Below are 84,590 nucleotides of genomic sequence, written 5' to 3'. Positions count from 1 at the left end.
ACTTCTTGTCCTAGCTGTAATCAGACCTGCAAGGACTTTGAAAAGGAATGCTGTAATCGTCTAATGAAGGCTCCCTACGTTTGTAATGGCTGCTCGCAAAAGCTTCATCAATGCAGCATTGCACATAAATATACCTATGATGCCAGATTTGCTGATAGAAAATATAGGGAAACCCTTAAAGACTCTCGTCGAGGTATAAATCTTTCCGAAAAGGAAGCAAGAGAAAAGGACTGCATCATTACTCCCCTGATTGCAAAGGGACAATCCCCTTACCAGATATTGGTGAATCATCCGGAATTACAGATGTCTGTTCGCACCATGTACTCTTACATTGACCAAGGAATTTTTACTTCCAAAAATATCGATTTAAAACGAAAAGTCACATTCAAACCAAGGAAATGCCATAAAACACAGATTTCAAACCGTGAAATATTTCATGGTCGAAGCTATGAGGACTTCTTGAAGCTTGGATTAAATGCTTTTGTAGAGATGGATACCGTTCATTCCTGTAGAGATTCACAAAAAACTCTACTGACCTTTTTCTTTACAGAGGAAAAACTTTTCCTGGCTTATCTGTTAAATCGATGTACAAAGGGGGCTGTCAAAGCAGTCTTTGACCGTTTAGAGAGACGCTTTGAAGATGTCTTTGACTTTCAATCTATCTTTGAATATATCCTTACAGACCGAGGATCGGAGTTTGGGGATCCTGTCGCTTTAGAAACAAATCCCAATGGGATACAACGTAGCAGCATTTATTATTGTGATCCTATGCGTAGTGGACAAAAAGGGGGCTTAGAGCAAGCCCACACCATGCTCCGCATGATTCTCCCAAAAGGCTCTTCTTTTGCTTTTCTTACACAATGGGATGTGAATCGGATTGTAAACCACATCAATTCCACGCCAAGGGAAAGCTTAAATGGAGATACTCCTTATCAAAGGGCACTAAACCGATATGGAGAAGATGTCTTAAAAGCACTTCAGCTCGGACCCATTCATCCTGACGAGGTTTGTCTGAGGCCCAAGCTGATTCGCTTTAAGTAACCTAACAACCCAAAACAGATCTGCTGTCAGACAGGGCAAAAACTTTTACATTTTTCGATATAGCCAATGGAATTTAGTCCTACACACGACTTGTCCTGTGGCTTATTTCCCATGTCCGGAAAGAGATTTTTTTGAGGTTGTTATGCACTATTATAGCAAAATCAGGCAGAAATGAAATTTCAAACTGCCTGATTTTAGGGATTTTTTAAAGCTAGGTAGAATTTACCTCTGCACTGGAATTTACTTTTTCAATTTAGCAAAATAGACTCTTGCCGTTACTGTCAAGTAATTGTTGGCAACTCTATCATACAGACTTATGAATGTCTTGCTTCGGTTTAGGCTCTGCCTCAAAGACACACTACGTTTCCTACTCGCTGCACTCGCTTTTTCACTCAGGCTCCTGCGCAAACTCGCCCTTCGGGCTCAAACATGCGCCCGCCTTCGTTGCTAGAGTGCAGCTCCCTACGGAAGCCTCGCGACCGTCTTTTTCGTGCATAGCCTAAGCCCTCACAAAGATTCCTTAATACCCGCCATAGAAAAATTCTGTAATGAATAGGCATTCTCTAATCTTTTTCTAAATCTTATACTTCGTTCCTCTTCCACTGCCTACAATCGTAACGTAATGATTTTCAACCATTCTCTTTAACAGCGCTGCTGTCTTAGATTTTCCAAATGGTACTTCTTCCATAATCTCGCTAATGGATTTCGGATAGTTTTTCCTTAATACAGCATATACAACAGCCTCATCTGCATTTAGATTTATACTGCTGATAACCGGCAATGTAACTTTAATGGAATTCTCAAAGACCTCAAATACCGGCTTCTTTTGACTTTCTTTATAAGCTTCTTTAATTCTAATAATTCCGGTGCCGAGAATTTCCACAATATGCAGGCGATAAAATACATTGCCTAAAATAGGATTTCTGAGCATAGAAATATTTCCCTTTAAATACTCTTCCTCTGAAAGTCCTGCCGGTAATCCTCCCGGGGAGCTGACTTCAATTCTATCTTCAAACATCAGCACGCGGATCTGTGCATTAACATCCCAGGTTCTGTGAATCAAGGCATTGGCAATTGTTTCTCTGAATGCTTCCTCAGGAATCTTTTCTACCTTTACTCTATCCATTCCCCGGATTTCTTCGTACTGATAATAATCGCGATAGAGCTCAACTGCTTTCTCCAGTTCATAAAGTATGGACTCCTTTTCCAATACCGCACGCTTTAAAATAATGCTGATATCTTCTCCAAATCTGGCTATATCAATTCCGGGAAAATGGTTATGATCCGCAAGGAGCTCTGCCGCATGGTTATAGCCTTCTCCATCATTATATAAATTCAAGGTCTTCAAAATGTCTTTATTTAAAGATTTTATTCCAATTTCCTGTTTAGCTCTACGTTCCAACTCCAAAAAGGAAAGCTCTTGTGTATCCGCAGGAAGCTCTTCATAGTAAATATTTCTGCCCTGCAGAATCAATCTGCTTAGCTCCAGTTCATCCACTTCAATAGTCGCGGTATCATTTCTGCGATAGGCTTTGGATTTATAGGTATAAGGTTTAGCCCTTCCTGCCTCCACTGTAAGAGTTACGGTTTTATCTTTCTCATTTACCGATAGTTCATACTGAGGCTGGGGGCGAATGGCATCATTAATTTTATTCTCTATGGCAAGGCAGGTCTCCGCCGGATCCTTTAGCCCTATTATTTCACCTGTATCTCCTACACCAAATAAAATCTGTCCACCATCATAGTTAGCAAATGCACTCACTGTTTTTAAAAATGTATTGGAAATATCTGATTTAAATTCCAGCTGTCTAGTCTCTTTCATCCCCATTACCTCCTTGTAGTTAGAACAATAATAATTGAAAACAGCCGTAAATTCAATCGTAAAATTTTACGTTTGAATTTACGGCTGAAAAAAGTCGATAAATTTGCTTTTCGATTGAATTGAATCCAAGATTGACTCTGTTTTGTAAGAAGCAGTTTTTATTTTTCGATTTATAATACATAGGAAAAAGCTAGAAGTACAAGAGGGAGACAAAAGCTAGAAATATAAGAGGGAGAGAAAATGAAAAAGAATCTTTTAAATCATACACTGGTCATCGCAGCACTATCCGCTCTAACCATTACCGCCTGCGCCGGAAAAACGGCAAAGGAAAGTAGCATAGTGAGTCCCACGGAAGCCGTAAAAGAAAACAGTTCCGCAAATCCCAGTGACGCAAAGAAAGAAAGCAATAATGCCGATTCCATCGAAACAGAAAAAGAAAGTAGTGCTCCGAAGCCTACAGAATCCGGAGCAACAAAAGAAAAGGAACAGGCTGAAAACAATTCCGATGCCCCACTCGTAGGAGCCTATAACACGAATCTCGTAAGCTTCTCTTTGAAGGATAACCCGGATGCCATGAATGCATTTGAAGCGGCATTTCCAAATGGCTATAACTATACCCATTATGAGCCCATAGCCCTGCTGGGCACCCAAGTTGTTTCCGGCACAAACTACCTTTACCTATGTAAGAGTACTTGGACGGATTATCAGGAAAATGTCTCCTTTGTACTTTTACAGATTTATCAGGACCTTTCCGGAAAGTCCCAGGTTGTGGGAAGTGCCATTCTCTTTCCCACAGAAGAATCCAGAGAGGAGGGAGAAGATTACATTGACAATACCGGCTCCTTTCTCCCGGAAAATATTCCGGCAATCCAAAATGCCTTTGAAGAAGCCGTACCGGATGACGAAAATGTATCCTATATTCCCCTAGCCTATATCGGAAAGCACAGCCAGGAAGGAAAGTCCGAAGAAGACGTGATTTTCACCGCCAAGAAGTCAAAAGGAAAAGATGCCAAAACAAGCTATGTTCTCCTTTACATTGCAAAAGATAAGAACGGAAAGGCAAAGCTGGTAAAGACAGAGGATGTAGAATTTCCGGATTTTAAATAACCATAGAAAAATAATCATTTTTTGCATAGCATAGAAGGATTCCGGAATTATGACTCGGAACGCTTTATATTAAATAGAACCGTTCAAATCATGAGTTGTGGAGGAGCTTAGAATGTATATCAAAAATAAATATTGGAATAACTACATTGGAGATAGCGATGATAGTCTTAATCTTATTGCTTTTTTAGAAGATCAAGCTGATAATACCATCTCTTTTTCAGAAATACTAAAACAAATAGGACTTCATAAACAAGGTGAGAACTTTAGAAAAACTGTTAGCCCTTTAGGATTTACTAATTCTATTGGAATTTATGTTGATATTCATTTTGCTATTGATGTACTAACCGACCTTGCGGCGATTTTATTAGAATGTAAAGTAAACGGTGATGTTGATTTACATGATTTAGAACCTTTTGATACCGCTTCACATAGAATAAAAATTATTGCAACACCGGAAGACTATGAACTTTTGGATAGAGTCCTTAGCGACTTTTCAAGTAATCCACTTGCGTATGACATTTGCGAACTCGTCCCGCAAGAAGATATACTGGAAATGGCAGAAATCTGCGAAAGTTTAAGGCAAGAGTTAATAAGCTAAAAGAGGCATATTGTCAAGTTTCAAATTAATGAAATTAAAGCACTTCAAAATATAGCTATAGATATAAACTAGCTCAATTCAGGACGCAGCGCGTCCTGGATTTGGTCCTCACACGGTTAAAGTACCGTATTTTCAATGGTTTTACAGCAGAAAAAATCGGTTTTAAAAAAATGTCTGCACTTTTCCGTGCAGGCATTTTTTCTATTTTTGTGCTCATAACTAGGCTGTTAAAATCAAAATAAAAGAACTAATTTTCTGCAATATAGGTCTTAATGAAGGGGTAGTCTGAGCCCGTCGGTACTTACTGAAAGCGAGTAAGACGAAGCTTGAAGTTAGTACCGCTACGTGGCGAAGCTAGCGAGAGCGTGCCCCAAATTCAAACCTATATTGCTTAGAAAATTATTTTGATTTTGTACAGCCTCAATTTTACAGTTCCTCCGGATGACTCTTAAAATACTGGCGGAAATGTTCTTTTACCTCTGTCATATCCGTTACCGCTTCCAGGGTTCCCACATAGTTCTGCTCCTTGTCCCGAACCGCCATATAGCGAACCAAGAAGGGCTTTCCGCCTTTCTCCATCCAGATAGGAACTTCATCTTCCTTTCCATCCCGGAAGTTTCCGATAATCATACGCACCATAGGTTCTACTTTGGGCGGATGGCAGGAAAATACTTCCCGGTCAATGGCCATTTGCGGGCGTTTAAAAACCTTTGGCCCTTCATTAAAGAAACGATTGATATTGTCCTTATCCACGAAAGTAATCTCCACCGGAAGGGTATTTAACATGGCGATCAGATCATTTTTCTTTAAATGTCCACCGGGCATGATGATTTCTCCATCGCTTGCAGAAGGGGACTCTTCTCTATTTCCGGATTTCCCTTCCAGTGATTCTACTCTACGAAGCAGGTCCTCTAGCATTTTTCCGGCACCCTGAGGAAGTTCAGCATTATGAAAATCTCCGGAATGCTCCTCAGAAGTTTCTTTCCCGGATTTCTCTCTTTCCGATTCTCCTGCAGCTTCGACTGCCCTCCACTTTTCCGGAGTATTACCGCATTCTTCCGCTTCCTTCCAAGTTGCATTTTCAACGGAAAAACAAGCTTCATAGTCTTTGGAATCGAAGTAAATCTGTATCCACTCTTCTTTTTGAAATTGCAGGGCGCACATGGGGAAGAGAATATTTTCCTCCTTATAAATCATCTCCTCCATACGGTTTCGTACAGCAAGATAATTTTTTAAGAAAAAGCTGTTTAGGATACTTTCCGCAATCTCCGCTTTGCTTCTAATGTACTCTTCTTCCTCATCATCCGGATCTTCCCCGGTATTCTTGAGCGCTCTCACGCCCTTGCTCTTCTCAGTAAGCTCTCTTTTCAGTTCTCCCAGAGTATCACGAATCTCATCATCTACTGTCCACATGACTTGAGAAGGACCGGAAATGTCGTATTTCACTTTTAAAAGCGGATAGAGAAGGTCTCCCTTCTTCGCATAGTGCACGGTAAAGGAACGGAGTTTTGCCAGTTCCTCTGAAAATGCAGCCAGCAAAGCTTCCCAATCCGGCGCCCCTTGTGCGTCTTCTACTCCTTCTGCGCCTTGTGCTCCTTGTATTCTTTCTGCTTTTTCTGCTTTATTTTTTCCGCCGGCTTTTCCGGAAAGGCTCTCTACCAAGCTTTCCCATCTTTCCTTCGTGTTTTCTAAATACTTTCCAAGAGCCTGATTTTCCTTTGTAAATGTAGAAAGAGGATGTCCGGGAATCTGAATCAAGGCATCCGCCTCTTCACTTTTATTGATGTAGTTTTTCTGCTCTTTCCCTGTCTGATTCTTTAAAGAAGCCTTAACGGCTCTTTCCGCATTGGCAATCTGCTCTTCCCGGCTATCTCCATGGAAGAGAGCCGAATGCACATCACAAAGCTTCTGTACTTTCGAAAGAGGCATGCCGGACTCCATTAGTCCCTGCTCTGCCCTCATGATTTCCGCAGGATCCACATCCTTAAAATCCCGTACAAAATCTGCACGAACAGACTCCAGATCCTCCCCCTCGGACAGACGATCCAAAAGCGAACGCAGGGCTTCTGCACGATCTGCCGGGGCTTTGGTCGCCTCAGATGCGTCAGCTATCTTAGTCTCCTCAGATGCCTTAGCTATCTTGGCTTCCTCAGCTGAATCAGCAGACTCAGTAGAAAAGGGCTTCCCTCCATCCCTTATCTCAAATCCCTTTTCCCGGAATGCACGAACAATCTCCTCCATAGGAATCTTCTTCATCTGAGATCCTTTCTTCAGATTCATAATCCGACCTACAGAAGCCAGCATGGCAGGATTTTTAATTTCCGTGAATCCTAATTCAACCATGATGTCGGCAACTTCCGGATACTCCTTTACAAGGGATGCAACACTTTTATCCAAATCCAAAATCTTATCCATTTTCTTCTCCTTCTCATTCCACTGATTTCTTATGATAATCTATAAGGCAGGTTTAGTTATTTCACTTGCCGGATAAAATCAGCTCGATTTTTACGATAATAGTCTGCTAAGTATACTATGATTCTTGTTAGCATAATCTAATTATCATTTAAAAAGAAAATGAATTTGTTGCTTATGCAACAAATGAAGTGATAATATCTTTTTTCATCAGAAAATTTCATTAGAAATCGATAATGAGTCCAGCTTAATTCAGGATTCAGTGCGTCCTGAATTATAATTGTAGAATAAACACTGTGCATATTTCGTAAATTACTCTTGTCGTAACTTTTTCCAAATTCACTTGTCATTTTTCAAAAGAGAAAGTGAAGAATCTCCATCTCTAAAAAATACTTTTATATCTTCGATATCACGAATCAAACGTCTTAAATCTCTAATCTCTGGATTCAAAATGTCCGTAATCCCCATAGAAAAGACGAAAATCATCATTACCATACTGAGACAGAAAAGCATTAATACAATAGCTCTAGTAATAAGTATTGGCCATGCAACATCTTTAAAATACTCAGCTAATAAAATAGAGATTATAGGAAGCAAGATGTATGTTGACATCCCTTTAAATAATCCCCTAAATCCTTTCCATGTATCATACAATTCTTCCTCCTTTCTAGCCATTACGATAATCTCGTCCAACTGCTTTTTATTATGTACATCAATATGAAAAGACCTTAATAAATTAACCATCTCATTCATTCTTTTCTCAGCAGCAGGCCCGATTTTTTCATTTAATATTCTCTTTTGTTCCAATTTATTACTTCCACCGATAATCAAAATCAAAAAAGCAATAATAAGTATTGCAGAGGATCCAAATATACCTATCATATATCCCAATAAAGCAAACGCAAGTATGAGCATTGAACCAATAATCCACATTGCTAAAAAAATTTTTTCATATAGCTGCATATCCTTAAAAGAGAATGTGCTATCCTTTTGTAATATATCTACTTGGTATCTCTTGTATAAATAAAAAAACATGTTCTACTCTCTTTTTTCTTCAATTCTTTTCTCTTTTTTCTGATATTGCTTGACACCAACTTTTTTTTGAATTAGATTAAAGAAGTTCAATGAATGTAATGCGCTATATTAGTAAGGTGTCTGCATGCAGATGCTGATATGATTGGTGCATCGATTCAAAAGGGTCCTCTGAACGGTGTCTGTTTACAGATGCTTTAGTCAGACGGCTCTTTTCTTTTTCCCCATTTTAAGTAATCATAAATCAATATCAAACGTCTTATATTCGTTTTTACTGGTGGTGTTGTTTCTTCATAGAGGATATTTCTATTTTGCTCAAACAAATCTTTTAGAATCGTTTCCAACTCGTCAATTGAAATCTTATCCTCAGGAAGGTGAGCCACTAGCCTGGTTTTTTTCTCAATCGTAGCAGACTTTAAATTCCAGATGTCCATGACAGAATGATACTTTTCTACTATATGTCGCTGATTCCGTATAGTTTTAGAAATAATCTTATCAAAAGTATACTTAAGTGCAAGTTCCTCAGCCTCCGGATAACTTTCTTTTGCACTTACTAACAGCTTGTTAACCGGAAGCTTGTTTGAATTTTGTTTGAGTAACTTAGGAAAAGCGTATCGCAAGAGTTCATCTGCACTAAAATTCAAGTCTCCAAGGACAATATTTCTATACCATTCACTTGCATCAAGACCACTCAATCCTTTCAACCCAAATTCTGAAGCTCTACCGATGGCTAATACCAAATCCTCATCTTTAACCCTCGTATCATCAATTGAAGCTACCCGCATTGTTGCAGTCGGGCTATTTGTAATAACAAAATTATATAGTTCCTCTTTAAAATGCCTTAGCAATCTAACCGGCATTTTTGCTTTTTTCATTTCTAACGCACGATATAATTGAGAAAAGTCGCTAAGACCAATCTTTGTCATCTGCAAAGGTTCTGATTCAATCATGACCGCATAAGAAGATATCTCTATTCCGTTATTATTAGGTTGGTATTCGACGAAAATAAAACGATCAGACAGTTTGTGTAACTGTTGTGTATCGAGACAGCTTACTATCGATCGAATAATCTGCTGAATGTTACAGTCACTTATAGAATATCCAAGAAAAATAATCGGATATTCCATAAAAATAGTCATCAGCTTTGCTGCAAGATACTTTTCCTTTTCGTCAAAAATCTGATAATCTTTTTCATTTATAACAATACTTTCCGGCAAATCAACTGAACCGTGTATTTTATATATCTCTGCAATTCCCTGCAATGGGGAAAATATCAACTCACTCTGTCCAATATAAGTTTTATATCCATCAAAATGATCCTCTAAAAACGTATCGTAATTTGTTGTAATAACTCCTGATATGCTGTTTAAAGAGATTTTTTCCAATAATTCTATTTCTTTTTGATATTGTGGAATTATAGAAAAGGATCGTTTAATGTAGGCAGCCACTTCCGCTTTGAATGGAGAAGCACCATTAGCTACACTTTCTAATTCCTTTTCATTAAGATTACGCTTTGCAGGATTGCTAAACCACTCTTCATTGAAATCATTTTCTATTAACGAAGCAACTCTTGGCAGGGTCATAGAAGAATTTCCACTGGATGCCTTATTTACATAGTATTGATACGCAAATTTATCATCTCTGATTTGTGTGGCAAAATGCTTTAATAAACTTTCCCAATTTGGCAGTTCTAAGTATCTTCTTGACATTCCAGAACCGATAAATAGAAATGGTGTGGTGTTAAATCCGTTTACAATTTCAGTCAATGTCATATCTACCATTCCTCCTTAATAATTCAACGTAATACTATTCATGTAACCTGATTATATCACCTTCAATTTTTCTTATCCAAAACTTATTTCCAATAATTCCTGTGCTGCATCTTTACTTTTTACACGCATTAGATTGTCATCCGCTTTCGCTCGTGATAGAAAATTCATACTTCCATACCATACTATCTCTTCATCTATGATAGCGAAATGTTCATGCATATGCTCCTGAAGCTTAATTCTGACACCACAATTTTTAAGTATCTCTACAAGTCTCTTTGTATCTTCAATTTTTTCTTCCGGATATCCCTCCGGGTTAAGGGTTATTACCGTAAGCTTAACTCCATCTTCCTGTCTCTGTTTTATAAGCTTTACGAAAGCATCCACCTTGGCGTGATTTATTCCGGGGCTGGAAATAATAATCTCTTTATTGGCCTCCAGTAAATCTTTTTCATATACTTTTTCATAGCTATCTATATCAAAAATAGTGTTGGCATTCTGTTTTTCGACAATAATATTATTGCAAATTTCATATCCGATTTTCTTGTAAGTCCTTAGGCGCTTATGATACATCTTCTCCAGCACACGTATATGAGAATCCACATAATCGTATATGATTACTTCTTTCTTTGTTTCGTAGTCTCGATGTAAACGCCCAGCAAACTGCTCAATATTTCCTTCTGCGGCTGCAGGCATGGTAAGCATCATTGTGTCAAGACGAGGAAAATTAAAACCTTCGCCAATATATTTATCAATAGCAACAAGGACGATAGACTCCGCATCCGGAACTGCTCTCATTTGAATTCTAATCTCATCCTTAGCTTTTCTGCTGCCCCCTCCTTGTAAAAGGTAAACATGATCTGCTTTCCCCTGCAATTGTTGATATAAAAGCTCAGCGTGTTCCTTATATTTAGTTAGGACAAGAGGTGTTCTACCATTTTGAATGCAATTTACAACATCCGAAATAATCTGTTCATTTCTGGATTCACATTCAATAACTGCCCTGTTTGCCTCCGTAACTTTTAAATTCGCTGTACTGACCAACCTTGTAAATCTTGGATATACAAAGTGGTCAATCCCTTGTTTTTCAGCTCTTTCCTTTGCCGTATAGCGGAATCTTATAGGACCAAACTGCATAAAAACTTTCTTTTCCAGACCGTCTTCCCGTTTTGGAGTTGCCGTTAAACCATAAACATATTTCGCTTTTGCTGAACCGACAATATCTTCAACCGTTTGAGCCGCTCCATGATGACATTCATCCATGATCACCATTCCGTACTGCGCAAGCTTTGGATTGATTTCATCCCCTTTTCCCAAGGAGGAAAATATTGCAACATCGATAATACCAGTCATCGAATTATGACCGGCATGTAGCTTTCCAATGATGTTCTTTCTCTTTTTCACTCTTCCTGTTTTTGTCTTATATTCCGGTAACTCAGCATATATATCCAGAAACTTGTTTAAATCCTCAATCCAATTCTTCTGGATTTCCGTATTATGAACAAGTATCAGAGTATTGGTTTTCCTTTCTGCAATCATATACGCACCAACAACGGTTTTACCAAAAGAAGTGGTTGCTGCAAGAATACCATTATCATATTCTAAAATAGCCTTGGCCGCTCTCATCTGTTCATCGTACAAAGTGCCGTTAAAAGTAACATCCAATGCATTTCCGACAGTCCTATGATCATTCAGTGTAATTGGGATGTCTGCTTCTTGGAATCTATCCACTATCGATTCCAGTATGGCTCGTGGAATACAGATATAGCCATCCTCATCATAACCGCAGAAAATGATTCTCGGAATTCCCTTTGTTGATAATCCCATAGCAGATTTCTTATAAAAATCCGGATTACTAAATGCCGCCATACGTCGTAAAGCATTTTGCATTCTCGGTTTCATGCTTTTCGTGCTAATGTAAACTTTATCAGCAATAACAATCTCCACAGTAGTGGAAACATCTTCTTTATGAAAAGCTACCTTTACTTTTTTCCAAGGCTTAGTCTCCTTTTCATCCGCTATACTGTCAGTGTCTACTGTATCCGTATTGAAATCATTATTGAGTACTCCCAGGATTCCGGACAAAGACCATTCTTGTATCTTTTTTTCGACTGTTTCATTAGAAATTTTCTTGATTTCCCTTAAGCAATCCCATTGATTGGGATAAGCATTCCAATTCTCGTCCACAAAGGCACTATTTCCGTGCTTAAGAGCCTGTCCCTGCAACGGTAAGGCAACCAGACTTCCAAGCCCCGGCTTTCCTGTTTTTGTGTTAATAGGCAAATGGTCCTGCGCCGGAAGCATTCTATCATAGTACTTAAAGCTTCTCATATTTACAGATTCAGCACCTTTGGTTAAGAGTGCCGTACCAAATCGACGTGCAGTACTTGCATGAATAGGCTTTTCAAAAAATATCCAGATATGAGCGCCTTTTCCGGAGCGGGAGCGTTCAACCAGAATGGGAACTTCGTTATTTTCACAAATTTTTCTGAAAGCGTTAACTTCCGCTATCCATTCCGAATCAATATTCGCACCATCGTCCCCACCGTTTAACTCATCATGGCAATCAAAGTCGAATACCAAAAAATTAATCGTTTCATCCGGAAACATCGGGTATAGTCCTATAACATCAGAAGCATCTTCTTTTACTCCAAATAAGTGCTCATATAAGACTTGCCCGGTCAGCTCCTTATATCTTTGGTTCCGACATTCACCACAATGGAACTGCGGATTATCCTTCTTGGGGCAAATTCCATCCTTCCAAAAGTTCCAGCATTGCGTATAATAACCATGTTTTCCGGTCTTCTTATTTGCTTTTCCGGACCTCTTACTATACACATCATTTCGTCCCTTAAACAAATGATAGAAGAATTGAACATGCTGCTTTGTAATCTTTACAGGCAGAATACGAGCTCCTTGATCCTCCTCAAAAACCGGATTCCTATCCGGAGAGAAGTCTTCTGACTCTTTGAATTCTAATTCATAGGAAATCCCGGCATCATCAAGAAGACTATGCAGATATTCGATTTCCTCTTCCAGTTGTCTGATTCTTGATAAATACTGTTCCTCATTCATAAATCTGCCTTTATTTGGATTTTTATTGCATTCAATAGGATTTACAAAACACTCTGTATTACAGTGATGTCTTAGTTTGAAAAGTGTGAAAGGTGTGAAAGTTTGAAAAGTTTAAACACTTTTTAAACTTTGCTCAATTATTGCGGATAATTAAAGAACTGCAAGTAATTTGCCGCCTCTCAATATCTTATACCAAAATATCTCCGACAATTTTCCGTTATTTCTCCGACATACTCCGAGATTTCTCAGACAGTCGGACTTCATTTTACCGACATCTCCGACATTTTCCTGCTATTTCTCCGACATCTCCGACACTCACATTTTTTTGTAAATATCTATATCAATTAATACAGACTTTCAATTAAATAAATCTCTTTTCATATTGCCCTACTCCCTTAATTCCTCAATCATATGGTCAAATTCCTCATTTAGCAAATTAAGACTGTCATTGTCCATATATGCGTCATAGAGTTTATTCAATGCACTTTCATCGTTAATACCTTTTTCTATACTGATAATCGCCTTAACATACTCCCTATGGTTATCATTTACCAAATCTTCAATCCTATCTCTCATTGCTTTGTAATCCATGTTTGTAGCGCCTTTCAATTAGTCAGTACAATTACTGTAAATTCACTCTAGGATATGAAACTGAACATCGGAATGATCTTTGATTCCGCATGGCTCCGCCACTCGGATTTGGTGGCTCTGAGTGTCGGATTCATTGTCTCTCAAACGCTAAAATAATCAGTTCCGTATACTTTCATCAATACTATGTACATCTATCAACTTGCAGATAACTCATTATACTCCTACCAACAGCTTAAAGTCTCCAAGGACTATATTCAGTAGCATTCACTTGCATCAAAATCATATAGTTCTTTCAATTCCGCATCTGAGACTCTACTAATTAGAAGTATATTTAAAAAATAGAGGGATTAATATACACTGTCCTCTCCTTTGAGCAAGAGTGTACATAATTTTATATATATATTGCATTTAAACTTCAATTCTTCTTAACACACATGATTCTCCTTCCTTCTTTACTTTCCTTATATTTAACATACTTTTCCTCTAATAATGCCTGTCCAATTGTTTCTTTAAAATCATTATCTAATAAAGGCTGTTTTTTATTCCAAACATTAGACAAATCCTCAATTTCCGGAACCAAAGTTATAAAATCTTTCAAAACATCTACTTCTAAATGATTTTTTATCTTTCTTTCAATCAATGATATCTTTGTATTAATCGCTACATCAGGTAATTGTAAAATATACTTCATCACTCTTGGATTAAGATTTTTATCATCTAACTGGGCTAACTCATTGCATTTATCTAATGCTTTCACAAAATCATTTTTAAAGCAAAAGTTCTCAAAATCTCTACAAATATATCTAACATTCTCCTTTGATAAACCGCTATCTATAATATATCTTATAATGCCCCTTTTGTTTTGATTGATTTTCTCAATTAAAACATCATTTTTAATTAATTTCACTAGAACCTTAGCATTTTCATCTGAAATATTACTATTAACCAAAAGATATATTAAATCCTCACATGGATTACCTCTAGAAATAACTTCTATAATAGAGTCTTCATCTTCTTCTAAATTCACCAACAATGTTAGTTCTTCATTAAATGAATTAGCCATTAAAACATTAACATTTTGTTCAGATGCGCTAACAATTCTCTTCTCAATCAATGCCTTTATTCTTATTCGATCTAATTGACTATTAATCTCATCTATTTCTTCATCTACAAAGGGCAACATTAGCTTAAAAGTTTGATCCTTTATCAATGGATTATTTATTAAAGAATTGCACATTGAAACATTTTCCTGTAACACTGCTTTACAATTATCTTCACGTAAATTCATATCTAAATAACTAATAAATTCACAGCTACATTGTTCTTCCTTACTCCAATACAAAGTTATATTTTCAGAGCTGAATTTCAACTTATTGGTTCGCAGTATAGAGTCAATTATTTCTCTAGCAAATTCGATATCATCTAAATCAGTTAATCGAGAAACAAACGTTTCATTATGTTTAATGTATGCAAGCTTATTCTCATAAGAAATATTAGATTGAAGAATATCTAACAGTATCGCTTCACTATTAGTATAAACTATCCCCTCTGACTTTCTAACTATATACTCAGATATAAATTCCGAAAAGTTATCTTCAATATATTCTTTGCTCGATAATAACTCTCTGGATTTATAAACTTCATCCAATAAGTTACCATAATTAATACTTCTCTCTAAAACTTTTTCAGAGATAAATAATACATTCTTAACATTCAGCTTATATGCCTGAAGCCGTCCTATACTTTCCAATCTATCTTTAATGCAATTTGTCTTTGATAAATCGTCAAATTTTATTTTCCCAATATTGATATTATTAATAAAGTCTACATACTTTTCTTCAGGTAATAATGATAATATATATTCATTCTCATTAATATATTTCCGAAAAGCTTCCAGCTCTTCCGACGTTAGATTTTTACTTACCAATATTGAAATTAAAATGCTTATCAGAACATCTTCATTACTTTTTAGACAATTATCCACAGTCCTGACAAGTAAATCTATATTTTCTTTTATAAGAATATTTGAATATGCTCCTACCGTCTCTAAATTAAAGCTATCCAATATACTAATTAAGTCACTATAATTACCATACTGATCAACTGAATCAGCTATAGACAAAATCTCTTGTTGATAATCCTCTTTTTCTAAACAAGCATTTAAAATTCTTGAATTTAATATATTAAAACGACTATAATCTGATAACTTCAATCGATTAAGTATCTCATAAGGTGTTTCCACCTCTAAAAAAACATCAAGCTCCTTACCTTCTAATAGCCCTTTTATATAAATTGTATCGTTTTTCTTTAATGTATTTGATTTTTCCATATCAAAGGTACCTTTGTAGTACCAATACGTTTCATCTAGTAGACCGTCCGTAATTAAAAATCTTATTAAATCTAATTGATGTTTTTTTTCAGTGATGTCGTCCGAAGTTGTGAATAACTCATCCCTCTGTTCACTAGTCATCCTAGAAATCAGTTCCTTGTACGTATAAGTTTCAATATTCTTTATATTTCTTTTTGCATCTCTTAGGCGTAGATATAACCTATTTTTTTCAGACGCAGCATCATCCGTGATTTTTTTCAATCTCTCTGCTATATCATTATTAGTAATGACAAACCTATTTATAAACTCTTTATATGAAAAATACCCATTATTCTGGGAATAATAAATTAATTTTTGTTCTTCCGGAAATTGTTTCCAGTTTCTTAAAAATTCAGACCACACATCTGGCTGTTGAGAGTATGTACTTACATCCGCAGGTATCATTAATGCCATTGCTTCAAATTTATTATTTTCAATTCTATTATTTAAAAATTCAATCTCTTCATTTATTTTTTTTATATCATTTACAAAATTTTGAGCCAGCTCTAATCTCTTAGACTCTAATTTTTCAAATAAATCTGCAACACATCCCTGATTTTCTTGCAAAAGATCAAATTCACTCGGACATATATTCTTCAGCGTAATAAGTGCAAATAGTTTATTAACATCTAATTTTATTTGTCCAAGTGGTATAATTTTAGAATAAACAATATACTCATTGACGATATTTTTCAAAACTCTCATATCATCAACATAAAGAGACACTTCAAACAAAACATCTCTCCCTGGAGAATTTTCTATACTATCAAATAGCTCTATTAGCTTGTTCTCCGAGGTTTTTGAATCCACTACCGGCACTATCGGCAAAATAAAATCAAAAAACTTCGTCCTGCTTTTGGAATAAAACAGGCCATCTTTCAGCATATAAACAAAACGTACAGGAATTTCTCTACCATTTATCTTTGCATAATGATTCAGGAGAAAGTTTAGCTCACGTAATTTTGTGAAAATAGATATACTATTGTACCTGTCTAAATCTTCAAACACGACTACACTCGTACCCGTACTCATCAATAGGTAGACTACTTCTCTCATATCCCTGTCCAGTACTGACTCATCACTATTGTCATCATTTACACATGCTTCAGCACCTTTAAATGAGATTTTCGATATTTTAAACTTACTTTCTCTATAGAAGAAATATAAACCATAAAAAAGTGGAACAAAAAACAAAAAAGCACAAACAAAAAATAAATGTCCTCCCTTAAACTGTCGTATATGTAACTCTTTTAAATAAGATATTAATGATTCTCTTATTATCCAAAGTATTACTGAAGTTATGAAAAAAATTGACAATAATGCTTGTAAACTTATTTTTAGAACATTTTTATTTGACTTGAACCTATATTTACCGAGAGGCACTTTATTTGATTCTATTTGGGACAATATCTGATTTATTAACTGTCTTTCTACTCTATTATCATCTAACGAATCTACTTCATTGTCACCTATCTTGTGTTCTTCTCCTTTATCACTAGGAGATTTTGGTGTTGTAGTAGCATCTACATTCGTATCTTCAGCTGAATAATTCTCCCTGTACTTATTATAAGTTCCCAAAGAAACAGTAATTATATTGCTCAATCTTTTTTGGTGAACATAAGTATTCCATACCGTACTTTTCCCCGCACCATAAATGCCAGTAATAGCGATATTTTTTATATCGCTATTACTAAAAGCATAATCAAGTGCTTCCGTATATATTTGCTTATTTTCATCCAGCACTTCCGGAGTAAGAGCATTAAACTTATTTTTCTCATTTGCCATAAATTACACCGTCTCCAACCATGTGTTTATTACTTTCTCAAATTCCACTATTTTATTGTCATTATTAAAGAAAGAGAATCCGATTACTTTATAATCATCTGCAAACACCCCTGTAACTGAATGCTCTTTTTCAATCTGTACTAAAAACTTTTTTTCCCAAGCATCATTTTCCAAGAGTTGATTCCCTTTAGGTTCAACATATCCCTGATAAATAAGACCGCCTTCAATTCATTATTTATTCCATTTTAATAATCACCATAGCATATTTATTTCTTTATTTTTATATTAGTATCTTTTTTGCATCTATTTTGAGCGGTTTTTATACCTATTCTTTATAGTCTTAAAGTTTTTTAGTATCAAAACAGTATCAATGGTGATACTAAATTTTTACCACTATATTCTTTGTTACGATTATTTTTTGGTCTTTTAAACAATCATCCTAAAAATAAGAGCAATCATATTGAAACAACTTTGAAAATCTCTTCCTGGTAATTATAAAATTTGTTTAATTCTCTATCCAAAAAAATGTCTCCTTCAAATACTTTTTTGCAAAGAGTTTCTATTTCTTCATACTTGTCATTTGGAATTTTCGGTTTAATTTCACTAAGGATATCCCTTATTCTATCCATATATTTATTTTCAGCTATACTTAAATATTTCTTATCTAACTCTTTTGTTAGTAATTGCCTAGCTTTTGAAAGTGCCCATAAAAGTTCTCCAACTCTTTCCCAATTATCATACCATATAGAAGAAACTTTTTTAACGTAATACTTACTTTCAAAAGAGTTAATCATTTGCAAAGTAACTTCTACGGGAAAAGGTGATGATAACTCAGTTGTTAGAGAGCTTCCTTCATTTTCATCAATTTGTTTGAGTGTCTCTAAAAAATTCTTTGAAAGTTTCAAACCATTGGGCATTAGTCTATTATTATCATCACAAATCAAGAGCACCAAATAGTCATAACCCAATTCATAAAATGAAGTACATAAATACAAAACTTTTAAAAGTTCGGTTTCATTTGTAATATCAAGATTCTTAATAACAATTGGATAGTAACTTAATATATCTTCAAAGTATTGTTGTTTTGGCAGGTTTACAGAATACATAGATAATAATTCGCTAAAAACCTCTGTTGCTTTTTCTAGCCTATCTTTCCTTCTTTTTTCATGCCAAACTTTTATCTGATACTTATTGAAATATTTATTAGGTTCATGTTCTTTAAAATATAAACATGCATCCATTATTTCTTGGTAAATTTTTTCCTCGTTTAAACAAAGGTCTTGGTTTTCTTTTATTAAAATTTTATGCTCCATGTGCATATTCGTAAAGTATTCTTGCATTTTATCAAAAACTGAAATTGCTTTACGCAAATTAATTAAAGCTAAACGAGTGTTTTCCTCGTCATTATTTAAAAATCCAACTAACTGATTATTAAAATTTAGTATACTTTGGAAAAAATCACGTTTAATCTTACTCAATCCCTCCGGTATGCTTACTTTTTCATCAAAAGGTCTATCTTCATAAGGATATCTATATTCCATGATAAGCTTTTTTTCTATTTCGGTTCTCAAATAATCTATCTCTCCAGCTAGTTGTCCTAATACTCTTTTCTCTAATATTTTATGAATACATAAAATAATTTTACTGAACAAACTCATAATATCAGTTCTAATAAGAAACCAGTGCTCTAGCCATTCAAAAATACTATCACATTCATAATTACTTAAAACTGTTTTACTCCAAATAGAAGTAAATTCTTGGTGAAACATAATCACTAAATTTCTAATAGGGATAGTTTTATGAGCATTATCAGGAATCTCATAACCAGATAATAAATCTATAACTGGTTGAATAGCATCCGCACAATAATTATTAAAAATCGGTAGCATTTTACATATAATTTTTAACCTCGAAACACTCTCATCATTACCTTTGTATATCTCACTGGGGAGAAGCAAATAATTCACATGAATTTCATTATTTTTTTCATCGACATATATCTCTAATGATTCAGTTTTATTTCTCAAATATATTAAAATATCATCTAAATTCATCTTAACAAATTCAGTATATATTGATTTATTCCCATAAAAACATACATACATAATATCTGCAATTGCTTCTATTGGGTAACCATCACAATTATTCCATAATAAATCCAAAGAAATCTCATTTGATAAATTAAACTGATAATCAATTTTAATAAGCCAATAGGCAATCTTTGAATATGAAATAATATCTGATGTAATTTTAAACATTTCATCACTTTTAAGTTGTTTATATATTGCACTCGATAAACGATATATATCAGTTTCTGGCAATTCTATTTTGTTTGCATTATTTCTGAGATTTATTAAGTGCATTATATTTTCATTTTCAGGAAACATTTCTTGCATTTGATTCAACGTTTTTACTGTCTCCCCAATTTCCGTGAACCTAGTAAACGGATTAAGTTCCATATCTACTAAAAATAATCCACCGTGCTCGTTTGCATCATCATATATTTGTTTATTTTCAAAATAGTATTGCATAACACTACCAGAGAAAATTCCACGTAATGCGTCTACATAACAACTCAAATTATTTTTATCCCATAAAATTTCCGTTAATTTTAAATAAAAGCTTTCTTTATTCCTTATAAGTCTTGGGAAACATGAAAACAGTTTTGCACGGTAAACAAAATCCGCAATGCTCACAACTTGCAATGCTGTATTTTCAACTTCAATAAATTCATGTAATTTATCAGTTATATGTTGCGAACGTACAGGATGTAATCCCTCAACATATTTTTGAGTTCCATCAATACGAATAAAAAACTCGTTTTCCATACTTTTTAGTATCTCACCATAATCTTGATATGTTTTCTCGGTCAAACTACTTATTAATTTATTAACCGATAGTTTAATCCCGCATATATCGGCAAAACAAATTTTTCGAAGGATCTCGCATTTTAATCTGCCGGAATCCGTACTATTGAGTTTAATTATTTGACTATTTATCCTTTCAGATAGCATTTCTCCATGTGTTAGCAAATATATATACTCAATTAGTAGTTTATTTTTTTCTATTTTTCTATATGATTTTTTCCACTCTGTGATTGATGAATGCAATTTACCTGTTTTACGAAATATTTCATAAATATCATGGGCTTCTTTTTCTTCAAGGGATAGCTTAATTACTTGTAGTGATTTAATATTACTCACATCTCCACTATAATTGTACCAATCCTCTTCTCTTGTTGTCACAATTAGCTTATAATTGTATGATACTTTTTCTTGCAAAAGCTGAGCCAATGCATTCCATTCGCTGAGTTGAGAATCCAAATTATCTATGATAATAAGTGGTTTTTCTCCCATTTTCACTCTCATCTCAAAGTACAAAGCAATATTAGGCAGTTCTTTTCGATCATTACACCATAATAGCTGGTAAATATTATATTGATCTCGCATATTATACGCAGTTTTCATTGCCAGGGTTGTTTTCCCTTGCCCACTTGACGCTTTAATTACTGTTACTCTATTCTCTGTAATAGAACTTTCAATTTTATTTTCTAGAGTCTCTCTGTTAACAGGTAACCCCATTGAAATATCATCGTATGAGGGTTTTTTACCTTCATAATAGCTATAATCTTTATTTTGATTATCATGTATTTCAAAAGCAACTTTCCTTATCCAACGATGTGCTGGGTTTTGAGGCCCCTTACTAATATCATCTTTTATTTCCGTAATGAGTCTATCAAGTTCATTTCTATTAATTTTCCCTCTTTGTTCCATTTTTTCTAGACAGAAAACTTTAAGCCCATTGGCAAATATCGAAATATTATCCGTCATAATTTCATAATCTTTAATTAATAATTTTTCAATCTCATCACATAAGATGCTTTTTTCTTTTCTCTCAAAAGAAAGGGTACCTATAAAATCATCATACGAAAAATCCACCCAATTCCAATCTGAATTTTCTTCTTTAATTTTATTAATGATATTCTGCCAATAATTATGGGTACTACTATCTAACTGATTATAAAACAGTTTGCTTAAATGTCCTTGTGCAACATCAAAATCATAGATTAGCTTAAATTTTCGTTCTTTATTAATTAAATAAGCTTCCAAATAATTTTTTAAAACTTCATTTAAAAAGCTAGCATCTTGTTTCTTTGTGGAATATTTTAATTGTATATGAGTAGTATTTTTAAATTCATTTTCTATGGTTATTTTATCTATATCCTCAATTCCTTCTAAATAGAAAAAAGTATTTGCATCATATGTAGATAATATTAAATAACAAGAATATAAAAATTGGTAAGCAAATCCTGTTAATGCTATTTGTCCTCCATTTCTAGATTCCTGTAACTCGTATAATGTAGTTTTTCGTTTCATATGTTTTTTTCTTTTTCCCATATCTAATAGTACCTCCTCGTATTATAAAGTTGTAGCTTTTCTTTACCTGTTCTTGGTAATCAGCTACTATTGTTATCTGATGCTGTGGATTGGTTTTTACCTCCTACCGCACGACGGTTTTCGAAAGGCTCCAACCACAGCCTCTTTGTTACATTGTTGATCAGTTAGATACCGCATGACGGTTTATGTAGAACGAGGATACAATCAGCAAAGAGCCCTGTGGATCGATAACAGCATCAAACACTTTTTACAGGAGGATTTACTAAATGATTTACATTGGAATTGATGTTGCTAAGGATAAGCATGACTGTTGTATCCTTGGCCCAGATACCGAAGAACTTTTCCAAGTCTTTACGATACGGAACAATCGCGATGGCTATGGAGAATAATTCCACAAGATTGAGTCTGTCTCAATGGATAAATCTCAGATAAAAATAGGACTAGAGGCTACCGGTCACTATTCCTACAACATCCTGGGATCACTTCTTGACCATGGCTACCACACCTTTGTCATCAATCCGTTACATACAAATCTTTACAGAAAAGGTCAAAGCCTTAGAAAGACGAAAACGGATAAAGTCGATTCCCGCTCCATTGCTGAAATGCTTGTGACTGATAAGACACTCGCGCCCTATACAGGTACATCCTACCACAGCGAGGAGCTGAAGTCATTAACTCGTTATCGTTCAAAATAATCATTCTTATTAAACCAATATTCAATAGTTAATTCATTAACTATATTGGCAGGACATTGCAATTTACTCTCTATATTAAATTCAGTTGTTATAGGCCATCTAATACTTTTAATTATATCTATGGTATATTTTGGGTCTATATTCCAATTGAAATTAGACTTCAATATATTTCTTGCAGTACCTTTATCATTTCTCAAAAGACTATATTTTATGCCAAACAAAATCACGCGTTCTCTTTCATATTCAACTCCATATTCTAAAGAATTCACAAGCCTGTCCACAAGCACATATCCTTTTCTTGAAAAAGCCCTCTTTAACTTGTTGTACTCTTCTTTGTGTTTCTTCGTGCTCCACAATCCCTTAACATTTTCAAAAACAAAAAATTCTGGATCATATAAAAAAATAATTCGTTTATAACTTTTAGTTAATTTCCCATTAATGCCGACTATACCTTTATTCTTTCCAGCAACTGAAAAGTCTGGACAAGGTGGTCCGCCAATAAAGCCAATTAGTTCATTTTTTTACTCGAACTTAAATATGAACTTAAATCCTTTTTTCCTTTACCTTTTAACAAGTTATTAATGTCACCACAATACTAACCATATTTAGGTTCTTTCAATTCCATATTCTTTCTTGCGAACTTATACACCTCCAAGAAAGATTTATTGTATTCATTTACAAAATCAATAGTTAATCCTTCTGTTTCAAATCCTAAATCTAAAAATCCAGCACCCGAAAAAAATGAGTATATTCCTATAGTTTTCACATTATATTCCTTTCAATGAGTCCGCATGGCTCCTTCACTCGGATTTAGTGGCTCTGAGTATCGGATTAAGCGGCTCTAAAACGCCGGAATAACCATCTGCATTCTAACAAAATAAATTTAAATGCTCTGTGTTATCTTGATATCTCGGTTTAAAAAGTGTGAAAAGTTTAGATACTTATTAAACTTTTCCATATGATCTGGAGATTTATAGGCTGACAGTAATTTATATTTCACTGACATTTTTCCGAGATATAAAGCCAATCACTTAAAATATTACTCTCCTTCAACAATAGAAGTGATATATCTTCCCATTCTGGTAATCATTGGTACAACAAGGGCATTTCCCATACAGAATCTTCTCATCCTATCTGGCATGCCAACTGTCCAATTATCATCAAATCCTTGAAGTCTCTCACACTCTATTGGCGTTAAGATACGGATTGTACCGGTCGCAGGATCTGCGACAATATGTGTGCTTCTATTTTTTGTTCCTTCGCTTGTAAGCATGGTTCTTCCGGGCTTATTGTAGTAATCCAGAAATGGTATTGCACCTTCCGAAAATGTATATGTATGTCCTTCTGCCGTTGTGCGCTCTTTCTTTTTAGCTCCTTTCATTTCAACCCAAGAAGGGAGATCTGAGCTACTTACAAAATAATCTTCGTTCTCACAAGCTTCAAGTATCTCTTTTAAGGTAATAGGACTTTCTTCCTTCTCTTTAACTTTAGCAGTAATAATACGTCCATTTCTCATGTAACCAGATGTTTCAAAACCAAACTGGAACTTATCAGAAACCTCTACAACATCCTCAAAAAGAACAGTCTCACTGACTTTTTCTACTGGAAACTCAATAGGAAAAGCTTCTGCCATAAGTCCATACTGATTAATAATATCCTCATAAGATATCTTTGCCATTTTCTTTCCATACTTCGTATCATTTTTATAGGCAAAGATAAATGTTCGTCTCCGTCTTTGAGGACCACCATAAAGCGCAGCATTTACAACACGCCACTCTACGGAATATCCAAGTTCATTGAAACACGCTAGGATAACGCCAAAGTCACGACCTCTTTGCTTTGCAGGAGATTTGATTAAGCGATCTACATTTTCCAAAAGAACAAATGGTGCATTTTTCGCAATAAGAGTATCACGAATCTGCCACCAAAGAACGCCTTTCTTTCCTTCCAATCCTTGTGAAGTAGAAAGACTATGTGCAACAGAATAATCTTGGCATGGGAATCCGCCTACCAATAATGTGTGGTCAGGTATTGCTTCCTTATTTACTTCTGAAATATCTATTCCGGTTGTATATTCTCTATTTAAATCTATTGCATCTCCAAAGTGATGAACATAGCATTCATGAGCCCATTGTGTTCTTGCTCCAGGTTCCCATTGAGAAAACCAAACAGTTTCCCACCCAGAATTTAATCTTTCCATTCCGAGGCGAAAACCGCCTACACCAGCAAATAGCTCAACTATTGATTTCTTCATTTTAAAAGCCCTCCAATTTCGCTTGTTAAGCAGACAGAACTTAAAGTTCTTTCTTTGGCAGACGCCAAACCTATTGTCCACTGTAATACTATATCATCTTAGATATAAGGTATGAGCCTTAATCTAAATGATTCTTTATAATTTTTAATATATATGAGTTATTAAGCCAAAAACATTGTTTTGGGTATTCATGTCCATCAGGTAATACATAAGTATCCTTTGAGTCTCTTGCATGAGGACGTACATGGCAAACTGCATTTTCTGTTTGCTTGGGAAATATACCCTTATAATTTCCATTTTCCTGCTTTAATTCAGAGGGAAGATGCAAAAGAGTATGTTTTGTCTTTTCCCATACTGACTTCACCTCTGAATCAAGAATGTCGTATGGCATATTCCAAAATTGTGCATGGTCCAAATTATAGCTTCCGTCTTCTTGTTCTTGGAAGACTACAAACAAAAATTTAGTTGAATAAAGAAGATTATAAAAATCAGAATCTTCCCATTCTTGATTTACAATATCCGAAAACTTGAAAGTTGGAAAAGATATATTTTCTTTAATCTTACCTTTCTTATTCATACGAAAAGTCTTCACCTTGATATTGGCCTTCACAAATTCTTCTGCATTATTGCTTTTGATATTAAGCATCCTGAATGAAAGCATAGCACCCAAATTTTTTGGTTCTTTATTCTTAAAAGTTATCTCAAACTCTTTGCATAAGAAATCCATAGATTTTCCTTTAAACTGATTAATTCGTTTGAGAATATAGTCTTCAATATCTCCAACTATCTTTCCGGAAATAATTGATTCATAAGCCGGTTTCTTATGGATTATATAATTATTTAAAACATAGGTCATATAAGAATTCTTATATGCAAATGCTCTAGGTTTAGCCGGAATATCACTATTAGGCTGTTTTCTTACTATTGACGAATCAGAGCTCTTTGTACAAGCCGAAAGATACATCGTATCTGACTCAGACAACTCATGAGCTTTCCCTGATTCGACCTTCTTTATTATCTTAAAATAATCGTTTTTTATTATTGCTAAGTCTTCTTTAGAAGGAGTAAACAAACGAACATAATCTATGCGGTAATTAAGACGATCTTTAATCTCTTTATTCCATAAATAATACACTAATAAAAGCCATTGGGATTTATACCAAAAATGGCTTTTATCAAAATCAATTTCATTGATAACTGAATTGTAATCAATCATCGTTAAAACTAATCGTTCTTTTGCAGCAATCGATTTATTCTTGTTTATCTTATATGGAGATACCTTTAATTCCACACCAGCTTCTTTGAAGTCAGGATTTGAATCACTGTTCGCTTTATAGTGAAAAAATCTCTCTTCAACCAGCTCTCCTAATCCGCCTTTTCGCTTCTTATTTTCATGGGAAATATTATAATCAGCCAGTGATTCATGAATTATCTCTGCGTCATCAATAACAGTCAAATCATAAAAGGTCTTTCCAACCATATTTTGACCGTACTCTTCTATGCTATATTTATCTGTTTTGTCGTAAGAATCATACTTTGAATATTCTCTCACTTTAAATTCTCATTTCAATATTAAAATTCATACCATTTTACTTACTTTATTTCTTCTTAACCTTCATAATACTTTTATTACAACTTTAAAAAAATATACCGTAAAATATTCGTACAACTTTTTTGCATCCATCATTATTCATTGATTTGTATTCAAGCAACTAATTACAGAGTTTACAAACATATCTACATCTCTATAAAAACCTTTATTCCCCCAAAAATAATATTTAGAATGTTCTGAATCAATTACAGGATTCATAGAATTTTTTTCTATTTTTCTATTATGGCTTACAAAACATCCCTCTTCTTCTACATAAATACAAATAATTTCTCCGCTAATTTTTTGACCGATTATTAAAAATTTTTCGCACTTATCATATACCTTGATACTGCTCGCAATATCCTCCATATTGAATTCTATATCATTTTCAATAAAATTAATTTTAAAGCTTTCAAATCCATTTTTTGATAGTTTTTCAGTAACTCTGACAAAAAAAGCTTTAGTTTCATAAAACAAAAAAACTGTTGATAGAGCCTCAAAAAACTGTTTAATATTTTGACGATCCGAACCTTTAATTTCAACTTTTTTTGTAAAATGTGCAGCGGCATTTCTATTTGCTTGAATAGTACCATCAAAAAGTGATTTAAGTCCTTTATTTGTTCTATCCTCTATATACTTTTCAGCTGAATCATCAAATTTCCATACAGCTTTAATCTGTGCAGCAGTATAAGATGAAGGAGTTTGAAACCACTTGTCAAGTACATTATCGTCGATATATGTATCCTTAAGCAAAAAACGAAGAGACCTCCATGCAACCCATGCATCTAATAGTATCCATCCATATGCTGATAGTGATGTTTGTAATGAAGTATTCTCTTCTCTAGGATTATAATTATATATGTCTTTTATCCTTAGTTCCAAATCATTTATATTTCTATCAAGTACGTGCATTAAAAATCACCTGCAAAATATTCAATCCCAGCTTTTATTCTCTCAAATGCAGAAGTCACTGAAGAAGTTCTCCTAGCTTGAAACAATCTAGAAAATTCTGGCTCACCTATAAACTCTTTCCATTTACTAATATACGCCTGTAAGGTACAAACATTAATTTCTTTATGTAATTTTAATTTTCGATATGTTAAACCTATCCACACAGCTTCTAGAAAGGTCTGTGTCGGTTTAGAAAATGGAGATATTGACTCTAAGGGCAAGTTATTCACAATATCAAAAGTAGCATCAAATACATCTTTTAATTGTTCCCACGAATAATATTTAACTCCCTGTTTTCTTTTTTTAGGTTTATCAAGCTCTCTATATGTATCAAAAAAATCATCTAACATTGATCTAGTAGAACTACCTGTAAAGTTTGGATATTGAAAATAGTAAGTCCAAAATTTAAGAATTAGTTCTTGAATTGGAGCAAAATTTTCGTTTGTCTTTTGATCTTTTGTCCTCAAAAATTTCCATTTATCAAATCTAGAGTCTTTCGATAATTCATATAATCTTTTTGCTAATTCTCCATATGAAACAGCCATACGTATTTCTTGTGCTCGTAATGTAATCCCTCCAGTATTAATCCTTTGAAAGGCAAGATACATTGCTGACTGACCATCATCCGGTGCTAACTGGCGCATTACAGTAATATTCATTAATGCATCGTCTAACCTATCTTTATCATCATCTTCAAGTTCACTGTAGGTTCTTCCTTTCCATCTTGGGTGAATATTTCCAGTTAACTTAAATTTTTTTCCAGCAAAGGTTTGCTCTACCACAAAATTATATAATGAACGTAATCTTTGCTGTCCATCAATAACTAAAAGTCTATTGTTTTCCGTATCATCATAAAAAAACATTGAAGGAACTGGTAAGCCACGCAGCATAGAATCTACAAATTCTGAAGCTTTTTTAATGTTCCATACATAAGCCCTTTGAAAATCAGGAATTACAAGCTTTTTCCCCCACCATTTCATGAGTGCAGACAAATTATATGTGTTGTAAAAAACCGCAATATCATAAGCCATTAATAAATTATTATCAATTTCTTCATCCGGATCATTCTGTAAATCTTCATCCATAAATTCCTCTTCAGTAAATAGCTTTTCTTTCATAAAATTCCCCTTTAATTTAATATTATGCACACTTAATAATATTATAAAGCAAATTAGCTAACTATACATTGACTTTAATTCTTCCTTTAATAACAAAAGGACATCCTTTTAGTCTCATTATGATGCTCATTGTGCAATATAGTATCATCACAGAAGATTTGGAAACTTAACATTTTCATCTTGCATAACTTTATTAATTTCTTGTTTATTATCATTTATAATGTTTTCAAATAATACTGAAGCAGAGTTACCATTTTGTACAGAATAATCATTACTTCTAGTTTTCATACTAATCTTAAGCTCTTTGATAGCACAATCAAGCTTTTCTAATAATTTTTTGTCAAATTTTATATGCTGAAATATACACCGTGCTTGTGCCGTATTATATAACCATTTTTGAAAACTTTTATACTGTTCATATGCGTCTACTTTAAATATCCAACTAAACAATACATCTAAAATCTTGTTAAAAACACCAATTTCTCTTAAATATTTTAGCTTGGATTCATCTAATCTATCTATCATAAAAATAGTATGCTCTGTCTCAAAAACAGAATAACATCGTTTTAAGATATCTTCTATATCAATAGATGATTCATCATAGCAAAGAATAAGCTCATACAGAATATCTAAAAAATATAGATGATTTTTTGGATATGTGTTAATTTCATTTAAAAAGTCATTTAAATTATGATAGAAAACACATCTTTGATATTGAATTATATTATTTAATATATCGCTTTTAAATGCATAAAGCTTTAGTATTAAATCCTCTCTATTAGCAATGTGCTTAATAAATCCTTCTTTAATTTTAGGATTTGGATAATTTAATATATAATTCCATATATCAATATTATAATCATCAAATAAATTAATATTATTATCTTTAAAATCTTTTTCAATATCACTAAAAAAAATATCTTCATCATTTAAATATAATACAGAAACATCATACAAAATTTTATTCAAATGTTCATAATTTTTATCTATCCTAAAGTCCCTAAAATAATTTATCATTTTTTTTCTAATGTAATCATGTCCACCTAAAACATAGAATTTTGACAAATTGTCTTTGAGATAATTCCAAAAGCACTCTACTGTAGATGCGTCAATTGTTTGAGTTTTAGCATGTACACAAGAATTTCTGATATTTTTCCAATAACTATAATCTGAAATCATACGATCGACATTAGTAAATTTGATGATACCACTCTTTTTGTTACTAACTTCTTGGTTTATCTTTTCTTCCCAATGATCTTCATTCTTTAGATCATCAATTATTTTATTCCATCTTGAATCATCAAAACTATGAAGTGAATTATTATCAAAAGTAATAATTCTATATTTTATTGTGAGTTTAAATGATAAATACGACATAATAAAAGCCGACTGATACGCTCCAACTTTATAGCAAATCACAGCCTCATTAAATAATTTTTTAGCAGCCTCATCAAATATTTTATTTTCATTTGCCCACTTTTCAATCAATAACTGCATATAACCCCCATTTCAAATTTTACATTTAATTATTAGTAAAATGATGTATAGAACCTAATTATGTCTTCACAACGTTATTAGCATTTACAATGAACATACTTTAGGCTTAGCAATTTTATTAATATTCTTAATAATATAGGATATTCCTTATCAGCCAACATGTAAAATTATAATATTTTGTAAAAAGCCAGTAGCATCATCATACTACTGGCTTTTTACTTTTATCATTAATTATTCCATCTCAATCGTTCCTGGTGGCTTGGATGTCAGATCATAGAACACCCTGTTCACTCCCTTGACCTCGTTCACGATTCGATTCATCACTCTCTGGAGTACGCTAAAGGGGATATCTGCGCATTCTGCGGTCATAAAATCATCGGTAATCACCGCACGGAGAGCCACTGCATAGTCATAGGTACGGAAGTCTCCCATAACGCCTACGGAGCGCATATTGGTGAGGGCGGCAAAGTACTGGCTGTAGGAACGGGAAAGTCCCGCCTTTTCAATTTCTTCACGGTAAATGAAGTCCGCATCCTGTACCATACGAACCTTCTCAGGCGTCACCTCTCCGATGATTCTTACCCCAAGTCCCGGTCCCGGGAAGGGCTGGCGATAAACCAGATGCTCCGGAAGGCCGAGCTCCAGTCCTACCTTACGCACCTCGTCCTTAAAGAGCAGGCGCAGCGGTTCTACGATTTCCTTAAAGGAAATGTTCTTGGGAAGGCCGCCTACATTGTGGTGGGACTTAATCACTGCACCCTTTCCCAGGCCGGATTCCACCACGTCAGCGTAAATGGTTCCCTGAGCAAGAAAGTCCACTGTTCCGATTTTATTTGCCTCACGCTCAAAGATACGGATAAACTGCTCTCCGATAATCTTTCTCTTCTTCTCCGGATCTTCAACCCCGGCTAATTTCTCAAAATACTCTTCTCCTGCATTTACACGAACAAAGTTTAACTCGAAATCTCCCTTTTCTCCGAAGATTTCCTCCACCTGATCTCCTTCATTTTTCCGAAGAAGGCCGTGATCCACGAACACGCAGTACAGCTGTTTTCCGATGGCTCTGGAAAGAAGCCCTGCTGCAACAGAGCTGTCTACACCGCCGGAAAGGGCTAAAAGCACCTTACCGGAACCGATTTTATTTTTCAAAAGGGAAACCTGCTCCTCCACGAAGGAAGCCATTTTCCAGTCTCCGGTACATTTGCATACGTCATAAAGAAAATGATGAATCATCTTCTGCCCTTCCACACTGTGCTGTACCTCCGGATGGAACTGCACCGCATAAATCTGTCTCTTGGCATCTTCCATTCCCGCAACAGGACAATGCTCGGTATGGGCGGTAATTGTAAAGCCCTCCGGCACCTTGGCAATATAGTCGGTGTGGGACATGAAAACAGTGGTCTCCTCCGAAACATCGGAGAAAAGCACCGAGGACTTCTCTACATGAGTTTCCGTCTTTCCATATTCACTGACAGGAGCAGTAGCCACCTCTCCTCCAAGCTCATAGGCAATCAGCTGTGCTCCATAGCAGAAACCGAAAATGGGGATGCCCAGTTCGAAAATTTCCTTCCCGATATGCTGGCTTTCCTCTTTGTACACGGACTGAGGTCCCCCGGTGAAGATGATTCCCTTGGGACTTAATTCTTTAATCTTCTCTATGCCAATGTCGGAACTGTAAACCTCTGCATAAACCCCTTCGTCTCTTACTCTCCGGGCAATCAACTGGTTGTACTGTCCACCAAAATCCAATACGAGAATCCGCTCATGATTCATTTTTCTTTCCCCTTTTCTTCAGTTCGTCCAACGGCAACAAGATAGATAAACCGCCTTTTTAAAAGGCTCACACAATTACTCATTATAGTGCCTAGGAAAAGACTTATGCAAGTCCTTCTTTGCCAAGCTTTATAAGTCTACTTTAACAAGCTTTTTTGCTCTGCTTCGGCAAGCTTTTTAAGTCCATCTTGGCTCTTCTTATAAGTCCACTTCCTCTCCCAAAGAGAAGGAATAAAGGACTCTTCGTTTTACTTTTTTCCCTAAAATCTGCTCCAAGGCTTCGCTATATAAATCGATTTGCTTTTGGTAGCGATTCCTTAGCTCTTCCCCGTCCTTTACCCGGTCGGTCTTATAGTCCACAAGGATAATGCCCTCTTCCTCCATAATAAAGGCATCGACGATACCCTGGAGGATTACCTTTTCAACATTATCCCCCCCATCCTCCGGAAATAGCTTCTCATACTTCACTTCCTGCATAAAATGCTGTTCCCGATAAAGGGTATTTTCCTTATAGGCCTTGGCAAAAAGCTGTCCTAAGGGAGAGTCCAGGAACTTCTTAAGCTTCTCTTGATTCAGTAAGCCATATTCCTCCGGAGAAAGAAATTCGGATAGCTGAGAAATATCTCTGGAGTAATCATAAAAGGCTAAGGCATGGTGATAGCTGTCACCTATTGCCGCTCCGATATTTTTTCCCTCTGCTTTCATTTTCTGAATTAGTGGGCTGTCTTGGTTCTCTTTAGTCTGCTGCTTTTCTTCAGCATTAGCATTAGCCTCATCCCACTCCGGTGCAACTGCCCTTCCTTCCTTTCCGCTTTCAGAAAGCGCCTCCCCATGCTCCTCCATGGCCTTCATTTTCAATAAAGAAACGGAGTATTTGGGGCTTCTATGGGTGCTTTTCTCAAAGGGATAAACATAGGAAAAATGCTCTTCCATAAGCTTTTCCGCCTCTGTCTTTTCCCGCCCTGTTCCCAAGAACTCGTAGAGCTTTTTCTCAAGGGAAATAGCTTCTCCCATGGCTTTTCCTTCATTTTCCTCTAAATCCTCTTTCGAGAGAAAACGAAGGGCGATTTCTTCGGTCTTGGTACTTTCAAAGAAGCTCCGGGAATAGGCCATTAAAATCCAGGCAAGATAAGAAGTCGCTCCTCGGATATCCTCCAGAGACAGCCGTTCTTGCACCGGGAATTTCTTCATTAAATCCTCTTCATTTTTGCAAACGCCGGTGAGAATCAGCTTTTCCTCTGCTCTGGTCATGGCAACATAAAGCACTCGAAGCTCTTCCCCAAGACTCTCCCGCTCCCCCTTTTCCTTAATGGCGATTTTGTGGAGAGAGGGATACTTTATTCTTGTTTCCAAATCCAAATAATCCGCGGCAAGCCCCAGCTCTGCATCCATCAGCATTTTCGCCTTGGAATCCATCTTGTTAAAGGTCTTATGGAGCTGGGAAAGGAAGACTACCTTAAACTGCAGTCCCTTGGAGTGGTGGATGGACATAATCCGAAGCAGGTCGTCCTTTTCCGAGAACACCGTTGCCTCTCCCTGATCCTGCTCCTGCTTTTTCACCTTTTCAATATAGCGGATAAAATGAAATAAGCCGCTGTAGCTTCCCTTTTCAAACTGCTTGGCATCCTCTAGGAGCTGGTCAAGATTCGCCTGCCGTTTCTCTCCTAAAGGTAGCGCCCGCACATAGTTATAGTAATCCGTCTCTTCATAAATCAAGGTCAGTAAGGAGTGGAGCCGCAGGGAACGGGATAGTCTACGGTAGCGTTCCAGTTTATTTTGGAAATCCTGCCATTTTTCTTCCAGTCCGGGGGACAATTCTTTTTCTGCCTGTAAGGATAGGTTTACCGCATTTTCCTTGGTTTTATCATAGGGCTTTTCGTATAGGCAACCCTTCGCCAGCACAATCTGCCCCAGCTCTTCATCCGTAAAGGAAAATAAGGGGGAGCGTAGTACTGCGGCCATGGGGATATCCTGTCTTGGATTGTCAATGATGGCAAGGAAGGATAGAACCGTCTCCACCTCTACCGCAGAATAATAGCCGGTTTTTAGCTCCGCATAGGCAGGGATGCCTTCCTTTCCGAAGATATCCACCATTTCTCTGGAAACGCTATGGGGAGAACGAAGGAGGATCACCATGTCCTTATAGGCATAGCCCTTTTGCAAAAGCTCCCGAACCTTGGCTGCAATCATCTTACATTCCAGCTCTAACTTACTGAGGGATTTTCCGGAGGCGCTGTTGGAGGTGCTGTTGCCGTCCTCTTCTGAAGAGTTGTTTTGATTAGCCTTGCTTTTCTCCTCTTTAGTGCCAGCTCCATCATCTCCGTCTCCTTCTTCATCACTAGAACCAGTTTTTTCCAACTCTAAGAGAAGCAGTTCCGTCTGATCTCGTCTCTGCTTGCCTGTAATAGAATCCTCTTCCTGCCTTGCTTCTTCTGTTCTTACCTTTCCCAGGAATAGACTGTTCTCCAGGTCATACTCGATTCCTCCGAAGTCCTTTTTCATAATCTTGAAAAATAGGGTATTTACCGCGGAAAGCACTCCTTCATCGGAACGGAAGTTCTTCCGAAGGAAAATCTTGGGATAGCTTTCATCATGGTATTTTTCCAGGAATAGCTCCGGCCTTGCCATTCGGAAGCGATATATACTTTGCTTTACATCTCCCACCTGAAAGACATTGGGCTTTCCAAAGCGCTCCTGAGAAAGGGCACGAACAATATATTCCTGCACAAGGTTTGAGTCCTGATACTCATCCACCAGGATTTCCCGATAGGATTTGGCCAGCTCATCCGCCAAGGCACTATAGTGACCATCCTGATACAAAAGCTTTAACGCAAAATGCTCCAAGTCCGAAAAGTCCAGCACCGCCCTTTCTTCCTTTTCCTTTTGATAGCGCTCTAAAAAGAGAAGGCAAAGCCGCACAAGCTCCAGGATGCGCTTCTGTCCCTTTTCCTCCACTTCCTCTTCCAGCTCTTTCGGAAGCAGTCTATAGTTTTCCTGCCAAGCTTTCAGCGTCTTCTTTCCTCTTTCCCGAAGGGACTTTACCAGCTCCTTTCCCTCTGCCTTAGTGCTTTTCAGCCTTCCAAAGGAAAGATTTTCCAGTCCCCTTACCAAGTCTTCCAGATTATCCGTATGTGCAAGGGCAAGGCACTGCTCCTTTTCTTCTAAAATTCGCTCTTCATACTCTATAGGGCCGTTGGGCTCCCGACATAGGTCTAGGGCCTCTTCATAGAGAAGAGAAAGATTTTCCAGTCTGCTCTTCATATCAATGTAAAGGTCCTTTTCCCATTTTTCCCTGCGAGAAATGGCATCTTCCTCTAAAAGTCCCTGCAAATAGGCCTTGGGAAAGGGCATGGCACTGGCCAGGTTATAAAGCTTTAGAATCAGCTCCTCTATGCCCTTGTCCTTCTTTCCCATGGAGAACTGATCCACAAAGGCCAGAAAGGACTCTTCCTTCCTTTCGTACTCCTCTTCCAAAAGCTCTTCCAAGATATCCGATTGGAGTAGGGACATTTCCCCGGTATCCCCAATCCGAAAATGGGCGTCTATGGAAAGACCTGCATAATTTTCCTCGATCAGTCGCTTACAAAAGGCGTGGATGGTACTGATATTTGCGGTAGGAAGCAGGGCAATTTCCCGAAGAATCCGCTTATCATAGCCCTTTTGCAAATGCTCTTCCAAGCGTTTTTTGATTCTTTCCTTCATTTCTTCCGCCGCAGCCTCGGTAAAGGTCATCAAAACCAAAGAGGAAAGGGAAGCATTTTCCTCTAAAATCAGGGACAGCACGTGTTCCACCAGCACTGCCGTCTTTCCGGAACCTGCCGCCGCAGAAACCAGCAGATTTCCTTCTCTATGGGCGATTACCGCCTTTTGCTCTTCCGTCCACAATGCCATTTTACTGCCCTTTCTTTTGATACTTTCACCGGCAACACCATCTTACTGCCTTTTTTCCGATACTTCCCATCTCAATGCTATCTTACGACTCTTTCTTTCGATACTTCTCTATCCACTCGTCCCAAATCGCCTCTTCCTCGCCTTTTTCCAGGCTTCTATAGGAAAATCCGGGAAGATTCGGGTCAAAGCCGCAGATGCTGTGATAAGGACAATAGGTGCAGGCCGTCTTATCCATGGCCTCCCGGATAGGAGAAATGGCCTTTTCTCCCTCCAGGATTCTCTTACAGTCCTCTTCCACCCTCTCCCGCACATAGGAAAGCATGGCCAGAATCTTTTCTTCCTTGGCAACAGAGCCCTTTTCCTCAATAGAGCCGTTTTTCTCCTTTACCGGAAGCAAAAGGCTGTCTCCCTTTAGCTCCCTGTCCATACGGAAAATGATGTTCTTATCCCCGTTGATTAAGCCCTTCGGTCTGGAAGCCTTCAGCTTCTCCTGAAAAAGCTCTTCCTCAGTCTGCCCCTTAAAGCTTAGGTTTGGGTTATCCATAGTGAAATAGAAGAGTCCTGCAGGGTGAAGCTTATAGTCCGGATGTCTTTTTTTCTCTTCTTCCAGCAAGATGGAAAGGTAGAGGGGCAGCTGAATCTGTAGTCCCGCCTTTAAAAGATCCAAGGAAAAATCCGTATTTCCACTCTTATAGTCCAAAACCTTCAGGTAATAATTCTTCTCCTCATCCAGGTAGCTGTCCACCCGGTCCACCCTTCCCCGGAAGGACAGGCTATCGCTATCATAGTTAAAATCCCGCTCCAAAGCTTCCACCTGAAAATCTCCGCCGGAAAGCTGCCGCTCCAGCGCCCAAAGGATGGTTTTTGCATTTTCCTTAAACTTATGGAGAAAATATTGGTTCCGTCCCCCCTCTAAGAAAGGAGCAAATTCCGGATCCTGCTCACTTTCCGCTATGGCATGATTCAGATATTCCTGAAAATGCTCGGAAAGCACCTCTCCCTTCAGCTTTTCTTCCTTTACCTTCTTAAAAAAGCTTTCCACCAGCTTATGGTAAAGATTTCCCAAATCAAAAGCCTGAATCTCCGCCTCTTTTCTTTCCTGCAAATGTAAGCCGTAGCGAAGGAAATGGAAAAAGGCACAACGATTTAACCCTTCCAGTCGGCTTACGGAGCCTCTGATTTTTTCTCCGTAAAGCTCCTTGGACAGTTCTTTGCTTAGGGGCAAATGTCGATTCTCCCAAAAGACTGCATCCAAAAGTTTTTCCAAATCCTTTTTGTACTCTTCCTTTTGCCAGAGGCTATGAAGAAGCTGAAAGGATTCCAACTGAAAATAAGGAAGAACTTCTTCCTCCGAACGGAACAGGGCTTCCTTTTTGCAAAGTTTCGGTAATTCCTTAGAAAGGCTGGCCTTTGCCTGGGAAAAGCTCTGCATTTCCTGTATTTCCCTGTCCAGCTTTCGTATCTTAAGCTTGGGAAAGAGCCGCAATACTTCTTGTAAAATAGGAGAAATTCCTCCTCTTCCCTTTGGTATTCTTAAAGGGTAGGAAAGATACAGCTCTTCCTTGGGGCTTAGGAAGGCGTGATAAAGGTAAAACTCCTGAATATAGCTTTCCTCCCAGGCCAAGGGAGACAGGGTGCAATGCTCCTGCCGTAAAAAGCTCTTTTCTTCCTCGGTAAAGAGGGACTTCTTCTTTGGGGGCAGGGGAATCAGCCCTGCATTTAAGCCTAGGAACAAAAAGGCCTTGGGATTATGGAAACGGGAGCGGGTTAAGTCTCCCACCAGTACTTGATCGTTTGTTGCAGGAATCTGCCGTAGCTTCTCTAAGGAAAGAGCCATATCAAAAAAGGCGGAAAATTCTTTTTTGTTTACCGGAATTCCTCCCAATCCCTCCTTCATTTTGGAAAGAAGAAGCTGAATCTGGCTTACGCTTCGCTCTAAGCTTTGGGACAGGGAGTCCATACCCTCATTTTTAAGAAATATAGCTTCCTCTTCCAGCTGAAACAGCGCCATAAGCCTTTCCGTAAAGCTTTCCAAACTTTCAATTCTTTCTTTAAGGCTATGGCTTCCTTCATTTTCCTCTAAGAGGCTGAAGAGAGCGTCCGCTTCTAGTAGGCTTTCTTCTTGAAAAAGGCTTCTAAAGGCAGATTTCCCTTTAAGGCCCTTGGCTCTTGCTTCATTTTCCAAGGCATCAATCCTGTCCTCTTCCTCCATGTCCCGGTAGGGAAAGGCCCGAAGATAACGAAAGAAGGAGTCATAAAGCAGGCCCTTCTCCATCACCTCTAAGGCGGAGCGAAGAACCTTACTGAAGGGAGAGTCGAAGAGTTTAATGTCCTCCTCCAAAAAGAGGGGAATAGCAAATTTTCTTCCCTGCTGAAAAAAGGCATCCCTATACAGTTCCACATCCGGAAGCACCACCCCGATCTCCTGATAGCGATAGCCCCTTTCCTCTACCAAATAGCGGATATGGCTACAGGCCTCCTCCACCTCTTTAGAAATATTGGTGGCTTCGATGATGGAAATGCCATGGGGGACGGAAGGGTAGACACCACCGGTATAGGGCTTACTCTTATCCATACTTTCCGTCTTCGGGCTTTGCTCTTCTTTCGTCTCCGGTTCTTGATTTTCTCCTTGTAAAAATCCCTCTACTAGGGTCTGTAAGGCAGGAATTTTTTCAAATCTGGGAAGTAGGGCACCCTCAGGCCTCGCTTCCCCTGTTCTACTGTCTATTTCATTTAGGGAAAGGGGAGAAAGAATTTCCACCCCCAGCTTCTCCCCTCTTTGATAAAGCTCTTTTATCGCTTCTTCTGTAAGATAAAAAAGGGATTCCCGCTTTTTCCCGTTTCCAAGGGCAGAGATATTTTTCCCGGAAAACTCCAGGGAAAAATACAGCTCTCCCGCCCTTTCCATTAAAACCTCTATGCAAAGAAGCTGGATGGGGGTAAAGCCGGTAAAGCCGTCAAAAATCAGGATGCTGTCCTTTAAAGTATTGTCCTTCCACAGGGCGGAAATTCCCTGATCCGCTAAGCCTTCCTCTGTGATTCTGCCGGTCTTGGAAAGGTAGAGCAGGAATTCTTCATAAATATAGGCCAGATCCAAAAACTTGGCTCTTGTTATGGACCTTTTGGATTTTTCCGCGCATTTTCGTAATTCCTCCGGGCTTACCTTGTACTGCATACATTCGGAGATCTGGGACTTACATTCCTCCACAAAAGAAAGACTTTCCGCCTCCCTTTGGTAATAGCTTAGCTGCTTTTTCTTCTTGCCCAAAATCAGGCGAAGAATCATCATTTTCCCCATCTCATCTAAGGAAAGGGGGCTCTTTTGATTGGTATTCTCAAAGGCACGGTAATAAAGCCTTTGGAAGCTAAGAACGTCCACATTCAAGATACCCTTTCCCTGATTTTCGCTGTGGGATACGATTCTTTTTTGCATGGCAAGGGTATCCTGCTCCGGAACAAGATAATAAATCTGCCTATGATAATCCTTCCCGGCCTCCTGTAAAGCCTTTCGAATCAAATATTCCGTTTTTCCGGAACCGCCGGCTCCCAGGATGATTTGCAGCTTGGACATCAAAGCCTCCTTATTGTAGTGCTTTAAAACTAATGCTTTTTATTTTGCTTTTTTGTATATTTAGCTTCCTTCAAATCTATGTTCAGGAAAGGCCTTCAAACATTCTTTCCACAAAGTCTTTGCTATCCTTTAATTTGGGCAAATGAATCTGATTCCCCTCTCCTTCATTTCCCTCTATTAAATAGCCCTCCTTAATATCCGACTCCAAAAGACGAATCCAATGCAGGGAGTCTTCGAAAAGCTCCGGATAAAAATAATACAAAAGAGTAGTCATATCCCAGTTGTAAAAGCCGGGAATGCCGTAGACTCTATCATTATAATGCATCCAGTCCTTTGCCTTCCCTAAAATATACTGCCCTAAGGAAGATTTTTCCAGCCTTCTCTCACATTCCTCATAGGAAAGGAGGAAGGCCAGGCAGGCATTTCCGGTGAGGGTATGAAGGTTCTTGCCGTTCTTTAGCACAAGCTCCGTAGCCTTATAGTCAATGGAGAAGTTTAACTCCTTCATTTCTTTCTTGGCAAAAATCAGGGGCTCTGTAATCCCTCCCATAAAGTAAATGCTATTCACATAGGAGAAAAACTCTCTGTCCAGCATATAGGCCCCTGCAATATTGGTGGTGGAGCCGGTAACCAATATATCCACCTCTCCCGGATAACGCTTTACCGTTTCTAAGATTTTTTGGGAGGCTTCATTTTCCCACTGTCCTGGCGCATCCGCCCCGTACCAAAGGGGAATCTCCTCCCTTCCTCTCTCCTTTAGCATCTTCTTCGTGTTTTCATAGACCACAGCGGTTTTATTGTTTCCAAAGGAAGAGGATAGCCCAAGAAGTTCTATATCCTTTCGTCCTAAAAGATAGAGAAGGCAAAGGCCGTCATCAATATCACAGTCCGGAATTCCCATGGTGTTGTCACAGTCAAAAAGAAGCTTTCTTTTTTCCATCCTACTTTCCCTCCTTATTGAAAAACAAAATCTTTTCTTCCCCTTCTTTAAAGCTAAGCTTGGGGAAGCCCTTTTCCGGAAGCTCCTCTCCCCTTTCGATTAGGCAGCTAAGGACTTGACCGGCAGAGTTCTTATAGAAGGCACGGAAAAACTCCCCTAAGTATTCTTTTTCAATAAGCTTAAAGGGGCTTAATGCTTCTGTTGCTACACTTACTTCCTCCACTTCATGAAGACTTTCTCCCTGCTTTTCTGTGTTCTTCCTTTCCGCTATCTGCCTTTCTGCTATCTGCCTTTCCCCTATTTCTTCTGTAAAGCTAAGCTGTCTTTCCCGAAAAAAGAAGCTGTAGTTTCCCTCTTCTTTCTCTACCGGAAAGGAAAAGTAGGGACAGGAAAATACGCCCTTTTCCACTCTTCCCAAAATACTGTTTCCCTTTCCCATAAATCTTGCCACATATTCACTCACCGGAGCATAGTAGAGTTTTTCTCCCTCATCCACTTGGAGAATCTCCCCACCCTTCATAAGGGCTATACGGTGGGCAAGTCTTAGGGCCTCCTCCTGGTCATGGGTAACCAAGACCACGGTTAAATTCTCTTTCCTCTGAAGCTCTAAGAGAAAGTCTCCCATCTCTCTCCGAAGATTAGGGTCTAGGGCGGAAAAGGGCTCATCCAAAAATAAGAGTTTTTCATTCATGGCCAGGGCTCTGGCAATGGCTACTCTTTGCATTTGCCCTCCGGAAAGACTATCAATCCGTCTTTCCGAATAGCTTTCCAGCTGCACAAGCTTTAGAAGCTCCTCCACTCTTTGCTTTCGCTCTGCTTTAGGAACTTTCTGTAATTCCAGAGAAAAACCGACATTTTCCCCTACGTTCAAATGGGGGAAAAGCCTTAAATCCTGAAAGACCACGGAAATTCCCCGCTTATGACTGGGAAGATTTTGAATCTCCTTTCCCTGAAAGAAGATTTTTCCTTTGGCTAGGGGATATAAGCCAAGCATTGCCTTTAGAAGACTGCTTTTTCCACAACCGCTTTCCCCAAGGAGCGCCAATATTTCTCCGGAACGAACCTCCAGGGAAATGTCCTTTAAAATCTTTTTCTTCTCCAGCTCCAGCTCTAAGTTTTCACAAGATAAACAAATTTCCACCCTTAACTCCTTTTACAAAATGCTCTGTACGCCCTCTTCTTACAAAGCTTAACCTTGTCTTTACACTAGTCCAAGCCCCCACTGTTCCAACTTCGCTCTATTCTAACTTCGCTCTGTTCTAACTTCGCTCTGTTAAGACATCACTTTTTTTAGCCTCTTTCCCTCTGTATGCCCTTCTCTAAAAAGTCCAAGAGGAAAAATAAAAGAAAGCTGCTAGATAGAAAAATCAGACCGTAAGCACTGGCCAGATTCCTTTCTCCGCTTTGAATATAGGGAACCATAATCAGGCTTAAACTTTTCACCTTTCCCCCGCCTAAAATCAAGGTCAAAATATACTGGCTCATGGAAAGGATATAGGACATCATAAAGGCCGGAAAAATATAGGGATAAAGTAAGGGCAGACTTACTTTCCAAAAAAGTCGTCCTCCCACGGCTCCCATAACCTTAGCCTGTTCTTCATAGAGCTTCATTTTTCTACTCATTCCCTCCTGCAAAAAACTGACCGCATAGGGCAAGGCATAAAGGACATGGGCCAGAAACACGGTAAGAAATGGATTAAAAATCTTTATTTTCAAAAATAGGATCTGAGCCCCCATGGCAAAAACCGTTGCGGGAATCATAATGGGGAAATTCACCAAAAAAGCAACGAGCCCCTTTCCCTTAAGCCCCTCTTCATTTTGGTACTTGGCTGTACAAAAAGCCACCAGTACTGTACAGAGGGAAACCAATAAGGAAAAAACCATACTGAAAAGCGTATCCTGAAAAAGAGCCTTTCTTTGAAAAAGAATGCTTTTAAAGCTTCGAAGGGAAAAGCTTGTGGGGAATAGCTCCGGCCAGGCATAGCGTTCCGTAAAGCTGAACAGCAACAAAAAGAAAAGAGGCAGAACTAAGCTTAGGAAAAAAAGATTCCGAAAGAGTAGGTAAAAAATACCGCCAGCCCTTCCTTTATATTTTATAGGATTCATGCTATGCCTTCCTTTCTTTTGACTTTATACAGTTCATGCTGTCTCCTTACTGTGAGTCTTTTTAAATTCATCCCACTCTCCATCCTTTGAGCCTTTTTAAATTCATCCCACTCTCCATCCTCTGAGCTTATTAAATTTATAGCTCGCCCCATTCTTTAGCTCTTCTTTTTCGGTAGGAATTTAAAGTAAAAGTAGCTTAAGAACAGAGAAAACAAGAGAATAATCCCGTTATAGGCCAAAGCCACCGGCCGCTGTAAAAAGCCTCTTTGTAGCTCCTGGTAGGATAAAACCGATAAAGCCTTGGGACTGGTAGCTCCTAATAGATAGGGAAGATCAAAGGCTCCGAAGGAGAAGGAGAAAATGATGAAAAAGGCCGCTAAGTACTGCCGTATGGATAGGGGCAGGGTGATTTTCCAAAAGGCTTGAAAGGGAGTTGCTCCAAGGCATCTTGCCGCCTCTCCCGCCTTTTCATCCACTTGATACGCTAGAGGCAGGGAGAAAAATAGGACAAAGGGCAGTTCCTTCCATAGATAGGAAAGGATAATGCCTATGCCTTTCTCATCATACACCAAAGCCGGAAAGTCTGTTTGGGAAGAAATCCAAGAAAAGGAATAGAAAAGCCTTGCCAAAAATCCGTTGGAAGACAGTAAAAACAAGAAGAATAAAGCCACTAGGCTATGGGGCATCATAATGGCAATTCTAAAAAAGCCTTCCAATCTTTTCCATTTTTCCCCCATTTGCAAAAGAAAGAAGGAAAAGAGAATCGCCAGTGCCAAAGAGAGAAAGGAGGAAAATAAGGATAAACGGAGAGTATAGAAAATAGAGGGGACAGTATCCCCTCTACCCATGATTTCCTGATAATGCTCTAAGCTTAATCCATTTTCCCCTAAAAAGCTTTTGATAAATCCATAGGAAATGCCCAAAAGGAAGATCGTGGACAAAAGCAACTGGGGTAGAATCCACAAATAGGAAATCTTCTTTTTCATCTTATTTTCCGGCCACTTCTTCCTGCCAGATTTCCTCAATGATAGGAACCAGACCGGCAGGCATTTCCGGTAAACGCTTCTCCAAAAGAACGCTCTGCTCTAAAACACCCTCTCCCAGGTCTACTTTGGCAAAGGCATCCTGTACTTCCTTGGAAAGCTTACTGTTATCCAATACAGGAATGGTCTTTAAAGTCTCATAACGGTTTAACTGCACATCCTCGGAAAGCATGGCATTGATGGCAACCTGGGCTGCCGCATTGTGCTTTGCATTCTTGGAAATGGCAATGTAGTTGGTATTTCCGATGGTTCCCTTATCCCATATAAAGGTCTGCATTTTGTTGGAGAAAGATCCGTCTGCAATGCTGTTGGATACAAGGTAGGCAGAGTAAGTCATACCCATAATCAGCTCTCCGTCAGCCACCATATTTCTCATGGTAGGCTCCTTCTCCGGATAGGTCTTTCCTTCTTTCCAAAGGTAGGGATTTAACTCCTTTAAGTATTCCATAGCAGGCTTTACCAGCTCTCTTACCGCTTCCTTATCTTCCTTTACGGTTTGGAACTGTTCTACCCCTACGATATCGTAAATTACGTTTCTGACAAAGGCGGAACCGGTGAAATCCGGAAGGGCAGGATACGTAATCTGTCCCGGATGCTCCTTGGCATAAGCCAAGAGCTCTTCGGTATTCTTCGGGAAATCTCCCTTGCTCTTATCTCCGTAGAAAACCATCTGGGCCTTTCCATAAGGAGCTTCATAGCCCTCGATAGGATAAGCAAAGTCCTTGTTGGTCTCCGGATCCTCCTGACTTACCAAGTTGTTAAAGTTAGGAAGATTCTGTGTAAAGGGACCATAGAGGAAATCACTTTCCTTTGCGGTTTTAAAGTTCTCTCCGTTAATCCAAATCATGTCGATGTCAGACTCTTTGGCTCCCGCTTCCTTCTCTGCGGAAAGCTGGGCTAAAATATCCTCGATTCCCATGGGAACACGATTCAAAGTAATATCATAGTTTTTCTTTAAATACTCTGCATAGTAGCCGTCTAACCACTGATTCAGGCGGTCATCTCCGCCCCAGCCGTAGAAATTCACGGTCTGTCCCTTGGCTTCCGCTACCAGTGCATCAAAGTCAGCGGAACCTTCCGCCTTTGCTTCCTCTGTAGCCTTATCTTCCGCTACAGAGCTTTCTGCATTTGTTCCTGCTGCATTTGCTCCTGCCACGCTTGTCTCAGTTGCCGCCTTCTGACCGCCGCAGGCAAGAAGCGCCATACTCATGGACAGCGCCAATGCTAAAAATCTTTTTTTCATAGCTTTCTCCTTTTTCTCCTTACTATTCCAATGGCTTTATGGCAAAATGCTTTTTCCATTTTTCTATACTGCTATTCTCATCCATCCTCTACTCCGGTCGCCTTACATAGAAGCATTCTTTATGGACTGTTCTTTATAGACTGTTCTTTATGGACTGTTCTTTATGGACTATTCTTTATGGACTGTTCTTTATGGCGTTTCCTCTGTCTTTACAGTCTCTCCTTTTGCCTGTTCTTTCTTTTTAGAACGCTCCTCATAAAGCTGTTTTCCAAGGGCAATCATAAAGCCAAGAGCAAACAAAATCAAAAGTCCTGTAACCAGCCACTTGGCTCCTCCGGTTAAAAATCCTCCTACATAGGAATAAACCAATGTTGCCGGAGTCTGCCCAAGACCTGTTGCAATAAAAAAGCCCCAGAAGGACATTCCGCTCAGTCCTGCCGCATAACTCACAATGTCAAAGGAGACAAAGGGCAGAAGTCTTGCAATCAGAATACTTTGCTTACCATGCCGTTTAAAAAAGGCATCAATATGGTTCAAGGCACCCTTGGAGCTAAGCTTCTCCACGAACTCTCTTCCGAAGGCTCTGGCAATAAAAAAGCTTAAAGCTGCTCCTGTCATAGCGCTGGACCAGGAAAGTAAGGCCCCCTTCCAAAAGCCGAAAAGAGCAGCATTGGCAAAGGTAATCAAAAAGGCAGGCAGTGGTGCAATGATGGACTGTAATACCATCAAAAGGAAGGAAATTACCGCTGCATAGGCCCCATAGGAAGCCACAAATTCCTTTAGCTTTTGAAAGTCTCCCGTGGCAAAAACACGGAAGACTTCCTGCATAAAGCTTTGAAATGGGCTATAAAGAAAATAAGCCCCTATAAGAACAAGTCCAAGGACTATGATGAAAATTCTTTCTTTCAGAAAGGATTTTTTCTCCATTACTTGTCTCCCTTAGAAAAATCATAGGTGATTTCCTTGGTTCCGTCCAAGCAGTTCCAAACATTGGTGTAACCCTTGCTTGCGATATACTCGGCAGCCTTTGCGGAACGGTTTCCGGAATAGCAATGGGTAATAATTAAGGCATTCTTATCATCCGGAAGAATAGCATCAATAGTCTTTGTATCTTCAGGATTTACATTTACAGCGGTAGCAAAATGCTCCTTTTCGAAATCCTTGGCTTCTCTTGCATCTACCACCAAAGCATCCTTGGCCTTCTCCATAAGCTCAGCCCCTCTGATATTTCCAAAGGTGGTTAAGTCGTAGGAATGCTTCTTCACGCCCTCTGCGTTATAAACCTTGGTAAAACCGTCATTCACCAGAATTTCCGCAGCTTCTCCGGACATCTTTCCGGAATTGCAGTACAGAACAACGTCCTTATCCTTCCAATCTTTAATCTTTGATACTTCATCCTTAAAGGTATCGAGAGGCATGTTGAGGGCAAATTTGATATGCCCCTTGGCATAGTCTTCCGCACTGCGAACATCAATCACAAGATACTTTTCCTTCTCCTCCTTGTCCGCTACGATTTTAGCCAGGGCATCCCCCTTCATCTCCTTAACTTCAGCCTTCTCTGTAGCAGCAGCTGTTGTTTCCCCGGCAGCCTTGCTCTCTCCTGCCGCTTCACTTCCCGCTACTGTAGTTTCCTGCTTTGCGGCAGTCTCCGTCTTGCTTCCCTGTCCGCAAGCGGAAAGAGAAAGGGCAAATAACACTACGCCTAATCCAAATAAGTTCTTCTTCATTACTTTGCCTCCTCAAAATGAGTAATTGTCTGTGATTCCCGGTGTTTTCCTATCTTTTCTTATTTTTGCACAAAAAATAAAGTACTATGCTCCGGTAAACAGAGCTTGCTCCGGTATTTTTCATAAAAAACAGTGAAAATGGAAAGCCGCTCGGGGATTTTCTTAGCCATTTTATCATAGATATACAAAATTTTATATTGTAATTTCTGATAGCATAGTCTTAGTTATTTTATAACTCTATATCGTAAAGCCCAAAATGAATTGTAAAACCGGATTGTTTTCTTCTTCCATTTTCGTAGTGTCAGGTCAGTCTATGAAATCGGAATATCCGCTATCTAAAACAGCTTCTTACAGCATTCCTCCACCTTTGTCAGGAAGGGATCCTGCAAATAGGCCTTGATTTTTTGGAAGGTATCTTCATTTTGCAAATCTCTTCCCTTCTTGTATTCCGTATAGGCCATGGCACACCAGGAAAGCCCCCGGATGCAGTTATACAAGATAAAAAGAGCTGTTTGCTCCTGTAGGGCAGGAAGCTCTATGTCTCTGCATTTTTTATAATGCTCTAAGAAATCTTTTATTTCCTTTTCCGAAAGGATGTAATCCGTCTTCCAAAACGTAGTGGTAGGGCTGAGAAAATGTCCCAAATCCTGAGCAAAGTGGCCGTAAAGCGGCTTTTCCCAGTCTACCAAGTAGTTCTTCTTTCCTTCCCCGTTCATCAGGAAATTTCCGGAGTTTAATTCCGTATTGATAATGCAAAACTCCTCCTGTCTTAAAAGCTTTTCTCCCCGCTCCTTTTCCTCCACCCCCTTCTTCCAAAGGGCATGAAGGCGGGAATAGACGGAATCCTCTATAAAGGGACTTAACTCATATACCCTTTGCAGTCTTGCAGACTCGGAAAGCATTTCCACTAAGGGATCCTTGGCAAAATACAGCCGGTCTTCCCCTCTGTCCTCTTCCCTGTTGTAAGGAAGTCCGTGAATATCCGTAAGGATTTCCGCCCCCAGCTTTAAGTCCTTGGCATAGTCAAGGGCAATGCCTTCCAAAAATTCCATCACAAGAATTCCCGGCTCCCCTGACTTTTCCGAACAGTAATAAAGCTTAGGCGTTCTTCCACTAGCTTCCAAAAGCTTTAGGGCATGGGCTTCGTAGGAAATCTGCCTTTCCAGCTGCATTTGAGAGCCATGGTTTATCCGAAGCACATATTTTTTCCCGGAATCCGGATGGATAAATACATAATTTTCGTTATACTCTCCCCTGGCCAGAAAATGATACTCTTCCCGTACTTCTGTTCCTAAAGCCAAAGCCTCCCGATAAGCCGGTTCTGCAATACGCTTTAAAATCTCCGGAGCCTTAGCGAATGTCTCTATATTCCTTTGCCAACTGTTCAATATCTTCTCCTTTACGATACCTTGCCCGAAGCCGGTTCATTTTCCACATCAAAGATAGTTTTTTTAGGAAATTCCCCTGAAAGCGTCTGTCGCTGGTAATGATGCGCTTCTTGGCCAAATAAGGAAGGATTCCCCGCTTCTTTAGATTCAGGGAAAACTGATAATCCTCCATTAAAGGAAGGACCGGGAATTTTCCCATGGCGAAAAAACAATCCCTATCCACAAAGATGCCCTGATCCCCAAACATTACCCTTCTATCCAGCACTCTATGGTTACTGATAAAGCTGCAAATACGCATTAAAGGAGAGGGATTTTTAAAACGAATCCCTAGACAACCGGCTAGGGAATGCTTGATTCCCTCCCGGATTTCTCTCACGAAGTCCTTGGGAAGGATGGAATCACAATGTAAAAAGAAAAGAATATCTCCGGAGCTCTCTTCCGCACCAAGATTCATCTGTAAAGCTCTTCCCTTCTTACTGGGAATCACCCTATACTCTCCGGAAAAATGATTTTCTCCTCCGTCTACAAAGAGGATTTCCAAGTCTTTTTTATAGGGTCGAAGCTGCCGTTCCATTCTTCTAAGCAGCTTTCCTTCCTTGTAGCAGGGGATAATGAGGGAGATTTTCGCATTTTCCGTAAGAGCCTCTCCGAAGGAGGATTGGCGAAGCCCCTTATCATAGGGAAGCATGCTTCTATAGGCATTCAGGTCTGCTCCATCATCCACATCCCTCTTTTTTTCCAAAAGGCTAAGGGGAATGGAAGACTTCTCCAGGATTTTCCTGGTATAGGAAAAGGGGCTTTCCTTTTGGACAGATCTTATAGTTCTGCCCCCCGGCATAGACCGGCCATTCCGAAGGGAGGCAGCTGCCAGTATAATTCTATTTTCCTTTATCGCTTCATAAGAGAAACACTTATGAAGCAGCTCCGGCTCTATTCTTCTTTGTAAGCCAATCCCGTAATAGCCATCATCAAGACTAGCTCCTAAGACCTGTCTTCCCTTCCTTCCTAAAGCAAAAACGCGTTGAAAATGTTCCGCTTCCATAAAGGGGATATCCGCCCCCACCAAATAGGAAAAGGAACTGCCCTTAGAAAAGCTATAGCGAAAGGCATTTTCCATCTTCTCGAAAATGTCCTTCCCCTCCTGTCTTTGAAAGGAAGCCTTGGTAAATAGGGATTTTAAGCAGTCTAAAGCTATTTCCCACTGTTCCTTAGCAATGCCCTTAGGCAGATCATAAAACACCAGCAGGGAAACAGCTTTTCCCTTTCTTTCCAGCTTCTTCCATATTGCGGAAAAGTCCTTAAGAATAGCCCAATGAACTTGCAGGGCTCCTTCCTCTCCGATATGAGGAACCAGCCTGGTTTTGGTTTTTCCTAAGATAGGAAGTCTGGTAAAGAGAAGCAGACTTTGTTGATCTTTGTCGTTTTGTCTTTCGATTTTGCTTTCTCTTACCTTTTCAGTATGTCTTAACTTTTCACTTTGCCTCGTAAGCTTACAGCACTTTTTTCGATGAAACAGACCATGGGCAGCTTCCATTTCCCCTCCTCTTAATAAAACTTATGCTTAAAGCGATTCCAGAAGGAATGGCTGTAGTCCGCCTTTTCTCCTGTCTCCAGGATTAAGGGCAGGAAGTGCTCCGCTTCGGAATTTCCTTCCTTCGTAAACTGTCCTATACAGGTGGAGCAATAGCTGATTAAAGGCTTCTCCCCTCCCTGGGTGCTTTTTGCCATTTCCTTGGAAAGCTCAGCCTCCTGTACAAAGGCACATCCTCCCATACCGCAGCATTGCAGATTCTTCTTTTCAGAAATTTCTCCGCTGATAAAGTGAGACAGACCCTCCATCCAAACTTTATCCTCCCGATCCGGACAGGGATAAAAGCAGCTATATTCTCCCTCCACCTTCTTGCCAACACCCAGTTCCTTTAGCTTATCATAAACTGTAGTAATCTTTACATTCAGCTGCTTACCGAAATGATAGTAACAGTTTGGGCAGGCCAGCACAATCTCCTCAATACCGAAATCCTGAAAGCGTTGATTCAGTCTACGGAAAATGGCATTAGCTTCCGCTTCCAATCCCAGCTCCAGTACAGGCTTTCCGCAGCAATCATAGAAAGGGGGAATCCCTGCCTTTGCAAAGATAGATAATAGTTTCTCCAAGGTCTTTGGATAATAGGCCGGAAAATTACAGCCCGGAAAAAATACGGTCTTTGCACCTTTCGCTTTTCTATGGTTCTTAAAGAGGTAATTTTTCTTCTCCAGCAAAATCCCGCTGTAGCCCCTTTGCTTTAATCCATATTTCCCTTCCTTCACCTGCTCTTTTCGGAAGTCCAGAATAATTTCCCTTCCGTCAATCCCCTTAGGGCAGACTCTGGTACATTCGCCGCAAAGATAGCAATGGTAAGCCAGTTCCTTTAGCTTCTCCGTATCTCCGATGCAAATATCATACTTGGTTAAAAACTTACATTTTCTCTTGCAGGCATTACAGTGAATGCACTCCTCCACCCGCTTATGAATTTCCCGTTTTTTCTTTTCCGCCATAAACTCCCCTGAAATATACTCTAGTTAAATTGTGCTCAAACTTAGTTTCTCACTCATTGCCAAAGCTTCGGAGAATGCTTGGGAAAGTCCTGAAATTTCCTAAGCCTTCTCTTCTTTCCCCATAGCCTTCTCTCTTTTTTTGAAAAAATACAGCATTCCCATCAAAAGACAAAACAAAACTCCTGCAGTCAAGAAATAAATCCATGGATTTTTCTTTTCCTGCAAGCCGGCGAAGGCAATGGTATACATGGCTGTTCCCGGAATCATGAAAAGGAAGCTGCAAACAAAGTACAAGGAAAAAGAAATGTCCGTAATCCCATAGGCATAGTTTTGTAAATTAAAAGGAAAGACCGGAATGGTTCTTGTGATAAACAAAAGTACAAGAAGATTCTTTTTTCCCTCTCCCATGAAATACCTGGCAATGTATGGATTTTGCATAAGCTTCGGCTTGATGCTGTCCTGCAAGAAATACCTCCCCATAAGAAAAGAGATTCCTGCGGAAATACTGGCTGCCAGAGTGCAAAGAACAGTTCCCCAAAAAGCATGAAAAACCATGCCTGCCAGAAGGGCATAGCTGATACCCGGAAGAGCCAAAAAGGCTCCCGCCAAGGCACAGAGCAAAACATAGACCAATGCCGCCAGGAGAAAATTCTCTTCCACCAGACTTTGTAAATACCGAAGCAATTCTCCCTGAAAAATATCCTTTACCGGTACCTTCCAAAGAAGGACGAGCACTAAGATCAAGAAAATCAAAAAGCCCACTAATTTTTTCTTAGCCATACCGTCCTCCACAGATATGTTCCATAGCATAAAACTATCATAGTATTTTGTATAAGTAGAAGTAAAATACTTAGCTCATATTCCCTCATTTTCAGGGTCATGGCGATAAAGAAATAAGCATAGGAAAAGAGGAAGGAGCAAATGCTGTAAAGTATTAAGAGCTTGTATGAAAGCTTAGGTAAAAGCTCGGAAAAACCATTCTTTTTTTCCTTCCCTCTGAAGGCTTTCTTTGTGAAAGTAAGAAATAAAAGGCTTAGAACAATCATTCCCGACAGCACCTTCCATTGGTGCAAGAAAAGGGGACCGATTTGAGGTCCCCTCCATTTGCTTCGTAAATATACCATGTGTCTTGCCATGCCCATCTTCTTTTCCGTGAAATAATGGATAATATACAGTCCCACAAGGGCTAAGAGACTGATAAGGCCGGATAAAACCGTAATTCCCTGAAGCAATATTCTTTTCATTATTTCTTTGCCTTATCTGTGCTTAAGTCTTTTACCAAAACTTCCTTATAGTCGCTGCTTCCCGGCTCGCCCAGCTGAACCTTGTTCTCGCCATCCATCTGCCATACATACCAACCGCCGTCATAGAGGTAAGCGTTCTTATAACCATTTTCATGAGCAATCAGGAAGGGCACGGAAGCTCTCCAACCGGTTCCGCAGTAGAATGCCACATCATTTTTCTCTAAGGAAACACCGCTTTCTCCTAAATAAGACTCCAGCTTATCTAAGGAAACGATGCTGCCATCCGGATTGTTGTAGGAACCGTCATCCGTATCATGTCCCCAAACTGCGCCTAAGGGCTCTCCTGCACGGTCAATATAGGAGTAGCCGGAGGTCTTTCCTAAGAACTCATCCTTGGAACGAATACTTACCAGCTTGAACTTCGGATCATCCTTTTGCTTTTCCTTCACTTCATCGATGCTTAAAATATATTCCGGATGTGCAGGAATCTTTACGCCGAAATCCTTATCGGTAGCTACAGGCTGGTTAACCTTCGTTTCCGTCTCATATCCCGCCTTGATCCAGGCATCAATTCCGCCGCTTAAGTTCTTTACATCCTCTACACCGGCCCAAAGAAGAACTGTAGCCAGGCGATCATCCGCCGCATTTTCAGGGCTGTTTCCATAGCATACCACCTTGGTATCCTTCGTAATGCCATAGGACTTTAAAAGCTTTCCGATTTCTTCCGGAGTCCGGAAATTCCAGGTCTCATCCTCCTCAATATCATCCGTATTAACATGAAAGGCTCCGGGAATATGTGCCTTGTTATAGGCTTCATCCTGCTCTACCTTACCCCAGGCAGCTTCCAAAACCACTACATCCTTTCCGGAATCCATTAATTCTTTCACATACTCAGGACCAACATAAACGGTTTCGGTCTTTACTTCCGCTAAATCCTTCGCCTCTTCCTTCTTCTCTTCCGCCTTCTCGGAAGCTGCTTCAGAAGCTTTTTCGCTCTGCTTCTCGCTTTCCTTTACGCTCTCCTGCGCTGCGCTTGTCTTCGTGTCTGCAGCTTTGTTTCCGCAAGCTGCCAATACGGACAGCATGGAACCGCAAAGTACCAGTCTCATAAGATTCTTTTTCATTTGTTCTACTCCTTCAAGTCAACATGATAGCGACTATTGGAGTATAGCATTTCTATAAATAAGTACAAGGAAATTGGCATTTTAATATCATATAAATAAAAGTCATTTATAAGCTTTTCTGATAATTTATTGGCTTGCCGGAGAGTACCTGCTTTCATCAACAAAGATCTCACCAATGGTTTAATGATACAAAAAAATACCGCTCCGACTCAGCTTACTCCCCATGTCGAAACGGTATCTATTTTTCTATCGCTAATTCGATATTTTTTCTTAAGCTAACTTAGCCTTAGCTGCATCGCAAAGAGCCTTGAATCCATCCGGATCTGCAATAGCTACTTCGGATAACATCTTTCTGTTCATATCGATGCCTGCGGACTTTAATCCGAACATCAATTTGGAGTAAGAAAGACCGTTTAATCTTGCAGCTGCATTGATTCTGGCAATCCAGAGCTGTCTGAACTGTCTCTTTCTCTCCTTACGTCCCTTATAGGACTCGGTAAGAGCACGCATAACGCTCTGCTTAGCCACTCTGTACTGCTTGGATCTGGCGCCTCTATATCCCTTAGCTAACTTTAAAACTCTATTGTGTTTCTTCTTTGCGTTCACTCCGCCTTTAATTCTCATCTTATCCTCCTATCATTCCCTTAGCCTATTACAGATAAGGAAGAATCTTCTTCATTACCTTCTCGTTAGTGTGGTCAACCACAGTATCTTTTCTCAAAGTTCTCTTTCTCTTTGTGGTCTTCTTGGTAAGGATGTGAGATTTGTTTGCCTTGTTTCTAACTAACTTTCCTGTACCGGTGAGCTTGAAACGCTTTGCTGCTGCTCTCTTCGTTTTTAGCTTTAACTTTGCCATATTTGCCTCCTGTGAATTTACTTTTTCGGGCTTAAAACCACTGCCATATTTCTACCTTCAACCTTTGCCGCCTTATCCAGTACGGCAATGTCGGAAAGCTTCTCTCCGAACTCATCCAGAATATACTTGGACTGATTCATACGAGACATTTCTCTTCCTCTGAAACGTAAGGCAATCTTCACCTTGTTTCCCTTCTCCAAGAACTTTCTCGCTGCGGAAAGCTTCGTATTCAAATCATTGGTATCAATGTTTGGCGTCATACGAATTTCTTTCAGTTCTGTTGTGTGCTGGTTCTTTCTGGCTTCCTTTTCTTTACGCAACAGTTCATAACGATATTTTCCGTAATCCGCAATACGAACTACAGGTGGCTGAGCCGTTGCTGCAATCTTAATCAGATCCAACTCCGCTTCTCTCGCCTTTTGTTGAGCTTCCTGAATGGACATAACCCCCAGCTGCTCTCCTTCTGCTCCGATGACTCTTACTTCTTTGTCCCGAATCTGCTCGTTAATTTCCAGTTCCGCATTTTTTTTAATGGCCATAAGCTCCTCTCTGCACAAACCCAATGTATCCCTTACTTTTCCGGAGATACTCGTGAAAAATAAAAATATGGTGGATTGTAAGCCAATCCACCATTGAAAATACACAAAGGTAATAATCAATATTAACCCGGGTCAGTGAACTGCCAAGGTGAGGTGGATACCTACTTTCCTGTCATAAGACTAAAGAATCTTAACACTCTAGTCTTCCTTTGTCAACAAAATCTTCTCAATTAAATCCAAACATTCTTCTCTTCCTGCCTTGGAAGTGGCAGAGAAGGGAATCATAACACATTCCGGACTGGCAGACAGGGCTTTTCGAATATCCTTTACTGCCTGCTGTTGCTGAGAACGCTTTAACTTATCCATCTTTGTGATAATCACAATGGGTTCATAGCCTGTTGCGGAACAAATCCATTGGAACATCTGTAAATCCTTCTCACCGGGAATTCTTCTACAGTCCAGGAGAAGCACCACCTCTTCGATATCCTCCCCCTGCTCCAGATAGCGACGAATCATACGATCCCATTTTTCCTGCTCTACAGGGCCTGTGGCCGCATAGCCGTAACCCGGAAGATCCACCAGATAGAAGCTGTCATTTACAGAATAGAAGTTAATGGTTCTGGTCTTTCCCGGTGTGGAGGAGGTTCTGGCAAAGGACTTCCTTTGCAATAAGGTATTGATAAAGGAGGACTTTCCCACATTGGAACGGCCTGCTAAGACAAATTCCGGCTTTCCTGTCCTTGGTAAAGTAGACTTTACTCCGCAAACATAGGGAAGATCTACAGAACGAATGACCATATTATCCTCTTTTCTTAAGCTGTTTTCTCTCTTTTACATTGTCTTCTTTGTTCTGCTGAAATTCCAGCCAGCGCTCCTGTCTCTTTTCAGGATTTCTTTCCACTCTGGGCTTTGCCTGATTCTCTACCACATCCTTGGTAATCTCTACCTCGGCAATATCTTCATCGGAAGGAATCTCATACATGATTTCTGTCATCATCCCTTCCATAATAGAACGAAGTCCTCTAGCTCCGGTCTTTCTCTGTACTGCCTTCTCCGCAATGGCGGTTACCGCATCATCGCTGAAGGACAGACCGACGCCATCCATCTCAAAAAGCTTCTGGTACTGCTTCACAAGAGCGTTCTTCGGAGTAGTCAGAATACGTTTTAAGCTGTCCACATCATGACTGCTTAGCTCCACATCCACCGGTACTCTACCGATAAACTCGGGAATCAATCCGAACTTTGTTAAGTCCTCAGGCTGTACCTGCTTCAAAACATCATCATAGTTATCCTTATTCTTCTCTACGATTTCTGCACCAAAGCCAATGGAGCCGGAAGCAATTCTCTTCTCAATAATGTGCTCCAAGCCATCAAAGGCTCCGCCGCAGATAAAGAGAATATTGGTGGTGTCAATCTGAATCAGCTCCTGTTGAGGATGCTTTCTTCCTCCCTGAGGAGGAACGGAAGCAACGGTTCCTTCTAAAATCTTTAAAAGTGCCTGCTGTACACCCTCTCCGGAAACGTCTCTGGTGATGGAAACATTTTCCGACTTCTTGGTAATCTTATCAATCTCATCAATATAAATGATACCGATCTCCGCCTTGGAAATGTCATAATCCGCTGCCTGAATCAGCTTTAAAAGAATGTTCTCCACATCCTCTCCCACATAGCCGGCTTCGGTGAGGGCCGTGGCATCCGCAATGGCAAAGGGCACGCCCAAAATCTTAGCCAGTGTCTGGGCCAGGTAGGTCTTTCCGGTTCCGGTAGGTCCGATCATCAAAATGTTGGACTTCTGCACATCAATGTCTCTTACCTTGGAAGTAATTCTCTTGTAATGATTATATACCGCAACGGAAAGCACCTTCTTCGCTTCGTCCTGTCCGATGACATATTCATCCAGGAAATCTTTAATTTCCTTCGGCTTCAATAAATGGATATCGGAAACTTCGCTTCCTGCATTCTCTCCGCCCATTTCTTCATCGAAAATCTCCTGACAAAGCTCCACACACTCATCACAGATGTAGGTGTTGTTCAGGCCGGCAATCATTTTCCGAACCTGCTTTGCTGATTTTCCGCAAAAGGAACATCTTACTTTATCATCCGGTTTCATAGGCATATTTCTTCCTGCTTTCCTTATTTTTTATTTCTTTTCTAAATCTGTTCTTTTCTGGAAAATGTGGTCAACCAGACCGTAGTCCAGAGCCTGCTCAGCAGACATCCAGTAATCTCTCTCCGTATCTGCCATCACCTTTTCAAAGGGCTGATTACAGTTTTCCGACAAAATCTTGGCTAAGTTCTTCTTGGTACGGAGAATCCATTCTGCCGTAATCTGAATCTCTGTAGCCTGTCCCTGGGCACCGCCTGAAGGCTGGTGAATCATAACCTCCGCATTGGGAAGAATCATTCTCTTTCCCTTGGCTCCCCCTGCCAGTAAGAAGGCTCCCATGGATGCCGCCATACCTACGCAAATGGTGGAAACGTCGCACTTAATGTACTGCATGGTATCATAAATTCCCATTCCTGCGGTTACTGAGCCTCCCGGAGAATTGATATAAAGGGAAATGTCTTTGTCCGGATCCTCGGATTCCAGAAAAAGCAACTGGGCAATAACCAGAGATGCGGTATCGCTGTTTACCTCGTCTCCCAGGAAAACGATTCTTTCGTTTAAGAGTCTGGAAAAAATATCATAGGAACGCTCTCCCCTGCTGGTAGACTGGATAACATAGGGAATGGTTGTTATATTTTGTGGATAGGAAAAATTCTTCATGGTATACCTCCTCTATTATGGGTTCTTCTATAGAATACCATAGGGCAATCCTTTCCCCTATAAACCCATAGTTTAAGAAAGAAAAGGACCGGGAAGCCGAAACAGCCTTCTCAGTCCTCAGTATTCTTTATTTCGGAAGACTTACTTCTCAGCAGCTTCTTCCTTCTCTTCCTTCTTGCTCTTCTTCTCAGGCTTTACAAGCTTAGCTTCGCTTACCAGCTTATCAATGGTAGCCTGAATATCCAGCTCTCTCTTAATGGAAAGCTTCTGAGAATCGCTGATGGTCTTTGCCAGATCTTCCTTCTTCATGCGATACTGCTCTGCAATTCTCTCCAGTTCCTTCTCGATAGCTTCTTCAGTAACCTCAATGCCTTCCTTCTTCTGGATAGCATCCAAAACCAAAGAGGTCTTGATGTTCTGAACTGCGGTCTCTCTCATCTGGCTCTTTAATCCCTCTTCTGTAAGACCGGTAATCTGCATATACTGATCCATGGGGATGCCCTGTGCTTCCATACGTCTAGCGTAATCATAGAACATCTGATCCAGCTGCATCTCCACCATCGGCTCAGGAAGCTCTACGGAAGCATTTTCCACAACCTTTGCCACTACGTTGTTCTCTACCTGAGAAGTAGCTCTCTTCTCCTTCTCTTCCTTAATCTGCTTCTTTAAGTCTTCCTTATACTCTTTAAGAGTCTCAAACTCGGAAACTTCGGAGGCAAACTCGTCATCAGCCTTAGGAACCTGCTTCTCCTTAACAGCCTTAACATTTACCTTGAATAAAGCTTCTTTTCCTGCTAAATCCTTAGCGCCGTAGTTCTCCGGGAAGGTAACATGAACATCTACCTCTTCTCCGGCCTTTGCTCCGATCAGCTGATCCTCAAATCCGGGAATAAATGTTCCGGAACCGATGGTAAGAGGATAATCCTCTCCTCTTCCGCCGGGGAATTCCTTACCGTCTACAGAACCTACGAAGTCGATGGTAGCGATGTCGTTCTTCTTAATAGCACGATCCACATCCACCATTCTGGAATTCTTCTCCAGTTCCTTATTCAAACGCTCGGTTACTTCCTTCGCGCTTACAGATACATCAGCCTTCTCTGCGGTAACACCGAAGTACTCTCCAAGAGTAACCTCAGGACGTACAGCAACGGTAGCGGTGAAGATGAAGTCCTTTCCCTCTCCAATCTGCTCAACGCCGATTTCAGGACGGGAAACGATGTCTAAGCCGGATTCCTTGGCAGCTGCAGGATAATGGGTATCCAAAATGTTGTTAATCGCTGCATCGTAGAAAACCTGTGGGCCATAATGCTGCTCAATCATCTTCTTTGTAGCTTTTCCTTTACGGAAGCCGGGAATGTTGTAACGTGTCTTAGTCTTCTGGTAAGCCTGTTCTACAGCCTGAGCAAAGTCCTCTGCGGATACATCTACTGTAATCTTTGCCATATTCTTTTCTAGATTTTCTACCTTTACGCTCATTGCGCATACCTCCAAAACTTTTCTCTTATAATTTAAAAACCGCCTTTGCTGGGCTTTCGAGGGTAAAGTATAGCATTGAACGGACATTTCTGCAATAAAAAGAAGAAAAAGCCTGCTTTAATCCTTTAATTTAAGATTGGAAAGCTCCTTTGCAAAACTGAGTTCTGCATTGGAATAGCCTATTTCCCCGGTAAGTTCCTCGGAAAACCAGTCTAAGGGCTGAAAAGAAAGAGCCTCCTCTTCGGAAGAAAACTCCACTTCCGCATAACAAAGTCCCTCCAGCTCTCCCTGAAATATATCCAATTCTACGGTATAAGCTCCATGGGGTATGGCATACCTGAACTTTCGTATCACCCTTCCCTCTGTCTTTCCAATCAAGGTCTCATAGGCTTCCTCTGTTAAGGGCAGGTTATACTCCTCTCTGGAAAGTCTACCCTTTCCCTTGTAGCAAAAAATATACTCTTCCTGCGTCCTTTCTTCGGAAAGGCCGACTTGCTCATTCTTATCAGAAATGCTACTTCCCTCTTTTTCGCCGGAAATACTGCCCTCCTCTTCTCCACCGAAAATACTGCTTTCCTTCCGAATACGAAGGGTGGGATTTTGGCATAGATAGGCTTGTTCCAGAAGCTTAGAAGGATACCGATGATAATCCTCCGGAAGCCTTCTAACCCTCCATTTTCTCTCGATTTCTTGTCCCATTTCACTCCTCACAATCAGTGCTATGATTCTCAGATATCAGTCCCAATTCCATCTAAAGTCCGTTAAATACGCACAAAAAAACCGGGCACATGGCCCGGCTTTAAAATCTTATTCCTCAGATGCTGCCTCTACGTCTACATCAGCTACATCTCCTTCCTCTTCAGGAAGAAGTGCCTTGATGGAAAGAGAAATCTTGTGGTTGTCTACATCTAAATCAACCACTCTTGCTTCGATTTCCTGTCCGGGCTCAAGAACATCGGATGGCTTGTTCACATGATCCTTAGAAATCTGAGAAACATGTAATAAAGCATCAATTCCCTTGTCCAACTCGATAAATGCACCGAAGTCAGTCATTCTTGCAACTCTACCGGTAACGATTTCGCCTACGGCATACTTGCTCTCTGCATCCTTCCATGGGTTCTCGTTCGGGAACTTTCTGGTTAATGCAATTCTCTCTCCGCTAATTTCCTTAACCAGAACTTCTACTTCCTGTCCCGGCTTAAAGAGCTTCTTCGGATTCTCGATTCTTCCCCAGCTCATCTCGGAGATGTGAAGAAGTCCGTCTGCACCGCCAAGGTCGATGAATGCACCGAAGTCAGTAAGATTCTTAACCACACCGGTACGGATATCGCCTTCCTTTAACTCAGAGAAGAGCTTGTCATGCTGCTCTTTCTTCATAGCAGACATAATCTGCTTTCTGTCTCCAATAATTCTTCTCTTGGCCGGATTGAACTCGGTAATAACAAACTGAATGTCCTGTCCCTGATACTTGTTTAAATCTCTCTCAAAGCTATCGGATACTAAGGAAGCGGGAACGAAAATTCTTGCTCCGTCCACTTCTACATTCAATCCGCCCTTAACAACCTGTACTACCTTACCGGTAAGAATAGCATTCTCTTCAAATGCCTTTCTTAACTCCTCGGAAGCCTTAGACTGAAGAGCATCTCTGTGGGAAAGAACGACCTGACCTTCACCGTCATTGACCTTCTTAACCTTACACTCAATCTCGTCTCCTACAGATACTACTGTAGTTAAGTCTAATTGGTTGTCTGCACTGTAATCACTTCTGGTCATAATTCCATCGGACTTGTATCCGATGTTCAGTGCGATTTCATCCGGCTTCACACTGATAACAGTTCCTGTAACGATTTCCCCCGCATGAACCGACTTTAATGATTCCTCAAGCATTTGTTCAAAACTCATTTCTGACATAAGTTAGAACCTCCTCTATTATTTCTTTTGGGGTGCTTGCCCCTGCTGTGATACCTACGTTGCGAATCGCTTCATCCGAGTTGAATTTAAGATCTTTCACCGTTTGTATCAGCTGGGTATTAGGGCATATCGCCCGGCATATCTCAAATAACTTCTTTGTGTTAGATGAACTGCTTCCACCAATCACCACCATGGCGTCGGATCGTCCAGCTAATTCCTTTGCTTCTGACTGCCTTTCGAAAGTTGCGTTGCAAATCGTATTGATAACAGAAACATGATACCCCTTTTTTTTAAAAAGCGCAAGAACTAGTTTGAATTTATCAATATGAAAAGTAGTTTGAGCCACTACAAAGATTTCCTGCCCCTCTCCATCCGGCAGTGCCTCCACCTCTTCTATGCCCTTTAGAGCCTTCACGTCTCCCTTTCCCCAGCCCAGGATTCCCTGCACTTCGGGATGCTCCGGGTCACCCATTACAATGACTCTTTCGCCCTTTTCACTGTGCTCCCGCACAAGACGCTGAATCTTTCGTACATAGGGACAGGAGCTGTCCACAATTTCGATATCTTTTCCCTGAAGCAGTTTGTAAATCTCTTCCCCTACCCCATGGGCGCGAATCACTAAAATTCCTTTTTCCAAACGGGACAGCTCTTCCTTTGTCTTTAAAAGCATAACCCCTCTGTCCTCCAGGGCTTTTACCACCTGCTCGTTATGCACTATGGCTCCATAGGTATAAATCGGTCGTCTCTCCGACTCATCCTTCTTCTCTTCCTCGGAAAGAACGCGATAGACTGCATCCACCGCCCGTTCCACCCCAAAGCAAAAGCCTGCACTTTTCGCCAGGACTGCCTCCATTTTATTCCTCACTTCCCACACAATAGCTTAACATCTTATCCACTACTTCATTGATGGAAAGATTGCTGCTATCGATTTCAATGGCATCCTCCGCCTTTTTCAAGGGGGCAATGGCCCTGGTGCTGTCTCTGTGATCTCTTTCCTTTACTTCCATAAGCACCTGTTCAAGGCTGATTTTTTCTCCCTTTTCCAAAAGCTCCTTCCAACGTCTTTCTGCCCGAATTTCGGGAGAAGCGGTTAAATAGAACTTTTTATTTGCCTTCGGTAAAACCACCGTACCGATATCTCTTCCATCCATTACACAGGAATGCTCTTTGGCTACATTTCTCTGTAAATCCAGCAGTTTTTCCCGAACACAGCCGTATTGAGAAATCATGGAGGCTCCCTGTCCCAGCTCCGGAGTACGAATGTAGTCCGTACAATCCTCTTTGTTACAAAAAACCTTTTGCTTTTCCCCTTCGTATGCCAAGTCCACCTGTAGGGCGGGAAGAGCTTCTTCTATGCTTTTTTCCGCTGTAAAGGGAATTCCCTTTTCCGCTATTCCATAAGCAAGGCCACGATACAGTGCCCCGGTATCTACATAATAAAAGCCCAGGCTTTTCGATAATAATTTTGCAATGGTGGATTTACCCGCCCCTGCCGGTCCGTCTATGGCTATTGTGTATGGCATGTGTTCTTCCTTTCTTTTTTTCTGAAAAGCTTTGTCTTACAGACGCTTATCAAAGGTCTCTTCTCTACAGCTTCATCTTACTGCTCAACTTATAGCTCTACTTATAGCTTTTCTTATTATTTTTTTATTGCATTTTTATTGCTCTTCTTTTAGGGATCTTCCTGCGGATTGTCCTGCTAAAACACCGGTGGAGATGGCGATTTGCATATTAAATCCTCCGGTATAGGCATCCAGATCCACTACCTCCCCCGCAAAGTAAAGTCCCGGAACCTTCTTGGCCTCAAGACTTTTCTTGGAAAGCTCCGTGGTTTCCACGCCCCCCTTGGTGACTATGGCTTCCGGAAAGCCTCCCAGCCCCTGCACTGTAAAGGGGAAGCTGTGAAAGAGATTTAAAATCTTCCTTCGTTCCTCTTTCTTCAGCTCCGAGCTTTTTTTCTCTAAAGACACGCCCTGCTTTTCCAAGCGTTTCAGGAAAATGGGATAAAGCTGAGCAGGAAGATAGGATTTTAAAAGCTGATAGAGCTTTTCCTTTCCCTTGCTTTCACAGTCTCTTAGGAAAAAGCTGTCAAACTGCTCCTGTCCCATTTCCGCCTTAAGGTCAATAGCGATTTGATAGCTTCCCATAGGAGCTTCGGAAATCTCCGGACTTAGGGCTGCACTGGCGGATAAAACCACCGGTCCTAATAGGCTGTTCTTTTGAAAATATAATTCCCCGGTCTTTTCGTAGAGGCATTTCCCCTTTTCATTTAAGATTTTCAGACCGATATGCTTTAGCTTCAGACCGGAAAGCGGGTACACATCCTCCTCCAAAACCTCCATTTTCACCAAAGAGGGGTAGGTTTTCGTCACCTCTATGGAAAAGGCCTTGGCAAAGTCGTAGCCGTCTCCCGTGGAGCCCGTAGAGGGATAGCTTAGTCCTCCGGTGGCGATAATAACTTTCTTGGCTTCCACCTCCGGAAAATTTCCCTTAATCAGAAAGACATCTCCCTTTTTTAGGATGGAGTCCACCTTTTTGTTCAGGCAGACCTTTACCCCTTCCTTCTGTAGAGCCTTCTTCATGCCGTCCGTTAAGGAAAAGGCCTTATTGCTCTCCGGGAAAATGCGGCCTCCCCGCTCTTCCTTCAGCGCACAGCCATTTTTCTCCATAAAGGCAATGGCATCCTGATTGTTAAAGTTCCGAAAGGCCCCCATAAAAAACCGGGGATTTCGAAGAATTTTCTCCATAAAAATGCTTTCCTCACAGGAATTGGTCCAGTTTCCCCTTCCTTTTCCTGTGATAAAGAGCTTCTTCCCCAGCTTTTCATTTTTTTCAAAAAGAACGACCTCTCGATTTCCGGCCTCTTTTTTCGCATAGATGGCCGCCATCATCCCCGCCGGTCCTCCGCCTATGACAAGAATGTCCATAGCCCTCACTTTCTCTTTCCGGATTTAGGAAAGGAAGGCATTTTCCTCCCTTTCCTGTCTAAACCGGTCTTCCTGTTCCTAGAATGCTTTCCGGCCAAAAAGTCTCTTATACCGATAAAACAAACATATTGTAAATCGCCTTAATCGCCGCATTGAAATCTTCGTTTTTCACACCGATAATGATGTTGTACTCGGAAGATCCCTGGTCAATCATCTTGATATTGATGTACTCATGAGCAAGAGCAGAGAAAATACGACCTGCCACACCTCTAGAGGACTTCATGCCTCTTCCTACAACGGCAATCAAAGATAAATCCGCTTCCAATTCAATCAGATCCGGATTCACTGCTCTTTGAATCCCCTGTAACACCTTCTGTTCATGGGATTCCAGCTCCTCCTGATGAATGAACAATGTTAAGGTATCGATACCGGATGGGGTATGCTCTACGGAAATACCGTTCTCCTCGATTACGGAAAGCACCTTACGGATAAATCCGATTTCCGCATTCATCATGGCTTTTTCAATGTTGATGGAGCAGAAATTCTTCTTTCCGGCAATTCCGGTAATAATAAATCTTGGCTTTTTCAGGGTATTGGCCACAATCATGGTGCCGTGATCCTGGGTTGCATTGGTATTTTTAATCTGAATAGGAATACCTTCTTTTCGTACCGGAAAAATAGCATCCTCGTGGAGAACGCCGGCGCCCATATAGCTAAGCTCTCGTAATTCTCTGTAGGTGATGTAGTCGATAACTTCCGGATTTTTCACAATGCGAGGATCCGCCACCAGAAAGCCGGATACATCGGTCCAGTTTTCATAAAGATCTGCATGAACCGCTGCAGCAATCAATGAACCGGTAACATCTGAGCCCCCTCTGGAGAAGGTAATGGTTGCTCCCTTCCCATTGGCTCCGTAGAAGCCGGGGATTACCGCATAATCCAAGTCCTTTAAAACCTCTCTGGACATCATCTCCGTTTTTTCAAAATCGCAGCTTCCGTCCTCTAAAAAGAAAATCATATCCTTGGCATCCACAAAGGGAAAGCCCAAGAAATCCGCCATACACTTGGCATTTAAGTATTCTCCCCGGGATGCGGCATAGTCTCTGCTCTCTCCTGCCAGAAGCTTCTCGTAAATCTCCTGAAAGTCAGCCTCTAAAGAAAGAGACAAGTCCAAATCGGAAATAATATCCCGGAAACGATTTTTTATCTTCTCTAAAATCTCCTCTGCACCGGACTTGTTCTGTACCGCATCATATAAAGACAGTAGCAAATCTGTCACCTTAGTATCCTGATCATTTCGTTTTCCCGGTGCGGAAACCACAATATAGTGTCTTTCCCGATCCTCCATAACGATTTCTTTTACCTTACGAAACTGTTCTCCGCTGGCGCAGGAGCTTCCTCCAAACTTTGCAATTTTCAGCATCCCTTTTTCCTTCTCTCTTTTATACTTACCTTCGTTTCAAAAAATTTATATTTCCACTTTGCTTCTCTCTCCAAGCTTATAAGGACATATCCCGGTTTTTTCCGGAATAGCCAAGCTAAGAATAGAAAAAGAATGGGGAAATTGTATCATTTCCCCATTCATAAAACAAGGTATAGAAGTCTTAGTTTTCACTCTCCTGCCTTCTTTAAGACAGTTCTATAGGATATTTAAGCTAGATGCTTACTCATTTCGGATTGCCGCAAGAGGACTTAGCTTCATGGCTCTTACAGAGGGGAAATAACCGGATAACATACCCACCAGCATGGCAAAGCCGATAGCAAAGAGAGCAAGCCAAGCCGGAATCAGGGAAAGCTGTCCTTCTCCGCCATTGGTAAAGTCGCTCAGCACATCGCTTCCTCCTCCGCCGGTTAAGCTGTTAATAATTGCGGAAATTCCGTAGCTTAAGGCAATGCCGATTAAGCCTCCGAAAAATCCGATAAGAGCGGATTCTGTCAGGAACATATTTCGAATATCTCCCATATCACAGCCCAAAACCTTCATTACACCGATTTCCTTGGTTCTTTCGAAAATGGACATCATCATGGTGTTCATGATTCCGATGGCTGCAACCAGTAAGGAAACTGCACCGATTCCTCCCAAAACCATTTGCACCATGTTGATGGAGTCCTGGCTTTGCTTTAACCATTCCAGGTTAGAGTATGCGGAGTACCCCATATCCGTAATCGTCTTCTGAACCTCGGATACATTTTTCATATCATCTACGAAAACATAGGCTTCATCGTAGACATAGTAACGAAGAGGCTTTCCGTTCTTTCCCGTCTTGGGATCCGGAACCAGGTCCTTCTTATAAATCTTCTTTAAGAAAGCTTTCAGGGTGTCAATATCCGCATAGGCATACATGGATTCCTCACTGTAATCCTCTGCTGTACCTTCCATGATACCGGCTGTCTTAAGAATGTATTTTTTCTGAGGCTTATTGTTTGCTGTCTCCGGCTGGTCTTTGCTGACTCCGTTAGGATTGGATACCTGCTTTTCCGGGAAAATGTAGAAAATAGTATCCTTCATAGGATTGGCCACATAGCTGTCCTGCCAGTTCTTCACCTTATGAAAGGAGCTTCCTACCGTATTGCCGTAAACCAATGTCAGTTCAGAATCTCCGGCAGGAGGTGTAGTTCCCTCCTTTAATTTCATCTGGGAAAAATACGCCTGAGAAACACCCCGAATACTGTAATTGGCCTCATAGGCTCCGAATTTTGCGGTAATCGGCACCTCCAGGGAAGGGGAAACACCGGTTACATGGGGGATAGTCTCCAATTGCTTCAGGCTGTCATCCGTCAGCTGTACCGCCGCTTTTTTACCGGTATTATCCGCCATTCCTCCGTAATTACTAATGTTGATTTTTGTTAGTGACCCGGAGTTTTTAAAGGACTGCAAAAGAGATTCACTCATCCCCAGTCCCAGACTCACCATGACTACAATGGAGGAAGTACCGATGACTACACCCAAAACCGTAAGTACCGTTCGGAACTTTCTTCGTTTTAAGTTGTTAATGGCCAAGAGAAATAAATCTACTACCTTCATTTAGCTCTTCTTTCTTTTCTTACGGATGAAATAGGCGGCTCCTCCCATAACAGCAACTACTGCTCCTCCTATGCCAATACCCTTAATCGGTAGGGATGAAGTCGGTTTTGTTTCTGTAAGATCTCTGCTGGCTCCACCCGCATCATCCATGGATTCGGCCTCCGCAGCTTCCGTTACCGTTAAAGTAATTTCGGTTTTTTCCGTGGCCTTATTTCCGTTTACATCCTCATAAGAAATCTCTACAGGAATGGTAGTCTCCCCATCCGTTGCCTTAACAGCGGAAAGCATAACATCCACAGAGCCTGTTTCTCCCGGCTTAATGTTTCCTACATAAGCCGTGGTCTTTTTGATGTAGTCATTTTCAAAATTGGCGGTAACATTGTAGAGCATTACACGTCCGGTATTGTTGATACTGAACATGGCGTTGGCTTCATTGCCCACAGGCACACTGGAGGGATTCACATCAAAGTTGGAAAATCCCATTCTTGCCACCTGATTAACCGGAATATCAATATCCACCTTCTCCTCCGCATTCTTAAAGTCGGGAGAATCGTATTTTTCATTAATAGTCAAAATATAAGATTTGGGATCCACTCCCGCATTAGCTTTTACATTCAGTCTAAGCTCCGTGCTGGCTCCCGCCGCAAGGGAATTCACCACGTAGGAGTTGGAACCTTCGGAAATGGCAAACACGGTCTGTTCCTGAGCCTTTTCCGAGGTCAGGGTAAAGAGAATATTGCTTGCCGCAATGGAGCTGGATGCGTTTTTCATATTTAAAATCAAGGTGAACTCATCTCCGGCATAAACCTTTTCCGGCTCCGTTCTGTAGGAATCCACAATGATCCTGGCCTTACTACGGTCGTTGGCATTAAAGTCTCTCAGCTTTTCCTTCTCCACATCCACCATATTGGGGTTCTTTACATTAACAAAGAAGGAGTAGGTATCCGTAACAGACACCGTACTTCCCGGCGCCAGCTTATAGCTTACCGTATAGGACAGGGGATAAAATCCGGTGGCGGCGTTTTGCTTAATGGCCATGGAATAAGCGGGAGAAATCACCTCTCCCTTCTCCACCTTGGCATAGTCTCTGTCGTAGTTGGATTCGTTAATGGAGAAGGGGAAATCCTTCACCGCCTCCGCCTTTGCCGCAGCGGTAAGCTGTACGGCTTCCTTTTCTGCCAAAGACATATTCATCTTAATCTTTACATCATACAGGGTCTTTCCGCTTTGGTTTCGGAAATTCACGTTGTAATTCATCGCATTGGGATAGGTTCCCACAGGGGTACTTTGATTCTCTCCCACCACAAAGGCTTGAGCCACTGTCTTAGTTCCGGAATCCTTCACCTCTCCGCTTTCCGTGATGAAAACGTTAACAAACTCGGTTTTATTCTGGGTCTGGCTAGCTCCCGGAACATCATACCAAATGGTAAAGGGTACGCCGAAGTAACCGTCACTGGTATTTCCGCTGCTGTCCTTCATCTTCAATGCATCGGAACGGACATTCACCTTAAAGGATAACTCCTTATACTCTCCTTTCTTGAGGCTTCCCAATTTCTGCTCCTGGGTGAAAAGAGAAGCATTCACTTCGAAGGGGTAGACTCCTCCATCCACCGGATAAACATAGTTCAAACCGTTGTTATAGGCATTGTTTTTTCCGGCCTTGTAGCCCTCTTCCCAGGCATCCTTCTGTGCCTCGCCCTGCTCATCTTCATCGGAAGAATCCTTGTAGGGATTGTTCTTTTGTGTCTTTTGGGGACTGTTCTGGGTCGTCAGATAGCTTTGGTCGTTGGATAAACGCACTCTTACATTATTAATCACATCGGAATTGGGATTACTTAAACCGTTTAAGCCGTTGTAACCGATACGAACCTTCACTTCCATTTCCTGCCCCGGATAGCCTGTGGGCACATCCTGCACATCATGAATAAAGGTATTTAGATTAGTATTCACATAGCCGGCATAGCTTCTTTGACTAAAAAACGGAAGCATAAGGCTAAGACACAAAAAGAGTGAAAACAGGGTTTTCCCCATGTTTTTCTTTCTATCGATTGTCTTGGTGAACCCCTTAGACATCTTCTTACTGCTGTTTCTTATCTCTTTCATCTTGCTTCTCCTTCTTGCTGCTTCTCCACTACAGTATAGGGCGGAGCACCATTTTCCCGTAAAATCTCTTCTTCGATTTTGCTTTCTTTCCGAATAACGGTTTCTACAATCCTTCCGTCCACCACTCTTAACTGCCGGTCAGCCCAGGATGCAATATGGGGATCATGGGTAACCATAATCAGAGTTTTTCTTTGCTTTTCTACAATGTTTCGCATCAAGGCCAAAACCTCTTCGGTGGTATGGGAATCCAGGTTTCCGGTGGGCTCGTCCGCAAATATAATTTCCGGATCAATCACTAAGGCTCTGGCTATACCCACTCTTTGCTGCTGTCCTCCGGACATCTGGTTGGGAGAACGGTTGGCTTCCTTTCCGATGTTCATAAGCTCCAGATATTCCAAAGCCTTTTTGTTTCTTTCCTCTTTGGAAACCCCTCGAAACATCAGTGGCATAGCAACATTTTCCATAGCATTCAGAAAGGGAATCAGGTTGTAGCTTTGGAAAATGAAGCCTACATGCATCCTTCGAAAAGCCACCAGCTGTTTCTCATTCATTTTTTCAATGGACTCTCCGGTAATGGTGATGCTGCCCTTACTGGGCTTTTCCAGACCTGCCAGCATATTCAGGCAGGTTGACTTTCCGGAACCTGAGGTACCCACAATGGCAATGAATTCGCCCTGATAGATGTCAAAGTTCAATCCGTTTAAGGCATATACCTCCGTATCACCTATCTTGAATATTTTATATAAATCCCTCACGGAAATAATGGGTTCCATTTTTTTCCTTTCTATGCGAAAAGCCTACTTTCCCTAATACTAAGCTAGTATAGAGGATAGCCCCTTACTACGCAATGAGAATGTTTTCACAACGATAAAACCGCTTCTTCTGATAGGACAAAAGAAGCGGCATCACCGTTACAATATTTGTAAAAAACTTTATTTTAATGCATTTTTTTCTTTTTCTACGGAATTGAACTTGGGAACCAAAACTTCCTTGCCACCCATATATGGCTGTAAAGCCTTAGGAATGGTTACCGTTCCATCTTCCTGTAAATGGTTCTCCAGGAAAGCAATCAACATTCTGGGGGGTGCCACGCAGGTATTGTTTAAGGTAAAGGCTAAATGATTCTTTCCATCTGCGCCCTTAACACGTATCTTTAAACGTCTTGCCTGTGCATCTCCCAAGTTGGAGCAGGAACCTACCTCAAAATACTTCTTCTGTCTGGGAGACCAGGCCTCCACGTCACAGGACTTAACCTTCAAATCCGCCAAATCTCCGGAACAACATTCCAGTGTTCTTACAGGGATATCCAGACTTCTGAAAAAGTCTACAGTGTTCTGCCAAAGCTTGTTGTACCAGTCCATAGCCTCTTCCGGCTCACAAACTACAATCATTTCCTGCTTTTCAAACTGATGGATACGATAAACACCTCTCTCCTCTATACCGTGAGATCCCTTTTCCTTTCTGAAGCAGGGAGAGTAGGAGGTTAAGGTCAAAGGAAGGGACTCTACCGGTAAAATCTGATCGATAAAGCGTCCAATCATGGAGTGCTCGGAGGTACCGATTAAGTAAAGGTCTTCTCCCTCAATCTTATACATCATGGCATCCATTTCCGCGAAAGACATAACGCCGTCCACAACCTTGGAACGAATCATATAGGGAGGAATCACATAGGTGAAGCCCCTGTCAATCATAAAGTCTCTGGCATAGGAAAGCACTGCGGAATGAAGTCTTGCCACATCTCCTACCAGATAATAGAAACCGTTACCGGCTACTCTTCCCGCTGCATCTAAGTCCAAGCCGGAAAAGCTGTCCATAATATCCGCATGGTAAGGTATGGGGTAGGATGGAACCACAGGCTCCCCGAAACGCTCATTCTCCACGTTGCAGGAATCGTCCTTTCCGATAGGTACGGAGGGGTCAATGATGTTCGGAATAACCATCATTCTTTTTAAAATTTCTTCCTGTAAAGCCGGCTCCTTTTCCTCTAATTCTGCCAGTCTCTGGGAGAATGTAGCTACCTCTTCTTTGGCCTTTTCCGCCGCTTCCTTCTCTCCCTTCGCCATCAAAGCTCCGATTTGCTTGGAAACCTGATTCTTTTTACTACGAAGCTCATCCGCTTCCATCTGCACCTTTCTGGCTTCCACATCCAGAGAAATAACCTCATCCACAAGATTCAGCTTCTCATCTTGGAACTTCTTTCTTATATTCTCTTTAACAATTTCAGGATTTTCTCTCACAAATTTAATATCCAGCATTCTCTGACCCTCCTTTATTTTATTACCTTACTATAAACTGTCCCCTAGGCATTTTCAAGAACCTTATTAAAACTCTTTACCCGTTCTCCAATTTCGTCTTTCTTTCCGAATACGGAGGAGCCTGCCACAATAAAGTTGGCTCCTGCTTCCAGAATCGGAGAAATATTGTCCAATTTTACTCCCCCGTCTACACCGATTTCCAAGGGAAGGGCTCTCTCCTCTGCCATTTTCCGAAGCCTTTTAATCTTCTCCAAGGTATAAGGGATAAAGCTCTGTCCTCCAAAGCCCGGATTTACAGACATAATCAAAATATAGGAACAAATGGGAAGAATTTCTTCTATTGTGGACAGGGACGTGGCAGGATTTAAAGCAACGCCGCCTTCCATACCAAGCTCTCGTATTGCCTGCAAAGAACGATCCAAATGCTTTACCGCCTCCACGTGAACGGAAACTCTGTCTGCTCCCGCCTTTTTGTAATCGGCAAAGAAAAAGTCCGGCTCCTCCACCATCAGATGCACATCAAAAAAGGCTTTGGACTTATTCCGTAAGGCGGAAACAATTCCTGCTCCATAGGAAATATTGGGCACAAAATGCCCGTCCATAATGTCAAAATGAAAGCTTTTCGCACCTGCAGCCTCAGCTAAAGCCACATCCTCCTGTAAGGCGGAAAAGTCTGCCGCCAATATAGACGGGGATAATCGATTTTTCACGGAAACCTCCTTAATAATTCTTTCTTTCCTGTACAATCTCCTGATATAAGCTTTTGTAACTTTCGTAACGCTCCGGGGCAATCTCTCCCTTTTCCACCGCCTGTTTTACTCCGCAATCCTGCTTCTTCTCTCCCAAATGGTAGCAGGTATTATAGCGGCAGGACTGCCGATACTCTTCAAACTCCGGATAGAAATACCGCAGATTCTCGGGAGAGATATCCGGTGGAAATAAAGAGGTGAAACCGGGAGTATCCAAGACATAGCTATCTTCTCCCAGAGAGAAAAATTCCGCATGTCTTGTGGTATTCTTTCCTCTTTTGATTTTTTCGGAAAGACTTCCTGTCTCCATCCTCCTGTCTTCCAGCAGTAGATTAATCATACTGGACTTTCCCACACCGGAGGGTCCGGAAAAAACAGTGGTTTTTCCCTTTAAAAGCTTGAGGATCTCCTCCCGGTCTTCTTTCGTATTACTTTGGAAAAAATAAACGGGAATACCTGCTTTTTCATAGATACTCTGCATTTTCTCCCGATAATCCGCTTCACATTCCGATAGCAAATCTCTCTTATTAAAGAAAAGCATACAGGGAATTTCTCTTGCCTCCAGGTGCAAAAGAAAACGGTCAATTAAGGGGAAGGAGGGCTCCGGTTCCTTCACCGCAAAAACCAGTGCCGCCTGGTCAATATTACTCACTAAGGGGCGAATCAATTCATTTTTCCGAGGGAGAATCCTTAGAATCTGCCCCACCATTTCTTTTTCCGTGTCAGGAATCTCTTCCACTTCCACCATGTCTCCTACCAGGGGCTTTTCTTTCTTATTTCGAAAAAGCCCCTTGGCATGACATTCAAAGACTCCCGACTTGGTATCCACATAATAAAATCCGCCAATGCCTTTAATTATCTTACCTGTCATCCTAAGCCTCCGGAGCGAAATCCAGATCATAGGCGGCCAGAACCCTATCCTTCTCCGCATCCACTACTTCCACAGTTCCCTTAGAAAGTCCGGCAATTCCCTTGATTCGACCAATGCTTAATTGCATTTCGCTTCCGATTACATAGGATCTTGCAGCTTGCAGGGTGGTGTACCGGCTTTCTCCATTTACGTCTTGTCGAAGATAAACTACCACCAGGACGGTGCCTTCAACACCGGGACCGCCACTTCCCAAAACAACGGTTTGATTTATGCTGGACACCCAAGCCTTGCTGTTGTCATCGGAGGGAGCAAGCTTTGTACTGCTTTCTCCATCCGGACCGGAGCTTACGCTGAAGGGAATTGCCTGTCCTCTTTCCACATAGCTGTCCTTTGCTACAGACTGCTTCAGCACCACACCCTTTGCTACGCTTGTGCTGGGAATATAGGAAATCACTCCGGCTTCCAAACCGGCATCTTCCAAGGCGGAAATGGCTTCTTTCTCGGAAAGATTAGTAAGATCCGGAACCACGGCCCAGTTATCCGGAATTCCGGTACTGACTACAAGCTCCAGCTCTCCCGGCTCTGATGTATCCGCCTTGTTGGTACTGATCAGATATCCCTTTTCCACTGTATCCGACATTTGCTCAAGCACCTTGTAGGGAATCTCTCTATCCTTTAACTCCTTCTCTACCGTGCTGAGCTCCATCTGCTGAAGCTTCGTTAAGTCCTCAGGATGCTCCTTATCATAAAATACCAGTACCTTACTTCCCTTGGAAACCGTAACGTACAATCGGCTTCTGACCCCATATTTTCCACTGGGGTAGGAAATAATCTGTCCTTCCTCGTATTTCTCGGAAAATTCCTCCTTTTCCGGATAAATCTTAATGTCATAAGAGGAGAGATATTTCTCCGCCTCGGGAATGGTCTTTCCCACAATATCCGGCAGTAAGCTGTCTAAGGCGGAAATGGTAATCGCCACCTGGGTGCTTTCCTCCGTTTCCTTCTCCGTTGCGCTTTCCATCTTGGGAGAAAGATCCTTTACGGATCGAAGCATACCCACTAATTTAAATCCTAAGAAAAGAAAGACGCCCAGGATACAAACTACGGACAAAATGGCCAAGGCTTTATACAGTCGGGAAATGCCTTTATCCATTTCCTGTCTGGCCTGACGGGAAACGGACTCGTCTCCCTCATCCTGTCTGTCGTTTAAAAAACCGGCTTCCGGGTCTTCCAAAGCAAGATTTAAGTCATCCCGCAGCTCCTCCACACTTTGATAACGGGCAGAGGGCTTTTTCTGCATAGCCTTCCAAACCACATAATCTAAGGCAGGGGAAACCTCAGGCTCCAAATCCCTTACCCGGGGAATAGGATCTTCCATGTGGGAAAAAACCACCGCCATGGAATTCTCTCCGGCATAGGGAAGCTTTCCGGTAAGCATTTCATAAATGGTGCAACCCAGGGAATAAATATCGGAACGCTGGTCGGAAACCCCTCTTCTTGCCTGCTCCGGTGAAATATAATGTACGGAACCCATCACCGCCGTATTGGCTGTTTCTTGGCTTGCGGCTCTGGCAATTCCGAAATCGGCAATTTTTACCACCCCTTCGGTGCTGACAATCATATTCTGGGGCTTAATGTCTCTGTGTACAATCCCCATCTTATGAGCGGTATCCATACCTTCCACAAGCTGAAGTGCAATGCCGATAGCTTCTCGCTCCGAACATTTTCCCTTTCTATGGATATAGTTCTTTAAGGTGATTCCCTCCACCAATTCCATGACGATAAAGTGCGTATCCCCTTCATCCACAACATCATAGGCGGAGACAATATTCAAATGATTCAGCTTTGCGGCAGCCTTGGCTTCGTCCTGGAATTTTCGAACAAATTCCTGATCCTCTGCATAATCCTGCTTTAAGACCTTTATGGCTACGGTTCTTCCTAATTTTTGATCTCTGGCACGGTATACATAGCTCATGCCTCCCTCTCCAATGAGGGCTTCTATACTATATCGATCCTGTAGCAGAGTTCCTTTTTCCCATTTCATTATCCCTGCTCCTTTCCGGGTTTCACCAAAATCAAGGCGATATTGTCTTTTCCCCCATTAATATTGGCTAAGGTAATCAAAGCCTCTCCCTTTTCTTCCAAACTGGAGTCATCCTTTAAAATCTGTACCATACTTTCCTGATCCACCATATTGCTAAGGCCGTCGGAGCAAAGGAAAAATAAATCTCCTTCCTCCCACTCCTCCTCGAAGAAGTCCACTTCCAGATACTTTTCCACGCCAATCGCCCGGGTAATCATGTTCTTACTCTTTTGGTATTCCTCAGAGCCTCGAATCATTTTTCCTCTCTGAATCATCTCCTCCACATAGCTGTGGTCTCTGGTAACCTGCCGCAGACGATTTCTTTGAAAAAGATAGGCTCTACTGTCTCCAACGTTGGAGAAAACAATGCTGTTTCCCTCTACAAAGGCGGTAACCAAGGTACTTCCCATCCCCTGTAAATGGATATTGCTTTGGGAAAGACGAAGCAGCTCCAGATTCATCTTCTGTATTGCCTTCTCCAAGCTTCGTACCAAAGGCAGCTCTTCCGTCTGTTTCAAAAGCGTCGTTAGGCTTTCCACCAAATAGCGGGAGGCAAAGTCACCGGCTCTGTGTCCTCCCATTCCGTCTGCCAAAAGAAAAAGATTGGGAAATTTCCCCAGGGCATCCCCTGTGGCGAAAAGAAAATCCTGATTCATTTTTCGCATTTTTCCCTGATCCGTTTTTGCAAAAAACTCCATCTTAAGCCCCTTTTGTTCCATCCCTTCGTAATTGTCCGCAAGCTCCGGCAATATCTGCCCCCATCTCTCTTCTTACCGTACAGGTAATGCCTCTTTTCTGTAAATACTCCTGAAAAGCATACACCCTCTTCCGGTCCGGCGGTGCAAAAGTCCTTTCTTTAATAGGATTCACCGGAATGAGATTCACATGACAGGGAAAATATTCTCCCTTCTCCCCTTTTAATAAATCCGCTAAAGCCTTTCTGTCCTCTTCTCCGTCATTTACCCCCAGCACCAAGGCATACTCAAAGCTAACTCTTCTGCCGGTTTTCTTAAAATATTCCTTTACCGCCGGCATAATTTCTGATAAGGAATAGCGATTGGCAATGGGCATGATTTTTCTTCGCTGTTCATCCCTGGGGGCATGCAGACTTAGAGCCAGTGTAATTCCATAATTTTCCTTGGCTAAATCATAGATTCTCGGTACCAGACCACAGGTGGACAGGGTAATGTTTCTGATGGAGAGATTTTTTCCCTTCTCGTCACTGATGATTCGTAAGAAACGGGTAACCTCCTCGTAGTTATCCAATGGCTCTCCGGAGCCCATCAGCACCACATGAGAAATTCTTTGTCCTGTCAGCTTTTCCATAGCATAAATCTGCCCAAGCATTTCTCCTGTGGTACAGTTTCTGGCAAGTCCATCCAAAGTGGACGCGCAGAAGGCACAGCCCATCCTGCAGCCCACCTGGGTGGAAATGCAGGCGGAGTTTCCATGCTGATACCGCATGAAAACAGATTCTATTTTATGCCCGTCAGATAAACGAAAAAGAAACTTCTCCGTATCATCCATTTTAGAGCAAAGGTGTAAATCCGCCTCAGGTAAGGCCACGGAATAGCCTTCTGCAAGCTTTTCCCGCATAGCCTTAGGAATATTCGTCATTTCCGTATACTCCTCCACAGCTTTTTCATGAAGCCAGGAAAAAAGCTGCTCCGCCCGATAAGCAGGAAATCCCTCTTCCTTACACAGACTTTTCAGCTCTATAAGCTCTAAATCACGAATATTTTTCATGCCTTCCTTCTCTTGCAAGAATTACTCCTCCATCCTTTTCTGAAATTGCGTAAAATTACTGCTCCGAATTCTTCCGGTACAATGTGGGGATCAATCTTCCGTCTTTCTCTGAAACAGAGCCAGATAAAAGCCGTCCGAGGGCTTCCCGGGCATAAACTTCTCTTCCTTTATCAGGGTGAAAGGGAAATGTTGTAGAATATAGTCCCGGTTCTCTTCATTTTCCTTAAAAGAAAGACTGCAGGTAGAGTATAAAAGCTGTCCTCCCTTTTTCACATAGGCTTGAACCGTACTTAGAATCTCCCTTTGCAGGCTTTGCAATTCCTCCAAAGCTTCCTTAGTAAAATGCAGACGAATATCCGGTTTTCTACCGATAACGCCAAGGCCGGAACAGGGTGCATCACAAAGCACCGCATCCAAAATCCCCTCGCCTTCCTGTATAAAGCGCTCATCCAAAACTCTGGCATCCCAATGCTCAATCTCCATATTTTCTAAACCAAGACGTTTTTGGTTTTCCACAATATAACGAAGCTTATCCTTCTGGGCATCTCTGGCATAAACCTTACCGCTCCCCTTCAGTAAGGAGGCGATATGGCAGGCCTTTCCTCCCGGGGCACTGCAGCAATCCAGTACCAAAGCTCCTTCTTTAAGCTTTAGGCTTTTTCCCACTGCTTGAGAAGAAAAGTCCTGTATGGTGACGGCACCGGAACGGAAACGCTCCTCCTCTAATATATTTCCGGATACCCGTTCTCCCTCTCCGGATTCATTTCGGATATAAAAGCCTCCGTCACTTTGTAAGAAGGCCTCTGCCATGGCAATCGTTTTTTCCCTGCCATAGTCTTTTAAAAAGACCTCCAAAATATCCGGAGGAAGACATAGGGAAACCGCATCACCCTTGGGAAGAGAAGCCAGCTTCTTTTTAATCTCTTCTTTCTCTCCTACAATCTTTCGTAAAACTGCATTGACAAAGGGAACCAGACCCTGAAGCTTTCTTTTTTTGATGCTTTTTACCGCCTCATCCACAATGGCATGCTCCGGAATCTTATCCATAAAAAGTAATTGATAAATGGCAATGCGAAGACTTAAAAGAACCACGGGCTTCAGTTTTTTCAGTTTTACACTGCTGTATAAGGAAATCACATAGTCCAGTTGCAGATACCGCTCCAAAATCCCGTGACTGCTTCTGGTTAAAAAAGCCTTCTCTCTGTTTCCCAAGCCGGGATAGTCCGAAAAAAGCTTTCTTAAAGCAAGATGAATAAACTCTCCTTCATAAAAGACCTTTTCCAAAAGCTCCAAAAGTAACTCTCTTTCGCTCTTTTCCACTCTTGGCTTTAAGTTTTTCTTCCTCTTATCCATTTTGCCTCCGGTGGATATTCCTACATGGGCTCCGGTCTTGCTTTTCATTTTTTCAGCCTTAGTCATCTCTTCTGCCTCTTCCTCCATAGAGAATGAGTAAACGAAGAAGCTGCAATACGGAGGATGCCGCTGCCGCTACATAAGTAAGAGCCGCCGCAGTAAGGACTGCCCGAACTCCCTTAATTTCCTGGGGACTTAAAATCCCCTCCTCTTCCAAAATCCGCATGGCTCTTTGAGAAGCATTCCACTCCACAGGAAGAGTAATAATCTGAAAGGAAATTGCCACTGCGAAAACAATGATTCCCAACTGAATAAAGCCGCTTAGGCCAATCAGAAAGCCGATAAAAATAATGGGAATGGCCAGCTGTGAACAAATAGCACAAACCGGATTAATATTCCGGCTGATGACCAGGGGCATATAGCCTACCGCATCCTGAACAGCATGTCCGCACTCGTGGGCGGCAACACCGATGGCCGCAATGGAGGTGGAGTTCTCCGTGGCTTCCGACAGATTTACCGTTTTGTCCTTCGGGCTGTAGAAATCGCTCAGATGACCTCTTACGGAAAGTACCTGCACATAGCCGATACCGTTTTTCTGTAAAATAATCTCCGCCGCCTCTCTTCCGCTGATACCTCTTTGGGAACGAACCCGGTCATATTTGGCAAAGGTGGACTTCACCAAAGAAGAGGCCAGCAGAGAAAGCCCCATACCGATATAGACAAAAATCATTGTGGGATCAAAAAAATAGTATGAATAAGGCATCTTATCCTCCAAATCCTAGTAAGAAAGCAGGGGTATCCAAACGTTTTTTTCCTTCTACCTGAATTTCCAAAATTTCCAAATATCCTTCCCCTGTGGAAAGAAGAAGACGATTGTTCTCCTTATTGCGATACATCTTTCCTATGCCGTCTTTCTTCCGAAAGGCCTCCTTTGCTTCCTCCGAAAGGCTTTCCGGTAAATGAGCAAAGAGCAAATCTTCTTTAATTTCTGAAAAGCTTTGAAAATCCTTTTCTTTTTGCCGGATAACTCTGGCTTTCCAGATTTTAAAGCTTTTTCCGTTGGGAAGAATACTGACTGCAGCAGGCCAGGGATTAAAGGCCCGAACCATGGCCTCGATTTCAACAGCGGGCTTATTCCAATTCACAAAGCCGTCCTGCTTTACAATCATACTGCAATGACTGGCTTTTTCCTCATCCTGGGCCCTTCTGGGGCAATTCCCCTGCTCTAAAAGACTAAGGGTTTCCAAAATACAATCCTGAGAAAGCAAGGAAAGGGCTTCGAAAAGACTTTCTCCTGTTTCTTCTCCCGTTAATGGAAGCTTTTTTTGAAGCAGGATGTCTCCGGTATCCAATCCTTCCGCCATCAGCATGGTGGAAATACCGGTTTCCTTGTCTCTATGCAAAATAGCCTGCTGAATCGGAGAAGCTCCCCGATAAAGAGGCAGTAAAGAAGCATGGATATTCACACAGCCATAGTGGGGAAGCTCCAAAAGCTCCTTGGGAAGGATCTGTCCGAAGGCAGCCACCACAATGCAATCCGGCTTTAAATCCTTTAAATATGCAAGGAGTTCTTCGTCTTTTCTCAGACGATGTACGGAACGAACAGGAAGCTCCAGTCTTTCTGCTGCCTGTTTTACCGGCGTCTTAAGGAGATTTCCCTTTCTGTCCTTTGCTTTATCCTCCTGACTGATTACCAAGAGAATCTCATGTCCGGCCTGATGGATGGCCTCTAACCCCTTCACCGCAAAGTCCGGGGTTCCCATAAACACGATTCTCAAATCATTTCCTCCTCTTCCAGTTCTTCATATTGAACATCTTCCAAATCTCCCTCTACTTTCTCTGTATAGAGAACCCCTTGGAGATGATCATACTCATGGCAGAAGGCTCTGGCCAAAAAGCCGGAAGCATCCAAGCTAAAGGGCTCCATGTTCTGATCCAAGGCCTCCAGATGGATATTCATGGGCCGGGTAACCTTTCCTTCCTTTCCCGGAACGGAAAGACAGCCCTCTTCTCCGCACTGCTCTTCCTCTCCCACAGCTTCGATTTTAGGATTAATGCACACATAGCGAACACCGTCTCCGATATCCACCACAAAAAGCTGCTTTAAAATCCCCACCTGAGGAGCCGCCAGTCCAACACCATTGGCATCATACATGGTTTCAAACATATCCTGAATCAAATCTCTGGTTTTATCCGTCATTTCCTTAATTTCTTTACACTTCTTTTCCAAAATGGAGTCTCCGATTTTTCGGATGCTGCGAATTGCCATAAACTATACCCTCTCTATAAAAGATCAAACTGGAGCTGAATCAAAGAGCGTTTATCCTCTTTTCGAAGCTCCTCAACAAATAGATTTCTTAATCGGATGATTATATCATGGGATTCTTGCTTAATATAGATGATTTTCCTAAAATTATCCTTTAGCTTATAAATGGTGGCAGGGAAGGGACCAAATAACTCCGCCTGCTCCTTCTCCAATTTCCCCCGGATTCTTTTGATGGTCTTCTCCAGCATCAGACTTAAAAACTCTTCCTCTTGATAGCTGCATTGGATAGCCAGCATTCTGGCAAAGGGAGGATATTCCAGTCTTTTCCGAAACTTCTTTTCCGACTGATAAAAAGCAAAGTAGTCCTGTTCCAAAGCCAGCTCCAGTACTTCCTCCTCGGGACGATAGCTTTGAATCAAAACTTCTCCGGGAAGCTTTCCCCGTCCTGCCCTACCTGCTGCCTGGGTAAGAATCTGGAAAGCATATTCCCTTGCCTGAAAATCCGACTGGAAGAACAGCTGCTCCGCCGCCATAATGCCCACCAGAGTGACCTTCGGAAAATCATGTCCTTTTACAATCATCTGGGTTCCCAAAAGAATATCCGCCTTCTCCTCGGCAAAATCCTGTAAAATTTCTTCGTATTTCCCCTTCTTCCCTGTGGTATCTCCGTCCATACGAAGAATTCTTGCTTTGGGGAAGACTGCATGGCAGATTTTTTCCAGCTTTTCCGTTCCGGTACCAAAGGGGGAAATATAACTGCTGCCACAGTTTGGACATTTCTTTTCCAGTTTTCTGCTATAGCCGCAGTAATGGCATTGCAGCATACCGTTTTTGTGAAGCGTCAGACTTACGTCGCAGTGGGGACAGTTTAAGCTCTTTCCGCACTTTCTGCAGCTCACAAAGGGAGAATACCCCCTTCTGTTCATAAAGAGAATGCTTTGTTCCCCCCTTTCCAAACGCTTTAATACCGCTTCCTCCAGTGCTTTGGAAAAAATGGAACGGTTTCCCTCCTCCAATTCCTTTCGTAAGTCAATCAAAGTCAGCTTTGGCAGAAAACTTCCCTCCACCGCCCTGTTTTTTAAAGTAAACAGTCTGACTTTTCCTGCCTCCGCCTCTCGGAAAATATTGACGGAAGGTGTTGCAGAGCCGAAAAGTACCGGACACTTGGCCAGCTCTCCCCTTTTTCTTGCCACATCCCTACTTTCGTATCGGGGAGCGGTTTCCGACTTGTAGGAACGTTCCTGCTCCTCATCAATAATGATAAGTCCTAAATTGGAAAATGGTGCAAAGAGGGCTGAACGAGGGCCCAGTAAAAGCTTCACCTCTCCGGACCGGCACTTTTCCATGCTCTCCGCCCGTTCTCCCTGGCTCATTTTGGAATGTAATACCGCCACCTGTCCGGGGAAACGTCCCTCCACCCGCATTCTGCTTTGATGGCTTAGGGAAATTTCCGGAATCAGATAAATCACTTCCTTCCCTTTGGCAAGGCAATCTTCGATTAGACGCAAATACAGCTCCGTCTTTCCGGATCCGGTAACGCCGAAAAGCAGGGCGGAAGGCGCTTCCTCCTCCTGAAAATATTCCTGCATTGCAAAAAGAACCTCCTCCTGCTCTGCATTGAGTTTTGGAGCAGGATAGGGGTTTCCATATTGTATCTTTCCCGGCTTTGTTCTGTTCTTCGTCTTCTTCTTTACCGGAAGCACGGTTTTTAAGCATTGATTTAAGGTCGTTCCGTATTCCTCCGCCATCCAAATGGCCAGATCCAAAAGCTGTTTTTCTACGGAGAACTCCTTTTCCAAAGGAGAAAGAATGTCTTTAATTTTCTCTTCAGGGAAGTCTGCCAGCTCTTCTATACCGATTACATAGCCCTTTTTCTTTCCTCTTCCAAAGGGTATCAAAACAGGATCCCCGACGGATAAGGTAATTTCCGTAGGGACCCTATAGGTAAAACATTTATCGATAGATTCATGGGAAATATCTACGATTACTTTGGCAAACAATGCTTACTCCTTATTTCTTGAATCACCCTGGAAAGAGAAAGGGAGTTGGAAGCCTTAAACAAAAGCAGGTCTCCCGGCTTAATTTCCTTTTCCAAAGCTATAGACAGCTCCTCCAAACTAAAGCAGGCGCTTCCCGGCAGTAGCTTTTCTCCCATAGCTTTTCGAATCTCTTCCCCCTTCTTTCCTAAGGTAAATAATGCATCAATAGGAAGAGACTTTAAAAGTTCTCCGATTTCCCGATGATAGGCGATTTCATTATCCCCCAGCTCATTCATATCTCCAAGAACGGCAATCTTTCTTTTCGCCCCTTTCTCTGAAGCCAAGACCTTTAAGGAAGCCTTCATGGAATCAGGAGAAGCATTGTAGCTGTCATCAATAATCATAATGCCATCTTCCGTAGAAAGTCTGCCGCCTCTTCCCTTTAAGCCCTGAAATTCCAGCAAGCCCTGTAAGAGCTTTTGTTTGTGTAATCCCAGAGAAAGACCTATCGCCATGGCTACGGAAGCATTGTCCTCCATGTGTTCTCCGGGAACGGAAAGGGGAATCTCCTCCTTCTTTTCGTAAAAGAAAAGATTTAGCTTCTTCTCTCCCAAGAATCCCATGGCTCTGATTTTCTCTTCCGTAAGCGTTCCCAATATAGCATCCTTTTTCGGCAAATACAGGGAAACTTCCTTTTGATTTCCTTCCAGAATATGCATTTTCTCAAAGCAGGTATTTTCCTTGGTCTTCAGATTCTCCAAATGGGCGGAACCGATATTGGTAAATACTGCAATGTCACAGGAAGCAATCTCCGCAATCCTGTGCATCTCCCCGGGGATGGAGATACCTAACTCGATAACACTGATTTCTTTATTTTCCTTAGCCATGGAGAAGAGTGTAATAGGAAGTCCCAGCTGAGAATTGGCATTTCCCTTGGTTTCAAAAACAGACTTCTCCATGGAAAGTGCCTTGGCAATCATGGCTCTGGTGGTGGTTTTCCCTACGGAACCGGTTACGCCGATGACCAAACCGGAATACAGGCTTCTGGCATAGCCCCCCAAGGCCTGTAAAGCGTCAATAGTGCTTTCCACCGATATAAAACGTACCTCGGGATATTTTTTGGAAAGTTCCGAACAATCCTCCTCGGTAAAAATAAAGGATGCCCCATGCTCTATAGCCATGGGAATAAAGCGGTGTCCATCCTGCTTTTCTCCCTTGATGGGAACAAAGAGCCCCTTACTACAATCCTCCCGAGAATCCAAAATAATCTTGTCCACAGAGGAAAATATCTCCGAAAAAGGAATCTGCATCTTATTTTCCCTCTCTTTCCGCCTCTTCCAAAATCACTTCTCTATCTACAAAACGAGTAAATGTTCCATTTACCTCATTATATTCTTCATGTCCTTTTCCGATAACCGCAATCAAGTCTCCCTCTTCCGCCTGTTCTAAGGCATAACGAATGGCTTCTCTACGGTCCTCAATCTTTACATAGTTCTTTGTCTTCTTGGACAATGTACTTTCAATATCGGAAATAATATCCATAGTTTTCTCATAACGGGAATTGTCTGCAGTAAGAATGGTAAAATCCGCCATCTCCCCTGCCACTTCTCCCATACCGTAGCGTCTTTCCTTAGCACGGTTTCCGCCACAGCCAAAGACTACAATCAGGCGTTTCGGCTTGTAGGCCTTCAGGGTTTCCAAAAGGTTCTTCATCCCCATGGCATTGTGGGCATAGTCCACCAAAACAGTGTAGCCCCCTCTTTGCAGCACAACCTCCATCCTGCCGTTTACCTGAATCTTTCGTAAGGCGGATTGCACCACTTCTTTTTTGATTCCCAGAAGGGAAGCCAGAGAAATTGCCGCTAAGGCATTGTAAACATTGTATCTTCCCGGCAGATGGTTCCAAATCTCCCAATCCTCTTCTCCATGTCGAAAATGGAATCTACAGCCCAGAAAATCATGCCGATGTAAGTCTTCAATCTCCGTAGCCATAAAATCAGCCTGTTTTTTCAAGGCAAAGCTAAAACAGGGGCACTCTGCATTTTCTATAAATTCTTCGGAAAAATCCGCATCAAGATTCACCAGTCCCGTCTTAGACTGGGTAAAAATTCTGGACTTGTAATACTTGTACTCCGCAAAGTCTTTATGCTCATTTTCTCCGATATGATCCTCTTCAATATTGGTAAAAATACCATAATCAAAAAGAATACCGTCGGTTCTATGCATCTTAAAGCCCTGGGAGGAAGCCTCCATAACCAGGGCATTACAGCCCTTTTCCTTCATTTTTCGGAATGTTTCCTGCAAAGTATAGGATTCCGGGGTGGTATTTCTGCTTTCTTCGTGGATACCGGCGTAATCGATTCCAGTGGTTCCGATGAGACCGCAATTGTAGCCCGCTTCCGTAAGAATTGCCCGCACCATACTGGCTGTTGTGGTTTTTCCCTTGGTGCCGGTGATACCAATCATCAGCATCTCCTTGGAGGGGTAGGAAAAATAAAAGGCTGACAGCTCCGCTAAAGCCTTTCTGCCATTTTCCACCTGTACAATGCAAAGGTCTTCCCTATCCTGCATTTCCTTCGGTAAATCAGGAAGATTTTTCTCCACCACAAATACTCGAACACCCTTTTCCAAAAGCTCCGGAATTTTGTCATGGGAATCCATGGTACTTCCCTTCATGCAAAGAAATAAATCCCCTGCCTTAGCTCTTCGAGAATCATAGGAGAGGGAGGAAAATTCCTCCCTCTCTCCATCTCCCCGAAGGACCTTCGCTTCGCTTAAACAAGACAACCAGCCCTTCATCTATGCCTCCTTAGAAAATTCCTACAATCTTTTCATTTTCAAAGCCAATCTTTTTTGCTGCCGGCTCCTTTGGCAGACCCGGCATCGTCATAACATCGCCTGCTAAGCATACCACAAATCCTGCTCCTGCGGAGAGGGAAAGTTCACGAATTTCAATCCGGAAATTCTTGGGTCTTCCCAATAGATTGGGTTTATCG

65 protein-coding genes and 2 pseudogenes (1 of these 67 running past the window's edge) are annotated in these 84,590 nt (G+C 41.0%); 4 read left to right on the top strand and 63 right to left on the bottom strand.

Features of this window, described 5'->3' with window-relative positions:
* A partial coding sequence (locus tag HNQ46_RS01750) for an IS30 family transposase (protein ID WP_183682160.1) occupies window positions 1–1,041 on the top strand: 1,041 nt, incomplete at its 5' end.
* 574 nt (window positions 1,042–1,615) lie between these two features.
* On the opposite strand, the gene HNQ46_RS01745 is transcribed toward HNQ46_RS01750, so the two are convergent.
* Window positions 1,616–2,863, bottom strand: coding sequence for an RNA-binding domain-containing protein (locus HNQ46_RS01745; protein WP_183682157.1), 1,248 nt, complete (start codon window positions 2,861–2,863; stop codon window positions 1,616–1,618).
* A 240-nt stretch (window positions 2,864–3,103) separates the two neighbouring features.
* Here HNQ46_RS01745 and HNQ46_RS01740 point away from each other — a divergent pair, with 240 nt between their 5' ends.
* Both HNQ46_RS01740 and HNQ46_RS01735 read left to right on the top strand, forming a co-directional pair.
* Window positions 3,104–3,970, top strand: a complete 867-nt coding sequence (locus HNQ46_RS01740; RefSeq protein WP_183682154.1) for a hypothetical protein — start codon at window positions 3,104–3,106, stop codon at window positions 3,968–3,970.
* A 112-nt stretch (window positions 3,971–4,082) separates the two neighbouring features.
* Window positions 4,083–4,568 carry an imm68 putative immunity domain-containing protein gene (locus HNQ46_RS01735; protein ID WP_183682151.1) on the top strand — a complete coding sequence of 162 codons (486 nt, stop codon included), beginning with the start codon at window positions 4,083–4,085 and terminating at the stop codon, window positions 4,566–4,568.
* A 426-nt stretch (window positions 4,569–4,994) separates the two neighbouring features.
* Here the strand turns inward: HNQ46_RS01735 and HNQ46_RS01730 are convergent, their stop codons facing one another.
* The 9 genes and pseudogenes from HNQ46_RS01730 to HNQ46_RS01690 all read right to left on the bottom strand — a co-directional run bounded on the left by HNQ46_RS01730 (window position 4,995) and on the right by HNQ46_RS01690 (window position 21,997).
* The gene (locus HNQ46_RS01730; protein WP_183682147.1) at window positions 4,995–6,983 is read right to left on the bottom strand and encodes a DUF438 domain-containing protein; all 1,989 of its coding nucleotides are present in this window, start codon (window positions 6,981–6,983) and stop codon (window positions 4,995–4,997) included.
* 137 nt (window positions 6,984–7,120) lie between these two features.
* Window positions 7,121–7,282 (bottom strand): DUF1016 N-terminal domain-containing protein, encoded by a 162-nt coding sequence (locus HNQ46_RS12315; RefSeq protein ID WP_408637128.1) that lies wholly within the window; start codon window positions 7,280–7,282, stop codon window positions 7,121–7,123.
* 37 nt (window positions 7,283–7,319) lie between these two features.
* Window positions 7,320–8,015: a hypothetical protein gene (locus HNQ46_RS01720; RefSeq protein ID WP_183682141.1), complete on the bottom strand. Its 696-nt coding sequence runs from the start codon at window positions 8,013–8,015 to the stop codon at window positions 7,320–7,322.
* A gap of 194 nt (window positions 8,016–8,209) precedes the next feature.
* Window positions 8,210–9,793 carry an SIR2 family protein gene (locus HNQ46_RS01715; protein WP_243155803.1) on the bottom strand — a complete coding sequence of 528 codons (1,584 nt, stop codon included), beginning with the start codon at window positions 9,791–9,793 and terminating at the stop codon, window positions 8,210–8,212.
* 63 nt (window positions 9,794–9,856) lie between these two features.
* The gene (locus tag HNQ46_RS01710; RefSeq protein WP_183682138.1) at window positions 9,857–12,856 is read right to left on the bottom strand and encodes a TOTE conflict system archaeo-eukaryotic primase domain-containing protein; all 3,000 of its coding nucleotides are present in this window, start codon (window positions 12,854–12,856) and stop codon (window positions 9,857–9,859) included.
* Between the two features lie 390 nt (window positions 12,857–13,246).
* A pseudogene (locus HNQ46_RS01705) lies at window positions 13,247–13,447 on the bottom strand (DNA-binding protein); the annotation flags it as partial.
* Between the two features lie 415 nt (window positions 13,448–13,862).
* On the bottom strand, window positions 13,863–17,600 hold the full coding sequence (locus HNQ46_RS01700; protein ID WP_183682133.1) for a YobI family P-loop NTPase: 3,738 nt from the start codon (window positions 17,598–17,600) through the stop codon (window positions 13,863–13,865).
* A gap of 3 nt (window positions 17,601–17,603) precedes the next feature.
* Window positions 17,604–17,774, bottom strand: coding sequence for a hypothetical protein (locus HNQ46_RS01695; RefSeq protein ID WP_243155802.1), 171 nt, complete (start codon window positions 17,772–17,774; stop codon window positions 17,604–17,606).
* A 281-nt stretch (window positions 17,775–18,055) separates the two neighbouring features.
* Window positions 18,056–21,997, bottom strand: a complete 3,942-nt coding sequence (locus HNQ46_RS01690; protein ID WP_183682130.1) for a P-loop NTPase — start codon at window positions 21,995–21,997, stop codon at window positions 18,056–18,058.
* A gap of 266 nt (window positions 21,998–22,263) precedes the next feature.
* Here HNQ46_RS01690 and HNQ46_RS01685 point away from each other — a divergent pair.
* Window positions 22,264–22,683 (top strand): annotated as a pseudogene (locus HNQ46_RS01685) (IS110 family transposase); the annotation flags it as partial.
* Here the strand turns inward: HNQ46_RS01685 and HNQ46_RS01680 are convergent.
* From HNQ46_RS01680 to HNQ46_RS01420, 53 genes are all read right to left on the bottom strand, one after another.
* Entirely contained in the window at window positions 22,677–23,192 is a 516-nt protein-coding gene (locus HNQ46_RS01680) for a DNA cytosine methyltransferase (RefSeq protein ID WP_330604491.1), read from the bottom strand. The pseudogene HNQ46_RS01685 and the gene HNQ46_RS01680 sit on opposite strands and share 7 nt — an antisense overlap.
* Window positions 23,193–23,287: 95 nt before the next feature.
* On the bottom strand, window positions 23,288–23,458 hold the full coding sequence (locus HNQ46_RS01675) for a DNA cytosine methyltransferase (protein ID WP_183682127.1): 171 nt from the start codon (window positions 23,456–23,458) through the stop codon (window positions 23,288–23,290).
* Between the two features lie 273 nt (window positions 23,459–23,731).
* A complete protein-coding gene (gene dcm, locus HNQ46_RS01670) occupies window positions 23,732–24,946 on the bottom strand; it encodes a DNA (cytosine-5-)-methyltransferase (RefSeq protein WP_183682125.1) in 1,215 nt (404 codons plus the stop codon).
* 118 nt (window positions 24,947–25,064) lie between these two features.
* Window positions 25,065–26,498: a Sau3AI family type II restriction endonuclease gene (locus tag HNQ46_RS01665; RefSeq protein ID WP_330604488.1), complete on the bottom strand. Its 1,434-nt coding sequence runs from the start codon at window positions 26,496–26,498 to the stop codon at window positions 25,065–25,067.
* Between the two features lie 138 nt (window positions 26,499–26,636).
* The gene (locus tag HNQ46_RS01660) at window positions 26,637–27,449 is read right to left on the bottom strand and encodes a hypothetical protein (protein WP_183682122.1); all 813 of its coding nucleotides are present in this window, start codon (window positions 27,447–27,449) and stop codon (window positions 26,637–26,639) included.
* Window positions 27,449–28,606 (bottom strand): DUF262 domain-containing protein, encoded by a 1,158-nt coding sequence (locus HNQ46_RS01655; protein WP_183682119.1) that lies wholly within the window; start codon window positions 28,604–28,606, stop codon window positions 27,449–27,451. Before HNQ46_RS01655 ends, HNQ46_RS01660 begins: the two co-directional genes overlap by 1 nt.
* A 147-nt stretch (window positions 28,607–28,753) precedes the next feature.
* Entirely contained in the window at window positions 28,754–30,103 is a 1,350-nt protein-coding gene (locus HNQ46_RS01650) for a hypothetical protein (protein WP_183682116.1), read from the bottom strand.
* 231 nt (window positions 30,104–30,334) lie between these two features.
* Window positions 30,335–31,876, bottom strand: a complete 1,542-nt coding sequence (gene guaA, locus HNQ46_RS01645) for a glutamine-hydrolyzing GMP synthase (protein WP_183682114.1) — start codon at window positions 31,874–31,876, stop codon at window positions 30,335–30,337.
* Between the two features lie 198 nt (window positions 31,877–32,074).
* Window positions 32,075–35,767, bottom strand: a complete 3,693-nt coding sequence (addA, locus tag HNQ46_RS01640) for a helicase-exonuclease AddAB subunit AddA (protein ID WP_183682111.1) — start codon at window positions 35,765–35,767, stop codon at window positions 32,075–32,077.
* 82 nt (window positions 35,768–35,849) lie between these two features.
* Entirely contained in the window at window positions 35,850–39,338 is a 3,489-nt protein-coding gene (locus tag HNQ46_RS01635) for a PD-(D/E)XK nuclease family protein (RefSeq protein ID WP_183682107.1), read from the bottom strand.
* Window positions 39,339–39,420: 82 nt separating this feature from the next.
* A complete protein-coding gene (locus tag HNQ46_RS01630; protein ID WP_183682105.1) occupies window positions 39,421–40,278 on the bottom strand; it encodes a nucleoside hydrolase in 858 nt (285 codons plus the stop codon).
* Window position 40,279: 1 nt separating this feature from the next.
* Window positions 40,280–41,419, bottom strand: coding sequence for an ABC transporter ATP-binding protein (locus tag HNQ46_RS01625; RefSeq protein ID WP_183682102.1), 1,140 nt, complete (start codon window positions 41,417–41,419; stop codon window positions 40,280–40,282).
* A gap of 149 nt (window positions 41,420–41,568) precedes the next feature.
* Window positions 41,569–42,384 carry an ABC transporter permease gene (locus tag HNQ46_RS01620; RefSeq protein ID WP_183682099.1) on the bottom strand — a complete coding sequence of 272 codons (816 nt, stop codon included), beginning with the start codon at window positions 42,382–42,384 and terminating at the stop codon, window positions 41,569–41,571.
* A gap of 155 nt (window positions 42,385–42,539) precedes the next feature.
* On the bottom strand, window positions 42,540–43,370 hold the full coding sequence (locus HNQ46_RS01615) for an ABC transporter permease subunit (RefSeq protein WP_183682096.1): 831 nt from the start codon (window positions 43,368–43,370) through the stop codon (window positions 42,540–42,542).
* Window position 43,371: 1 nt separating this feature from the next.
* On the bottom strand, window positions 43,372–44,670 hold the full coding sequence (locus HNQ46_RS01610; RefSeq protein WP_183682093.1) for an ABC transporter substrate-binding protein: 1,299 nt from the start codon (window positions 44,668–44,670) through the stop codon (window positions 43,372–43,374).
* A gap of 189 nt (window positions 44,671–44,859) precedes the next feature.
* The gene (locus HNQ46_RS01605) at window positions 44,860–45,597 is read right to left on the bottom strand and encodes a TVP38/TMEM64 family protein (RefSeq protein WP_183682090.1); all 738 of its coding nucleotides are present in this window, start codon (window positions 45,595–45,597) and stop codon (window positions 44,860–44,862) included.
* Entirely contained in the window at window positions 45,597–46,397 is an 801-nt protein-coding gene (locus HNQ46_RS01600) for a rhodanese-like domain-containing protein (protein ID WP_183682088.1), read from the bottom strand. Before HNQ46_RS01600 ends, HNQ46_RS01605 begins: the two co-directional genes overlap by 1 nt.
* A gap of 335 nt (window positions 46,398–46,732) precedes the next feature.
* Window positions 46,733–47,785 (bottom strand): aminoglycoside phosphotransferase family protein, encoded by a 1,053-nt coding sequence (locus HNQ46_RS01595; protein ID WP_183682085.1) that lies wholly within the window; start codon window positions 47,783–47,785, stop codon window positions 46,733–46,735.
* Window positions 47,748–49,319: a TIGR04283 family arsenosugar biosynthesis glycosyltransferase gene (locus HNQ46_RS01590; RefSeq protein ID WP_183682081.1), complete on the bottom strand. Its 1,572-nt coding sequence runs from the start codon at window positions 49,317–49,319 to the stop codon at window positions 47,748–47,750. The genes HNQ46_RS01595 and HNQ46_RS01590 overlap by 38 nt, the downstream gene beginning before the upstream one ends.
* Window positions 49,320–49,330: 11 nt before the next feature.
* Window positions 49,331–50,320: a (Fe-S)-binding protein gene (locus HNQ46_RS01585; protein WP_183682077.1), complete on the bottom strand. Its 990-nt coding sequence runs from the start codon at window positions 50,318–50,320 to the stop codon at window positions 49,331–49,333.
* Between the two features lie 99 nt (window positions 50,321–50,419).
* On the bottom strand, window positions 50,420–51,100 hold the full coding sequence (locus tag HNQ46_RS01580; RefSeq protein ID WP_183682075.1) for a TVP38/TMEM64 family protein: 681 nt from the start codon (window positions 51,098–51,100) through the stop codon (window positions 50,420–50,422).
* Complete coding sequence (locus HNQ46_RS01575) at window positions 51,082–51,564, bottom strand: hypothetical protein (protein ID WP_183682072.1); 483 nt, start codon at window positions 51,562–51,564, stop codon at window positions 51,082–51,084. Before HNQ46_RS01575 ends, HNQ46_RS01580 begins: the two co-directional genes overlap by 19 nt.
* A complete protein-coding gene (locus HNQ46_RS01570) occupies window positions 51,564–52,688 on the bottom strand; it encodes a sulfurtransferase (protein ID WP_183682069.1) in 1,125 nt (374 codons plus the stop codon). Before HNQ46_RS01570 ends, HNQ46_RS01575 begins: the two co-directional genes overlap by 1 nt.
* Window positions 52,689–52,958: 270 nt before the next feature.
* Entirely contained in the window at window positions 52,959–53,312 is a 354-nt protein-coding gene (gene rplT / locus HNQ46_RS01565; RefSeq protein ID WP_007155946.1) for a 50S ribosomal protein L20, read from the bottom strand.
* A 28-nt stretch (window positions 53,313–53,340) separates the two neighbouring features.
* Complete coding sequence (gene rpmI / locus HNQ46_RS01560; protein ID WP_007155945.1) at window positions 53,341–53,544, bottom strand: 50S ribosomal protein L35; 204 nt, start codon at window positions 53,542–53,544, stop codon at window positions 53,341–53,343.
* Between the two features lie 17 nt (window positions 53,545–53,561).
* Window positions 53,562–54,083 (bottom strand): translation initiation factor IF-3, encoded by a 522-nt coding sequence (infC, locus tag HNQ46_RS01555; protein ID WP_183682066.1) that lies wholly within the window; start codon window positions 54,081–54,083, stop codon window positions 53,562–53,564.
* Between the two features lie 198 nt (window positions 54,084–54,281).
* Window positions 54,282–54,881: a ribosome biogenesis GTP-binding protein YihA/YsxC gene (yihA, locus tag HNQ46_RS01550; RefSeq protein WP_183682063.1), complete on the bottom strand. Its 600-nt coding sequence runs from the start codon at window positions 54,879–54,881 to the stop codon at window positions 54,282–54,284.
* A 1-nt stretch (window position 54,882) separates the two neighbouring features.
* A complete protein-coding gene (gene clpX, locus HNQ46_RS01545; protein WP_183682061.1) occupies window positions 54,883–56,199 on the bottom strand; it encodes an ATP-dependent Clp protease ATP-binding subunit ClpX in 1,317 nt (438 codons plus the stop codon).
* A 24-nt stretch (window positions 56,200–56,223) separates the two neighbouring features.
* Complete coding sequence (gene clpP, locus HNQ46_RS01540; protein WP_183682058.1) at window positions 56,224–56,850, bottom strand: ATP-dependent Clp endopeptidase proteolytic subunit ClpP; 627 nt, start codon at window positions 56,848–56,850, stop codon at window positions 56,224–56,226.
* 141 nt (window positions 56,851–56,991) lie between these two features.
* Window positions 56,992–58,326: a trigger factor gene (gene tig / locus HNQ46_RS01535; RefSeq protein WP_183682055.1), complete on the bottom strand. Its 1,335-nt coding sequence runs from the start codon at window positions 58,324–58,326 to the stop codon at window positions 56,992–56,994.
* A gap of 117 nt (window positions 58,327–58,443) precedes the next feature.
* Window positions 58,444–59,025, bottom strand: a complete 582-nt coding sequence (locus tag HNQ46_RS01530; protein ID WP_183682052.1) for a CYTH domain-containing protein — start codon at window positions 59,023–59,025, stop codon at window positions 58,444–58,446.
* Window positions 59,026–59,133: 108 nt separating this feature from the next.
* On the bottom strand, window positions 59,134–60,237 hold the full coding sequence (gene rpsA / locus HNQ46_RS01525; protein ID WP_007155937.1) for a 30S ribosomal protein S1: 1,104 nt from the start codon (window positions 60,235–60,237) through the stop codon (window positions 59,134–59,136).
* Window positions 60,218–61,090 carry a 4-hydroxy-3-methylbut-2-enyl diphosphate reductase gene (ispH, locus tag HNQ46_RS01520; RefSeq protein ID WP_183682048.1) on the bottom strand — a complete coding sequence of 291 codons (873 nt, stop codon included), beginning with the start codon at window positions 61,088–61,090 and terminating at the stop codon, window positions 60,218–60,220. Before ispH ends, rpsA begins: the two co-directional genes overlap by 20 nt.
* A gap of 1 nt (window position 61,091) precedes the next feature.
* Window positions 61,092–61,760, bottom strand: a complete 669-nt coding sequence (gene cmk, locus HNQ46_RS01515) for a (d)CMP kinase (RefSeq protein ID WP_183682044.1) — start codon at window positions 61,758–61,760, stop codon at window positions 61,092–61,094.
* A 135-nt stretch (window positions 61,761–61,895) separates the two neighbouring features.
* A complete protein-coding gene (locus HNQ46_RS01510; RefSeq protein ID WP_183682042.1) occupies window positions 61,896–63,164 on the bottom strand; it encodes a BaiN/RdsA family NAD(P)/FAD-dependent oxidoreductase in 1,269 nt (422 codons plus the stop codon).
* A gap of 106 nt (window positions 63,165–63,270) precedes the next feature.
* Window positions 63,271–64,587, bottom strand: a complete 1,317-nt coding sequence (locus tag HNQ46_RS01505) for an aspartate kinase (protein WP_183682039.1) — start codon at window positions 64,585–64,587, stop codon at window positions 63,271–63,273.
* A 240-nt stretch (window positions 64,588–64,827) separates the two neighbouring features.
* Window positions 64,828–66,189, bottom strand: coding sequence for an ABC transporter permease (locus tag HNQ46_RS01500; protein ID WP_183682036.1), 1,362 nt, complete (start codon window positions 66,187–66,189; stop codon window positions 64,828–64,830).
* Window positions 66,190–68,292, bottom strand: coding sequence for a COG1361 S-layer family protein (locus tag HNQ46_RS01495; RefSeq protein ID WP_183682032.1), 2,103 nt, complete (start codon window positions 68,290–68,292; stop codon window positions 66,190–66,192).
* Window positions 68,289–69,065: an ABC transporter ATP-binding protein gene (locus tag HNQ46_RS01490; protein ID WP_183682029.1), complete on the bottom strand. Its 777-nt coding sequence runs from the start codon at window positions 69,063–69,065 to the stop codon at window positions 68,289–68,291. Before HNQ46_RS01490 ends, HNQ46_RS01495 begins: the two co-directional genes overlap by 4 nt.
* Before the next feature lie 159 nt (window positions 69,066–69,224).
* A complete protein-coding gene (serS, locus tag HNQ46_RS01485; RefSeq protein WP_007155929.1) occupies window positions 69,225–70,547 on the bottom strand; it encodes a serine--tRNA ligase in 1,323 nt (440 codons plus the stop codon).
* Window positions 70,548–70,591: 44 nt separating this feature from the next.
* A complete protein-coding gene (gene rpe, locus HNQ46_RS01480; protein WP_183682027.1) occupies window positions 70,592–71,257 on the bottom strand; it encodes a ribulose-phosphate 3-epimerase in 666 nt (221 codons plus the stop codon).
* Between the two features lie 10 nt (window positions 71,258–71,267).
* Complete coding sequence (gene rsgA / locus HNQ46_RS01475) at window positions 71,268–72,167, bottom strand: ribosome small subunit-dependent GTPase A (RefSeq protein WP_183682024.1); 900 nt, start codon at window positions 72,165–72,167, stop codon at window positions 71,268–71,270.
* A 1-nt stretch (window position 72,168) separates the two neighbouring features.
* Entirely contained in the window at window positions 72,169–74,211 is a 2,043-nt protein-coding gene (locus tag HNQ46_RS01470) for a protein kinase domain-containing protein (protein WP_183682021.1), read from the bottom strand.
* The gene (locus HNQ46_RS01465; RefSeq protein WP_183682018.1) at window positions 74,211–74,948 is read right to left on the bottom strand and encodes a Stp1/IreP family PP2C-type Ser/Thr phosphatase; all 738 of its coding nucleotides are present in this window, start codon (window positions 74,946–74,948) and stop codon (window positions 74,211–74,213) included. Before HNQ46_RS01465 ends, HNQ46_RS01470 begins: the two co-directional genes overlap by 1 nt.
* A gap of 1 nt (window position 74,949) precedes the next feature.
* Window positions 74,950–75,996 (bottom strand): 23S rRNA (adenine(2503)-C(2))-methyltransferase RlmN, encoded by a 1,047-nt coding sequence (gene rlmN / locus HNQ46_RS01460; RefSeq protein WP_183682015.1) that lies wholly within the window; start codon window positions 75,994–75,996, stop codon window positions 74,950–74,952.
* 90 nt (window positions 75,997–76,086) lie between these two features.
* The gene (locus HNQ46_RS01455) at window positions 76,087–77,415 is read right to left on the bottom strand and encodes a transcription antitermination factor NusB (RefSeq protein ID WP_243155801.1); all 1,329 of its coding nucleotides are present in this window, start codon (window positions 77,413–77,415) and stop codon (window positions 76,087–76,089) included.
* Window positions 77,408–78,112: a zinc metallopeptidase gene (locus HNQ46_RS01450; protein WP_243155800.1), complete on the bottom strand. Its 705-nt coding sequence runs from the start codon at window positions 78,110–78,112 to the stop codon at window positions 77,408–77,410. Before HNQ46_RS01450 ends, HNQ46_RS01455 begins: the two co-directional genes overlap by 8 nt.
* A gap of 1 nt (window position 78,113) precedes the next feature.
* Window positions 78,114–79,118, bottom strand: a complete 1,005-nt coding sequence (gene fmt, locus HNQ46_RS01445) for a methionyl-tRNA formyltransferase (RefSeq protein ID WP_330604490.1) — start codon at window positions 79,116–79,118, stop codon at window positions 78,114–78,116.
* A 5-nt stretch (window positions 79,119–79,123) separates the two neighbouring features.
* Window positions 79,124–79,618, bottom strand: a complete 495-nt coding sequence (gene def / locus HNQ46_RS01440; protein WP_007155920.1) for a peptide deformylase — start codon at window positions 79,616–79,618, stop codon at window positions 79,124–79,126.
* 14 nt (window positions 79,619–79,632) lie between these two features.
* Window positions 79,633–81,615: a replication restart helicase PriA gene (priA, locus tag HNQ46_RS01435; RefSeq protein WP_183682009.1), complete on the bottom strand. Its 1,983-nt coding sequence runs from the start codon at window positions 81,613–81,615 to the stop codon at window positions 79,633–79,635.
* Window positions 81,600–82,904: a UDP-N-acetylmuramoyl-tripeptide--D-alanyl-D-alanine ligase gene (locus tag HNQ46_RS01430; RefSeq protein ID WP_183682006.1), complete on the bottom strand. Its 1,305-nt coding sequence runs from the start codon at window positions 82,902–82,904 to the stop codon at window positions 81,600–81,602. The genes priA and HNQ46_RS01430 overlap by 16 nt, the downstream gene beginning before the upstream one ends.
* Window position 82,905: 1 nt before the next feature.
* Complete coding sequence (locus tag HNQ46_RS01425; protein WP_183682003.1) at window positions 82,906–84,393, bottom strand: UDP-N-acetylmuramoyl-L-alanyl-D-glutamate--2,6-diaminopimelate ligase; 1,488 nt, start codon at window positions 84,391–84,393, stop codon at window positions 82,906–82,908.
* 10 nt (window positions 84,394–84,403) lie between these two features.
* Window positions 84,404–84,590 carry the 3' end of a formate--tetrahydrofolate ligase gene (locus HNQ46_RS01420; protein WP_183681999.1) on the bottom strand. The gene runs 1,481 nt beyond the window's last position, so only the last 187 of its 1,668 coding nucleotides appear in the window; its start codon lies off the right edge, out of view — the gene reads right to left on this strand; the stop codon is at window positions 84,404–84,406.

Origin of the sequence: Oribacterium sinus, from assembly GCF_014202695.1 — a bacterium.
Taxonomy (GTDB): Bacteria; Bacillota; Clostridia; order Lachnospirales; family Lachnospiraceae; genus Oribacterium; species Oribacterium sinus.
This window is presented reverse-complemented; position numbering and strand designations above follow the sequence as displayed.

What these genes read in the sequence shown, in the direction of transcription:
- HNQ46_RS01745 (WP_183682157.1), bottom strand. Translation starts at nt 2,863, where the DNA reads ATGAAAGAGACTAGACAGCTGGAATTTAAATCAGATATTTCCAATACA.
- HNQ46_RS01740 (WP_183682154.1), top strand. Translation starts at nt 3,104, where the DNA reads ATGAAAAAGAATCTTTTAAATCATACACTGGTCATCGCAGCACTATCC.
- HNQ46_RS01735 (WP_183682151.1), top strand. Translation starts at nt 4,083, where the DNA reads ATGTATATCAAAAATAAATATTGGAATAACTACATTGGAGATAGCGAT.
- HNQ46_RS01730 (WP_183682147.1), bottom strand. Translation starts at nt 6,983, where the DNA reads ATGGATAAGATTTTGGATTTGGATAAAAGTGTTGCATCCCTTGTAAAG.
- HNQ46_RS12315 (WP_408637128.1), bottom strand. Translation starts at nt 7,282, where the DNA reads ATGCACAGTGTTTATTCTACAATTATAATTCAGGACGCACTGAATCCT.
- HNQ46_RS01720 (WP_183682141.1), bottom strand. Translation starts at nt 8,015, where the DNA reads ATGTTTTTTTATTTATACAAGAGATACCAAGTAGATATATTACAAAAG.
- HNQ46_RS01715 (WP_243155803.1), bottom strand. Translation starts at nt 9,793, where the DNA reads ATGGTAGATATGACATTGACTGAAATTGTAAACGGATTTAACACCACA.
- HNQ46_RS01710 (WP_183682138.1), bottom strand. Translation starts at nt 12,856, where the DNA reads ATGAATGAGGAACAGTATTTATCAAGAATCAGACAACTGGAAGAGGAA.
- HNQ46_RS01700 (WP_183682133.1), bottom strand. Translation starts at nt 17,600, where the DNA reads ATGGCAAATGAGAAAAATAAGTTTAATGCTCTTACTCCGGAAGTGCTG.
- HNQ46_RS01690 (WP_183682130.1), bottom strand. Translation starts at nt 21,997, where the DNA reads ATGGGAAAAAGAAAAAAACATATGAAACGAAAAACTACATTATACGAG.
- dcm (WP_183682125.1), bottom strand. Translation starts at nt 24,946, where the DNA reads ATGAAGAAATCAATAGTTGAGCTATTTGCTGGTGTAGGCGGTTTTCGC.
- HNQ46_RS01660 (WP_183682122.1), bottom strand. Translation starts at nt 27,449, where the DNA reads ATGCACGTACTTGATAGAAATATAAATGATTTGGAACTAAGGATAAAA.
- HNQ46_RS01655 (WP_183682119.1), bottom strand. Translation starts at nt 28,606, where the DNA reads ATGAAAGAAAAGCTATTTACTGAAGAGGAATTTATGGATGAAGATTTA.
- HNQ46_RS01650 (WP_183682116.1), bottom strand. Translation starts at nt 30,103, where the DNA reads ATGCAGTTATTGATTGAAAAGTGGGCAAATGAAAATAAAATATTTGAT.
- guaA (WP_183682114.1), bottom strand. Translation starts at nt 31,876, where the DNA reads ATGAATCATGAGCGGATTCTCGTATTGGATTTTGGTGGACAGTACAAC.
- addA (WP_183682111.1), bottom strand. Translation starts at nt 35,767, where the DNA reads ATGGCATTGTGGACGGAAGAGCAAAAGGCGGTAATCGCCCATAGAGAA.
- HNQ46_RS01635 (WP_183682107.1), bottom strand. Translation starts at nt 39,338, where the DNA reads ATGTCCAAGCTGCAAATCATCCTGGGAGCCGGCGGTTCCGGAAAAACG.
- HNQ46_RS01630 (WP_183682105.1), bottom strand. Translation starts at nt 40,278, where the DNA reads ATGGAAAAAAGAAAGCTTCTTTTTGACTGTGACAACACCATGGGAATT.
- HNQ46_RS01620 (WP_183682099.1), bottom strand. Translation starts at nt 42,384, where the DNA reads ATGAATCCTATAAAATATAAAGGAAGGGCTGGCGGTATTTTTTACCTA.
- HNQ46_RS01615 (WP_183682096.1), bottom strand. Translation starts at nt 43,370, where the DNA reads ATGAAAAAGAAGATTTCCTATTTGTGGATTCTACCCCAGTTGCTTTTG.
- HNQ46_RS01610 (WP_183682093.1), bottom strand. Translation starts at nt 44,670, where the DNA reads ATGAAAAAAAGATTTTTAGCATTGGCGCTGTCCATGAGTATGGCGCTT.
- HNQ46_RS01605 (WP_183682090.1), bottom strand. Translation starts at nt 45,597, where the DNA reads ATGGAGAAAAAATCCTTTCTGAAAGAAAGAATTTTCATCATAGTCCTT.
- HNQ46_RS01600 (WP_183682088.1), bottom strand. Translation starts at nt 46,397, where the DNA reads ATGAAGAAGAACTTATTTGGATTAGGCGTAGTGTTATTTGCCCTTTCT.
- HNQ46_RS01590 (WP_183682081.1), bottom strand. Translation starts at nt 49,319, where the DNA reads ATGGAAGCTGCCCATGGTCTGTTTCATCGAAAAAAGTGCTGTAAGCTT.
- HNQ46_RS01585 (WP_183682077.1), bottom strand. Translation starts at nt 50,320, where the DNA reads ATGGCGGAAAAGAAAAAACGGGAAATTCATAAGCGGGTGGAGGAGTGC.
- HNQ46_RS01580 (WP_183682075.1), bottom strand. Translation starts at nt 51,100, where the DNA reads ATGGCTAAGAAAAAATTAGTGGGCTTTTTGATTTTCTTGATCTTAGTG.
- HNQ46_RS01575 (WP_183682072.1), bottom strand. Translation starts at nt 51,564, where the DNA reads ATGAAAAGAATATTGCTTCAGGGAATTACGGTTTTATCCGGCCTTATC.
- HNQ46_RS01570 (WP_183682069.1), bottom strand. Translation starts at nt 52,688, where the DNA reads ATGAAAAAGAATCTTATGAGACTGGTACTTTGCGGTTCCATGCTGTCC.
- rplT (WP_007155946.1), bottom strand. Translation starts at nt 53,312, where the DNA reads ATGAGAATTAAAGGCGGAGTGAACGCAAAGAAGAAACACAATAGAGTT.
- rpmI (WP_007155945.1), bottom strand. Translation starts at nt 53,544, where the DNA reads ATGGCAAAGTTAAAGCTAAAAACGAAGAGAGCAGCAGCAAAGCGTTTC.
- infC (WP_183682066.1), bottom strand. Translation starts at nt 54,083, where the DNA reads ATGGCCATTAAAAAAAATGCGGAACTGGAAATTAACGAGCAGATTCGG.
- yihA (WP_183682063.1), bottom strand. Translation starts at nt 54,881, where the DNA reads ATGGTCATTCGTTCTGTAGATCTTCCCTATGTTTGCGGAGTAAAGTCT.
- clpX (WP_183682061.1), bottom strand. Translation starts at nt 56,199, where the DNA reads ATGCCTATGAAACCGGATGATAAAGTAAGATGTTCCTTTTGCGGAAAA.
- clpP (WP_183682058.1), bottom strand. Translation starts at nt 56,850, where the DNA reads ATGAAGAATTTTTCCTATCCACAAAATATAACAACCATTCCCTATGTT.
- tig (WP_183682055.1), bottom strand. Translation starts at nt 58,326, where the DNA reads ATGAGCGTAAAGGTAGAAAATCTAGAAAAGAATATGGCAAAGATTACA.
- HNQ46_RS01530 (WP_183682052.1), bottom strand. Translation starts at nt 59,025, where the DNA reads ATGGGACAAGAAATCGAGAGAAAATGGAGGGTTAGAAGGCTTCCGGAG.
- rpsA (WP_007155937.1), bottom strand. Translation starts at nt 60,237, where the DNA reads ATGTCAGAAATGAGTTTTGAACAAATGCTTGAGGAATCATTAAAGTCG.
- ispH (WP_183682048.1), bottom strand. Translation starts at nt 61,090, where the DNA reads ATGGAGGCAGTCCTGGCGAAAAGTGCAGGCTTTTGCTTTGGGGTGGAA.
- cmk (WP_183682044.1), bottom strand. Translation starts at nt 61,760, where the DNA reads ATGCCATACACAATAGCCATAGACGGACCGGCAGGGGCGGGTAAATCC.
- HNQ46_RS01510 (WP_183682042.1), bottom strand. Translation starts at nt 63,164, where the DNA reads ATGGACATTCTTGTCATAGGCGGAGGACCGGCGGGGATGATGGCGGCC.
- HNQ46_RS01505 (WP_183682039.1), bottom strand. Translation starts at nt 64,587, where the DNA reads ATGCTGAAAATTGCAAAGTTTGGAGGAAGCTCCTGCGCCAGCGGAGAA.
- HNQ46_RS01500 (WP_183682036.1), bottom strand. Translation starts at nt 66,189, where the DNA reads ATGAAGGTAGTAGATTTATTTCTCTTGGCCATTAACAACTTAAAACGA.
- HNQ46_RS01495 (WP_183682032.1), bottom strand. Translation starts at nt 68,292, where the DNA reads ATGAAAGAGATAAGAAACAGCAGTAAGAAGATGTCTAAGGGGTTCACC.
- HNQ46_RS01490 (WP_183682029.1), bottom strand. Translation starts at nt 69,065, where the DNA reads ATGGAACCCATTATTTCCGTGAGGGATTTATATAAAATATTCAAGATA.
- serS (WP_007155929.1), bottom strand. Translation starts at nt 70,547, where the DNA reads ATGCTGGATATTAAATTTGTGAGAGAAAATCCTGAAATTGTTAAAGAG.
- rsgA (WP_183682024.1), bottom strand. Translation starts at nt 72,167, where the DNA reads ATGACAGGTAAGATAATTAAAGGCATTGGCGGATTTTATTATGTGGAT.
- HNQ46_RS01470 (WP_183682021.1), bottom strand. Translation starts at nt 74,211, where the DNA reads ATGAAATGGGAAAAAGGAACTCTGCTACAGGATCGATATAGTATAGAA.
- HNQ46_RS01465 (WP_183682018.1), bottom strand. Translation starts at nt 74,948, where the DNA reads ATGGAGTTTTTTGCAAAAACGGATCAGGGAAAAATGCGAAAAATGAAT.
- rlmN (WP_183682015.1), bottom strand. Translation starts at nt 75,996, where the DNA reads ATGAAAAATATTCGTGATTTAGAGCTTATAGAGCTGAAAAGTCTGTGT.
- HNQ46_RS01455 (WP_243155801.1), bottom strand. Translation starts at nt 77,415, where the DNA reads ATGACTAAGGCTGAAAAAATGAAAAGCAAGACCGGAGCCCATGTAGGA.
- HNQ46_RS01450 (WP_243155800.1), bottom strand. Translation starts at nt 78,112, where the DNA reads ATGCCTTATTCATACTATTTTTTTGATCCCACAATGATTTTTGTCTAT.
- def (WP_007155920.1), bottom strand. Translation starts at nt 79,618, where the DNA reads ATGGCAATTCGCAGCATCCGAAAAATCGGAGACTCCATTTTGGAAAAG.
- HNQ46_RS01430 (WP_183682006.1), bottom strand. Translation starts at nt 82,904, where the DNA reads ATGCAGATTCCTTTTTCGGAGATATTTTCCTCTGTGGACAAGATTATT.
- HNQ46_RS01425 (WP_183682003.1), bottom strand. Translation starts at nt 84,393, where the DNA reads ATGAAGGGCTGGTTGTCTTGTTTAAGCGAAGCGAAGGTCCTTCGGGGA.